Below are 115,343 nucleotides of genomic sequence, written 5' to 3'. Positions count from 1 at the left end.
GACTTGGCTGCACCGGCTGCATGATAGGAGTTAATAATGCTTCCGTCAGCCGCTTGGCTGCATGTTCGCTATCTTGCTTATATGCGGGCAACGTGGCCATAGTCGCTGCTTCTTCAAATACGGTTAGTGAGGCCATGACAAGCATAGCCAGATATACGCCAGCTAGCGTTCCATCCGATATCAGATAAGCACCAAGTGCCAACACCCCCCAGGAAATCAGATATGTGACAAAGGCATGCATCGATTGTCCACGTAGCAGTTGTCCGGCCGCTCGCTGCTGCTCGGCTGCCAATGCAGCAGAAGCTTGGCGAAGTTGCTGTTCCCGCTGCGCAAGCTGCCCATAAACTTTAAGATCCCGGAAACCATACAACACCTCTGTTACTTCCGTAGACAACAGCGCCCGCTGCTTGCGAACATGCCCATTGATTTTCCGATATCCTAGCAATACGATTCCCGGCACGACCAATACGGTTCCCAGCATACCGAGCAGCATCAAGCAAGCCATCCAGAAAGAAAAGGAGGCGGTAGCCAGCATTGTCGTCAAGAACACCATGACAACAATGATCGGCGGATACGCGACGCGTAAAAAATAGTGCTGCAAACTCTCTACATCCCCAACGATTCGCGCAAGCAGATCCCCGCTTCGGTTTTTATTTAAAATGCCTGGCGTTAAAGGAATGAGCTTGGCAAAAAAGGATGATCGCAAACGGCTAAGCATAGAGAATGTCGCTCGGTGGGAATATAAGCGCTCGCCATAACGACTCACCGCTCGAAGTAAACCAAGCAGCTTGACCAACGAAGTAAGTACGATCAGCGTATAAAGCGGAGGTGCAAACACCGTTTGCGAAATTAGATATCCGCTCGCAGAAAAGAGGACCACACCAGCGATGCCGGCGACAAATCCGCCTATAATTGAAAGAATAATATCCTTGCGCTCCCGAATCATAGCTTGAGACAAAATAGCCAACTCGTTCATCCCGGCACCCCTTTGCGTTGGACATCGACCATCTCTGCATACGCAGGCAGGCGTTTCATAAGCTCGTCGTGTTGTCCCGAGCCCACTAGGACGCCATGGTCCATAAACAAAATGTTGTCCGCATGTCGAATGGTATACAATCGGTGAGCCACCGTAATCATCGTCGCCGATTTTGCCAAGGTTACAATCGAATGTTGCAGGATGTCCTCGGTATGAAGATCGAGTCCGACGGTCGGCTCATCGAATAAAATAATGGAGGGTCGCTTCAAAAAAGCCCGCGCTACGGCAAGTCGTTGCTTTTCCCCACCGGAAAGTCCTCTACCGCCTTCACCGACGGGGGTATCAAATCCCTGCTCCAGTTGGGATACAACCCTCGAAAGACCCGCGTCCGCAGCCGCCACCTCAATTTCAGCCCTGGAGACCTTCCGCCCGGCACCGATCGCGATATTATCGGCGAAGGTACCTGCAAAAATGTAAGGATGCTGCGTAATGTAGCTAATATGTTCGAACCATATCGTCTCATTCTGTTGAGTAAGCGGGTTTCCATTCACTAAAATGGTCCCCGACGCCGGTTTTAGTAATCCAGCAATAAGATGAAGCAAGGTTGTTTTGCCGGATCCGCTATGACCAACAAGGGCAATATGATCTCCTGGTCCAATTGTGATCGAACCTGTACTCAGCTCAAATGAGTCAGGTGCATACTGAAACCGGACATTGTCCAGTTCAATGGAGGGAGGCATTGGAAACAGCTCCTTCGGGAATGTCAGGAGCCCTACTGGCTGATCTTTCAGATCGTTTCTATCGTTCGTGTCCGTGAGCATGGTTTCAACCTTGCTAATCGCCCCCATACTGGTTCGCCCATTGTGAAAAGCTGTGCCCGAACTCTTTAGTAAGCTGTAAAACTCGGGTACGAGCAACAAAACAAAAAAGGCCGTGTGAAACGACATCGATTTGAAGACAAGCAGTTGAATGGCCAGTTCGAGAGCAACAATCCCGATGCTCAGCATCACAATCGATTCCAGCATGAGGGTATTCGTAAACGCAATCTTCAAAATATCCATTGTGGCATCACGGTATCTTAAGCTACTGCGTTCGATTTCTTGCTGCTGACGGCGGGCCCGTCCGAATATTTTTAACGTAACGAGCCCTTGAAGGGAATCTAGAAATGTACCGGCAAACTCGGCCAATTGCGCATACTTTTCTTCTGATTTATTTTTCGTTTTCAGCCCCACCACAATCATAAAAATCGGGATAAAAGGAGCCGTAACCAGCATGATGATCCCTGAATTGGCATGTTGGGTAAACGTAACGACTAAAATCAGAATCGGGATAATGACCGTTTCCACCATACGCGGCATGTATTGACTGAAATAACTATCCGCCTCATCCACAGCATCCAGCGCCATACTGACCTTTCCCCCCGTTTGCCCTCGAAGAGAGGAAGGCATGGAAGCATGCGTAAAATTCTGAAGCACGGCTGCTCGCATATTTTTTTTGGCTGTTGCTGCCATTTGCAAACCAACTGTACCGTTCCCATATGACAACAGTGTACGTATCGCCATCACGACCAGTAGGATGCCGAGCAGTAGGGCAACCGATGAAAAAGATACTCTCTCCACAAAGATCCGCTGGACGGCTTCAGCCAGCAATGCAGCCTGACTTACAATGGCGACGCCTAGTGCGAGCGAGATGAATGCCAGGTAAACGAGACGTTTGCGTTGGGCAGTCATCTGTATAGCGATTAAGTTTCTTTTCCCCTTCACCCAACTCAACTCCTTTATGGTAATAGCCTGCGAGTAATCGGCCTATTTTTCCCCTTTCACGTAATCCGCATCGAACAGGAACAGCTTGAAAACCAAAATAAGGGAAGGAATCAATAGACACATGCCCCCTATAAATACGACAACTAGCGCGAAGCCCATTGAGGATGAGGTGACGCTGCTCTGAATCGTAATGTAGGGATCAAGAATATAAGGATACTGCCCAATCCCGTAGGCGAAAAAGGCACAGAAAAATTGCAGCATGATGCAAACAAATGCTAGCCCATAGCGGCGGCCGCGGTATAACAGCCACATCGCAATCATGAAAAAGGCAACAGAGAGTGCAAGCAGCCACCATAAATCCATCATATTTTGATAATGTCGCTCATTGTGTTGCCCCAAATAGATAAAGGCCGTCAGGGCGATAATAATCGCCGGTGTGCTCCAGAAAAGCGCGTAGGTCCGCATAAGCTTTAACGCAGCTTGATCCTCTGCCCGTGAAGCGTAAAACGCCAGAAAACAGGCGCTAATAAACAAGACAGACACAATCGCCAATCCTACGATGCTCCACGACAATGGATTTGTAAATAAAGCCCAGTAATCCAGAGAAACCGTCTGATCCTGCTTCAAGATAAAGCCGCCTTCAGACAGGGCCAACGCCACGGACAACGAAGCCGGGATCAGCAAACCCGATGCGCCGTACAAAAACAGATAGACGATATTATTTTTGGAACCATAGTTTTCAAATGCATAGAACGAACCGCGAATAGCAAGCAGCACGATTGCAATACTCCCCGGAACAAGCAGCGCCGAGCCATAGTAATAGGCTGTATCTGGAAAAAATCCGATCATACCGATGTAGAAAAAGACGAAAAATACATTTGTGATCTCCCATACGGGTGACAAATAACGAGAAATCAGACGATTTATGAGGGGGTCCTGCTTGGTCAGGCGGGCATAAAAGGCAAAGAAACCGGCTCCAAAGTCAATGGAGGCTATAATAAGATACCCATACAAAAATAGCCAAAGTACCGAAATCCCAATCAAATCGTAACTCATCAGGCATGCGCTCCCTTCCCTGTCCTCTTGTCGCCCGCATGCTGCGCCCATTTCTCCATCTCAGTTTCTGCCGGATTATTGTTGAATAAGCGCCGAAGAACAAGAACACTAACCACGCCTAATACGATGTAAAGAAGAAGGAAGAGGAAAAAAAGAATTCTCACGCTTGGCGATGTCGTCGCCGCTTCTTCTACACGCATATATCCTCGTAAAATCCACGGCTGCCGACCCAACTCAGCGTAAAACCAGCCCAGCTCGACTCCAAAAAATGCGAGTGGCGCGCCTAAAGCAATAATGCGGAGTAGCCATTTGTTGTGCTCATTGCGTTTTTTACATAATGTGAATAGGAAATACAGAACGGATATGCCCAATAACGCAAATCCTATGCCAGCCATCAAGTCAAAAAAATAATGCACAAGGAGTGGAGGTTGTTCATCTGGAGGAAATTCATTCAGACCTGTTACTTTCGCGTTAAAATTTCCAAAAGCCAGGAAGCTGAGAATCTTCGGCAGGTGAAGTGCGCCTATTATTTTATGCTCGGCATCAAGCCATCCTAATAGAATCAAATCCGCGCCGCTCTCGGTCTCAAAATGCCATTCCGCAGCAGCCAGCTTTTCCGGTTGATGCTCGGCCAAGAACTTGGCGGACGCATCTCCAGCTACTGTGTTTAGCAGTCCGAACAACATGACAACGGCCATCATAAGCTTTAACGCTTTTTTGTGGTATCCAGTGACCCCTTTTCTAAGCATCGCAAAGGCCGCAATTCCTGCTAGCAGAGCCGCTCCTGTTAAGTAGGCCGAGCTTAATACATGGAACACTTTGGAGAACGTCGCCGTATTCAGCATCGCTTGCACCGGGTTAACGACTGTAAATTGTCCGCCTTGCATGGTAAATCCCTCGGGTTGATTCATAAAACCATTCACAGTCGTGATAAAAACAGCGGACATGCCTGCCCCTGCGACAATGGGGATTGTAAGCAGCCAATGAATATATGGGTTCTTGAACCGATCCCACGTATACAGATAAATGCCTAGAAAGATAGCTTCAAAAAAGAATGCAAATACCTCCATGAATAACGGAAGCGCAATAACGTTCCCCGCCAACTTCATAAAATTCGGCCACACCAATGCCAGTTGCAGTGAGATTGCCGTGCCTGTTACGACACCGACTGCGACGGATATAACAAACCCCCGCGCCCACCTCTTAGCCATCAGTGTGTAGTGAGAATCTTGCTTGCGGATGCCGATGAGCTCAGCAATCGCGATCATGAGAGGGATACCGACACCAATTGTCGCGAATATCATATGGAACCCTAGTGTCATTCCTGTCACCAGCTTGCTCCATAGTACCGTATCAATTCCCATTCCTTACTGCCTCCCTTCCAAAGCGATTTGTAATCAGTGTCGATTTTATCCCTGTCCTTTATTCAGTTCAATCGCGGTCACATCTTCTCCCTTAATCATTCAAGAATGGAACAATTCTTTCTAACAGTTCGATGAAAAATGCAAAAAAAGCTCGATCGAGCTATTGATCGAGCTTGCTTATCATGATAAATTTATCTGTTCCTTTGTTTGCTTACGGATGGATTAGAGGAGGTTTGAGGACAAATACAGATGGCTATCTTGTGAGGGCAACTTTATTCCAATTACTTTGTTAAGCCCGTATCTTTAACATCCATCATGCAACTTCTGACCAACCTCTCCACGTACTTCATATATCGTTGAATAGGATCGGCGCTGCCACTCAATCTGCTTGCCATAATGGCTCCCTCCAGCGAGTCAGTCAGAAATGATGCCAATTCAATAGCGTCTGTGTCCGGACGAATCTCCGCATTTCGAATCCCCTGATCTATGATTGACCACACGAATTGAACCATAACTTGATAAGCTTCATGAGCTTTCTGCTGAAGTTCAGGGAACGAACCATCACTCTCTACCGCCGTATTCAACAGTGGACATCCCCCAGGAATCGGAGGGTTGTTTACAGCATCCTGATAAACTGCAGAGACTTTCATGAGCTTATCAAGCACATTCGTTCCTTCTTGTTCCGCCTGAACAAAAAATTCAAGCAATATCCCTTTTGCCCGCTCAAAAGCAGCAAGTACAATCTTTTCTTTGTTTTCAAATCGTCGATAAATCGCACCCTTAGGTAATGCTGTTGCCTGCATAATATCCTGAATTGATGTTTGTGCAATGCCTCTTGTATTAAATAAGAGCATAGCCTCGTTTATGATTTTTTCTCGTACATCGTCTGGCTTATTCATGTTTCTCCTCCTCGTCATGTAAGCTCATCAGTGTTGTTTTATTTATATTGTCACAAAATTCCCAAAACTGTCTATTTGCAAGTAAGGCGTCCTAAAGTATAATGGATTTTGTGGACCGGACGGTCCGGTCTTTCCCTAAACCCTATGCCTATTAAAGCGCGTTACCCTGCAAGTTAACTTCTACGCTCAGTAAAAATGTCCATGCTACGCTAATTCTAACTTAAGAGAAGGTTGAAGGCTATGCCGTTCTTTAAAGTAGGTGCAAACGGAGAGGGTCGGTAGACTAATTGTCAGCAGGCCACTTGAGAGCGCGGCCACCAGGTGACAGCATTTGTTCGAAAGCCGAGCGACTTCACACAATACCCACAGCTGAATATTGTCATTGGTCGCATCTTGGAAGATGACGAACAACTAAGAGAGAGCATGGCTGGGTATGATTCCGTATTGTTTGCTCTGGGAAACGGATTATTCATAAAAGGAGGTGGTGGCCTCAAATAATGGAGGCAGCCATGATGCGTCTTATTTCTGCCATGTAGGCAGATAGCGTACAATTGCTTGTAATGCCACTAAGCTATGGCGCTGGCCACACACCAAATATACGAATTTGGGGACTCGTTTAATCGGAAAAACACTATCGGCGGGAACTACACCGGCTGCGAACCGTACTGAGCGGGCCGGAGAAAGCTGCACGGATTGTGATCATTTGTTTATGGTTTTGTGACAGTTCTATCACCGGTTTCAGTACACGAATATCATATTGTTACACTTGAATAACAACTTTCGCTCTAAACAACATGTAAAGGAGTTGCGCCATGACGATTAGTCACAGTCTCTTGTACTCGCTTAATTGCTGGTTTTTCATTTCACTGTTCACATTCGCCGGTTTTCGTTTTGCCCGGCTGCTCAGTGAACGTGATTCTCGCCGATTGATAGGTAACGCGCATCGGGCTGATGAACGCTAAAAGTGCTTTCCGCTTCCTGATTACCGTTGCTGCAGCCTTCGTCTTCTGGACGCTCTTGAATCGTTTCGCCCTGGATCCGGATGCATCGGTTTTTTTGAGACATAAGACCAAGCTCACCCGTCCGATGAATTTACCTGTCTGGCTAACTATGCTGAACGTTCACGTCATCTTCGCCTGCATCGCAATCGCTGCGGGCGCCATAAACTTTGCTAGTGCCAATCTCCGTAAGTACCGGAAGACGCATCGTATTCTCGGCTACGTCTATGTTGTCGCCGTACTGGCCGTATGCATCACATCAGGCTATATGGCTCCTTTTGCGACCGGAGGCAAGGTCGTGAGTGTAGCCTTCAATTTGCTTAATATCATTTGGATATTTATAACAGTGAACGCATACTTGCATATTCGACAAGGACGGGTTGAAAACCACCGCCGCTGGATGATCCGCAGCTACGCGTTCTGCTTTACAAATCAGATGATTCATACGCTTATGCTTCTCTTCATCAACGCGCTGGGAATGAGCTATGAGGTCGGATATACGGCGAGTGTTATAGGAACGATCGTACTTCTTTTCTTGGCGGCGGAATGGATCATTCGGAGACGAAAGGCTGGCGGGAGTATGGTGTCGTTTCGGTGATAATAAACATCCACCATTTCTTTTGTGGACAGACTCACAAGCCGACGATTAAACCGCAACTGTTTTGAGGTACGCGTTCTTTATGAAACGGAGAATTGATGGGAACATGAATGGTTCTCGTCAGCCAAACTGAACTTTGGGCTGTTAATTTTCTTTCATAATCACCAAGCAAAGAAAGCAGTTACTCTGAAATATCCAGATCGGTTATACGTAAGCGTATTATAGCCCCCACCTGGCCAGCAGACGGGGACTCGGATAAGCTATTTCGTAGTGGTAAACACACGACAAATTAAGGGAACCGAGGACGACCAGGGAAGCATAGCGTCCAGTGCTTCTTAGTCCTCGTCCAATACCAGCGTAGCTAACAAAAACCGCAAAGTAGAACGAAATATTTGGAATTCACTAAATAAATGCAGTAACACCAAGGATTTGAACGTAGTTCCGAATTTGATTCTGGAATTGGAACTTTACCGATCCGGTACGTATAAGTCCACACAATCAACCGAAAACATCCCGACCAATTCCTTTAATGGCCATTAATTGCTTTACATGAGGGATTTGCTCGAGGATCTTGTCCACAAACTTACTTTCAAGCAACTCGTACTGCGTTAACAGCAGCTTAAGCTCAAGCTTTGCTAATTCTGTACCTTCTCGTATGCCAACGGAACGGCTTGCAGCTGCTTTCAAGCACCTCATACGTTCCATGCCGAGACCTCGCTTAGCCACCTCTCTGAGATGCCTTAAGAAAGCTTCCTCTGACTGAGCAACCAGCTCATGCGGCAATAAACAAAGGCTAAGCATTTGGCGTGCAGACTTGCATTCCCAATCCTTAAATACCGTGAGGAACTCTGGAAAGTACCGATCCAACCAATTATGAACCCGGCCTTGCACCACGCACAGGTCAGTCGACAGATGGTCGCGAATTTTCATCGCTTCCCTTAGTTTGGCATATTTGCCGTGGAGAAGATTAGGTACGGCATACCGTCCGTCTTTGATGAGCTGTGCGATTGCTTTAGCATCTTTGATGTCATTCTTGGTCGGCGAATTGTCATCCAATTCCTTGCTTTTCTTCACGTGCAGCGGATTAACCACAGCGCATGCAACATGCTGTTCTCTTAGATAATGGGCCAGGTTCAGCCAGTAGTGGCCGGTCGGTTCCATGCAGACTATGACGCCCTGGAACCCTCTGCTTCGTCGCAATCTTCCAGAACCATCCAACAAACAATTCAAATCCTTCTCGGTTATTCTCAAACGTAATGGGTTTGTCGAGCCCGACTCCGCGGTAGTCTTGTGCTCGAGCCACATGTTTGAATTTTGCAATGTCGACGCCAACAATTAAGGTAGAAGAAGTGATTTGATTAATGCGTTCATTTTGAGTAGAATTCATCTTGTAGTCTCCTTGGTTTGTTTTTGGATCCGATCGCTGGCCAGCATCGTGGACCCATCAACATCATACCAAGGAGTCTTTTTCTTTCTCAAACCTCGTATTTCTTCATAATAGGAATGCTGCCCTTTAGCGCAATGACGTTACGGCAACTCTGCGGCATCCGCTTCGGTGTTGAACTATCGTATCCGTTAGCTTAACATAAAACGCAAATATTCTTGTATTATTAATACTTTTGATTATCATGAACACGCATATATTTAACTACTCTATCTAAATCCTCGTTCATTTTAATTCGATTATATGTAACATCTTCCGGGAGTTCATCAAAAAATCCAATTCTCTCCATATCTAATTCAGGCAAATCTTCAAAGGTTTCAACATTAGCAAAATACACTCTGCCGTTGTTAACATGATAGTAATCCCAAAGTGGCGTAATAATAAATTTTACGGCACCTGTTTCTTCATGCAATTCCCGTTTTGCTGCAGTAAGTGCATCTTCTCCCTCTTCTACATGCCCTCCAGGAAACTCCCACTTTCGCCGGTTTTTATGAAACCCTAAAACCCATTGTCCTTTATGTTTAGTAAATATTGAAACAAAACGAATATCATCGACTTCACCTGGGTGTCAAGGTTTGTATTGCAAGAATAAACGAGGAATTCCAATTAAAAAAGGAATAGATCATATCCATTGGCCCGGATGATGATCTACCCCTTCTTCTAACCGAGTTGTTCCGCCAAACCGATTAGAAGTCCTTCATTTCCACGAATGTAGCAGAGCCGATACGAGTCCTCGTACTGAACCACTTCGCCAACGAGCTGAGCACCATACTTAGTGAGTCTGGATACCATTTCGTCAATGTCTTCAACGGTGAACATGACGCGTAGATAACCGAGGGCATTTACAGGAGCAGTTCGGTGATCTGATATAGTAGGTGGGGTGAGAAATCGCGAAAGTTCAATTCGGCTGTGGCCATCTGGGGTAACCATCATAGCAATCTCTACACACTGTGAACCCAGCCCGGTTACGCGACCAGCCCATTCACCTTCGACAGTAGCTCGCCCTTCGAGCTTCAAGCCAATCTCCTCGAAGAAAGGGATTGCGTCATCAAGGGATTCTACAACGATGCCAACATTGTCCATTCTTAGTAATTTGTTTTTTGCCATAGTTTTATCTCCTTTTGTGTGCAAATTTATTACCTGATCATCTTCATATTTATTCTATCAAGAATTACTAATTACTTCCAAACGATTAACATCTTGTCGCAGTTCATGATAACGAAGATAAGTCACAGTATAGTAAAATGTGAAATTTGGTTTTCGGATATGTCATATTATCTTTTATTCTACGAAATTCAATTCGTAATGACCGTAACAAGATCGTTTTACGTAATAAAATTACGTAGATACCCCTTTTCGAAGAATAAGAAATACGTTTCGTCCATTTCAACGATTCCTTGGAACGCTTCAGTTGGAAACTGCTTAGAGCGGCAAGAATCTTATGTCGCCAGTAAAACAAGGTGACGTGCGTGACTTCACCATTTAACTGCTCTGCACATTTTCTCAGTGAATAACCCTCAATCATACATTCAATAAAGCGAATCCAAATATGAGGTCTCCTCGTTCGTTTCAGTGGGGTATTTGTAAGGTCATTGAACGTTTGGCGACAGGACTTACAACGGTAACGTTGACGTTTAACCTCTCCAGTACGGGATTTTACAGCGTACTTCCCAAATCGCACAACAGAATGGTATTTGCAATGCGGGCAAACGAGTCCCTTTTTTATGCTTCTGCTCTTGAATTTCATCAATCACTCGAACTGGAACCGCCATGCCCTTGGTTCGGGACTGCAAAAAGTAGATAAGCTCTCGCTTACCGTTATCGTCCAATGTATCAGCAAGTCTCTTCAGTTCCTTTAAATCCATGGGTAAATCATCTCCGAACAGTGATATTACCCTAATTATAGAACATTAGTTCGCATATATCAAATATCAACAACAAAGTTTAACATACCAAAATAAAAAGACCATCTCTTGAATTAAGAAATGATCTTCAGCCTTACATTTGGAACTAACGAATGACATGGAGCTTCTTATCCCTTTAGAAGGCATACTTTAATTGTCTCGTAACATAAGTTACCCACTGCTGTTGTGGAGCGACGATCTCAGGTAACTGATCCAACGGAGCCCAGAACAATTGAAATCTATGATGATCTGCTTCCTGTTCCCATACATCCGTCGTGCAGGTTGATCGTAAGTGGTAAAAATGCCGTAGCACGGTCGATGCTACATACGTACGTTCAACCCAGCCCGTGATTTGATATGTTATATAGTTTGGATTAGGGAATTGGTCTTCTTCAATATAGGACACTTGAACAAAATCACCGTGATCTCGAACATGCTCCACCTTAATCCCTCTTCTAATTTCCGCCCATTGCGAGCTGATGAAATCTGGCCTAGAGTAAACCTTGGCATTATGATACAGGAAATACTTATCCTCCGGCAGATGAATCTCCTGTTCTCCGATGAAGGTACATGCTGTAAAGTCCCTTAATCCGGTTTCTTCAAAAGCCTCTCGCAGTGCTGCTTCCTGGAAGCCCTCATTTAACTCAACGGTTCCAGCAGGCAATTGTATTCCGGCATTCGGATGTTGAAAGAGCAGCAATTCGGCATGTTGATTGCGCATTCTTGTGATAAAGCAGGTCACCTTACCTAATACGTTATGTTTCACCATTCCTAACCTCCCTGCAGCTTGGAGTATGGGCGTCTGACTCTTTCATGTTCATAACACTGCGTTTCTAAGGCTTCAGTCAACACTTAGATTTATATCAATTGGCAGACTTCAATAATCCGTTACTCTCCAGCCATTCTAGTTGTTCTTGCTGAAAATGGTGAGCACGTTGATTCTCTTCCTCTGGAGAGCAGACCTTTCGAAGCTCCGCTTCCAGTTCGTTAGCTTTATCCGGGTATTCTGCATAAACATTACTTAATTCATCCGGATCTTCCTTCAAATTAAACAGTTGATGCGGAGCCTCCATATAGTAAATGAGCTTCCACTCACCCTTTCGGATCATATAAGCGCCAGAACGGGTGCCATGTCCATGATACTCGGAAAACACAACGCGATTTGGATCAAAGGAGGCTATTTCCTGTAGAGGCTGACCTGCCCAATCAACAGGACGGTTGGCACCGGTTGCATAAAATATGGATGCCTGCACATCATGAAGATCCACCGGCGTATCCACGACAATCCCAGCCTTAAAATCCGGACCTGCTGCGAACACAGGGATTCTAACAGAATCTTCATACAACGAGCATTTCCACCATTGACCGAACTTGCCCAGCATCTCTCCATGGTCGGATGTATACACGAGATTGGTCATTTCGGCTTGCCCACTCTCCGCTAGTGCATCTAATAACCTTCCTATCTGACGATCAATGAAGGTTACATTCCCTAGATATCCTCTTCGGAGGCCTCGGATTTGTGCTTCCGTAAACAAATCCGTTTCGAAATGATCACGTAAATCTCTAGCATACGGATGGTCAGCGCTCTCCTGCTCGCTACCATAACGTGGAAGATCCTCACCCTGAGGATACAAATTCCAGAACTCCTCCGTATTCCATTGCGGGAAGTGGGGATTCATTAGATTGATCGTTAAGCTCCACGGCTGATCCAAGCCTGGTGCCGTTTGTTCTAACCATTGCAGTGCGGTGTTCATCACTTTCAAATCACCCTCAAACGCATCCTCTTTGACCCCAAAGCCGAAGGCTCTGTCCGCTGCATTAGTCCGAATAGCTAGCGGTTTTCTTCGAAAATTGATGTCTCCCGGCTGCTTTCCCTTTTTAGCCAAATGAATTTCGGAGAAGTCCAGCTCTTCTGGCTGTGCGTACACATGCGTCTTACCGATATGTACGGAGTGTACCCCTTGTTCCTTTAACACCTTACCATAGGAAGGAAAATGATTAGGGAGATTCACATTGCAATTACTGTAGGCTTGAACTTCGTGTACCCGACGGCCTGAGACGAAGGCAGAGCGGCTTGGAGAACATAGTGGCGAAGGGCAATAGGCATTGCGGTATACGGTCCCCTGCTGCGCCAGCCTTTCCATGTTAGGCGTCTGAACAAACGGATGTCCGAATACAGAGGAATACAACGGATTATGCTCATCCGACATAAGTACGATGAAATTGCTCAATGGTTTTCCCTCCCTTATAGTTGGAGCTCTTGCTGCGATACGCGCCGCTGCCCGCTTTTCTTAGCTTGAGCAGGAATGATTTCAGCACGACTCTCTCCTGCTTCCTTCATTCTACGATGCAATCGTTCCCGCAGCACTTCTGTAACCTCACGATGGGATTCAAAGCCTATCAGGTTCGTTAATTCATACGGATCGCATTCCAGATCATAAAGATATTCTTCGACGTATTGATCGGAACCAGCTTTTTCTTTATCGGAATCAGGAGATGATACGGAATATTTCCAACGCTGCGTTCGGATAGCACGGCCTACTTGAGCTTCACTGATTTGAATAAATACCTCTTCCTGCCAATCTTTGGTTTCCCTGTGTAGGAGAGGCAAAATGGATTGACCCTGCATCTCAGCCGGAACAGGAATGCCTGCTGCATCCAATAGAGTTGGAGGAAGATCGATCAAGCTCACAAGCTCCCTAAGCTGACCTCTGCTGTCGAAGCCAGGTCCTGCAAAAGCAGTCGGCACACGAATGGAGCTCTCATGGCAGGAACGCTTGTACTCGCTGTTGCGAGTTTTAAAATGGCAGGCATGATCGGAAGTAAACAGAATGATCGTATCATCGCTTAACCCAAGGCTCTTCACCGTATCAAGCAGCCTGCCGAATGCTTCGTCTAGCCGCTTGACCATTCCGTAATACCCCCCAAGATGCTGTGCGCTCGTTCCTCCAAGTGCTGCCAAATCTGGCGGTGTCCATCGGCCGGTGTAGGGCTCCCGATAGCCTTCCGGGGCTGGATAGTCATCCACATGGTTCTGATGGTGAGGCTCCAAATAGGAAATAAATAGATAGAACGGATCGTTCTGATGATCGTCAATATAACGAATAGCAGCGTCTGTCAGAGCGTCTACACGATAACCCGGCAGCTTCACTCGCTCATTATCGTTATCAAATAATAAGGCATTATACGGCTCGGAGGTATGCTCCAGGGCATTAGAGGCCAGCCAATACTCATAGCCTCCGCGCTTCGATTCAGGAACTGGATTCTCATTAGCTAAATGCCATTTGCCGATATATCCCGTCTTGTATCCAGCCTCACGGAAATAATGTCCCAGAGTCTTGGAATCAGGCGGCAGCGGAATGGAATTCCGGTGACAGCCGGTCGTGGTCGGGTACAATCCGGTCTGAAGGCATGCGCGAGCAGGGCCGCATACAGGCTGGCAAGTGAAGGAATTATACACATGAGTTCCCCTTGTCGCTATACGGTCAAAGTGAGGAGTCAAACCAAGCGGATTGCCATGAACCCCTGTCGTATCCCAGCGCTGCTGGTCTGTAAAAAATACGATCACGTTAGGTTGTGATGAGCGAATTGCCATGAGTCAATGCCTCCTATCAGCCTAGTAAAATCGCTTTCATTTCCAATAACTCCTTCATTATACCGTTCTTTGCGATTGGCAGCCAAGTAGAAAATCGATAAATAATAAAGCTGTCGGATAAAGTTCCGACAGCTTCTTGACCTCTATTTCAATCTCTTTGTAGGAAAAGCGTTATTGGATACAGGACCACACATCCTAATAATGATCTCGGAAATCATAAGCAGCAAAATTATAGAACCGTATACACCTATGGTGTAGCTCGTTTCGTAAGCCAGTCCTATCCCGCGATGCATAGTAGTTGTAATAAGATGAATAAATAGGTTAGTAAAGCAAAGCGAATAGCTTCTTATCATCCACTTGCGATGCTTGACAACCCGCTTCTTCTTGATTTGTACAATGGCTGCAACAGTGAAAACCAGCCATATCAAATTCAAAAAGTTGAATGCGATGCTATTGATCTTGCCGCCGGTCGCATATGGAGCCATATAGCCTGAAGTTAGGTCCACAAGCATAATAGAGATAAGGTATACATAGCCGTTAATACGGTGAAACCTTCTATATTGTATCAGCAAACTTTGCGAAAAATTCAGAGCACCCGATATCATAGCCATACATGCGAATGCAACATGAACATACATGATCTTCAGCCATATGGGAAGCTGTACCACTTTCTTAAGACCTGCTTTGTGCTGCAAGAATTCCGTGGCTTGTGGATCGTACATGAAATTCTTATACATTACATAGAAGAGATATAGTATCAGAATAACTGTCCATGTAACGAATGCTCGATTGTTTCTGAACATGTCATGAAAACCTCTCTATTCATATGGATTGGCCCAATTGTAACTTATCCTGACTGTATTGTAACAGAAACTATATCCATTTTGACGTAACTTTCATGACTGTTTTCAGACATTCCCTATTCAAAAAGAGAAGGTCCTCGATCACCCTCTCTTGAAAAGTTCTGATATGTAGTTACTTTAATTTAGAAATTCAAATGTTGATTTCCATGAAAGACTTTTAAAATGAAGTCTTTGTCTGGTACACCTAGTAACTCGTATTGAAGTAAAAATGCCTGATTATCATAAGGTACTTCCCTCAACTCTGCCTCCACTTTTTCAGCGATATGAAGAACCGCGTAACGTGCCAATGGTTTATGATTACAACCTAATGAGCCCGGATTCAAGAAAAGTCGGTTGTTTGTTTCAAAGAAATGTACAGGGTGATGATGACCAAAGCAGATGACGTTGGCAGGCGTATTTGGGTAAAGCTTCTCCAGCTTTTCACCCGAAGGTTCAGAGTCAATAGGAAGAAATGTATTGTCATGGGTCAGATGATAATGCAGTAACAATAATTGCTTTCCTTCTATTTCAACTGTTAATGACTTAGGTAATTCCATTAGTTTCAAGATATAAGATTTATCCATCCGGGAGACGAGCCATTGATGGTGTCGTCTTTCTTCGCTTGAAGTACCTGCTGCTTCACCATGAATAATATTGAGAAACGCTTCTTCATGATTGCCAATGACAAATGAAATATCGTTTCGAGTAAATAAAAGCTCCAGAACTTCATTTGTCTCATGACCAATCCCAACCATATCCCCTATACAGTATATATGATCGATTTGAAACTCCTTATCCATATCTTCCAAAACTGCGCGTAAAGCTGCACTATTACCATGAATATCCGTTACAATTGCTATACTAGCTGCCATTCGCTTCCTCCAAAATTCTTTGAATGCTATCTTTCAAGGAAGTGACCGGTCTTCCCATAATTTTTTCCAAATCCGTTGATGTTGAGGACGTATCAATCTTATTGAGAAAACCGAAGATCCAGTTCTGAATCTGGTTATCCTGACGGAGTGCGATTCGCTTTCCGGTATGAATGGACAGTACCTCCACCAATTCATCGAATGTCCATAGCTGTGAAGCCGTTAACTCATAGCTCATACCTTCATGACCTGATTCACTAAGAACGGCAGCGATGCCGAGTGCAAGATCCTCACGAGTTACCGTATTGAATTTCAAAGCACCTGGGTAAACGACCATTTCTCCTTCAGCTATGGCCGAATTCAAGCCAAGAGCACCGACAAAATCAGTGTACAGAGCATTCCGCAGAAAAGTATAGGGTATTCCAGATGCAGCAATAGCTCTCTCTGTACTTAAATGCATTTGAGTTAATGATATCGAGCCTCGCTCCACGTAGGCAAAGCTTGTGTATAAAATATGCTGAACTTGTGCTTTCTTCGCGGCCTCAATGATCCGTTCATGCTGGCTCAGACGTACTGTATCATCATGATGAGAGCTGGATATAAACATCAGCTTATCTGCTCCCGCGAAAGCTACTGAAAGTGATTCGGGCTGATCATAATCACAAAACCTTACTCCAATTCCCTGAGCAGCAATAGATTGAGCACTATCAGGTTGTCTGACACAAGCTATGATCTGCTCTGCCGGTAGTCTAGTTAACAGTTCTTTTATTATCAAAGTACCTAATTTTCCATTCGCTCCAGTAATGACGACAGACATGTGGCACTTCCTTTCATGGTTTTATGGGTACGCAAGCGCTTAAGACCAACGAACGTGCTGTCCTGTAATGCTTCTGCATTGAAGAAGATACAGCTTGTTTCGATAAAACGCCCACTCCAGATCAATCTCCATTCCAAATATTTGTTCACAGGCGTCGGTTAGTTGGTTGAGTTTTCTAAGCTCGAGTTCACTTAGGCAAGCCGTGGTTTAAGCCGGTTCAATTCTGCCCCGTATCCATTTCGGATCTTATTGAAATCGATCATCCCCTTTGTGTTTCTATCCAAAATATACCATATGCGTTTTCAATCAAGTAAAGGAAACAATGATTATATTTATAAAATACCCCTGACATGATCCCAATTTCATATTAATATAAAAACAAAAGATTCAGCCCTATGGACTGAATCTTTAGGATATATCATGTTGATTATTATTTCTGCTTAATCTGTGGCATGATCTTGGCAATTTCTTCGTCCGCTTCCCGAAGTGCGGTATTCACGTCTTTTTTGCCAGCTACGACATCCGCCACTTTACCGTTGAAAATTTTTCTAACGTCAGCGTGGTTAGAGTACATCGAGCTTGGCATATACGGAGCGATTTGACCTTTATAAATAGCCTGCACGTTTTTGCCTTTCAGGAAGTCCATTTCCGAACCAAATGAATCTTTAACGGCTTTGCTAGCCAACACGGGGTAAAATCCATATTTTTTGGCCATCAATGTTTGTACTTCATCTGAAACTAGTACAGAAAGAACCTTCATGGCATCGTCCTGGTTTTTGCTGACCTTGTTCACACCCATATACATTGTGTCCCCTAAGCCCTTGAGGCCATCATAGCCTTTGTAGCTTGGTAGCTGAACCATATCCCAGTTTAAGCCGTTTTTAGTTGCTTCCGGCAGCGAAGGCATCATGTTAGAAATGACCATTGCCGTATTTTTGTCCTTCACGAAGGTGTTAACTACATCGGCAAAGGCTCCACCCTTCGGTTCGTTCCCTGGAATTGTCATGAGATTCGAATATAAAGTCAGCAGTTGCTTCCATTGATCATTATTGATGATAGGCGAATCTGTCTTGGCATCTAACAGATCGATCGGCAAGCCGCCCTTCATCGCAAAAATGCTTTGAGGATGCAATCCTTTATATTGGAAGCCAGCATCCAGCCTTGTTACTTGTTTGGCTAGGTTGATAATATCATCCCAGTACATCCCATCTTTTGGATAAGGTACAGCAAATTTATCAAAGATATCTTTGTTATAATATAAAGCAGTAGGGCTGCTGTAAAAAGGAAAGGCTGAGAGTTGTCCGTCTAACTTGATTCTTTCGGTAAAAGCGGGATCAAATTTGCTCATATCGATATTTTCCTTTTTCATAAGCTGGCTCATGTCCTGCGTTAATCCGAGGGTTGTATAGGATCGAACATCATTTGAAATAGAGAAAATGTCCGGGAATTCTCCGGATGCAACCAATTCGTCCGGATTGGTTCCTTTGCCTCGAACCACTTGCTCTAATGTAATGTGAGGATATTTCTTTTTAACCGGCTCGACGAATAGCTGCTGCCATTGATCATCCGATACAGCTACCCACTGGTATATTTTAATGGTTACCGGCTTGGCTTCGGCTTGCGGCGCAGCCTTGCTTACATTTTCTTCGGCAGGTTTCCCACCAGAACATGCTGCCAGCATACTTAATGCAGTCAACGAGGTTAGTACAACAGATAGTTTCTTTTTCATAAATCTCTTTCCCCCTTAGTCATTCATAAAAATATTGCTGTTGTGATGGAGCGACATGCTGATTACCTATAAAAAACATACAATTAAGCTTTAACGCTTTTTACATGAAAGCGCTTTTACACTTATACGTTCATTATAACAAAGCCGAGTCACGGATTCTTTATTCATATTGCGCTGAATTATAGAAATATTGCTATCTTTAAGAATAAGTAAACGGTTGTCTCGCGTTAACTTTCGCATTCTATACAAGACTTGTTATTAGAATTAAATTGTCAGGTCCGCAATATTCCTATAAATTTTAACAACAAGCCGAAAGTATGCACTCAACCTATTTAATATAATAAGGGGGAATGACACCTTATACTTGGAGGGACTTTACTTGCAAACCTACGCTATTTCTTCCGAGCTCGCTAGAGCTAAAGCAGCATCCGTCTATGCATTCATGATCTCCGGTAAATCCACGGATACACGTATGAATGTCAACCTGTGGGATTGGATTCCCGGGGTCGGTGTGATATCCATTTTACGATATTATGAGAAATCGGACCGCAAGGAACTGTATGATTACTTATCCGATTGGGCAGTTCGCAATCGAGAGAAAGCATTTAGCCAAAGAACCGTTAATTCAACAGCCCCTTTCACCCTCCTGCCTACCCTGCACAACATGAATCCGAGTGATGATTACCAGGAAGATGTCCTTGCAACTGCGGAATGGTTACTGCATAAGGCACCTCGTACTAGAGAAGGTGCCTTGGAACATACAGTCACGGAAAATGCAGTTTTTCCAGAGCAAGTATGGGCCGATACGGTCTATATGGCCGTGTTGTTTCTGGCTCAAGCAGCCAAAATGCTTCATTCCAAATCCTATGCTGAAGAGGCACTTAAGCAATTGGATCTTCACCTTCGTTTGCTGCAGGATGATGAAACCGGTGTCCTTTTCCACGGGTGGAACTGCGGCGCAAGCGATCACATGTCAGCAGCCAGATGGACCCGCGCCAACGCATGGGTAGCTCTGGGCTTCCCTTCCATTATGCAATGCATAGCTGATCTAGTTGATGTTTCATCCGACCTCCGAGAACGATATGTTCGTCTTATGACTGGATTGCTCCACTTTCAAAATGAGAATGGAATGTGGCATACGGTCATGGATCGTTCGGACTTCTATGAGGAGACATCCGGGAGCGCAGGTATTGCCGCAGGAATCATTCAGGCAATCGAATGTGGACTTCTCGATGAGAAGTATCGTGAAGCAGCCAATCGTACCACTGCAGCACTAATTGGTAAGATTGACGAGGAAGGCAGAGTAAGCGGCGTATCCGGAGGCACTCCAGTAAAAGAGACGATCGAGGACTATAATCTCATTCCGTTCAAAGATACATTATACGGTCAAGGATTGGCATTGATGCTGTTGGCGGAATATGTATAGGTTTGCGATTAGCAAGCTTTTCCTTTAAAAGAACAAATAAAACGGCCTCCTCGCTCTTCGCGAATAGGCCGTTTTATTTTATTTAGCTCTTTCTACATTCCAGATTGACGAATCAATGTGAATTTTGATGGTGTGACCGGAATGCTTAAGCATCACTTGGGTAGCCTCTGCTCCATCATCCACCTGTATTGAAGAAGCAATCTCTGCGGCAGCTTCATTAGTGCTATGCGGCACGAGTACCGTAACAAAGCGTATTGGTTTATCTGCAGTAACCACTTGCTTCGCAAAGGTCGTGAACGGTTTCATCCCGCTGTTCATCGGCACGTTCAATGCATCGAAGGTCCTTCCTTCCGATTGGGCGTAATACACGAGCAGCGATTTCCTATCCGCAGCTTCGGTTCCATCGAGCTTATACCAGCTTTTCGCTTCGCCTTGGGAGTCGAACCAATTCGTTCCTCGCGCCCCCATAGTGTACAGATTCCAAAGTGGACCGGCTGAATAACCTGCCGCCTGTGATCCTGGCTGCAGCTCATCTACCTGTACCAGCACTCCTTCCTCCGTTAGAACCATTTTTCGTGTGAGCTTGCTATCGAACGTATAGTATTCATCCATACGGATGAGCCCATAGCTGTCCTTCTGGCGGGATTCTGCTTTTGCTTCCTTAAGAAGCGGTACCAGATTCGTATCTGACGGGTAAAAATCAACATCCACTGGTACGCCAACCATTGGTTTTACTGATATTCGGAATATGAAATCTATATCCATCTTATCGGGTGCTATATAGGTCCAATCATATTTGATTGTTGTGTAATCCTTCAAGCTAAAAGTCGTTTTATAGCCTTTGTTTTTATAAAACAAGCTGGCTCCAGGCTTTACATTAACGTTTAAAGTATGATTCCCTTCCGTACCGTTCGTACCGAGCGAGTATGGTTTATCGCTGCGCTCCCACTGCTCCAACGCTTCAAAGTCATCAATGATCTTCACACCTGCAGGCCCTTCAAGCCGTAAATGATCAATGGTAAAAGTAAAGTTCTTCTTTGCTGCCAGTCGGAGCGTGATCATATCCAGCGTGAAGCTCTCTTGGTCCTGTAAAGAGCCAGTTATTAGACCGCGGACTGGTATTGACTCATGCTGCCACTCCCCCGGTTTGGGTATTTCCACCGTATTAGGATACGGTTCATCTGGAGGTAGCAATGCCACTACATTAGCATCCATGGCCGAACGATTATGCCTTGTCAAGCCGTGAAACAATGGCACACTTCCTGCCTCGTAATATATCAGCGCTCCTATCCGATTTGGATGAGAATGGTACCCTCTTCCATAGAGCTCACTCATCACATAGGGTATCCCAGGTGCACGACCTGCGCCAAGGATCAGCTTATCGGCTGCTCCCGGATTGCCGGGTTCATTGCGCTTCGTTACTTTACTGCTAACGTCTGCACCGTTCGCATTAAGGCTCAACTTGGGCATAAATAGCACTTCGGCCATCTGCGATAGATTGTCCACCGACCACATATTGTCATCAAAGGATCCAGGAACATATTTAAGAGGATAGTTTCTCGTATGGAATTCGAATGTTTTCCTAGCGGCCTCCAGATACGTTGGATCATTATATATCCGGGCAGCAGCTTCAAACACATAGATCCAAGTCTGCCACTCATTTCCCAAATAATCATCACCATACTCCGGCATGGCGCCTGTAGGCGTCAGCTGATCACGGTAACGCTCGAACATGCTGCGAACCTGGCTGTTTTGGAGCTGCTCCGTCCTTCCCGTAAGTTCCGCTAATCGAATGACCGCTTTTAATCCGATGGAGTTGTAGTGACCTGCGTTCTCGTTCAAGTCCTTGTTCGCATACCAATAATTCCATAACTCGTCTATGTTGACTTTCCATTTGGCAGCATCCGGATGGTTCGGAAACAACCTCAGCGACTCAGCGGCTCCTACGGCTCGGGATAAGCCTTGATTGTTATCTATCATTTGCCTGGTGTTCCCGTAAGGCAAGTACGCGCGCATTAAAGCTTCGTCGCCGTCGGCGAGCTTGCCCAATGATTTTAGGTGCTCATATACATGAAGCAGCGGCTCTACGACAAAAAAGGGATTATCATGCTTTTTATACAGCTCAGGGTTACCGTCCCATTCCTCCATCAATACACGGAATGTCTTCTCTGCTTGCTCAGCATACTTCACGTTACCGGTCAGCTTATGCATATCTACTGCCATCTCAGCAAAATAAGCAAGCCTGCGAGGCTCGTTCAATCTTTTGCGCATAGCATTATAATCGATTTGTTGAGTTAACTCATCATAGGTCGTGGCTACATACGATTTATAGTCAGGTGGATTCAGCTGAACCACCTCCCCTTTCCATTTATAGACCGCTGCAAATACCAAAACCGCTGCTATGGCTATGCCTACTGCAAGAAACCATCGTTTATTGTTTAAAAACATACTATCCCCTCTCGATTTACTGAATTGCTACAATTATAACAAGAAGGTACCTACCGACTCTTTCGTTTCATTGCGGACAATTATGAATATATTGCGCTAATCCAGTACTCAGAGTAAGCTGTAATTGTATAGAGTAATCACGCAAAGGGGCTGCTATGAAATGCCAAACGGACCTGACGAGAGACTTCGGATATACGAAGTGGAAGAAAGACTGCGTGTGCGACCCTTTTTTATTAAACACCGTGCAACCGATAAGCATTTTTATATGGATTTTCATTCCCATCCAGGGTACGAAATTTACTTCTTCCAGCAGGGTACCGGTAATTTTCTTATTGAAGATCGCATCTATCCTCTGGTTGGAGGCGATATTTTGCTTATTTCCGAGTTTGAGTCTCACAAAAGCGCTCCGAGCATGGGGGTCGACTGCTCGCGAAGCGTCGTCAATTTCTTACCCGAGCTGCTGCTTCCTCAGGCTTCCTCTATTTTCTTGCAATTATTTGCACAAGGCCCAGATATGACTCATCGGCACCTTCGCGTATCGAGTGAAACGCTTGCGAGGATGAACGAACTGTTGACCCGAATGGAGGAGGAAGCACGCAAGAGAACGGATTTATTCGAAATCAGCTGTTCGATCTGTTTGAACGAGCTTCTTTTGGAAATCTACCGCTTGATTCACACGAAATCTTCAGAAGGAACTTCCCCTATTTCACGCAGCTCGGTTAATCCGAGAGTTGAGCAGGTTATACGCTACATGTCCGAGCGTTACAGTGAACCGATTACGCTTAAGAAATTGGCTGAAATGATTTATGTAAGCCCTTACTATTTGTGTCACTTGTTTAAAGAAACGACCGGCATCACCATATCCGAATATTTGATCTATACTCGCATCCGTCAATCCAAACGTGAGCTGGCCCTTACCGAATACTCCATAGCTGAGATCGCAAGCCGTGTCGGCTTCAATACATTAGCCCATTTCGGTCAGACATTCAAGATGATGGAGGGCATGACTCCTAGAGATTATCGCAAAAAAATAAATGTTCAGTAGATGAGTCAGCAAAAAGGAGGTGACGTCTCCGCCTCCCCCTTCTCCTATCAATCAAAGCTCCGTTTATTCAATTTAAGGATTCGTTTCACATCATGATTGGCCAAATACCGGGGGTAAAAACCGGAGAGAACATCCACAACGTTCTGGGCGACTTTCCCCTTGAGCTCTTTTTCCGACTCTTCGGAATACCAAGCTGCATGTGGGGTGAGGATAACTTGCTCCATGTGAAGCAGCGGATTGTCCGATAGAATCGGTTCCTGCTCAAGCACATCAAGCCCCGCACCAGCGATTTGAGAGCTTTGAAGTGCCGAGATCATGGCAGACTCATCGATTAGAGGTCCTCTGGAAGTGTTAATTAGGATAGCCTCGCGTTTCATCTGGCTTAATTGTTTAGCCCCAATAAGTCCTTGAGTATTCGGCGTCAATGGGACGTGAATGGAGATATAATCCGCTTGTTGACACAAAGTATCCAAGTCGACAAGTTCAACCCCGTATTGCGCCGCAATCGCATTGGATATATACGGATCATAGGCAGTCACTCTCAAGCCTAGAGCTCTTGCTTTTAGGCAAATATTTTGTGGAATTTTACCGAAACCTATCAACCCCAATACTTTTCCTCTTAAGCGGAAAATTGGCGTTCCTTTCTTGTAATCCCAAAGGCCTTGCTTCGTGAAGGAATTCAGTTGGACAATCTTGCGTGCGGAAGCCAGTAATAGTGCTAGTGCATGATCGGCTACCTCATCGATACAGTAATCCGTACAATTGGATACGACAATACCTCTTCGGGTTGCTGCATCCAAGTCGATAGTATTGACGCCAACACCGTAGCGGGAAATCACCTTACAATGAGCCAAATTGTTGATGACCTTCTCCGTTATAGGTGCATACTGATTAAGAATCGCATCCGCATCATGGGCTGCCTCAATCACCTCATCCTCTGTCCGGCACTGCGATGAAGTTACAAACTCAATATCCAGTTGATGCAAAATATTACGTTCAATTGCCAAACTGCTATATTCATAATCAGTAATCACGACTTTGAATTTCGCCAAACCGTTCCACTCCTTGCGGAAAAGTGATTATTCCCTTGCTTGAAATTCTCGAAGTGCCTTAGCCTGCAGCGAATCCGGCAGCAATTGCATCATTTCGATACGATTGCCGTCGGGATCAAGTATCCAGAACTGCAGACAGCCGCTTCGTCCTTTTTCAATTTCCTTTTCTAGCGGATAGCCTTTGGCTTTAATATGCTCCACCGTTGCATAGGCATCATCTACCTCATAACATAGATGATTCATGCCGACAGCAGTCGGGATATAATGATACTCCTCCTGCCCACCTGGAAACAATTCTACAAAATGATTTCTACCGATGTGAAAATAGACAATTCTTAAGCTTCCATCATCATTAAATAAGCGAAATGCTTCCTCAAATCCGAGTATATCTCTATAGAAAGCAGCTGAACGCTCCAAATCCTTCACTTTAACTCCGTAATGCGTAATTCCAGTAATCATTTGCTTCTCTCCTCCGTACTGCGAATAGTTAAAGATACACCCTTGTTCCTGTCTCCGCTGATACATAAGCTGAATAGATGACCTCTATGACATCGCGCGACAGTTGGCCATCCGACACAGGCTGCCTATCTTCAGCTATACATTCCATAAAGTCCTGCATTTCCTGCGGATATCCTCGGACCCAATCTTCATCCGGATTCGTGTAGTTCCAACCCGCCTTTGTCTCCAGCTTTTCCGCAATGTATTCCTGTGCAAATATATCCGTACTAGGCGCATAGACTACACAGCTGTCGTTAGGGGTCATGTTGCACTTGATAACAGAATTAGATGTATAAATATCCAAAACATTTCTGACACCACCTAATACAGCGAATGATGCAAAAATGACTGCCTTGGTTCCATCCGTGAAGTTCATAATGAGACTCGCCCAAGTTTCAACGTTGTCCCAATCCGTAACTAACCAGTGCTTACTTTCCTCCTGAAATGAAGAATTCTTGGTAATTGAAGCGGTCTCTGCCAAGACCGATTGCACCCTGATTGGATTCCCTCCTTTAAGCCTGCCTTCAAAATGCTTAAGATGAATCGCAGCAGCGATCGGATGAGAGCCCAAGATCAACAGTGAACCTCCCCCAGCGGTTTCCAATCTTTTCGAAGCCTTAGCATGGGAACCACTATGGCTCTCCTCCGCTCGAATATCCAGTATGGTTCCGCCGCCTGCCTGCAGCAGCCGCTTGGCTTTCACAACCGAAGGAGCATAGACCCAGTTCTCTGCATACATGAATTTAACCTGATTCTGTTCAACCGCATGAAGAATAGCGTCTGCCGATTGCAAAGCTCCTTGCAGCGCAACCCTGGCGTACGTTGTCTCGCTCTGATCTGATACAGCTTCAGGAGATCCAAAATAACCTGTAATCGGCTTTTCACAAATAATATGTTTACCTGCATTGGCGGCCTCTATAGCGATATGCGCATGCATAACGTTCGGGACACATAAGTCCACAACATGGATTTCTTCGTCTGACAACAACTCCTGATAAGTTGAGTAGACGATCGGGATAAGATGCTTTTTCGCAAACGCCTCGGCTTTTTCTTTGCTGTTCCCTGCAACGGCTTTGATAACCACATCGACACCGTATACTTTTTGAAGCGCCTCCACATGTAATGTGGCAGAAAAACCGCTTCCAATAATACCTACGATGACTTTCTTCATAACATTCTCTCCTATTGTCCCAGTATCTTCTTCATCGCCGTCACATAATGTGGAAGCGCTATTTCTGGTTCTTCGATCTCCGGATGCCATCCTTTTTCCCACTCGAAGTTCAAGTAACCGGAGTAACCATGGCTACGGAGCACTTCAACGGCATCCGCCACCGGAATTTTCCCTTCGCCTATCATCTTGTAATCAAAGCCTGCGGGAGAGAATACAGAAGCATCTTTAATATGCACATGCTTAATTCTGTCACCGATTAATCTATAGGTTTCTGCAAAAGCTTCACCATGTCGATAGGAATGGAGAATGTCCCACAATATATGAAGACCTTTTACATGGTCAAGAATGGGCATCACTTGCTCTCCTGTACTGAAATGATCATGAGTCTCCAAAAGGACGGTAACACCTTGCTGCCCAGCTAATTCAACCGTCTGGTTCAACCCTGATATGATACATTCCAATGTTTGTTCTCTTGTTCGTTCCTTCGGTATAGGCCCGCCAAACACCCGGATATAGGGTGCTCCTAATGCTGATGCAATGTTAACATTATGCCTCACCATCTCTAGCTGTTTATCTATATCCTCCGGTGCCTTGGATACGAATCTGACACTGGTGTCGATACTTATAACCTCGATGCCGTTTTGTTCCAATTTCTCTCGTGTCGCAGGTAAGGTCTCTGGCTGAAATTCTTCCATCTCCCACAAATTGACCCCACCGCGGACGAACCTGATCTCAATGCCTTCATAACCAGTAGCTTTGGTGAAAGCTATCATTTCGTCCAGATTCCAACTGGGACAGCCTATCGTACTGAAACCTAATTTCATTGTTAATCCTCCCGCTGAACTTAATATAGATCACAACTGCTTAAATACGACAAGCTCTCATGATTTAGGTCCTTTTTTAGTGCTTTCCGATGCGGCTTTGATCTTATTAAGAAAATCTCGAACTTGCTCAAATGGCGGCGTCGAAAGCTCTTTGGGATGATTCTCATCACCGGGAACCCATAAGGTTTCTAACGGAATATAACCACGATAATGACTGTAGCGAATTCTCGTAAATAACTCTTCCAGGTCGATAAGAACATCCGTATTCGCGCCAGCCGACTTCCTCTTCACTTGAAAGTTCACCGTATAAGGCAGCACGGCTTCAATGTCAGCATACCAGTCATAGTCTATTCCGTTGGGCGCTTGAAATTCCTTGTAAAATCCAGTATCGTTAACGACTCCGATATTAGGGTGATCAACCCATTTCAGTATCCGTACTACCTGATCGGCTGTAGTCGCCATATCTCCATGGTTTTGCATGCCGATAATGACCCCTTTTCCAGCAGCATACTCAGCACATTCTCTTAAAGCAGGTACGATTCTTTCTTTAGCTATCGTCTCCCAGTTCAAATCCATAATATCCTCTGGTATTAAGCCGGTAAAAAGACGCATAACAGGTGCGCCCATTACGCTAGCTACATCGATCCAATACTTCGCTCGTTTCACATCCATGGCTCGCCGTTCATCATTAAGATCGGCAAAATCATTCTTAATGCCTGTGCCGCTAATAGCTATTCCTAATTCGGAGCAAAGCTCCTTTACATCTCTCGCATAGGCATAAATCTCCTCGTCCGACTTCGTTGGCATGGTCAAGTTATCGTACCCGGGAATATAATAGGCTGTTACGTCTACTGCATCAAATCCAGCTTGTTTGGCAAAACGGATGACATCCATCGTATCTATAGCTGGCGCGCCTTCCTTGTCGCCATTGACCCATGAATTCAAGTTATGACTGAAGCTATAAAAGTTAAGACCGATCTTGAAATCACCTTTATAATAATTATCTCTGTTCCCGGACAAATAATGGTCAGTACTAATGGGATCGTATACACTTGGCTTTGAAGGGTTACCTTGCTTGGATTGCATCCTACTCATTGGGTTTCCTCCTTAAAAGTTAAATATCAAACGTTGTATTAACGTTAATACAAATGAGTTTAATGTTTCTTGTATCATGTGTCAATATGTTTTCATTAAAAAAATCCCAAGGTGGATGCGCAATCCCCCTAGGATTAGGTTTTCTGATGCTACGCTAGTATTGCGCCTGTCGGCACGATGGAAATGGCTTGGCCTTTGGCAACGCTCAATGTGAGCTTACCATGGGCAGCATCTACTCCTCGTTCCAACAAAATGGGACCATCCAAAGCAATATGATATAGATCTACCTGTTCGATGTCCTGCCAACTAATCGGAAGTATCCAGGTGCGATTCTCATACCCGCTTCTACTAAAGGCAATAATCTCCTTATGCTTGTTCTCATTCCATAGTGCTGGAACGAACAAATCGTGTCCGCTGCGCAGCAGCACATTCCCTTGACGGATAACGGCTGCGTCATTTTCGATGAAGCTGGTTACCCCATCTGAGAATGTAACAACTCCTTCTATATCTGACAGACGTTCAAGACGATTTAAATAATACCAGCATAATGTTTTGCGGCAAAATTCATCGAGAAAGCCTTCCAGCTGTTCCGGATCCGTCTTAATCGTTTTCTGTCCCAGCATGGAGACGCCAAATCGGGGATCGCCACCCTCGCCGCCGATACAAAGGGATGCAGGCACCTTCATCGGATCAAGCTTCCCAAAGTGCCACGCCATGGGCTGGAGTCCCAACAGAGGATCGACTCTGTATTTGTTATCAAACTCCGATGTAACATCAATTCCCCGGTCACGCCAATAACGAAATATTTTCTTTTGAGTTTCTGTCTCTTCTTCTACGCTTATTTTATGATAAGGACTAATGGTCTCATGCTCGTTTCTGGGAATTAGCTGATGGAATGCATCGATATGAATAGTGCCCGCTCTTTGCAGAGGCAGCATTTGAATGAGCTGATCCATTCGGATTTGGGTAAACCCTGCGTTCCACTCTCTAGTGAAGCTGATCGGATATCCCCACAAATACTTTTTTAAGCTCCCGTCTTCATTCCGAGCCAGAAGATCACGTTCTACATAGGTATCCCACATCGGGCTGCTTGGGTTGATATCCAGCATATTTACATGCAAGCTAACGGTCGTATGATACACGAAAGCTTCATCCATCAGCCATTTCAAGCTGTGCAATGCCGATGTGTCCTCGGATCGCTTGAGCTTCGGATTGACGATGTCCCAAGCTGGATACCCTGTATCGTGACCCCCATACTGCCAGCCGGACAGATAGACGATTTTTGGTATTCCACGCGTGAGCCTATCGATTTTCTTAATCGTTTCCAAGCATTGTTCGAACGTGCTGAACACAGTCCCATCGTTGGAGCATACACTTATTTTCATAGTTAACGTCTGATGGTAGGCGTGAATAAACGGGCGTTCCGGCTCAGCAATGACCTGAAGACTTACTTGGTCGGTCAACAAAGTACCGTTCGGCAAAGCAACGTTAACGGTAACGATGGCTGATCCACTCGCCTTGGTGCCCGCACGTACATATGCGCCGACTCCCATTTGGGTTACGTTAGCCAACACATCATGATCACTGTAGGTATAGGTCGTTTTGACCCCCATAAAATTGGCTTCGCTACCGTCGCTCATCGTTCCACTCAAAAACAACCAAGCCGGTTCATCCAATCTCAAGATTGTCTTATCCGCTTTTAGTTGTATAACCGTGATTTGCAAATTGCTTTCGCTCATTTTACTAATACTCCTTGTAAATGTGGAATGATTTATCCAGTTATTCTCTATATATTCTGCGTAGTCATAAGCATTCCTGCGGTATTTGATAAAAAAGGAATTATGGAGCTCCTTCATATGCCGACTTCAAACATTAAGAAGCCTGATCACTCAAGCTTCTCCATTTATACTATGTATCATCATTGACTATTTCACATCAAAGTAGGTTACTAGATCATCCAATAACAAATTAGCGGCTTCATAACCTCCGGCAGAGTTCCATATAGCCTCGTCGACCTGTTTGATCTTGTTGTTCTTGGATACATTCAAGTTTTTGAACAACGGCTCGTTCATCCATTCTTGAACCACCTTGCTGGCATCGTTCTTGCCTGCAGTCTCCGTCACGAAATAGAACATTACGTCTCCGTCCATATCCGGAAGCTTCTCTTTGGTCATGACCTCTATATTGCCATCCTTATCTTGAGATGCGGGACGGGCAAAGCCTAATTGGCTTAACAATACACCCGAGAAGGTCTGCTTCTGATAAATGCGCACTTGAGATGCAGAGAAACGGACGACTGATATTTTCGTAGCAGCTTTATTTCCAAGCTTGGCTTTCACTTCGTTCACGCGTTTATCGAAAGCAGCTAAGGCTTTGTTCCCTTCTTCTTTCTTATTCACGGCTTCCATATATAGCTTGAAGTTAGCTCTCCAGTCTCCTCCAAGATCTTCGGAGAATACGGTCGGTGCGATTTTTTTCAACTGCTCATATACTTTCTCTTGTCTCACTTTGTTTCCGATAATCAGATCCGGTTTAAGACTTGCGATCATCTCTAGGTTCGGCTGCATCTCGTCTCCGACCACCGTAACATCCTTCATATCGTCTTTAATGTGGTTATACCATGGATCTCCAATCCAGGATTTCACTGCACCTATCGGTTTTATCCCTAGAGCAAGTAAAGCCTCTGTTCCTTCATTTGTCAAAATAATGACGCGTTTCGGAGTACCCGTTATTGTGACTTCACCCATAGCATGCTTAATCACTCTGGGGGTATCCGGTTCAGGGGTCTGTGAAGCTTGAGAAGCTGAAGCCGCAGGCTTGCCGCTCGCATCCATTCCTCCAGTTGGATTGGACTGGTTCGTACCGTTAGCGCATGCACTTAACAATAGGGTTATACAAAATAACAAGGTTGCAAGCATAGATGTTGTGGACTTTCTGAACATAAGTAAGTCGCCCTCTCTTTTATACTGATAATGATTCTCATAACCATCATCAATATAACGTCGAAGCTTGCCACCAGCAATAGAATATCTCGACAATCCGGATGGATTATATGGACTCTTTTCTTTCCGATGAGCATTTTCTTTGAAAGCAGTCGGAGAAACCCCTTCATATTTCTTGAACATCCGGCTGAAATAATAGCTGTCCGAATAGCCTACACTCTCGGCAATTTCTTGAAGTGTAAAATTCGTTGTCAATAATCGCTGCTTCGCTTTCAACATACGCTGCTGGATTAAATAATCGATCGGACTTGCATTCATCCGCTCTTTAAACATTCTCAACAGCTGCCGGGGGCTGCAATCCAACGATTCCGCAAGGGCTGCCAATGTAATTGGTTCCTTGTAATGATCTTGAATGTAGCGAATAGCCTGCCCCGCCAGATCGGGCTTGTGGATCATAACATCCTGACGTTCCAGCTGCATCAGCACCTCATAAACAAAATGATAAAACAGAGACTTTACTTGCAACTTGTCCACCACATTAGATTGCAGCCAAACCTGGTTCATTTTTTCAACTTGATCATATAAAGCTAATGGGAAATGAGGGTCAAATTCATATTGAATTTGAAAAGGATTATGCTCTTCCATAAGCTTCTGGATTTCCTGACGACAGGGTAATGCAAGAGTGGCTTTATATAAAATAATATAGTATTCTAATTGCTCCTCCGCCAATAAATCCAAGCAAAGCCCTTTGCCTGCGTGTAGAAGATGAAAGCGATTCACCGAGCTCTCAGCGAGTCCATCTAACCTTAATCGCGCTCGGCCCCTAGTAAAAAATAAAAAGGCACTTGAGGGTAATCGATAAGCATGTAATTGTTCCCCTTGATCCATAGTGTTGTAGCGGATATCCATCAACCTTATGAACGCATGGTTCCACAACATGCTGTGATCGTTGAGCTTCATAACCTGCTATTCCCCGCTCTCCTTTGACTGTTCCATGATGATTTCGTTAATCTCTTGAATGTATTAGTAATTATAATTGATAATAATTATCAATATCAACATGTTTCATAAAAAAGATTGCACCCACACCATAATAAGATTGGCGGGATGCAATGGTAATAATCAGCGTTATTGCGCGCTTAAATACATCTGAAAGCTTTTAATCATGGGATTCATCCGAGATTCAGTAATCCGAAGCCGGAGATATCGAGCGTTGGTTTCTTCTACTCGACATATTTTTTTATGCCCCACGACAGTACCTCTATATAGTAGCTTCCATTCGCCTGCTTCCTTGAATTCGAGCAGAAAGTGTTCAATGCGCTGCCCTAACGGGATATATTCCTGCAGAACAATACGGTCAAAGATCGTATCTGACCCAAGATCGAACTCCAGCTCGACAGGAACTTCACCTTCTGATGACGTCCAATAGGTATCAGATAGGCCATCCAATACAGGAGCCGGATCATTGGCACTATCACATGGTTGAACTGCAATGACTCTTGCACCTAAGGTCAGATTTGAAGCATATGTATTTCGCAGCCTACCTCCCAGCTCAACCATAGTTTTCACATCCTGCTCATGGATGCGTCCTCGTTTATCAGGAGGGAGATTAAGGAGGAACGCTGCATTGCCCCCCACTGTTTTCTCATACAGTTCTACTAATCTCTCCACGCTTTTCACTTTATCGTCATCGGTGGGATCGTAGAACCAATTCGGTCGGATGGACGTATTAACCTCCGCAGGATACCAAATCACATGGTCAACTTGACCAAGCACATCCCGGCTACCAATATCCTCTTCTCTAGAATCGATTCGTTTGGCGAAGGTGACGTCATCCATCTTTTGCGAATTCTCTTTGATTTTTTCATTATCTTTCATCGCAACAGGCACCACGCTCCATTCCGATACACGTGTATGACCGGCTTCATTGCCGCACCAACGTACATCAGGTCCGCATACCGAGATGACAGCATTAGGCTGCAGCTCTCTTATGATGGAATAGTAAGCTTCCCAATCATATTCCTGCACTTTGCCGTTCTTTCCCTCTCCGCATGCTCCATCGAACCATACACAGAATACATCACCGTAGTTTGTTAGAAGCTCTCTTAGCTGATTTTGAAAATAAACATTGTAAACTGCAGAATCCCCGTAGCTTGGCTCGTGACGATCCCACGGAGACAAATAGACGCCAAACTTTAGCCCCTTAGCTCGACAAGCCTCTGCCACCTCTCGAACCATATCCCCATGTCCATTGTTCCATGGACTTGCTTTAACTGAATGTTCCGTGTAGGCGCTTGGCCAGAGGCAAAACCCATCATGGTGCTTGCAAGTCAGAATGATTCCTCTCATGCCAGCTGCCTGACAAGCCTCTACCCACTGAACCGCATCAAATTCCGATGGATTAAACCATTGAGGATTTTCGTCGCCCAATCCCCACTGCCTACCCGTGAAAGTGTTCATGCCAAAATGTATAAATGCATAAAACTCCAATTCCTGCCATGCAAGCTGCCTTTCAGATGGTGTTACTCTAGCCGCGTCTTCTATCTGAACCGCCATCTCCTCATCGCTCCTCAGTAGTATTTTCCGGGTTATGCTTTATTTTCAATCATTTTGAAACACTTATTTCAAGTATATAAGGATACGGATCGTTTGAATATATTATCTTTTACACCGTTGGAAGGGATATATATTTGAAGAGAGACGAAATGTATCAGGACATTCATCCATACAGGACAGACGGTACAAACGTACAATATCCAAGAAGCTTTATCTTGATTAAAGACATGCACTTTCTGATTAAGCACGATCAGTTTTGTTAAATGGAGCGTGGTTTGCTTGAAAATTGATATCGGTTGCGGTTCGAACAAGCATGAAGGCTTTTGGGGTATTGATCGGAGAGCATTGGCAGGTGTAGATATGGTTTGCGATCTAAATAATCCTATCCCTTTACCCGATGATTCAGTTGAATACGTCTTGGCAAGCCGGTCCCTTCCTTATGTAAATGATTTATTTGGCATCATGACCGAGATATACAGGCTGTGCACGCATAAAGCGGTTGTTTGTATTCTTGCACCCTACGCACACAGCTTTGTCCATATGTCTAACCCGATCCTTAAGCAGAAGTTTGATGAATTTACTCCGCGTTATTTAACCTCTTCCTTTTTCCAGCCATCACAAGGCGCTAGATGTCCTGAACTGTTGTATGATCTGGATTCTCCTCCACCCTTTGACTTCCGATTGCTGCGGATGGAATTATTTTACCAAACTCCTTTCGTCCCACCTCTATATGAGTTGGAAGAGCTGGAAGTATTAAAAACCTTGCAAGCTAATATCGTCCAAGAGATTATGTATCATCTGGTTGTAGTCAAAAAACGCATTACTTCGGGAGAGCTAGAATTGATGAGCCGCCGCAGCTATCCAGAGCCATCCCACGTTGCAGCTCTGCGAAAGTATGAAGTAACATAATTTTTTTAGGGACAAACAAAATATTTTTTTTCAGTCATAGGCTCTAAAGATGAAATGAAGGCAATGCCGCTAATCCGGGATCATTTTACATTAAATATCGTAAGGGGGTGACATCAATTCCTCTTATTGTTCGGGCAACGTTCAACGCAACCGGCGCTATAACGTTTACAGGGAATACATTGGGGCTGAGCCGCTCCGATACCGCCGGGGTGCCAGGTACGCAAGACAGTATCGGAGCGTTCGTAACGACGAACACTTCAACTGCTTATGGAACCTATCCTAATGGCACGACAAGCAGCTATCAAAGCAATAATTCTTCTGCTATTCTCGTTATTCCTACGGGGAGCACCATACTGTATGCCGAGCTCATTTGGGGTGGAACGTACATTAATGGCAGTGTGAATCTTACTTCTGCCATCAACAATCCGGTTACTTTGACGACACCAGCCGGAACCTTCAGCATTACGCCTGATTCCGCAACAAGCAATCAGGTCGATCTAGGCAACGGAGCATCTGCTTACGTTCGTTCTTCTAACGTCACTACACTTGTACAGCAGGGAGGTGCTGGCACTTATACGACGGGTGGCGTTGTTGGTACCATCGTTATTACCGGCGATTCGACCGCCAATCATGCAGGTTGGACACTAGGAGTTATCTATCAGAATGGAACGCTTCCCTTCCGCAATATGTCTATTCGAGCCGGTGCGGTGCTGGTTCAAGCAACTTCCGGACCCGTACTAACTACGATAACGGGATTTGCAACTCCTTTATCCGGTCCACTAGGAGGAAGAGCTCTATTCAGCGCCCAGGAAGGCGACGCTAACCGAACAGGAGATCAAGCTTTATTGGGGCCTACATCTTCTTCCTTGGTAGCTTTATCAGGGCCTAATAACTTTGCTGCCAATTTCTTCGCCTCGCAAATTAATAACGATTCAGGTCAATTGAATACGACCGGTACGTTCGGCAATCTCAATCAAACCAACGGCGCTCCAGGAACCAATATTATCGGTGGAAGACAAGGCTGGGACATAACCAATGTGGATGTCTCGGCAAGACTCATTAATAATCAATCATCGGCTGTATTAAGCTTGACCACATCCGGTGATGCCTATGTGCTAAATGCTAATGCACTTCAGGTGGATATCAACTCACCTAAAGTTTCCCTTGTCAAAAGTGCTAATGTGTCAGGCGTCATTGTGGGGGATACAATTACTTACACGGTTGTAATAAGTAATACGGGCAACGCTAATGCTTCTGGTGTTGTCTTGTCCGATGCTTTGCCTACGGGCTCTACTTTTGTCACAGGGAGCGTCTCCGTTGCGGGAGTGACTCAGCCAACCTACGATATTACAGCTGGTGCGCCCTTAGGCACTCTTAATTTAAACAGCACTGTCACCGTTACATACCGTACCAAGGTCACTTCACTTCCTAGCTCTCAACAAATTGTGAACACAGCTAATGCAGCATTTTCCTTTCAAAGTGTTGCCGGAGGACCCCTTATTACAGGAGTAATCCCTTCCAATTCACTACCCATTACGGTGTACTCTCCCGTTCTTACCGTAACGAAAAGCGGAAGCACCGCTAATGCTACGGTGGGCAGTCTTGTGACTTATACGCTGCAAATCGCCAATACGGGAAATAGCGGCGCTGTAACAACAATTTCGGATAATATTCCTTCCGGCAGCTCCTTTGTTACCGGCAGCTTCAGACTCAATGGTGTCGTTGTCAGCGGTGCTAATCCAGTTACGGGAGTTGCAATTGGGACAGTAGCTGCAGGAGGAACGGCAACGGTTACGTTCCAGGTTCAAATAAACTCTCTGCCTTCCCCGCCTCAGCTTGTAGATCAGGCGACCGCTGCATATACCTACAGCCCGCCTGATGGGAGAACGGTTAGTGCATCGGTATTGTCGAATACGTTATCCATCCCGGTCAAACTACCAAGTGTATCCGTGGTTAAGAGCGTAAGCAATACGGATGCAGCAGTTGGCGATACGCTAACCTATACATCGGTTATTTCCAATAACGGTACGGAAGCCATAAATAATGTTACATTAACGGATGCAATTCCACTAGGCACTTCATTGATTGCAGGAAGTGTGACCGTAGGCGGCGTAACCAAGCCCTCAGCTAATCCGGGAAGCGGAATAGCCGTAGGGACCGTTGCAGCAGGAACCTCTTCAACCGTTATATTCCAAGTTACAGTCAGCTCACTCCCTAGTCCTGCACAGTTGGTCAACCAATCATCCGTATCTTATACGTCAGGTACTTTTTCAGGAATCTCCATATCAAATAGTACGACGACGCCAGTATATTTACCAATTATTAGTGTCAACAAAAGTGCAAATTCTTCTAATGCTACTGTGGGTGACACGATTACTTATACCATTGTTTTGAACAACACCGGAAATATAGCAGCACAAGTCACTTTGACAGACAATATTCCGGCTGGAACGTCATTCGTAAGCAATAGCGTGACCGTTAATGGTACCGCACGACCTGCAGTTTCACCTGTTACCGGTATTTCATTGGGATCCGTGTCGGTGGGATCTACCTTTACCATTACGTTCCAAGTCCTGCTCAATTCACTTCCATCACCCGCGGTAATAGTGAATCAAGCGGTCGGCAGTTATACCTATCAATTGCCTAGCGGTCGAAGTGTAACTGGTTCAAGCAGTTCCAATTCCGTCAGTATATCGGCTTCCTCACCTAATGTTGCCGTATCGAAATCGGTCAATTTTACGAGCGCTACGATTAATGATGTGCTTACTTATTCTATTGTAGTGACGAACAGTGGAATTGAAGCGGTTAGTAATGTGGTTGTATCTGATCCGATACCCTCTGGAGCCGTCTTTGTCACGGGGAGCGTGGCTATCAACGGAATAATCACAGCTAACGCTAACCCATCTAGCGGGATTACTATAGGGACCATTAATGCGGGAGCATCCATAACTGTCACATTCAATATCCAGGTTACATCCCTGTTAAATCCAGCTCAACTCAATAACAAAGCAAGTGTAGGTTTCACATCAGGAGCCTTCTCGGGAACCTCTCAATCCAGCACCATCGTTACCCCAGTGTTCCAGCCCATTATTTCTTTGACCAAAACCGCAAGTACGTCAAATGCTACAGTTGGAGATACATTCAATTATTGGATTCAAGTTAGTAATAGTGGCAATATTGCTGCTGTAGTCAATCTGATCGATAACATACCGGACGGGACCATATTTGCCGATAACAGCGTGCTTGTGGACAATACACCGCTTCCTGGAGTGAGCCCGGTCACAGGTATTCCTGTCGGAACCGTTTTACCTGGAGCTACTATTATCGTAAGCTTCGTTGTCACCGTCAATACAATGCCACCCACGCGGCAGCTTGTAAGCTCCTCATCTTCGACTTTTTCTTACACTATGCCGGATTCCAGAAAAATGTCCGGCTCAGTAGCTTCAAATACCTTAACGATACCAGTATCCTCTCCCAATGTTACTGTTACAAAAAACGCAAGTGTATCTAACGTTGTGACAGGCGACACGCTTTCCTACACATCCGTTGTCACGAACAACGGTATCGCTAACGTAAATAATGTCATTCTCAGTGATGCCCTTCCTGGGAATGTAAGCTTTATATCCGGAAGCGTACTTGTGAACGGCTCCTCCAAGCCAACCGCAAATCCGTCGACCGGCATTCCAATCGGTACCCTCGCTCCCAGCGCAGCGGCTACCGTAACATTCGAGGTGAAGATAACCATGCCGATCCCTTCGCAGATCAATAATCAGTCGACGGTCAGTTTTACATCGGGTACGTTCTCTAGCTCCTCTTCCTCCAACGTCACGAATACGCCAGTCACTCAACCACAAATAGGGTTACAGAAAGGGGCAAACACCAGCAACGCCACTATTGGCGATACCGTTATTTATACTGTCAATGTGAGTAATTCCGGCAACTTGGCAGCTGTCATTACCTTAACCGATACGATACCTTCAGGAACTACCTTCAGTCCGAACAGTGTCATTGTCGGAGGTGTTCCACAACCGGGAAGCTCGCCTGCTACTGGCATTAACGTAGGATCAGTACCTCCAGGAACTAATGTTTCCGTAACGTTTGCTGTAGTGGTTACTTCCCTGCCGAATCCACAACAGCTAAGCAACCAAGCATCATGCACCTATACGTACATACCACCCGACGGAAGAACTCTGAGCGGTTCGGCTCAATCTAATGTTGTCACTTTCCCGGTATCTGCCACTAACGTATCCGTTACCAAAAGCACCCCAACAACTTCCGCTGCATTCGGCGATACGGTTACTTACTCCGTAACCATTACCAATGGCGGAATTGAAACCGTCAATAACGTGCTTCTTAATGATACGATTCCTGCTGGTGCAAGCTTCATCCCGGGGAGCGTGACGATTAACGGAACGCCGTCTCCTGCCTCCAATCCCAATTCCGGTATAGCTTTGGGTGCTATTGTTCCCTCGGCTTCCATAATCGTTGCATATAACATAACGGTTAATTCTATACCTGCCTCAGGACAGTTAACTAACCAAGCCGCTGTATCTTTCACATCCGGACTCTTTTCCGGAGTTACTTTCTCCAATACAGTTTCAACACCTGTCGATCAACCAATCATTAGTGTCGTAAAAAGCGCTAGCACAGCCAACGCTACGGTTGGTGATACCGTTACCTATACCCTTACGGTAAATAACACAGGTAATTATGGCGCTCAGTTAATATTGACAGATCCGCTCCCTGCTGGCACAACCTTCGTAACCAACAGTGTTATCGTCAACGGTTCATCGCTTGCTGGTGCTGATCCTACTACAGGCATCAATGCAGGTACAGTTGCTGGCGGTTCGACCACGACCGTCATGTTCTCAGTCGTCATAGCAAGCCTGCCGAATCCGCAGCAGCTTGCTAATCAAGGAACTGCTGCCTATTCTTTTACGCTGCCGAATGGAAACGTACATAACGGTTCCTCAGTTTCCAATACCGTAACCATCCCTGTTTCCTCTCCTAACATCAATGTAGCCAAAAGCACTCCAACATCGGCAACTTATGTAGGAGACGTCATTGTCTATACAACATCGATGACCAATGCAGGTATAGAGACCGTTAATAATGTCATCTTTACCGATCCGCTTCCTGCAGGTACAATTCTGGTATCTGGTACGGTAACCGTCGACGGCGTGATCCGCCCTACCGCGAACCCTGCCACAGGAATCTCAATAGGTTCCATCGCTCCTGGAGCTACAGTGACGGTTGTTTTTAATATTTTTGTTTCATTTTTACCTACTCCAGCTCAATTAATTAACCAGTCCTCCGTGACCTTCACTTCAGGGGCATTCTCTGCGGTCACTTTTTCCAACAAGGTGACTACTCCTGTCTATCAACCGTTTTTTAATGCAGCGAAAAGCTCTGGCTCTGCTAATGCCACCGTCGGTGATACCGTTGTCTATACAATCCAATTGAACAATACAGGTAACTATGGGGCTTCTGTAACTTTAACAGATTCTATCCCTAGTGGTACGACCCTCATACCCAACAGCGTCTTGCTAAATGGAGCACCCATTCCGGGGGCTGATCCTTCGGCTGGTATACCTCTGGGGATTATCAATACAACGGCAATCGTAACCTTCTCTATCCTTATAACGTCATTGCCACCAAACCAACAGCTAACGAATCAGGCATCGGGAACCTATAGCTTCACATTACCTGATGGACGTTCATCGGGTGGATCTTTCAACTCCAATACGACCGTTATCGCTGTATCAGCTCCAAACGTAATGGTAGTCAAAAGCGCATCCCAGACGGATGCAGTGATCGGTGACACGATTACCTACAGCATTGTTACAACCAATAGTGGCATTGAAAATGTCAATAATGTCATTGTTGGAGATAATATCCCTGCAGGTTCAAGCTTTGTAACAGGTAGCGTCACGGTTAACGGCACTCCCCGTCCAGCTGCCACACCGACTTCAGGGATATCATTAAATACCATCGCTCCAGGAGCATCAGCTACCGTAACGTTCAACGTCATAGTAAACTCGCTGATGAATCCTGCTCAATTGAGCAATCAAGCTTCTGTAAGCTTTACTTCAGGAGCATTCTCAGGAACAACCTTCTCCAATACACTGCTTATTCCGGTATATGAGCCTATCATTAGCGTTACGAAAAGCTCGAATACGACTAATGCCACCGTTGGGGATACAGTTGTGTATAACCTTAATGTAACCAATACCGGGAATCTTGCGGCAAATATTACTATAACGGATATCATACCGACAGGAACGGTTCTTGTTCCAAACAGTGTGCTCGTCAATGGAGTCCCGCAGCCTGGTGCAGATCCTAGTACCGGCATCCCATTAGGACTCGTTGCTGCAGGCGCTACTATCAATGTCGTAGTAACCCTCGAAGTAACCGTAGACTCACTTCCGTCACCACAGCAATTAGTTAATCAGGCAACCGCTAATTACACCTACTCTCCACCAGATGGCCGTGTTCTATCAGGAAGAGTCAATTCTAACGTTTTGGTCATTCCAGTATCAGCACCAAATGTTTCAGTGGCTAAGAGCACTAGCGCTATTGACGCTGTAGTCGGTGATACTATTACCTATACCGTCGTTGTAACAAACAGCGGAATTGAAGCGGTGAATAACGTCGTGCTGATCGACCCTGTTCCGACTGGAACTGTGTTTGTAAATGGCAGCGTCATTGTCGATGGTGTAGCAAGACCTACTGCGAACCCTAACAGCGGCATTACTATAGGCACTATAGCTAATGGTGCTTCTTCAACCGTTACTTTCCAAGTACAGGTAACGACGATATGAGTCCCGATCCGATGCCTAATCCTTTGCTGCAAAACCAATCTCTCGTTCGCTTCAGCAACGCGGGAGTTGAGCAAGTGGCCTATTCCAATACGGTTGTAACCCCATTAATTGGTCCGAATCTTACGCTAATTAAATCTTCCGTTGAGAAGGAAGCATCGCTAGGCAAAGCAATTACGTACCGTATAGGCATTGCGAATACCGGCAATAGGGACGCAGAAGTAACCCTTTTCGATACACTTCCAGCAGGTACAGCGTTTATCGCCAACAGTGTGCTCCGAGATGGGGTCCCATTGCCTGGTATAACTCCCATTACAGGAATTCCTGTAGGCATTATACAGATCAATTCACCCGTTGAGGTTGTTTTTCAAGTTATTGTCGTTACGGTGCCTAGCGATTTACAGATCAGCAATCAGGCTGAGGCACATTATACATTTGTCGCGGAAGAAGAACGGATCGTTGAAGGGACGGTAGTATCCAACCTTGTTACTATACCGGTCAGCGCTTTTCTCGTATCGGCTTCCCTTGTCGCCAGTACCGAGTATACTTTTATCGGGGATATTATCACCTATGGCATTACAATCATTAATGAAGGGAATGAAACTTTATCTGATTTACTTGTGAAAATGCCTCTGCCACCAGGAACTCAATTCGTGCTAGGGAGTGTTGTTGTTGACGGAATGTACGCCCCTTCTTACAACCCAATAGATGGTATTCCGCTGCAACCACTGCTTCCAGGCGCATCCTCACAGATTGCTTTTCGACTGCAAGTCACTGAAATGCCCCCCACCTCCCAGCTTGCCAGTCTAGCCGAAATTCAGTATACAGTGGGGGAATATCCGTATACTCTGGACACAAACCCGGTTACAGTCCAAGTTGTTGATCCTGGTCTATCTATTGTAAATTCTGTTAATTATGTACGAGCGACAATAAGTGATACATTACAATATCAAATCGTTATCGTGAACGATGGATCTCTAGCTTTAGAGGTCACCCTATCTATTTCCGTTCCGGCTGGCACATTGTTTGTTTGGGACAGTATTTATATTAATGGAATTCAGCTAAAAGGAGCCCGACCATCGGATCCGATCCGTCTTGGACTGCTTGCAGCAGGAGCTCAAGCTATCATTACATTTGAAGCTAGCATCCCATCTATGAACACAGCTGTCGTTCCGGTCATTAGTAATCAGGCTAAAGCCATTTTTACATTCCGGCTTCCAGATGGACGCATCATTCAAAACTCCGCCATTTCCAATACGGTTGAAACAGAGGTTGTCGTTCCCATCATAGAGCTTCATGCAGAAGTAGACCCCAAGATTGTGGAGATTGGGTTTATGACCGAATGCAAAGTCCTCGCAGCTAATGTAGGCAATTGGCCCGCTAATATCATTCTTACAGGGTTTATTCCTAAAGGGACTTCTTATGTGGAGGGTAGCTTGAGAGTTATTGGAGATCCCATGCAGCCGAATATTGTAGACGGGACAGTTCCTCTAGGTGTTCTAATGCCTAGTAACACTTATCTTGTGCTATATGACATTACGGTATATGAGGACGACAGGCTCCATCGTTTGAATCGGTATATCATGGCACTGTATGAATATGAATTGAATGGAAGAATCTATTCAGGAGAAGTACGATCTAATGTATTTACGATCTTTGTGGAACATAAGGATGAATAACTGCAACCTCCAATGCCACTTCACAGTGGTTTTGGAGGTTGTATTTCTTTCACAGAATAATCCTCGACTGTAATATCATTAGGTGTAACCCTAAAGTATAATGAAGAAGAAAGGAGATGGATTCATTGGTTCTTCAATCAGCGGCTGCTAAATCTGTAGAGCTATATGACAGGACAACAGCTCGGCATATCCCTTTCCCTGACACACAGGAAGGGCGATTAGCAGCAAAGCTACTGATTCCGTGGCTGGAGCATTCACCGACTCATTTCGTCGCCAATGTTACCACGGACCTATACGTGCTTCGACTCGGGGATATATTGCTACCATTCACGGTTAACTTCGAAGAATACGAGAACAGCTATGTCTGTTCCCCCTATACGCATTATGTCACCTATGCCAAGGAAGAGCTATATAAATTAAAGCAGCCTTTGCTGGAATCCATACTAGGTCGCTTGCTTGACGGGATCGGCTTCTTGCTGAAGGCTGGCCGCATGAATCAAACCGTCCAGGTGAACAATGGATTACTTTCCACCAATTTATACCCGGATCAGGTTCCGAGCCTTCTAAATAAAGGACTAGATCTACTACGTACCAATTTCCCTGAGCATACTATTATTTTTAGATCACTTGCTGTCAGTGTGAATGCGCCTTGGATTCATGCGCTTCGGGAGCAGCAATTCCGTTTTATCCCTAGTCGTCAAGTGTATCTATTTAGCTCACCCAATGCAAAAGCAAGATGGCTTATCAAGCGAGATCGTCAATTATTGCAAAAGAACGGCTATGAAGTCGTTCGAACCGAGCAGTTAACGTTGACTGACATTCCTCGCTTGAAATCTCTTTATGACATGCTCTATCTGGAGAAGCACTCACGCTGTAATCCATGGTTTACCGAAGCTTTCTTTACTCAATCACTTCAGTCAAGAACATTGCAGCTTTATGCTTTGCGTTGTACAGCCTCCGATAGACTGGATGCGGTGATGGGATTTTATGTGAAGGATGGGGTCATGACAACCCCCGTATTCGGCTATGATACGTCTCTGCCGCAAGAGCTTGGATTGTATCGTATGCTATCCTCCGTTCTTATTGGTTTATCGGAACAAAATGGTTGGCGTTTACACGAAAGCTCTGGTGCCGCCGAATTCAAACGAAACCGTGGTGCGCTAGCAGATATCGAGTTCAGTGCCGTATATGATGCCCATTTACCCTTTACACGCAGGACAAGCTGGTTCATTCTGGAACGGCTGCTTACCCGGATTGGTGTTCCACTTATGCGCAAGTGGAAGCTTTGAATACACAATTAGCACGATGCAATATGTTGCAGCGTGCTTTCCCTTCTGTCATTAGATAATGTTCAAATCCTTTTGCACTTTATGCTTGTAATCCAAGTAGTCTTGGTTAAAGTTCTTGCTCTTGTTTTCATATTTATTTAAAATATCGCTCCAATGTTTAAGCTCATAATCAAAAGTATGATGGAGTACAGCTGGATCATTCTGAGCAATGAGCACAGCTTCTCCTTCAGTCTCCACTTCAATTACAACGCCACCGCCTGTATGATCTTTGAACGGTCCTGCCATTAAAATTTTCCCTTCATCAAACAACAATTGCAGGTAGACAGCATGTTCCGGTATAAAAGGTTGATTATTAAGGGGTATATCCTCACTCCAATCCGTACCTCGTTTATAAATGATTAGATATCTCATTCAAATCACCTCATAAATAATATGTGATTATTTTCACTTACTTTTACTGGTATAATAATCCCCAAAAACAAATGTGTCAATAGCTCCACATTAGTTTCTGAGGATGAAACATTATTTCCCCAACTAAATCATCGGCAGCGATAACAAGCGGTTGCGTACCCAGTCATAATCCTTACGTCTATTGGCTTTAGCATAAAATCTCATAGAATCCAGACCACTAAAATAATGACAGCCCAAGAGCCGTTCCTCTAATCGTTCAAGCGGAAAACCCTGCTGCTCGTAGGTTTCCAAAAACACCTCATTTAAACCATGATGATTAGCCGGATCGATCCAACCTGCCAGATCTTTTATAAAATCACCGTACATGAAATTACCGTCAATAAGTCCAACTATCTCACCGTTGTTTACAATAATATTGCTTTCATGACAGTCATTGTGAAGAAGATATCGATAATCTTCGTTATATTGGACATAGTGAAGCATCCTGTTATAACATTCCGTAAATACGTCCCGTTCGAGAAAGCTCGTTTCAAACAAGTCCGTCCAGTTCTCCCAGAAGCCTTGCTGCTCCGACAAATAGAAGGAACGCGCGAACTGTCCCCATGAAGAGAATTCCCCATCCCCTGTTGAAGTTATCCAACCATAGCCTTTGGATGAGCTTACATCCACACGATGCATTCGAGACAAAATACCGGCCAAGCCGCTTTTTGCACCCTTCTTTTGATCTGCATTAAGCTCGGATAAAGTTGTACTGTCCAGCCTTACCGCAATTTGGTAAATCAGCTCTTCATACTCCCCTGCATCCATATTTAGAGCTAATGGTGCTCCATGGAATACGAATTGATTCAACAAATTTTGCTTGTTTCGGACCTCTTGTAAAGTGCTCCCCTGCTTGTGACCGACCCGAAGAATATAGCCCTTGCCATCGCAATCGAAAGAGAATACTTGATTCATGTTCCCGCCCTTGTATTCCATGATATTCTCTATATTGCCCTTCATACTAAGCTTGATCAGTTTAACGACTTCATCCATTTGCAAATCAGGTTTAAAAGTATTTCTCACTCTACCCTCATCACCCTTCAAATTAAACGTATTAGATGGTTATTAAGGATAGACTATAGCACAGAATCGAATGTTAAAAAATGGAGCATTTGTTTTTGAATCATTTATTACCTCGATTAATGAGGTCCACAACTCCGCTCCAATATTCCCATTCACAAGCTCCTCTCCTATTTTATTTGAGAACCCTGTCTCAAAAGCGTGACATCTATCCACACGGCATCACGGGTATGAACGTACAATAAATATTGATATTGGAATCCAAGTACGAATGCCCGGAAGGAGATTACGCATGAAAGCCGTAGTGACTGGTGGTGCTGGCTTCATAGGCTCTCATCTTGTAGAAGCGCTTGTTGATCAAAACCATGAAGTACATGTAATTGATAACTTATCGACAGGTCAACTCAGTCATGTTCATCCGTCTGCCTATCTTCATATAGAGAATATATACCGCAAAGAAAGCTCTGCCATTATTGAGAAAGTAAAGCCAGATATTGTGTTTCATTTAGCTGCTCAAGTAGATGTTCAACGATCGATTCAGGATCCTAACGAAGATGCTGACATTAATATTGGTGGAACCATTAGATTACTGAGTGCTTGTAAAGAAGCATCCGTACGTAAAATCATATTCTCCTCTTCCTGCGCTGTATATGGAGACGTATCGCAACAAAAGATTCAGGAATCGATGGCAGTGAACCCTATCTCTTATTATGGACTATCCAAATCCGCGGGAGAAAGCTATATTCGTTTGTTTCGTCAACTGTATGGATTAGAATACACCATTTTACGTTACAGTAATGTTTACGGTCCAAGACAAACCGCTAAAGGCGAAGGCGGAGTGATCGCTATTTTCATGAACAAGCTCAAACAAGATCTATCCCTTTTTGTACATGGAGACGGAGAACAGACTCGTGACTTTATTTATGTAAAGGATATCGTGAACGCCAATCTTGCGGCTATTTCAAGTGGAGCCGACCAACTGGTTAATGTAAGTACCGGCTCTGCTACATCTGTAAATCAACTAGTCAGTACCCTTCAACAAGTTCATGACAAACCCATTGAAATCAACCATGGACCCGAACGCTCAGGAGATATTAAGCACAGCTGCCTTGACAATAAAAAAGCGGAATCCGTACTAGGTTGGACTCCTTCTACAGGTTTGTTTCAGGGACTTGTAGATACCTACCAATATTACGTTGCAAACTAAACGGCCTAAGGAGAAATAGGTAAACAAAAGGAGTTGAGGTGATGAATGCTCATCGATTCAAACTAATGGCTTTTTCACATATGTGCTCTCCGAATCGAATAACGGGCGCTGAGAAATACCTATTAATGATGCTACAGGAACTACGCAATCCATACGATTGTACTCTCGTAGTCCCTTCTCCAGGAATGCTGGCCGACTTTGCAGCAGAATTAGATATTCAAGTCGAAATCATCCCCTACCCCCTTCTTTGGTCTTTATACAAGCCTGAGCCGAATATGGAAGAAGAAATAAGAAGCTTCACAGCCTCAGCACCTATTGCCCCAATAATAGATATGCTGCATAACTATTCTCCGGATTTGATTATTACGAATACTTGTGTCAATCTAGCTCCGGCTCTTGCAGCCAAAGAGATGGGTATCCCCGTCCTATGGATTATTAACGAAGTTATTTCACATACCCCCTATACAGCTTTTGCTTTAACAGAAATTGTTAAGCACACGGATCTGTTAATTGGATGCTCTCTGACTACCCTTATTCCTTTTAATAATTATCACATCAATAAACATGTTCTATATCCGTCCATACGTGAAGGGGAACTTTCCACTAGTCAGTGGAATACCGAAAGAGTCGAGAGGCGTGCTCAACTTGGCATCGTTGATATTAATAGCATTCATTTTGGAATTATTGCTTCTGATTTGGTACCACAAAAAGGCATTCGTGACTTTGTTGAGATGTCTCAGGCTATCTATCAGTCCCATCCTACAGCTCATTTTACTCTCATAGGCAATCCGTCTGAAGACAAAAATTTCGACAATCAAATCCTTTCCATGATAGAACAGTCAGGGCATTCCGCACAGTTTCACCATATCCCTTTTACCAAAAATATCGAAACCGTATATCCCTCTCTCGATGTTGTTGTTGTTCCTAGTCTTGTTTCTGAAGGCTTTGGTATGACCGCTATGGAGGGAATGCTCTTCAGCAAACCTATTATTGCTTATCGATCCGGTGGCCTCGTCGAGTTGATGGTTCAGACGGATAACGCTGAATGGATCTTGGAACAGGGAGATATATCTGGGCTAACGAAAGCAGCAGCAAGATTCATAAAAGATCGCCAACTGAGAATAACTAAGGGAGCGCTTAATCGCAGTGCGATTATAAATTGCTTTGGCATTGAAGCTTATCGCAGCAGACTCCAATCCATATTGATGGTTCTCAACGAGATGCTAGAGTCAAAAGTTCGACAATCAGACTCAGTCCTATATCGTTATCCCGATGGGACTCTTCTTAAGGGAGCTCGCTCACATACGGTTTTCTTGCTGGAGGATGGCTGCAAGCGAGCATTTTATGATATGAACTCCTTTATATACTACCGTTACAGCTTCGACGATGTTATTACCGTATTGGATTCCGAACTTAAGCTTTATCCTACAGGTGAATTCATTCGCAAAGATCATTCTCTACGATTCAGTCCGAATTGTTTTTTAGCCAAAGGATCGGGTCCAACCATTTATTGGGTTCACAGTAAGGTACGTCATCCTTTCACTTCGGAGACCGTTTTTCATAGATTGCAATTTGATTTTAAAAAAGTTGTTGAGCTGCCCGACAGTTTGCTCAGCATATTGCCAATGGATTATCCAATCACAGAGGATACGCTACAGACCAATGGGTTATTCCCCTATAAATATTATCAAAACCCAATGGGTGAACTCTTTTATATGGAGTCAACAAAGCCAAGAAAAGTATCAAGCTATGCGGAGGTCACCTATTTCGGTCGCAGTGAATCGGATTTTATCAAGCTTAAAGATGAAGAGTATCGAGCCATACGGTTTAAGCTCTAATAGCTTGCCATTGAACCTCAGTGCAAATATGTTCATTTGCATTGGGGTCTTTGTACATTTCTTTTAAACTTTCTTTGAATATTGTGATATAGAATCAGATTTCAACAGAAAAGGAGTGCTTGATGGAATTAAGTCAAGATGGTTTATAGAAGAAGCAGTAGACTTACTGGTTGGACAAGTTGCCTTTGCTTAAATGCCGTGCATCAATTTATTGATTTAACAAAATGAAAAAAGATTTAAAAGGAGATGGATTATACATGTTAAATATACTTGATTTTGAATTTGAAGAGGTTCCTATTGGCGGAGGATCACTACCCATAGCTGTAAATGCAGGACAACCTGAACTACCATTAACGGAAATTTGGCTTAGTGTCAACGGCTCAAATCAATATATATTTATGTACTCCACTGTGGGTTGGCAAGCGCAAATTACCTCAACGACAATAGCACCCGAATTGATATTTCGAGTTCGCCGTGGCGGATATGGAACGAACTCACCTATCATATTCCAAACTTCCGACTCGGCGCTTCTCATTGGGAATAACTCGATCAGTATGACTATCGGGATGACAACGGCATTCGACCATACCGAGCTGCCACCTATGTCTGTTATTGGTACCGCTCAGCAATACTTTTTAACCATACAAAATATTGGAGTTGGCAATGCTTCCATTGTAGGTCCCGTCAATTTGACCGGATTTGTTTTAGGTTAGATTAACGAATATATCCGTTAATATCGCCATAATTTAACACAAAGGAGCTGCATTCGAAGATGCTCAATATCCTTGATTTTGATTATGAAGAAATTGCAATTGGTACGGGATCGCTCCCTCTGAACTTAACCACCGGAACCGAGTTGGCGTTAACTTCCATTTTCCTTAATATTTCAAGCTTAAATGTAGATATCTTGTTGTCAGCAACAGTGGGTTGGGAGGTACAACTATTAAATCAGACGATTATTCCAGATCTCATATTCCGTATCCGTATTGGCGGATCTGGAACTAATGCTCCTATCGTTTTTCAAACAAATGATTCTCAATATTTACCTGATTTTCAACAGTTTATTATGCCGATCAACTTTAATACTTCGTTCGATCATACGGAAAATCCTAGCCCCTCTATAGTCGGCAGCTATCAGCAATACTTTTTGACAGTCCAACAAATTGGCATCGGGGCTGTATCCATTATTGGCCCTGTCAACCTGACAGGTATGATTCTAGGATAAACTTGCAGCTACTCTCCGGTGTACATTCATGAAAGTGAGGAATGAACAAATGCCCTCGATATTACAATATGCTACACAGGAGGTGCCGGCTGGCACAGGCTCTCTGCCGCTTAGCTTAACGCAAGGAGTAGAAATAAATTTGACCTCTATATGGCTCACTGCAACCAGTACAACGAATCAGCTTACATTCTGGGGGAATATAGGCTGGTCCATACAGCTATTGAATCAGGCTGTCACACCCCAACTGACCTTTCGAATTCGCCAAAACGGGTTCAGTTCATCGAATCCCATATTGTTTCAAATAACAGACTCTGAATTATTTCCTGGCAATATGGGCTTTATTACCCAAACTACTTTCAATACCTCCTTCATTCATACTCAAATACCAGACCCGACAACAATCGGTGTTGCAGTACCTTATTATTTGACAGTTTCCTATTTTGGTCTTGGCAATGTAGCCATCTCAGGTCCAGTTAACTTGACCGGTCAAGTATTAGGATAAGCACAGCAGAAAACAACTTGATTCCTGTGTAAACTCAGGAGTTGAGTTGTTTTCGCGGTGTTTCCTTATCAAATCTCGAAAGGGGTGTCCACATGACCAATATACCGGTTACAATGGGAACGTTATCTCAGCAGGAGCCTTCCATTACGGTAAATACATTGAACAACTTGACTGTCATCGTTACTTCCAGCAGCATAGCTACTGGTACATCCAGGATCAATGTATATGTTTCTCAAGACGGAGGTTTTACCTATCCTTCTACTCTAACGCTTCCTCTGCCAACCGGATTTACTACGCAAGGGAATGCCATTGGAGCTTACGGATATCGCAATACGTTCATGATAACGTGCACCCAATTGAATTTAAACCCAGTTATGGATTCTTCCATTTCCGTTTATACCTCTATGGATAATGGAGTTACCTTCACTGGACCTGTAATAACCTGCGAAGGCTTTGGCGACCAAATCTATAATGACAAACCTTGGCTTCAAATCGATAATTCCAATGGCAGTCCTTATCTCGGGTTTGCTCACGTCGGGTTTACACGCTATTACGATAACTTCGCCACCTCCGGAACGTTCTACCAACAATCCTTAGATCTGGGACAGACTTGGTCGACTCCGATGCTGCTATCCAATCAAATGGTCGGCACAGCAGTATTCGGAACGAATGTGGCCATAGGTCCGACAGGTCAAGTGTATGTCGCTTGGGCACAGTACAGCCCTGGCAATCCGCAATTCCTCATTCGCCGCTCCGATGACGGTGGTGCTACTTTCAATCCGATAGTAGCTGTATCCAATATATCTCTTGTTCCCAGCCCGCTCCCTGTGACCGGATTTGGTTTTAGAGTGCTGACCAGCGCCTTTCTAGCCGTAGATATTTCGCCCAATCTAGGTCAAGGAATCGTCTACGCCGTATGGCAGGACTACCGAACAGGATCTTCTCATATCTATCTGTCCAGGTCATTAGATCAAGGCAATACTTGGTCGGCGCCAATTCAAGTAGATGACAGTCCAGTTGGAACCCAAAACTTTTATCCGAATATTGCGGTATCTCGAATAACAGGCCTCATCCAGATTGTCTACTACACGAACCGCGTCGACTCCAGTATGCTCGATGTATTTGGAACTACTTCTGGTGATGCCGGTGCTACTTTTGCTGTCAATACGCGTCTTTCCGATACATCATTTGACCCTAATGCAGATCCAAGCTACGGAGAGCCATGCACATCATTAGGTGACTATATTGATGTTGCCTTCTCCTATCCGGATAGACCTACTACAGTTTGGACCGGAATGATTAACAATGTCCAAAATATTATTCAAAACATTTAGCTGCTAGCTACCCTGGATGATGTTCTGAATGCCGCCAATAATCCCTGTCCATACGGCAAGCGGTACATCCGAATCGATAAATGCCACTTCAATGTAATCTCCGATGGTTGTACACGGTTCGCCAAAGGTAGGATCGGCATTGGGATCGAAGGAATTGTCCGAAAGGCGTCTGCTGGCAAGGAAAGATGAGCCCGCATTATCGGATTCAGCAAGAAACACATCCAGCAGGGTGGTTGTGACTCTATTGGTATAATAAATAATATCTAATCTGCCCGTTAGACGTGAAACCGCTATGCCCGGAAAGAAGTTTTGTGTGCCTGCAGGGCTGTCGTCTACTTGAATGGGTACACTCCATGTGGTGCCTTTGTCCGTAGAACGGGATAGGAAAATATGAGCGGACCCCGTGCGATTATCCTGCCACGCCGCGTAGACGATCCCTTCTCCCAGATTTGGAGAAATATCCGTAGCGAGATACGCGCTTGTAAGTGTACGGAATCCAAAGCCAGGAACCGGTAGAGGGCTTGGAACTAAACTTACTGTAGAAACAGTAGCTATAGGACCAAATGTAACTCCTCCGTCATCCGATCGACGTATAAGAAACTGTGGGGTTCCGGGACTATATTGCATCCAGCCAACATAAACCTCACCTAATGCTCCTATCGAAATGGTGGATCCAAAAACGGCTATTCCCTGCACTTGATTGGATAGGAGTATGGGCGTAGACCAGGTTTGGCCTTGATCCAGTGATCGTTGAAATAAGGTTTCTGAGCTGGCAAAATTATTATAGTAACGGGTAAAAGCAACATAAGTAAAGCCAAGAAAAGGGCTTCCATTAGAGCTATCGATGGCGATATACGGTTTGTCGTTGTACACCTGAGTTCCGAACCCCTCATTGACGATAACTGGCCCAGAGAAAGAAGCCCCATTATTGGTTGAGTTATACACCACAATGGAAGAATCGCTAACACCCGAAGAACCTACATTCAGAGCCGTGCAGCCAATCGAAAACCGACTGCGATAACCATAAGCTCCCACCCCATCCCCTGAAGCGTTAAAACCAGTAGGTAGAGGAAAAGTTAGTTTGGTGGGGTAAGTTAGTCCGCCATCCGTTGAGAGGTAAGTACTCGTTCTATCATTCCCAAAGCTGGTGTCGTTGGATGTCACAATGACCGTTAAATTATCCAGTGTATTTACCGATATAGATGGTTCCTGCTGAGAGCTGGTACCGGATGTAACCGGAATATTAGCCATTCGTCACTACCCTCCGTTCTCGAATCATGTGTTCTTATATCTTTAGAGCTTTAACCAATTAATTAAATCCGTATCTACACCGGAGTATCCAGAAGGGATGTGAAATGCAAAAGATTGCTGCATAGATCGTGAAGCCTGTTCAACACCAGCCTGATAATTGACGATTGAGGCACAGATATTTTGGGGGTTATTAACAGCATTTCGTACCAGGTGATATACCTCTTCCGTGCGTGCCACCATCGTATTTAACGACCAATGCTCCCTGCCCCATTGTTGAGCATTCGCTGCAAGCATTGATCTTAGAGGCGCATCTGCTAATACTCGGTATAATTGCAGGTACAGCATTTCACTGCTGCCGGAAGGAAAGACGAGGCCGGTAGATTCGTGATCCACCATTTCCGGAATTCCACCCGCATCAGAAACAATGACAGGCTTCGCAGCGATTTGTGCCTCCATGATAGAGAAGGGTTGATTATCATTCGTGCTTGGCAGAACGAAAATATCCGCTTGGGTAAGCAGGGCTGGAACATCTCTTCGATTACCAAGAAACCGCACGTTATTCTCGAGGCCCAACTGCTGAGTCTTTTGTTCCAGCTCATCTCTTAAATAACCGTCACCTACAAGCCAGCATACCCAATCTGTCTTTACTCTTATTAACTTAGCTAATGCTTCCAGCAATACCGTATGCCCCTTTACTTTATCCAAACGTGCAGGGCAGATGATTAGAGACACGTCTGCAGGTTTTACGATCTCTGTATTGCCTTGAGTTTGAAGAATAAAAGGATCGATATCCATACCGTAGGGAATAACAGCTACATGCTCACTTTGGACCTGATATTGATTAACTTGAATCGTCTTCAACCAGTTAGAAGGGACTATCGACTTATGACTGGACATCACCCCGAAGTGTTCCCTTGCGCAAGCATAACGCCAGATCACCGTATCAGGAGGCTGCGTAACATTCAGGAATACCAAGTAATCCGCTGCAAGCGAGCCATGAATAGTTGCTGCCATGGGTAAAGCAGCCGGCTTAATCTGCCACAACGCTCTAGCGGAAATCACGTCTTGAGCATGCACTAAGTCATAAGAGCTCAATCCGAAATACTGTGCTGCAAGAGCATAACAGCATTTTTCCACCTCTTGATCGATGATCCAGGGATCGACATGAGGAAGCTGCTGTTCATATAGGGGACGAATAATCTGCTGAACTATCGGTTTTAGGGTACTCTGATGCAAATACTGATCTGTATCCAACAAATAATAGCCCAACTCATCCGGATGACGCGCAAGGATATCGACTTCGTGTCCTAACAGCTGCAGCTTAGCTTGTAACTGCCGCATATAAGTCCATACCCCTCCAACATGCGGTAGAAGCCAATAAGTGGCTAGTAAGATCTTCATTTTCCCCCTCCTGCTCCCTTCAGACTGCTAACCGAGTTATACTCATGGATTACATGTTTGATCATCCTGTTTAGATTCCAATGTGTTTGCCCCCAATGTTGAGCGTTATGACCAATAGATAATTGAGAACTTACGTTGGAAAGCAATGTATCTAGCTGATCGCACATTTCACTGGCTTGCCCTACTGGGAACAGAAGACCTGTACGCCCATGCTCGATCATTTCAGGTATTCCTCCCGCATTGGAAGCAACAACCGGTTTTCCTGCTAGCTGGGCTTCAATGATTGAATACGGTAAATTATCATGAAGACTCGGTATAACTACGATATCACTCCTCCCAAAAATGGTCGGCATATCATTGCGATGTCCAATAAAAAAAACATGGTTCTTTAATCCTAGCGTTTCTATCTGCCGCTGCAAATCATCCTTCAAGGCGCCCTCTCCGGCTAACCAGCACATCCAATCCCTTCTTTTAAGCAAAAGCTTAGATAATGCTTGAAGTAATATATAATGCCCCTTTACAGGGTCGAAGCGGGCTGGACATAATAATATCGTCTTATCCATGGAACGGACCTGTCTTTCAATAGGGTTGTGCTTTATTCCATAAGGGATAACGCGAAACTGCTCACTAGTGACACGAAAGTTGTTAACATAGACGGATTTTAACCAATGCGAGGGTACGATTGTCACATCGCTTAGCCGGCTTCCGTAATTATCAAGAGAAATTGCCCAATGCCAAGCTGTGGTGCCCGGCTTAATGATTCCCTGGATATACCACTCATATGATAGATTCCCATGAATGGTTGTTATTAAAGGCATATTGAGCGGTTTGGATCTAAATACCGCGAGTGTTGAAATAATATCTTGCGTGTGGATCAAATCATAACCATCTAATCCAAAATAGGTTAGTGCTTCCTGCAAGCAATCGATTTCCTCTTCCATGTGGCTGATCCAAGGATCAACTGCTGCATCAACCTTCTTCTTTAATGAGGAGCGTTCCTTCACCATTTGATAGATTGCAGCCTTTTCTACAACTCGATTCGAATTCATCAAATAATAATGTGTGGCATTCTTATCGTGTGCAAACACATCGACTTCATGACCATGTATCTCCAGTCCTTCCTTTAATGCCAGCACATACGTAGATACTCCTCCGGAATTAGGAACTGTCCAGTACGAAACAATTAATATTTTCATGGAACACACTCCCAGATGGTTAAACGGCTCCCTTCTAATCGTCAGCGATGCTGCTTATACCATTCAATAGTCTGTAGCAAACCTTCTTCAAGCCGTACAGTCGGTCTATATCCAAGAATGCTTCTGGCTCTCGATAAATCTGGAACTCTCGATTTCATATCTTCATAACCAACTCCATAAGCTTCCTCATATGTCTTTAATACCAACTGCGATTTGGACTTTGTCAAATCCACAACGAGCTTAGCAAGCTCGCGTATAGCGATCGGTTGATTGGAGCCAATATTAATGGCTATCCCGTTTGCCTCTTTCTTCAATGCTTGAATAGACCCGCTTACCGTATCTCCAACGTAAGTAAAACATCTTGTCTGTCTGCCATTCCCGTGAACTTCCAACGGTTCTTCCATTAATGCGGCACGAATGAATCGGGCTACGACACCCCCATATTGCGAGTTAATCTGTCTCGGGCCGTAAGCATTGAAATAGCGCAAGACGGTAACAGGCAGCCCTTTGGCCGCGTAGGCAAAACACATATGCTCGTCGAGGGACTTCGCTGTCGCATAACACCATCGATGAATCTCCGTAGACCCATAGACCCGATCCGAGGTTTCATGAAAAGGCAGCAGCTCATTTTTTCCGTATATTTCGGAAGTCGAACTAAACACTACCTTCGACTTGTACAGATATGCAAGCTCAAGCACATTTCGAGTTCCGTCAATATTGCCTTCAATGACCTTTAACGGATCTTCTACCGTATTCTTTACACCTAGAACTGCTGCAAGATGATAGACAAGATCTACCTTTGCAATCAGCTTTTTCAACAGCTTTTTATCTGTAACAGAGCCCTGAACAAATTTATGTCTTGGATTTTTGATGATGCCCTCTAAATAATCGAGACGCCCTGTTGATAAGTCATCTAATGTCCATACATGATGGCCCAGCTTCAGCAAGCTCTCCACAAGATGTGATCCGATAAATCCGGCTCCGCCAGTAACTAATATGTTCATCCTTCAGCTGCTCCTCTCAACCCATCATTAAAGTACAATGACATTGTTTCGGTCTTTCAAATGCTTGGTTGCATTGCGAAAATCAATGACTAGCGGAGAATGAGCTACAAGCAGCTCATAAGGGATATGAGAATGATCCGTCAGGATGACCGTGCAAGCGTAGTTTTTCATGTTTCTGGCTGTTAAAGGTGTACTTTTAAGCTGGCAGTCCCCTATTTGAAGCTCCTCCACATAAGGATCGTGATAGCTTACCTTATATCCGCTTTCTAATAGCCCTGCTATAATTGTTGGTGCACTGGACTCTCGAATATCATTCACATTCTTTTTATAAGTCACACCAATGATGAGAATATGATTTCCGTCCGTTGACTTGGCTAAATGTCTTTTTACCTTTTCCATTACATATTCCGGCATCTTGTCGTTCACTTGCTGGCTCAGTTCAATAAACGGAAGCTCCATTTCGTAGTTTTTTGCAGCCCACAGCAGGTAGATCGGATCTACCGGGATGCAATGTCCACCAATGCCAGGACCAGGATAATACTTCATAAATCCATAGGGCTTCGTACCGGCTGCATCAATAACCTCCCACAGATTAATGTTCATCGCTTCACATAGGGCTACGAGACTGTTCATAAAGGAAATGTTTATAAATCTTTGGCTGTTCTCCAGCAATTTCGTCATCTCGGCAACACGTGGTGACGAAACGACTACGACGTTGGAAAACGCACTTTCGTATATTTGTCTGGCTCTCTCCGTGCATATGGACGTGACGCCACCAACGATCTTAGGTATGTCCTCCAGCTTCCAGTGGCTCCCAGGATCGATTCTTTCTGGAGAGTAGGCCAACAATACATCTCTTCCGACAACAAAGCCTTCCGATTCTATTAATGGAAGCAGGATGTTATCAACCGTTCCCGGAAAGGTGGAGCTTTCAAGAACAATAAGCTGTCCCGGCTGCAAATGCGGAAGCGTACTTTTAATTGCCCCTATGACATAATTAAGATCCGGTTCATGGTTTTCTGTCAGTGGTGTAGGCACGCATATAAGGACCGCATCTACGTGCTCAATCGATTCAAAGGAACTGCTAACGAAAAAACTGTTCTTCGTGAACATATCTTTTACATCCGAGCGGGAGAAATCAGATAAATAAGTTTGCCTTTTCAATAATGAGTTCACCCTATTGGCATCAATATCAATCCCGTGCACGGTATGCCCCTTTTCAAGAAATAATTTGGCAAGTGGTAATCCCACATAGCCCAGCCCTACAATTCCTATGCTGAATGAGGATGGATGGCTCATAACAGACTTCCTCCCTTGTCTAGTTGAATCTGTACCATGGTACGCATCTCACTCCCCTTCTGTATAGATGAATGCCTGTCTAAAAAAATATAGGGGTTTGTCTTGCATGAAGGAGAAATCCAACTCGAAAAACCTTCCAAATGGATATTTTCGACTTCATTTAACAATGAATATAACTCACCTTAAAGGTATATAGCCTATCGTCTAGCAGGATTCTTCTAAAAAACGGGTGGATGTACCTCTCATTCCTCGTTTGCTGTTCATACGATGTATAGACTCTTCACTAAGGGAGGAACGATTATGAAAATACTCATTGTCTGTAGTTGGGGTCTCCCTCATGTTGGAGGTGTAAGTACTTACGTAGATCAGCTTCGGAAAGGGCTGGAGCGTGAAGGGCATCATGTTGATTTATTTTGTCCGACACCGGATGCTCAATCCTACTATGTTCCTTCACAATCTTTCGTCCTTGAAAAAAATAAAATTGCCCCGATTATATCGGAAAGAGCTAACCTTTTCTTTGATCAGCATCTTCCAGGACTTGATCCTTGGATTAGAACCAGCGAAATTGATCGATATTGCCTTGAAATCGCGGCTGCAAGTTGGGGGTTGAAACAATATGATATCATTCATGCACAGGATATTATTTCGGCTCATGCTATATCTAGAGTTAGGCCTCCAGGCGTTGCGCTAGTTACGACTATGCATGGATGCTTGGCCATGGAATGGTTTGTAAAGCTTAAAGAGATGGGTATTCCAGAGCAAGATCGCAGTTCGCTGCTGTGGCATTATTCGGCCAGCCGTGAGTACATCGGTGCAACCTCAAGCGAAGTCACAATTACCCCTTCCAATTGGCTCAAGCAACTTCTTATTAAAGATTTTCAAGTTCCCGCTCATCACCTCATGGTTGCCCCCTATGGTATTGATGTCGATCATTTGAAACAGACTGTTCAGAATTCATCAAATATTACCAAGCCATTGGGTAAGAAAGTGATTCTTTGTTCTGCACGGTTTGACGTTGTCAAAGGCCATGTACATTTATTGCATGCTTTGGGGAAATTAGCAGCAGAACGCAAGGACTGGGTTTGCTGGTTGGCAGGAGATGGAGCGCTCGCAAATGAGTTTAAGCAGCTAAGCCAATCATTAGGACTCGATCAGCAAGTAGTCTTCTTAGGAAACCGGGCAGACGTTCCTGCATTGCTCAAGATGGCTGATCTCTTCGTATTGCCTAGTCTACAGGATAACCAGCCCTTTGCTGTAATGGAGGCACAAATAGCCGGAAAACCGGTTCTAGTCAGTGATGCCGGCGGTATTCCCGAAATGGTGGCAGATCGACTTACGGGGTTAATCTCTGAAGCTGGTAATCATGAACAACTATACCAACATCTAAAAATGACACTGGATGATCCAGGACTGTGCAATCGTCTAGGTTACCATGCCCAAGTGTGGGCGAGCAAATACTGGTCACTCTCAGCGATGACCGAGCGCAATATTCGGATATACAAACGAGCAATACAGATCAATAGCCAGCGAAGTGAGAGTAAAAACGTTCGGACTGCGGGTATGGGAGGCGATTGAAGTTGAGGATGAAAATCAAGCAGGTCCGATTAGGAATAATACGTAACTCCAAAAAAGGAAAGCCTTCCTTAAAACGAAAATATAAAATGAAACGTGGGATCGTGAATAAAAAAAAACATTAAATCAGCACTCTAAGCACAAATTAATAAAAAGAACGACGAAAAAGAAGAACACTAAGAGAAATCACAAAAAAAGCAGCAATGGAAAGCATGTGCATCATGCAAACCATGTACTGCCTCCTTCTTATAACTCTCTTTTTCTGCAAAATACCCCCTCGATACCTAATATAACGGACGTCCCTCTTTGGGATCATATTATTAGGGAAATTCCTTCTGGTTACTCGATTCCAGACATGCGATTTGTAAATACAATCCAACAATTCAAACCGATTTAAAACATGTCGAATAGGCTGCCGATAAAACAAATCCAGCAACCTCTCAACTGACTATATTAGATCGTCACGTCATTATCTCGCATCTGAACATATCATAATGACGTTGTCATCCGGATCTTTAACCGTAAAGAAGGCCATGTCGCCATATCTTTCAATGTCTGTGAATATAGACACGGAGTTCGATTGCAAATATTCCTTTGCTGCTTCTACATCGGAAGTAGCCAACATGAAAAGCGTCTCGTAATTATCACCGTGTCGGAAACGGTTGTTATCCAATAAAACGTTAGCACCAACGCTCATCGGTATCGGATGAATAGACACTTCCTGCCCAAGCTCAGCATCATAAGGCAGACCTAATACTTTTCTATGAAAACGCATAGCCCGGTTCATATCTGTTACATTCAAAAAAATTCCGCTTATTCGGTTCCGAATGGGACTATTCGCGGAATCTAGAGGCTTAACCACTTCTGATTTGTAATCCGATTGGGTTACCATTAGCGAATTGCCGTCCGCATCCGTAAATCTAAAAAACGAAAGTCCTTGATGAGGGGTATCGATAGAAGATAGTGAACTGATTTCATGATTCATCATATACTGATGAGCTGCCCTGATATCCAAGGTCTTGTACATGAACCTCACATGGGGTACATCCGGCTCGTTACTAGAATTATCATCGAGAATAATCCCCGTTCCCCCTTCAAGCATGAACCAGTACACATTCCCTCCATTCAACCGTTCTTGCAGCAATGGCAATCCCATGACCATGCTGTACCACTCAGCCGATTTCTGTAGATCGGACACGTGAATAAATACACTTTCCACATTCGGCATGATCGGACTAATCATAGTGTTCATACTCCATCTCCCTCGGTTCATCTTACTATAAATTACTAATATTAGTTTATTATACCATTCAATAATAAATAGAACAGTAGTCCTTTTAAGCTAAAGGCAGTTCAAACCCAATTCCAAAAAAATTATTGACACATATTTACTATTAGTGGTATCATTTCCTTCCGTCTCTCTAAAAAGAATGGAGGTTTCAAGCTTGATAACCGTAAACGGAATTAGCAAGTCGTTCCTGGTGGCCAAACGCACATCAGGTCTAAGTCATGCGATTAAATCATTGTTTCATCGAGAATTCACTGTTGTGGAAGCGCTTCAGGATATCTCATTTTCCATCGAACCGGGAGAAATCGTCGGCTACATTGGTCCCAATGGAGCTGGCAAATCGACCACGATCAAGGTTATGAGCGGTATTCTAGTACCAGATCGAGGAACCTGCACTATTAAGGGTTTTACACCATGGTTGGATCGGGTACCCTACGTTAAGAACATTGGGGTCGTGTTTGGGCAGCGCTCCCAGCTATGGTGGGATGTACCCGTGATGGATTCATTCGAGCTGCTGCGCGATATTTATAACGTACCCCAGTCAGAATACAAAAGCTCGCTTTCACTTCTTATTGATTCGCTTGATCTGGGAAGTATCATTAACACCCCGGTTCGTCAGCTCAGTCTAGGTCAACGAATGCGCTGCGAAATCGCAGCTTCATTGCTTCATAACCCAAGCATCCTGTTTCTCGATGAGCCAACTATCGGTCTCGATGCGGTTTCCAAAATCGCAGTACGTCATTTTATTAAAACAATCAACAAGGAGAAAGGCGTCACCGTCATTCTAACGACTCACGATATGAATGATATCGAAGCTCTTGCAGATCGGATTTTACTAATTGGTAAAGGAACTCTGCTCTATGATGGCAGCATTCAGGGCTTACGGGGACGTTTTGGTACTAGAAGAACCATAACAGCAGAATACCGAGAGAACAACAGCCCGCTTCAAATACCAGGCGCAACGCTAATGTCATGGACGCCGGAACGGGCCATTCTAAGCGTCGATACAGAGCAAATCATGATATCGGAAGCTCTGACGAGGCTTTCCTCCCAAGTCGAATTGCTGGACGTAACGATCGATACACAGCCCATAGAAGACATCATTGTTCAAATGTATAAGGAGTACCAGTTATGATGAAAGGATACATAGCGGTTTTCAAACTTCGTATCAACACTGGACTTCAATACCGTGCAGCGGCACTCGCAGGCATCGGAACCCAATTTTTCTTCGGCTTTATGTTTATTATGATCTTTGAGGCGTTCTATGGCCACGCTACACAAGAACCGCCGATGACCCTCTCCCAAGTAGTCACCTATACATGGCTTAAACAAGGTTTCCTCGCACTTGTTGTACTATGGCTTAGAGACAATGAACTGTTCCAGCTCATCACAACCGGCAATATCGCTTATGAACTATGCAGGCCAAGCGGCCTATATGGACTCTGGTATGCCAAACTGCTGGCCCAACGACTATCGAGCGCTCTTCTGCGCTGCTTCCCCATTCTGATCGTGGTGTTTTTCCTGCCTGAACCTTACGGGCTGAAGCTTCCTCCGGATTTCACCTCATTTCTGCTATTTCTCACTGTGCTTATGGTCGGTTTGTTCATGATCGTTGCCCTCTCCATGCTCATTTACATCTCGGTATTCGTAACAATGTCACCAGTGGGCTCGCTATTAGTCTTCAGCGTCTTCGGTGAATTCTTTGCTGGTCTTATTATCCCTGTTCCTCTGATGCCTAGCTGGATGCAGCAAATCGTATATATGTTACCGTTTCACTGGACCGCCGATTTTCCGTTTCGAGTATTCACAGGGAACCTGTCGAAGTCAGAGGCAGTAGAAGGATTAATGTTTCAACTGATCTGGTTGGCTGCATTGGTTGTTCTAGGGAAAGTAGCCATGGATAAGGCACTAAGACGCGTTGTGGTGCAAGGAGGGTAATTTAAAAAAATGAAACTTTATTTCAAATACATGATGCTTTTCTTAAAAGGGCAAATGCAATATCGCACTTCATTCCTGCTTCTTACTCTAGGGCAATGCTTGACGCCTTTTACGACTTTTGCAGGCTTGTACTTCATGTTTGATCGTTTTGGTATGGTTAAGGGGTGGAGTTTCTACGAGGTGGCGCTATGCTTCGCAGTCACTAATATGGCTTTTTCGATTACGGAATGCTTTGGACGCGGCTTCGATACCTTCGCCAGTCTTGTTGTAAGCGGTGACTTCGATAGACTGCTCGTCCGTCCTCGAAGTACGGTTGTTCAAGTGTTCGGCTCCAAATTTGAATTTGCTCGTATAGGTCGACTGTTCCTCTGTGGGATTGTCCTCGTCTGGTCTTGCTTGCATATTTCAGTGGATTGGTCCCTTCTGAAAATATTGACCTTGGGGTTAATGATTGCTAGCGGAGCTGTTATTTTTACAGGCATTTTCATTTTGGCTGCCTCAATCAGCTTCTGGACCGTTCAAGGGCTTGAGATTGCCAACATTTTTACCGACGGCGGACGTGAGATGAACCAATACCCTCTGAATATTTATCACACCTGGGCAAGACGAATATTCACCTTCATCATTCCTTTCGGCTGCGTCAATTATTTACCTTTGAATTATATTCTGGGTCGAGATGGCATGGACAGTCCGTTGTATGCGCTCTTGCCATTATCAGGAATTCTGTTCTTAATTCCATGTTTGTTAGTATGGCATATTGGTGTGAGGCATTACCGTTCAACAGGTTCGTAGTGAAGCAATAACTATGGGGCACGCCCTTAAGGCTGCCCCATAGTATCATTCAATATGAGCTTCCTTCAGCTCAATGAATTCTAGATAAGGGAACCGCTCGCTCAGCTTCTCTGTTAGCGATCTGACGCCAAAAATCTCTGTAAACGTATGGCTCCCGACAATCAAGTTCATCCCTATGTATTGAGCGTACTGAATCGTATATAAGGTTTTCTCTCCAGTGATATAAACATCGCATCCTGCTTCGTGAGCATCGCGAATCGATAAAGTAGAGTTGCCTGCTCCTGTCACAAGACCAACTCGTTCTATCCGTTTATTAGAGTGTTTCCACACTCGAACATCCTCATCGAGCACCGTTTTCATTCTTTCATGCAGCTCTTCCAATGTCAGCGTGAGATTAAATTCACCAATTCCTGGAACACTTCTTGTTTCATGATGAATAGAGGGTTGAATTAGTCTATCCGTTCCTATAGCTTTCAGCAATGAAGGACATGTACCGAAATCGGCATAATCCAGGGGCAAATGAACAAAGAAATGATGGATGCCATGAATCCTCAGTAAATCGTGACATTCCTCTTTCATCCCATAAATAAAATGCCACGCATCGTGATGTGTCATGATCAGATCTATTTTATGATCAGCTGCTTGCCTGATGATATCAGGAGTTATATTCGTTGCATAACCAATCCGATGAATGGACTCCGGCCCATATTTATAGAAGGCAAATTCCTCGCCCTCATCGAACTGTGTTAACAGATCCCCGAAAATCACATTCATTGTCTTCATCCATTGCTCAGCTTTCACAGCGCCCCTCCTCAACTCAAATTCAAACATACCCCAAAAGATCCTCAAGCTGGTTGAGTTCCATCCCCATCTTCCTTGGTATAATAAAAGTCCATTGTTATTTAACAATGAACATCACTTTAGTTCCATCTGGGTACTTTTCTACCTGATTACTAACCCAGCTGCCTGCGCCTCGATTGTCCGAAGGAGATATGTATCGAATATCAGCGCCTTCTCCGCCTTCACTGCACATGGCCATTGGCCACTCGTCACGATCGTAGCCTTTTTTGGTAGGAATGGCATGGAGCGATTTCTTCCGATTATCTTCCGCTCCTTTGCGATCGATGGTACAAATAGAGGATTCACCAGACGCTATGGCGTCCTTGATATGCTGTGCTGTTTCGGGAAATCGATCTGTTGGAAAAATCAATTGCACATTAGCGGTGCTGCTTGTTTCGACATGATCATAATGTTTCTCATAAAATACGGAACCAATAAAAACGGATATTCCAAGTGCGATGGTGTATAAGAACTTATGCCTACGCTTTTTCAAAACGCTGCCTGCCCTTCGTTAGTGTATCTATATTTTATAAGCTTAATTGATATATGTAAATATATTCCATAGACTTCGTCCTGTTAGGTTTCCTGTGTTGCCTAATGAATCGCTAACCTTACTCATTCAACAACTTCCCTACCTCTGAAATCCACCTACCGTCTTCATCAGCAATAATCGTATGCCAACCCATTCTCTTGGGTTCCACCAGGTTTTTCTCTTGATCGTCGACGTAGATAATCTTTGCTGTAGTATCTTCAAAATGATTACGGACAAGATGATAAATCCTTGATTCCGGTTTGCAGCAGCCCGCTTCACTAGAGATGGTGACGCTCTTAAGGTTATTGGCTACAGGCTCAAGTAAGGGTGTCAACCACTCCGCACGATGGTTGCTGAGAATATGGATATCCGCGAGTGCACTCCATTGCGGAATAAGTTCCAACGCAGGCAACGCAACCAAATGCCTATCCATACAGGTTTTCATATGTACCTGATCAAGTACAGGGAAGTGATTAAAGAGCCAGCTCCAGAAGTCATCCAAACTGACTTCCCCATTCCATAGTCTAAGACGCATTTCTTTTTTAAACAGAGCTTTCACGTCTTCATATGGAATATTTGCAGCGGCAGCAACCTCTTCTTGCCAGAATGATGGAGACAAGTTCGTTACTATAACACCGGCCGCATCTAAAACAAGTTGAGGTTTCTTCATCTTTATCTCTCCCTTATAGTTTTGCATCTACATCGCCCTGGTTATTTTTAAACAGGTTACTCAGCGTAGTTTTTCTTAACTACCGAATGAAGCACCGAATCTTTCCTCTCTAGAAGAAACTCCAATATCCCCTCAGGATACAAAGGCTTTTGCTGTAATTGTTCCCATGTTCGCCAAGTCAGCTTGATACCCTGCCGTTCCTTATGGTCTATGGAATCTGGAATGAACGCATCATTAATGGAGCCCCGATGTAAAATAGTACAATCATGCCTTTTCTTCCCGTCATATTCCACTATGCTTTCATTAAGACACGCCAGCGGGCCAATGTCCGCTTGCAATTCGTACTCTTCGATTAGCTCCCTTTGGATCGCTTCTGAGGCCGTTTCACCAAATTCTATCCCACCACCAGGAAATCGATAGAAGGTTTCTTCATCATCGCATTGAACTAGAATCCTTTCTCTATCAGAGCTAATGATGATGGCTTCTGCTCTCAATAACGGTCGGTTCAAAATACAATCCCCCTTAACGGCACGTCGACGTGCATGGGCTAATTCTTAGCCAAATAGTCCATAATCTTCGCTATATTGAAATCGATACTATTCCCGTAAGTATGTATAGTGACTTCCGGATGCAACGGGGGTTCATAGACGTCTGAAATGCCGGTAAATGAAGCAATCTCGCCCCTATTTGCTTTAGCATATAGACCTTTAACGTCCCGACAGATGCATTCCTCCAATGGACAATCTACGAATACTTCTATGTATTGTTCCAGTGCTGAACGCGCATATTCCCGCATCTCAACATAGGGAGCGATCATCGAAATGACGGTTGTGACTCCATTGCGGTTCAATAGTCTGCTAATGTAAACGGCACGGCGAATATTTTCCATCCGATCTTCCTTGCTGAATCCAAGCTCCCGTCCTACCTCGCGCCGAAGCTCATCACCGTCCAGGCATTCAACCCCTACCCCCTTTTCTTTGAGAGCCGTTGTTAAAGCTAATGCCGTTGTTGTTTTTCCAGAGCTTGGGAGCCCTGTTAACCAAATCGTCTTACCACAAACCTCCAATGAAATGTTCTCTCCTTTATTATTATAAAATAGCAATCCGCTCTAGCAATCGCTCCCCATAAATAGGTTCGAGCTGCAGCTCCGGCATATGAATATAGCCAATATAGCAATCACATTGTTTCATTCGACATGATCGTATTTGGGTAAGCCCTTCGATTCCATCCCTATACAAATTACCGAGCACTTGTCGGTCTTTGTAGCATCGCTTGACCCGTCCGTCCCCTTGGACGTAAAATACATTTTGCCCTGCTTTGCACTGCTTTCCCAAGCTATCGTAATCCACTGCATTCAGAGTGAAGTGCGGGTCTATTCGAGTCAAAAAGTCAATGTTCTCCGCAGAATAATAATCCGGCTTATCTTTGAATGCATTAACCCACATATACACATCGTCTGGCAATGCATTCCTCAATGAGGATATGGATTCGAACGCGCTCTTAACACCGACGGAACCTACACTGAACGGTATTTTCCGGAAGTAGAGTTTCTCACACTGTTTCAGAAATCTGCCTTCTTCTGTCTGCCCAGGATGGTATGTCACCCAGAAGGCTGCTGTTGCTGGATTCAATTCGTCCGCCCAATCCAGCTTGGCGGATAAGTTGGTCTGAATCGCCGCTTTATTCACATGCTTCATATGTGATAGTTCTATCAAAGCCTCAGTGTACCAACGATGAGTAAGCCCTTCCCCATAAGGGTTGAAAAACACGGAGAACCGATGTCCACTTTCTTCTTGAGCCCTGACCCAATCGACAAATGCTTTCACCTGTTGCCGGTCTTTGGCTAAAGTCTCCGTACTATCTATATTCTTGCTAAAAGGACAATATGGACAATCGTAATTACACGAAGTTAGGCTTCCTCGAAAATAAATAGTCGCTCTCATGAGAGCTCACAGCTTTCCATACGAGCCCGAATGTTTGAAGAGATGAACCAATCTCCGATTGCATCGGAATACATAAGCCCTTCATTCGTCAGCCGCAAAAGATCAAGCTCTACATTTGCAAGCCCTGTATGGATCAACAAATTCAATTCCGGATAATCGTCAAAAGTCATAGTTCCAAACCGATCCATATAGCTGCTAAGGGGAAGCCCCTCCGTATGCAGCATAGCTTTGAGTATAAACCGGCGCTTCTGATCGTCTTCGCTTAACACAATTCCGTAATCTGCCGTCGTGTACTTCTCAGCAGCCACATAATCAGCAATAATGCTTGCCGTAGCTGAACGGCCAACGCTGTACCGCGATGAATAATGGACAGAACTCGTATATGATCGTGCGCCGCAGCCGAGTCCAACCATGCCTTCCTCCTGACAGCCGTAGGGGAGCAATACTTTACCCGAGCCCGCATCCTTCTTGGCGAATCTTCGCATGGAATACTGAGTATACCCTTGTTCAAGCAATCGCTCTCGCGCCGCAGTATATAAAAGAAGGCGCTGGTCTTCTCCGCTCTGCCTAATTTGCTCTGGCTTCACTATCGTGTGCTCACGAGTGTACAATGGATAAATAAAAATTTCTTCAGGTTCATAGGACAGCGCCCGATCCAGCGAATATAACCATGAAGCTTCCGTTTGACCTGGGAGACCATAGATAAGATCCAAATTGAGTATCGGAAATGGATAAAGCTTCAGCTGCTCTAAGGCTCTCTCCACCTCCTGTGGTTTTTGAGGACGATAGATCGCTTCCGCCTCCGCCTCAATAAAGCTTTGAATCCCCATACTGATACGGTCCACCTGTCGGTGCTTTAAGATGTCCAACCGTTCTGACGTCACAGTTTCAGGGGATGTTTCCACAGAGATCGAAGTTCTTGAAAAGTCCACGCCAACTACTTCTTCTGCAATGCGAAACAACCTATCCAACTGGAATGGCTCCAGTAAAGTAGGAGTACCGCCGCCGATAGCAAATCTTGCGACAGGTTTATTTCGGATAAACGGAGCCCATTGAACGGCCTGCCTCTCCAAAGCATCTACATATTCTACGTGCACATTGGCTCTCTTGTCTGGTAGTGTGAATAAATTGCAAAAACCGCAGCGAGCCCCGCAAAACGGGATATGCATATATAAAAAGAAAGTGTCTGCCGATTCCTTGCTCCAAAGCTCGGATAACGGCAACTTCGTCTCCAGTTCTCGATAGGACGTTTTGTGAGGATAAGAGTATAGATAAGACCGGTAAGGCTCTGAAGTTAAGCTGTCCTTCCAGCTGCGGAGAGCCTCGGGATTCGTGATTATGTTAGAGTAATTAGGGTAAACCGTATGGCTCAATCTGATCTGCTCCTTTCCCGTTACAAAATAAACTCGCGATAAGGCACGTTCCAAACGACCTCATGTGCAAGACGGTGACCGACGTACCCATCTTCACCGTAAGCCGTGCCATGATCTGAGAAGGCCATGCAAAAGACAGGGCGTTCTCTTTCTCTGAAAGCTTGGAACAACCGGCCAAGCTCTCCGTCGACATATCGGAGCGCAGCTCGCTGTGTCTCTATAGAGTCCTTCTTCGCCCCTGGAACAAAATAATGATTCGGCCCATGAATCGCCGAAATATTCATAAACAAAAACAGACGCTCGGTTGTTTCCGATTTTTGCAGCAGTTTCATAGCATGATTCACTTGATGCTCCGTGGAACGCGGATTCGTAACGCCGAAAGTCATTCTCCAGTAGCTTTCCTGGAAATAACCTGGCAGCACTTTGGCAAGTGGAACCTTCTTGGTGAAAAAGATAACTCCTCCAATGCATAGGGTGCGATAGCCCTCTGCCTGCAGTCCAGATACAATATCCGTCGAATCAAATTGCCAAGTATGCGGATGCGTCTTTAATCCTGTATTCTTCGAGTGAAACAAACGAACATGCTCCGCTTTATTCGTCGTAGCCGGTGTAGGCAGAAACCCGCCAAAAAAAGCGTGATGCGCCGCATAAGTGAAGCTGCCAGGCGTATGGCGAAGTTCCCAATGCCCATCACCGCATAGATTCGGACAGTTCGCTTCCTCTAACACAGCTGCATCGTAGCGGAGTGTGTCAAGCGTAATCATCAGGATATCATGGCTTCCGACAATCTCATTCATGTTAAACATCTCGGTGATCCCCTTCCAGTAAGTGAGTTGAAGGGAGTGACGCTGTCCTTTTCATTTCCCATTCATACGGGTCATGTCCTTCATAATGACTATGATACAATAAATCTCCAAACGGATTGACATCCAGTACATATGGCCGCAATGATCCGCTGCTCAACAACACATCGATACCCGCTACGGTAGAATTGGCAAATGCCGCTAACGCTTGTTCGGCACAATGTCGCACTGAAGCTTGAATATCAATAGGCAGACCTACATCATCCAAGCTCATGCGATCGCTATCCAGATGCAGATTCGTAATAGGTGTTCTGCTGACTCTGGCAATGCTGTGACATGCCCCACCAGCTACCACTAGCTGACGGATATCGAATGTGCGATCCCCGTGAGCCGCTTTGGGAACCCATTGTTCTATATGGGCGCCATGACCTAATAGCCAATTGATCATTTGGCGGATGACATGGTGATCTTTGTAGTTCACCAGCTTTTTCACATTATAGAATAACGGAGGCCTAGACATATAGTTTTCCACGCCAATCGTAGTCACTGCGGACTCCGCTCCCGTAATCGGATTCACTTGGTACGCAATGACTCCGCACGCTCCTGAACCTGCGGCAAGCTTTATGAATATGCGGTGCATTCGCTCTGTCATCATAATATATCGCAGCGTATCATAATCCGGGACCGCTTGCGGAGGCGCTAATCTTCTTGGGATCGGCAAGCCGGCAGCTGACAATACCTGATGCGTATAGCGTTTATCGAACATGGCAGCTATGTCCTCCGGTGCATTCATCCATCGGGGTTCATTCCACAGCTGCTTTGCTTCCCTCTCTAGTTGCGACAGCAGCCGAGAGTAGCCGCGAAACCATTGCGATGGATGATATAGCTTACCGTTGATTTCTGTCAGACCACGAGCCATCCTTGCAGACATAGGCTGAAACACACTGTTGTCATATCGCAGCCAACGATCATCTATATCGCTACTTGTTGCATCGGGAGCACCTAGCGCGATAAGCTCGCTTTCAACTTCGAATTGTTCTCCTGGTGCATCTAGCCGTAGCAGAGGCGGTTCATTTGTAGAAAGCCCAGATGATTGAACCACCGAACTCAAAGATGCTTTGCCCTGTAACAGGTCTATATAAGTCAAAAGTACAGCTGGTGGCAACCCCAGCTTAGCCCTCGCTGCTTGAAGCCCGGTTGTCCTCCTATTGCCGGGGTTGCCTATCAGAATCATTAATCCCATCTAGTTATTCCGTCAAAGAAGGATAGCGATAATCCTCCTCATCATCATTATCCTGCTGATCACTTATATCTACGTTGAGCCCAGTATGCTTCCAACGATTCATCATTTCATCGGACATATAATGATAGCTTAAATCTAGCAGCTCCAGCCTCTTGATTTTATCACTGTTGATTAGAGCTTCGGCTCCCTTATCCGTCAAGGTCCCCATCGAAAGATCCAGTGTATGTAATTGATCGAGAATGGACGCATTTGCTACAGCAATAGCGATTTCATCTTGGATTTCGCTGTCTTTAAGCCCTAGATAGCTAAGTTCAGGGAATTTCCCCGGCTCGATCAATGGAAGCACATCTTCAAGGTTTCCATCGAATCCATAATCCTCCACACCAAGGTAAAGCTCAAGCTTTTTCAAACGCTTAAAGCTTCCTTCGCTGATGCTTGCAATAACATCTTTACCTAGACCACCGCAAATAATGGTAAGCTCCTCCAGCTTCTCGTGCTTTGCAGTATCAAGACTAAGACCTGTGCTTCCTTTAATTGTGAACGAAGTCAGCTCTGGATAAGCGGATAATAGCGGCGACAGGTTCGTCTGATTAATCCAGGAAACCTCACATTCCTCATAGGTCATATCTCCGATAAATAGCTTCCTCAACTGCGGAAAACGCTCTTTCAAACGAACAAGGGCTTCTACGATCTCACTGGAATCATTCTCGTACGCACCACCCCAGTCCCCTATGATGAGACTTTCCAATTGCAAGCTTTCTTCCTTGCCAGCAAGCTCTTCAATTAAATCTACGATTTTGACTCCATTCTCGTATTGATCATAATCGACAGATAATTTACATTCAGACATTATGCTACCTCCCTGGTAATTAATACTAGCCTTTTATCCATTATAAAAGCCCCTTCCGCGACTTTCAAATGCTTCCCTTTCAATTAACATCACCAACATAAACTCCTTGCGGAATCGAGCCTGAGGCTATATCTTTAAAGTATGGAATCAAACCTGCAGGAAAGAATCTGAATTGGCTTAATTGAGAAATCGGTATCCACTCAATGCCCACCTCATCTTCATCAGGAGCGGTACCCTTTCCAATCCAATGCTCATCTAGAAGCTCACATACGAATAAATGGTCCACTACATGTGTATTTGTATCCACTTGACTGCTGCCGTGATGGTTTCTACCAATATACTCTCGTAAAAAGGCGAACTGTTTGATTTCAATTCGACAGCCGATTTCCTCCAGAAACTCTCTTTTCAACGCATCATGCAAAGTTTCGCCATGTTCTTGGCCGCCGCCCGGCAAACTATAGTCCGCACCAAAACTATCATCGTATTTTTTTATAGTGAGTAGCTGTTGGTCTTTAATGACAATACCTTTCACACTGCTGCGCACCTTCATTAGCCGTCTCCTCTCATGGAAAACTTTATTTTTTCCATTATTATACAAATATAAAAAGCCTTCGTCACCAGTTTCTTTACGCATCAATAACGTAATACTGAAGAAACAGAGTTCTTTTTCTGTGAAATCTTAAGGAGTGTTTGAGATGAATAGTGGCTTTCTCTCCGAAGACAAGGAATCGCCGTGCCATTATCGGCGTGCATTGGAGGTCGTTTCCAGCAAGTGGACTGTGCTTGTGTTCTATGAATTGGAGAGCGGGAAGAAACGTTACAGCGACTTGAAAAGGCAGGTTGAAGGCGTTACCCAAAAAATGCTGACCCAAACCTTACGTCAGCTTGAACGGGACGGATTGGTCAACCGACATGTTTATCCAACGGTTCCTCCGACGGTTGAGTATTCATTGACACCACTTGGTGAGACATTAATGGAACCGATGCGAATCCTGCACCAATGGACCGATTCCTATTATGATTCCGTCCTGCAAGCAAGAAAAGCTTTTGATCGAGATAATACTTGATGAAACGGTAATCGTCTCATGCTGAAAAGTCATTTTCTTATTGTACAAATGTAGAACGGATACTCGGGATAGGCTTCGTGGATCTGCGTCCCTTCAAGGCGATACGCCGTATTTGCTATGTAGGGTTCTAACATCTGTATCGGGGTATATTTCAAACCAGCCATGAACATCATCGATCCCCCTTGCTTTAACAAACCTATGCAGGCATCCAGACAACTACAAAAATCACCAGTTTCTCTGACCGTAGAGCCGCTTAATGTAACAATATCAAATTGTTCCTTCGGCAAACAGGATTCGAGAATACTTTCGCACACAACCTTCGAAGGATTCGGATGTCCTTCCCTCTGTTGTCTATAAGCAAATAGTTCGCATATTTCGCTGTCAATATCGATACTCGTTACACTTCCTTTTCCATTTAGCCAATAGCCTAAATAATCATCCCAATCTCCTGTCCCGATACCCACATTACATAATTGCAGCCCGTCTGTTATGGCAAAAGATTTTCTAATGTAGTCTCTTGTCACTAATTCCGTATAGATACAGGCTGGAGACCCGTTCCATTCTCCTGCATCCGGATTTTTAAGTGCAAGATAATAATGAAAAAAGCTTTTCATCCATGTTCAATAAGACCATCCCTTCCTGCAGTCACATTTTACCTTAAAAGTACAAAAGGCTACCATACTTTGCTAGTAGGCAGCCTTCTCATGATGTGCAGCTTCTTATTGTCTCCTATTCCACCTGCTTAATAGATTGATCCGTAGCAGATACAAATACGATATGATTGTCATAGGCAAACATGCGCGACACCTGATCAGTAACCGATAATTGCAATTTACCTGATTTATCCAATATTTTAAGACTGTAGTCGCCTCCAGCCGCTATCTTGCAGATGATTTGATCATTCATGCTTTGGACGCTTTCTAATGCATCCTCTAATAACAGTGTATCTATTTGCGTTTTTTCTACTTTATACAGATGGATTTGACCGTTAGCATCATGGTTAGTGTAGTACACATTACCATCTATTTCCTCGTACCAATTGCCAACTTGATTATGTGAGAGCTTTTGCTCACCAGTCCCATCCAAATTTGATGAGTATAAGAATTGATCCTCATCTTTCACATAAAACAGCTTATTATGGATGATTTTAAAATGGCTCACTTCCGCGTTAACGATCTTCTTCGTTTCATTAGTCTTCATATTAATACGATAAATTTGATTTAGGTTATCCTTGAGGTTCTCCATATTTATTGCATATGACGATGCCAATACGAATATATCATCGCCAATGATGGTTGTAGAGTGGTCACCACTATAAGCAGAACCATTGGAAATATGCCATCCGTAAATGAGATTAGGGTTTCCTAGGCTCTTGCCATTTGCCACTTCTTCCCCATTAGGCACCCATATAAGGTTGTTACCGTTAGGTGGAACAGATAGGTTGATTATAAGGTTTCCTTCTGCAGTACTTTTAACATCAAAATACCCTCGATGAACCTGCATTGCCTTCCCATCTTCGTTAACCTTGCAATACACATCTGAACCCATGATAGCTCCCCCATTATGATAGGAGAACCACAACTCATTGTCTTTTATCTGGAATTTCAAATTTTTATTAATGCCTTTTGATGTATCCAGCTCATACGTATAGACCAATTCCTTATGTGTTGTATCCTCCACAGGGGCTCTGTACACTTCATTCGTCAATCCTGCAGTTTCTACATAGTAATAATAACCCTTGTATATAGCGACATCATTGTCACCAGCATAGTCCGGTAATTGGACGGTTTTCAATTGTGTATTGTCGGATTGGATCGAGAGTCCGGTCGAATTGTTCCAATTATACTGCCATCCAAACTCATCATGAGCGAATCTCCAGGTAAGTGGGAAATAAATGATATCGTTATAGCTTAATAATGGATAGGATTCAGTCGCATTATTCACCTTTTTATTATTAATCGTAATATCAATTGCAGGAATCGTTGCCTTCATGTTGGTCCCATTTTTATTACCCGTTGTATAAGGTACATAAGATGAAGCCACTTTGTCTTTGGCGATAGTAAGTCCATCCTGTAATGACCAGTCTGTCTGCAAACCTAGAAGTCTGGAATCGTACCAGGTCATTGGAAAATAGGTTATATCCTTATACACCAGCAGTGGGTATTGACGGTATTGATTATCGACTTGATTGCCATTTAGCTTGACTCCGAACTCGGGTAAAGTAACCCGAACACTAGATTCTGCCGCAAAGCTTTGCCATGGAGCTAACCCTGTGCTTAAACAAAAGGCTAAAAGTCCTACCCATAAAGGCTTTTTCGTTTTCACGTCATTCACCTCTCCTCTTACTGTTCCACTACAAGCTTTAGACTCCAAAATATAGGTGTTCTAATGTAACAACACGTGTTAAACCAAGAGATTCCGCTACTTTGATCGATGGCCAATTACTCTCGAGCACTTGATATCTTGGCAAGAACTTCCTTACTAACAGATAGTTCACTGCCGCGGTCACTATTTTCTTTGCATAACCCTTCCCTCGATGATCATCACGGGTATTCACAGCCCCGATTTCCCATACTGGACCGTAGTTATGAAAGGTTAAGCAGGTACTCACTGGTTCACCAGCCTCATATAGCGTATAGGATCTGGCTCCCTGTTCGAACATTTTACGCAATTCTTGGGAATCATACCCGTTGTTCGACCAAAGCGGAATCAAGTTCTCGTTGACTACATCCTCTTCAACAATTTCAGAGATTTCAGGTTCAGGAATACGCTCAAGGCACGAATAAGTATAAAATGATCGTATTTTCTCCACTTGATATTTTGACTCGATCACTTGTCTATATTCTTCCTTTTGAGTTTTAAAAATTACTGGTTTCTGAATAGTTAATCTGTTAAGCAGCTCAAGAATAGCAGTTGTGTCCGTTCCTCCGACAAAAACTATGGATTTCGCCTCAGGATATACCGCCCGATCATAGGAAGAGCATGAAGCAGGCAAGCACAATAATACAGCCCACTCACGACCTTGCTCCACAAGCTTGCAATCCATTTGATCGCCGTAGGCTTCAAGCATCTTCAGCAGCGTAATGTTTTCCAGCACATGACCACTTAACCGTTGTACTGCCCTCTTTAGCTTACTGGACTCATCCATTTATCGGTCAACTCCTCAACGCTACGAACCCTATAGGTTGGTTTGGCCGCAGCGATTTCCTCTAAAGATCCGTATCCATATGTAACTCCAATTGAATGAATCCCTGTATTGATAGCCCCAATAATATCGTGCTTTCTGTCGCCTATCATAATAAAATCGGATTTTTCAAAATGGGGATATTGATCCAGTATGTACCGAATAATATCGGTCTTGGCACTTCTGGTGCCGTCCAAGTCAAAAAGAACGATTCGATACGGGTTCATAGGGTTGATCTCCTTCGTCTTAATGCATAGTGTCTATATCGGATTGATGAATATCATATTCCCATCTCGTCACTCGGGAAAGTCTTGTGCTTGTGAGAACTTGAGGCTCGCTGCTTCCTTCCGTCCAGTATTGGAGGGAGTCGGGAATGATAATTTGTGCAGCATATTTACCTGGAGTTACGGGATTCCCAGACGGATCGGTAAGATTCCATACAGGAAGCTTCGCTTCGTACCACGCATAGACAGGAATCGTTCCTACTAATGGAGCCAGCTTCTGGCTGAACATGAGTTGTTCTCCTCCTGCTTCTACCTTGACGATTTGATATTCGATGTTAAGCGGCTCGATGCGGATGGGCTGCTTGCCCTGATTTTTAAACTGGAGGAGTTGAACAAGTCCTTTCTTTTCCTTATCCAATTGCCCCATTCCAAAGACAAGCCCTTGATTTAAAAGCAGCATCCCGTCATAATATCCTGTTGTCGTCGTCATCGACCAAGAATCCCTTACACGAACTTGATACGAATGCATGTCCCCTTGCGCATGAATTGTTAGATTCAGAGGAATGATATCACCCAATTGCAGTTTATTCCAAAAATCGGCGTCAGTCGATCCAATAACAGTTCCTGCTTGATCCAGGATATCCAGTTGTATCTTTTTGCCGGATAAATCTTTGTCTACCCTCAACAAACACTTCACTGTTAAATCTGTATATCCGGGTGTCTGGTTCTCAGAAGGCTCGGTAATGACATTCGCTAAACTGATATACCCATTCTTGTCCTGGGTGTTGAAATCTTCCGCTGACTTTCCTGCATAAATATCAATAATATTGTCCTTACCTTCATTGGATTGCCGATAGTTCACTGTTGCTCCTATAGCTTCTGCAAAGGTACGCAACGGAATATAGGCTTTGTTATTGTAGTTGAGAACCGCATTATCGTCTGCTCCGTCGATTTCCTTAACGGCACCATTCACAAGAAAATGGACTTTACTTGGAAATAGCCTTGCTTGAATACTATCAGACGCGAAAGCTGCAGTACATAGCGACAATCCAATACCGGCACACAGTCCGGCAATAAAAGAAATTTTTTTCATTAGGACCACTCCTTTCAGTGTAATTGCCACTGGCCGTTACATCATATATTGACGTCGTAGATGAGCAATTGTTTCTATAGTTTTAGGAAAAATATGTAATTCCTTATCCTTCCTTATATAAATGAAGGACTACCTGACGGCAGCCCTTAAAGAACGATTATTTAGAAATATAGAAAAGCCAAATCCCTGCGGCATAAGCCATTGCTGGAAAAGCGTATTTACTAAGATTGTTCATTATTTTGCGCGTCACAGCTTCAATAGATTTGAACTTCCCTTGTAAGAAACCGTAAGCGAAATACAGGATAAGCATAGGAAGAACAAATATGAAACAATACACTATCAGATACATCATCATGACCGGAAATGGTACATGCTGTTCAGTTAAATGGCTGATGAACACGATATAGGGGATCGAAGTCGGTGCATCGCCTAATGTCGAGGTAATCGATAGTCCTAATAGCATCATTGGATGCACATCTTTGATATCGGAGATACCAGAGTGCTGTCCCTCCTTCTCCTTATTCCGAAAGGAGCGGACGACTCGAATGGTTAATACGACTCCCACACCAATAAGAATGATCCCGGATACCATACCGGTTATAGAACTGGCTCTAGGATAAATATGGAGTAAGGAAAGCAACCACTGCTTTAGAAAACGATCAATGCCATAATAGAAAATAAGTCCCGTTATAAGATAAGTCATGAAGGCTCCGCCAATAAAGAAAAGCGCGTGCCATGTTTTTTTGACCATTGGAAGGATGAAGATCAAGATGGAGATAGCCGCAGGGTTCAAGCTGTCCAGCAGTGCCATTCCAAGCAGATACATGCTGCTCACCCCTTGTCTCTTATTTTATTTATATCGGGTCTCCCAAACCAACAGGCGTATTTTGAATCCCTGAAGCGGCTCCTTCCTTTTCTATTGAAGCATTACCCCGTACTGCATCTATTGAAGCGGGTATTACGCTATTCCTAACCCCAATCCTAGACGCCTACAGGAAACTAACAGTTATATATGTTATAATATGGGATATTTCTCAGCGGTTTTTATGACTTGAATTTAACAAGAGCGTGGATGAAGAAAATAGAAGTAAGCAGGAAATTAAGAAAACTAAAAGAAATGTTATTAGGTTTGTAGGTATTATTGCTTTGATATTTATTGGCCTTGTTTCTTATGGGATATACTGGGTTTTCTTTGATAAGGAACGACTCCTAAAAGGTGAATTTCTTACCGAAGTAATCTCCCCTGATGGAACTTATACCGTTAAAGCTTATCTTGCAAATGGTGGAGCAACCACATCTTTTGCTATTCGCGGTGAATTGATCTTTAATGAGCGAAATATGAAACCGAAAAATATTTACTGGAATTATCGGGAGAATAAAGCAACCATAGTTTGGAGTGACAATAATACTGTAATAATCAATGGACACACCCTCAATGTGCCAAATGATAAATACGATTTCAGAAGAATATTACCTTGAAAATATTAATAGAGCAATAAGGATGGTGGATTTTTTGAATAAAATAATTAAAATACTAGGGGTCATTTTTAGCATTGTTACCGTTGCTATCGCTGTTTCGTTTTTTTTATTTAAAGACCCTCTGAACCAAACCAAATTATCATGGTTGATGGTTAGCATGTGTGGTTCTTTGATATTCAACGGTGGTACTTCATACTTTGCAAAAAAGGATAAGCAAGGATTATTGTCTGTAGGAGTAGGTATCATAATTCTGATATTTGTTGTATTTAAATCCTTTCTTAAATAGTATAAAGTAATTTAAAATGGTCGCAAAAAATGCAGTAAACCCGACCTACAATGCGGCCGGGTCAGAAATAATGTTGTTTAAACTCCCTTTAGAATTCCTATAGAACGAATGCATCTCAGTACGATGGGGTTACGCTCGAGGTCATTGCCTCAAAAAGCCCATCAGGAGGTCGCTCTACCATGCGTCCTAATTATATCCTTTAAAGCAACCTATATTTTCTTTTCGATTGCTATTTTTTTAGCATTCTTTATATCAGTTCAGTTGAACAAATACCTCTGTTGTTAATTCGTTTATCGACACTCTGGATATATTGCAAACTTACTTGAGTGTTTAGAGTTTCAAGACCTTTAATAGTAATAACGTATATTCTCTCTTGGCAACTTCTTTTATTAGTTCACCCTTAACCAAATAAGTTTTAGCCCAACCTATTCGATTTTTATATTTGTACTGTCTTCCACTAACTCCGTTTTATCTTCATCAGTAAACATAAAATCCATAGCTAACTTTTCAATAATTTCTTCTAGCCTATGCACTTTTTCATCAATTAATAGTCTTAAAAAAGGAACCAAGAAGCTTTGATAATTTGGAATTGCCATCTTTTCACGCCTTTTTATTAATATAAATTCGTGCTTTCATTGTCCAATTTTCTTTTGTCATCTTCCTCGGTAACCAATTAATGACTTTAGAAACTTTTTTATAACCCAGTAGCATGTTTAGTAATTGTACCTTTTTCTACTTTCGAAGCTGACCTTGTTAAGAATCTTCCTAAATTCATGGATGGCTTCTCAATCGTAAAATACATTAAACTCGAAATAACTAAAGTTACTATCACACATATTATATAAATAATCCAAATTGGTAATGTGCTATGTAATAGATGTATACATGTAAATAACACTATTAAATGAACCAAATACAAGCTGTAAGATATTTTACCCAAGAAATTTATTCCTTTATTCTTTAAGATTCTTGTAAATGTAGCCGAATACATCGCAAAAACAATTATAATTACTGCTCCAAAAGTAACTGCCCAAGAATCAATAACTGTTCTATAAAATGGAGATATGTTATTAAAGATTAACATTTTAATAGCAAAAGATGGATGGAAATATAAGTACATTAAAAGTCCGGTTAGAAGTAATAAAACCTTAAACTTTTTACTAAGTGTAATGAACCTTTTCTGGATCTCCAATCTGTATTTAGCAATCAAAGCCCCTATTACAAACATTGCTGTGTAATTAATCGTCGCAAAAAATTCAGTGCCTGTTACATCTGCAGGATTGAAAGCAAAAAATGTTACAACACTAATTATACTTAGTAGAATACTTAAACCTACTCCCTTTTTCCAATCAATTCTTACCAATAGAAGCATTAGAATAGGAAAAACTAAAGATATTCTCATCTCGTGAACGAGTGACCATACAACTGGATTCAAATTACTCAGAAAGCTATCTACTAAAAGCATATGATCAGTTACCACTTTTGAATTTATAGGGTTCGTCCAAAAAATATTAAACCACGAAGTTAACCCAACAATTCTACCTGTATAAAACATTTCTTTGCACCCGAAAGCTACAATAATTGCGACAATGTATGGGATGTAAATTCTACAAATACGTTTTACTGCAAAAGATATGTAATTAGATTGCTTATTTTTGTAAAATGGTAATGACAATACAAATCCACTTAATACAAAAAATAATATCACTGATTCCCCACCTGATATTAATAAGCGTAATGGACCATATTCAAATAATAATTTTGATAGCCTACTTCCCGGTAGTATTTCATACATATGTGAGAACATTACTAATAAAGCGGCAATCCCTCTGATTGAATCTAGTTCTTCATAACGACTATTCTGATTCAAGCCTTTTATCCCTCCTGAGTAGTTTCGTTCAAGTCCGTTACCAATCCAAGCATTTAATAAGAATATCATTGTTCTTTATTAAGAACAATATATATTTTAAGTTGATTTAATTACATAATAAAATACTACCTTCATTGGTGGCTAATCCCTTTAATATGATTAGTGGATCCTTTCTCCATTCTGTAAGATTAAACTCATTTTATTCAGGAAAAAAAAACAAATAAAATTCTTTATATATGTCTTCTAACAGCAAAAAAAACTCACTTTTTGAATGATGTATTTCATACAAAAAGTGAGTCCAAGTTTATTCCCATCATAACCCAAAATACGTATATCCCCGTGTTTTTAAAAATTTGCTTGTATCTCATTGTTGACCTAAAACCAGGTAAAATACTTAACATCACTTACCGTTATTCCACTTGCTTTCATGTAAGCCTGTCGCAACACCACTATTATTCGAAAGTGTCGGTTTACCTGGCAACCCGTTCCCAAGCAATGCCGGACTGACGGAATGCCGTTCGAACTTGACTGCATCAGCCCTCGTATAGATCATATCGGCAGGAAGGGTTGGCGGATCTACTGTTGTCGGAGTCTCCCTGGTTAAACGAACATACTCGCTGCCGTCTCCTTTAAAGTCGAACGTTCCAAGATTAACCCAACCCGACGAGTCGAGTGTCGCATCGATATACGTGATCTCGGTAACCGACTGATGCTTCACTTCCACTTTGACATGATTATCGTTTGCTGTCGTATGGACGAGCTTGTAGATGGAGACGGTATATCTCCCCTCTGGAAACTAGGCCTTCCACGTCGCCGATGATTCTTGAACTGTAAAGTAACGGGACTTAACACCAATATTGTATCCAGCTAAATTGCTTTAGCTCCAAGACCCTTCCGTAGTGTATAACCCGGTCGTATTCGTGCTGTCGACAATAAACGTCAAGTCCTTGATCGTTATTGCCAAAGGCGGTGTTGTTAAGTTCACTCCGTCCATCGTTACAGTGGCCCACACTGTGATATGGTCTGTGGCTCCATCAAGGCTTTGAATGGTCAACAAACCGCTGCTGTCCACTACAGCCAGATCGGTTCTATCAACAAAATACTGCACATTGGCATGTGTCAGGTCACCGATCAGACCGTTATCCAAATAGCCGATTACGCTCAGTCGAGCAGCTCGAGTCATCTGCAGTTCATCCTGATTCGACAGGATAGCCACAGCCCTCAATTACTGGATCCTATTAGGGTCCACCCACATCATCGCATCGCCAACTACCCGTGACTTATTGGCCTTGTTGGTTAATTCGACATATCCACTATCGCCTGCTGCAAAAGGGTAAGTACCCAGGAACACCCACGCCCCATTATCCGTTGTCTTATCAACGGTAACCGTCTGTGAACCACCGCTGTAATAAACGGTAAAAGCAGTATTATCCACAATGATGGATGCCCCCTCCTGCCAATCCGGTTGGACCGGCGTCACCGTTACCTGATCAGGCAGATATAGCGTTCGCTTGCGGGTCTGTTTCCCGTCCGATTCCGTTAATACCGCCGTGTGGCTATCAGGCAAATTAATCCCGTCGAATGTAATCCAACGTTTGTTCATCGTATCGTAGTAATTGGTACGACTCCCCGCATTCCCATCAAACAAGACTCATTGTTCTTAAAGTCTTTCCGCCACATTATTGATTGCCACCCAGTTCCACGTATCCGTGTCCTTGTAGAACAGATCACGAACGATGGATCTGCCTCCATCCCAAGCAGCTTCATAGAAAGTCGCCTTATAGTTTGCGTTCTCGATGCTGCCTTTTTCCGTATAACTGAGATTCGCCAATGTGCGGCTGCGCAGCGGAGGCAACGGTGGAGCTTGCTGCCGGATATTTCCTTCGAACTTAACCGCATCGGCCCGCGTAATGATGGTGCCCGTCGTAGGTTGCATTCGAGTCAGCCTGACAAAGCCCCCAAATCAACCCATCCAACAGATGGTCCCGACGAGGGCCTGAGATCCATAAATAAGACATCCGTAATCCCGTTGTGAACAATCTCAATCTTTACATTACTATCTGCTTTATCCGCCTAATCAAGCTTGTAGAACGATATTCTCGCCGTTCCAGCTTCTAAGCGCGGATTCCACGATCTGGCTCTGCCTGCTGTGCTCGTATATTTGGAACTGGAATTATTATACCCCTTCACTCCTGTACTTGTGGTCCAATTCGGAGCCGAGTATCCGTTATCCGCATTATCCGCGTCAGGGGTCACAACCCCATCAATCGTGAGTCTCCCATCATCGATGATAATGGTCTGAACGGTACAGTCTCCGCACTAGCCGTCCTTATTCCGAATAGGCTTAATGGAACTATTATCGTCATGATGAAAACGATTTAGAAAAACAGCTTCATTTTTATCGTACATCTCACTTCCTTCCCTTAAATGGTAACTCTTTCAAAGATTTTCAATTCCTTTATTCATATGATCGCAAAGAAGCCGCATCCTACTGGTTAATCCCCCCTTTGTCTTTGATATCATAGCATGCCGCTTAATCGTGAATTTTGTTTAATTTCTTTAATTTCTTATAATTAAAAGATTTTAAGTAAAAAATAAACCTGCAACGTATTCTTCTGCTCAACAGCAGTCAGATACGTTGCAAGTTTTACATTAGGAACAAAACGACTTTAAACTACACTAATGGCGGCTGTACTAACAACAACTTGCCAAGCTGGATCACTGTTTGATCGTACCAATCCGGATGCTGCCGAACATGCTCCCTACTTCGTTCATTGCTACATGCCTCAAACACGGCCGCTTTATCTGTCTTCTCGGTATCGATTTCGAAGCGAACCGTATGTTTCCCATTCGGGAGCTCCGGCAAGAATACATACTGATTCCGATTATGATCGTTATGCGGTGTGAATCGGTCCACAAGGAAGGGATCCCCGCCGTCCACTGTCACCTTCAATCTGCCGGAATCCGGCCCCCCGATATCGAACACCCCGATATGTGTGCCTTCGAACTGCACCGTGATAGCCTCCCCTGGATCGACCGCTCGCCATAGGCCGGAGAACAACCAATCGTACTCGCGGGCCAAAGCTGAATCCTCGGGAGTCACGTAGGACCACCCAGACGATAAATGGGCATAACCCTCCAGCGGCAGCATAGTCGCGTACTCCCAAGGATTTGCCGGGACCAAATGGGCCTGAGGCAAGTTATGTTCGATTCTTCCCAGGTGACCTTGAAGTTCGCTCATTTTCTCAAACGACCGAGTGATCGTATCTGTGTAAATCTGGTGTCCTTCGGGAATTGTCGGATGGATCGAATCATGCGTAAAAACAATGGCTCCGGGGATGGACTTGTCTGCCCCTGAGGTAAAAATGAGCTTTCCCTCCGACACCAAATGACTGACCGCTACGCCCAGATGAATCGAAGGAATACCGTAATAATCGGCCACTTCCTCTTGCATAAGAGCCCCCTTTTGGTATTCCCCGGACTGAAATAAGGCCACATCCCGTTCCTTCAGCGTATAAACGAACAGGATATCGGTAAACCGGCTCCGCTTGCGTATTTGACGGACGATTCCTTCGATCCGCGCCTTGGACTCGGGCACTCCGCCATCGTTACCGACAAATTCAACAAACACTAGATCAGGCTGATGACGCAGCACATCCCTCTCCAAACGGGCGCAGCCCAAATCCGACCCTGTCCCTGAAATGCCTGCATTCACACAGCGGATATCCGCCTTGGGATATTGCCCGCGAAGCCAATCCGCCGTCATGACTCTATATCCTTCAGAACGCGTATTACTGCCGCCAAAATAGACAATTGTCACGGTTTCCCCATTTTCCAACTTCTGAATTACATTAGGTAGCCCTCTTCGAGGGAATAATTCCTTCATCGCGACTTCACCTGACCTCACTTATCGTTGTAGGAGCAAACAATTTTACAGCAAACACTTCATGATAAGGCGAACCGTAAGTTGCGCAGAAATTAATCCGAATTCGGGTTACACCTTCCGCATCCACCTTATGTTTATTCAACGTGAGATAATTGCCACGGATTACGATTTCCCTCTCCGTTCCGTCTTCTAAGGTCAAGATCACATCATAATCTTGGATAAGGGACTCGATCGGATCGTCGAAATGCTCCAAATCCAACTGCGAATTGAAAACAAGATGGATTTCGTCCAGATTTTTGGGGCTTGCAAATGAGAATTCCAACCATTCCTTTCCTTCTGTACGTTCGGAAATCCAGCCGTTTGGCAGACCATAGGGCCTGGAGTAGCCGTTGACGAGATTCTCGGGATTATACATATTCTGGGATGGCAGGAGGTCCTTAAAGCAAATGCTTTTATTGAATTTCTTCAGTCTGGACGGCACTTCCGGCCTATAATGGAAGCTGACCGCTCCTGTCATTTTCTCTACATTGCCGTAAACGGCAAGCTTCGCTGTACCTTCCAGTACGATGTAAATTTTGTCGTCCGCCGGCTTCTCGCAGCCCAAGTCCAGCGTAATCCAGTCGTCATGACCGGCTGCAATAGCCAATCGGTAGTCTTTCAACTCGCTGTCTGGAATGTAATTTTCCTTCCGTTCCCCGCCAAACAGCTTCACATGCAGAGTTTCCGAATGCTCGGAAATATTTTTAATTTTGATCTGTACGCTTTCCGCCACGGATGTCTGAATCGGCAAGACCAAGCATAACCCTTTCTCCAAAGGAATCGCTTCGGTTGGATGAGGATTGGCATAGCTGCGCTGAGACGAGGCACGAATATTTAATCCATCAGCAAAGTAAGGATCCAATTCCTCTTGAAGCCCTACAATCGTTTGTCCGTCTCGAAGCAGCAGCGCCTGCAGCTCCCCCATATGAGCCTCGACTATGGCTGCGGGGTCTACTTCATATTTCAAGCATAACGAAGCGGCCGTTCCAACCGCCTGCCCCATACAACCGCAGGTTGCCATTACTCTTGTAGATCCGAAAGCAACATGGGTAGCACTTATATTGCGACCAGCGAACATGAGATTGGGAATATTGCGGGAAAATAAACTGCGGAACGGAATATTATACAAGCCTGGCACGAAATTCCATGCTGTAGCCGGCCCCTCATCGTAGATGCCCTTGGCAGCATGTAAATCCATATACCATCCCCCAACGGATACAGCATCTTCGAAATGCGGCTTTGCTGTAAGATCGTTCTGAGACAACATGTGATCCCCTATAAACCGCCTCGACTCCCGCTTTCCCGGAATCGGGCAGACATAATCCAAGATGAGATTGTCCACATCATCAAATTCGCCGCTATTTTTGATATAATCCCAAATCCCGTAAACCAATTTCCGCAGCTCCAATGCGATGTCTTCATTGTTAGCGATAACATCCATATGTCCGCCGTATTCCAGCCACCACAATCCGCCTAGCCCGTTAATTTTTCTAGGGAAAGCCCGATGGTTCAAGCCTTTTCTGATACTATCGAAAAAGTCCAACTTCGTAATATCATACGCAAAGCCAGGCCGTTTGTACGGAACGGAATATTGGACGTCACGGGCTTGAAACAGGATCGTGTCTCCCATGGTGTAATGATCCGCCACTTCGGGAGCCAAGTCTTCCTTGTATTCATGCCTCGCTTCTCTCCCCCATCGGAAGAGCGCACCTGCCTGATATCCGACAACCCCGTCTCCGGAGCAATCGATGTAGGTTCGGCTTTCAAAACGGAATTTCCTTTCGGAAGCCAATTGAAGTCCTTCCACCCATTTAATTCTTCCGTTCTCCATTCCCGTTTCATGCACGCAGGTATTCAAAAATAGAGAAATGTTAGGCTCATCATAGACCATATCCAACAGGACCGTATCCGAAAGCGAAAGCATAAGCTTCTTGTTATATAACGGATTATAGTGGAAAATCTTCAGCTTGAGTTCTTCCACCAACCCGCCTTCACGCGCATAATAGGATGGACTGTTCCCAAGATAGGCCGACCCGTTGATATGAACCCTGACCTCGCTGCTGGCATTCCCCCCAAGAACCGGTCGATCATTAATAAGTGAAACTTGCAGCCCTTGACGTGCTGCAGCAATGGCGGCGCATACCCCAGCAATACCTCCGCCTACGACGGTTACATCCGCTTTAATAAGCTCCATTGTGATAACCTCCATGATTAGATACATCTATCATGGTAATCCTTTTGAACCCCGTTTTTTTACATGATTTCGCGAAAAATTCATACATTTTTTTGCACCTTATTTGGATTCATACCGTGTCATTTTTATCCGATATTGTTTGGGTGTATCACCTGTATATTCTTTAAATAATTTACAAAAATACCCTTCATTCACAATTCCGACTTCCTCACACAATTCCAATAAAGAATAATCCTGAACATTTAACAGCTCGAGAGCCAATTGAATTTTTTTACGGTTGATGTAGCTGATAACGCCTTCGTTCATTGTTTTTTTGAATAGACTGCTAAAATACGATGGGGCTAAATTCACTTCCTCAGCAATAGCCTCCAACGTTAAACGCTGTTTCAGGTTTTTCTCTATAAACCGCATGGCACTCATGATTTCTGCACGATGTAAAAGTTGGCCAGCGTGTACATATTCGAAAGTGAAGTTGCCAATATACGCTAGCTGCTCCCGAAATGCCATAAATTCTAGGGGAAACTCAGCTACATCTGTGGTCAACGTGTTCCCCGATTTAAATTTCACAGCAATGTCTCTGTACAAGTCTCGAAGCATAGGTGCCATGATGGACTTATGGATTTTATGATCCGTAACAAATTGGTTTAAATCAGCAAATTCTTTCTCCAGCTCTTCCTTGGAAACCTTTCTTTGCACCCATGCAAGGAAATTAGCCAGTTTCTGCTGAAAATCCACCTTTCTGTCATTACGGTAATGGAACCGATGCGCGGGTGTTTTCACTACTTTCTCTGCATGATAATAGAAATCCTCACTCACATTATTAGCTTCCGTGTAAGCTTGTTTGATGGATTCCCAGCCTCGGTGCGGACCGCCAAAAGCGACGGATACCCTTTGATTCAAATATTGATGCAAATGAGAGACGATCTGACTCCCCAATGTCTGGCAAGCATATTCCGTATCCATCTCACTGCGATTATTTTCCCAGGAAAGAAAGCCAATAAAACGATTATCGGAGAGATCCGTAGCTACACCCCTGCCACAATTCATCACCGTTTCTTCGATTACATTCGTAATCGCATATTTTAATATGTTTTGGTCAACCGCTGAATATTCATGGCGAAAACTTTCATACAGATTCATTTCAACAATAAAGCAGCAATAATTGGCTTGAAAGAAATGGAACTGCATACGATTGGCGAAATCGGATGCCCGATGAGAAGGGATTTCACCTCTGATCAGCTCGTTAAAAAATTGCTTACGGACTCTATATTTATTTTCAAGAACGGAGACGTTTAAAGATTGAAATTCCTCTTCTTTTTTCTTAACCTCATCCAAAATTCCGGCTGCCTTATCCAAAGCTCGATCCAAATCCGCTTCCCGCAACGGAACCTTAACAATGTACTCCAATACGTTGGCATGAATAGCTCGCTGAGCATACTCAAAAGACGGATAGGTAGTCAAAAGAATGTATTGGGTATGGGGCATCTCCGGCTTTAATTGCTCAATCATGGAAATTCCATCCATTCGCGGCATAACGATATCGGTTATTACGATATCCGGCTTAAGCCGTAAGATCTCCTTGATCCCCTTCTGCCCATTATTCGCTTTGCCCACCAAATGGAATCGCCCTTCCTTATGGGAGAGCTCGCTAAAAAACAGTTCCAATCTTTGGATGATTAGATCTTCATCATCAACGATGAAGCAGGTGTAGTCTCTCACCATCATGCATCTCCTTTAAACATACCTGCTGGGAATTTTGCGCGGACACGGGTTATTTCATTCGGTATGCTAATGACTTGCAGCCCGAACTGTTCTCCGTAGTGAAGTCTTATTCGACCATGAATATTGTTTAACCCAATTCTTTTCCTTTTTAGCTCTAGATCACTCGGTTCTGAATCTAGAATATGCTTTATTCGATCCGTTGGAATTCCTTCGCCTTGATCAACGACTTCTATCATGACGATGCCGCCCTGCTCGTATGCATGAATAGTAATCGAACCTTCGATTCCCCCTCCGTTATAGCCATGGAAGATACTATTCTCCACAATGGGCTGCAGCAGCATTCGAAATACAGGGAAATCCATTAATCCATCTTCGATGTTCTCAATCAAGTGGAAGTGCCTGTTATAACGGATGTTCTGGATCGCGATATAGTCCGCTACATTTTGCAATTCCTGACGTAGTGAAACCTTCTCCGAAGCGTCGGCTATCCCGTATTCCAATATTGAAATGAGAGACCCGATCACCACATCTACTTTCTCTATTTGTCCCAGGCGTATAACATTGCTAATAGATCCAAGCGTGTTATACAAAAAATGAGGATTTATTTGCGATTGCAGAACTTGGATCTCCAGCTTCCGCTCAAGTTCATTATGAAGCTCTGCTCGCCGAATCAGTTCCACAATTTGTTGCAGCATACAGTCGAAGGCTCGGGAAAGGTCGCCAAATTCATCATTTCGGTTCATCGTCATTGTCGTTGTCAGATCGCCTTGCTCCACCCGTTTCATTTTTGTTTTGAGCGCGTAGAGCGGATTCCTTATATATTTGGCAATAAAAAAGGAAATGAACAGACTTAATAGAAGACCGGCAACCAGAAGCCCAATATAATAGGTTCCCAATCTGGACAACGCAGCTTCCAAGCGAGATTCATCGTTGATCGAGATGATGGACCAATTGAATTTCTCTGTCGATTTCTTCAAAATGGAGACCGGCATGCCATCCTTGGTATGCAGTTGAAGGCTTGTTCCCGCAGTATCAAGAATTTGTTCCGCCGACATTTCCCCGATTGAAAACGTATGATCTTGAATATTCAGGGGGCCTCTATTTTCTGAAAATCCGGCAATAATTTTGCCCGATGTGGTAATCAGGGCCAGATTCATTTGTTCTTTTTTATTAATCTTGAACAAGGTTTCTTCAATGGCATTTAGATCCAAATCTATCGCAATGGCCATAGGAAACGGAGAGCCATTCAGATATCGAACCATCGTAACAGTCCAGCCGGAATACTTGGATTTATAAGGATCACTGACAAAGGTAGTCCGTTTGTTCTTGTCGGCCGCATCAAACAACGGTTTTCTGTCAGATAAGGGTTCATCGAAAATTCGCGTCGGCGTACTTCCGCCTAGAATGGATAAATCGCTATTGATCAAGTAAATGTTACTGACGTAATTACTATTGAGCTCATAGAGCTCTCTTAATTGCTTTTTAATCACTTCCGTATTGTTAATGTTTGCTTTCACCGATGTTTCGACCGAGAACAAGATCGTTTGAAAAGAGGAAAAATTAACCGTTAAATACTGGTCAATTTTGTCCAATATTTGGTTTGTGTAATAAGTATCATTGGTCCTTATTTCCTTTTGGACATAGCGATAGGACAGTTGGCTTATCAAGATGATGCAGCTTAATACAAAGGCAAACACGATAAAAAATAGTTTTAAAGGCAAGCTGATTCTTCTTCGCATCGGTCATCTTCCTTTTAAATCTGTATTAAACTAAGAATAGCATAGGACAACAAAGAGAGGGGCTATTTATCGCCTCTCTCTTTGCTTATTTACTTGATTAGGCCTGCTTCTTTAAATTGCTTGATTGTTGTATCCTTATATTTCTGCATGTCAAACTTGGTATCCAAGGTTTTGAGGAAATTATCCCAGTTGGTAAGAGGGTCTTTGCCCGTCATAAATTTGACTAAGCTTTCATTAATGAAACGTGTGCGGTCAGCTGCCAAGGTATCGCTCGGGTCTGCAGTCAATAAATTTCCAGGCAAAGTAAGCCCCACATATTTCTGATTGTTCGTGAAAGCTTCTGCCGTCTTCGGATTCTGGAAGCTGAAGTACTCGGCATCATCGCCACGGCGCGGCATTCTATAATGATCAACCCATAGATACTTTTCTTTCATTTCCTTAGATAACTCAGAGGTTTTGTTTTTGACCTTGCCATCCACGATATCCCAATGAATCCCTTTGATCCCGTATGCGAAATACGGATAGGCTTCCTTGTCCGTAAAGAGATATTCCAGCAAAGATAAGATCCGAATGATTTTGTCCTTATCCGCTTTCTTAGAAATGGCCCATGAATTGCCTTGGAACGATTTTCTCTCTACGATTTGATCGCCGTAAGGCCCTTTCATTGGAGGAATGACGATCCATTCCGGTACTTCTCCGCCAATTTCTTTCATTTTCTGCTGATAATCCGGTTCCAGTCTGCGGGCATCTCTAATCATGAAGCCAACTTTGCCTTTAAATAACTTTTGGTCCAACAAATCGGGCGTATTCATCGTCACCCAGTCGGGGTCTACAACTTTGGCTGCCATCATTTTATTGATGTAAGCTAGCGCTTCCTTCATTTTGGGATCGATAAACAGGAACACCGGTTTATTGTCTTTCACTTCAATGGCTGAGGGAGGATTGACGCCAAACATCCACATTAAGCTATCGAAGCCATAGGTTTGCAAATTGCCTTCTTTATTCATACCGCCTATAAATCCGTACGTATCGTTTTTGCCGTTTCCGTCTGGGTCTTTCTCCGTAAAGGCTTTCATCACTTCGAACAGCTCGTCAGGGGTTGTCGGCACTTTCATATTCAGCTTTTTCAGCCAATCGTTGCGGATGAAGAAGCTTCGACTGATACCGTTTACATTATCATAACCCGGAACTCCAATGGTTTTCCCTTGATAGGACATCGCCTCCCAGGAGTCTTTGCCGAAACGCTTCTGCAATTCAGGAAATTGATCCAGGTACGGAGTCAAATCCGCAAGAACGCCTTGGTCATAATATTGCGCGAGATCGGACCTACTCTTCAAGAAGAGCAAATCTGGAATATCCCCCCCTGCAATGAGCGTATTCAGTTTGGTTGTTGCTTGCCCAGCTTGAGGAATCATCATATCCAAGTCGATATTCATCGCCTTTTCCAACATTTGGCGTTGAATATCTTCATCACGCGGAGGTATTGGAGCGGCAGCATTGAAAGTACCTTGGTTAAACATCGAAATTTTCATTTTGTTCGCAAACTTGTTAGCCTCGGATTGAGGGCTGCTTGAAGCTGTCGGCTTCACTACTTCTTGGTCCCCACATCCTGACAATAGCGTTCCCAGCCCTACGATAGCAGCCAGAACAGTAAATGAAAGCTTTTTACGTTGCATATTGACCTCTCCTTTTGCTTGTATATATATTATCATGGTGTCCCCGTAACAAACTAGGTAGAAATTACCTTTAACCTTTAATCGATCCCATGAGCACACCCTTCGTAAAATGCTTCTGCATAAAAGGATAAACGATCAAAATCGGAACCGTCGTCACGACGACAGCCGCCATTTGCACAGCGAACTTGCTGACCGTCCCGGAATTGGCAATCGAATCAGCGCTTTGTGTTGCGACGTTAAGCAGAATGTTGCGCAAGACTACTTGCAGCGGCATTAGGTTCGAATCATTCAAGTAGACAATCGCATCGAAATAACTGTTCCAATGCCCCACTGCGTAAAATAAGGAAACGGTGGCAAGAACGGGCAAGGACAGAGGTAAAATGATCCGCCATAGCGACTGAAGTTCACTTGCACCGTCAACCCTCGCCGACTCCTCGATTTCAGCAGGCAATTGCTCAAAAAAGCCTTTAATGATCACTAGATTAAAAGCACTAATGAGATGCGGAATAATCAATACCCACGGGCTGTCCAGCAATCCCAGCGAGCGGATTAACAAATAAGTCGGAATTAACCCTCCACCAAACATCATGGTAAACACAATGAAGATTAAAAATGAGCTGCGCCCTGGTAAATATTTTTTTGATAATGGATAAGCTGCTATGATCGTAAAAAACACATTAAGCGCAGTGCCTACAACCGTTCGAAACAACGTAATTTTATACGCCTGCCCTATACCATGAGAAATGAATACTTCTTTATACGCTGCAAAAGTAAAGGATTCTGGTATAATAACAATTCCTCTTCTTAACACTTCCGATTCTGGCGTCACGGAAACAGCAACCACATATAGAAAGGGAAGCAAACAAAGTAGGGATAGCAGAATAAGAATAATATAAACGGCTGTTTGCCCTACTTTTTCCCCGATTGTCAGATTAATCATACGAAAACCACCTCACCAAATTTGACCATCGAATTTTTTCGCAAGCTTGTTTGCAGCCAAAACTAAAATAAATCCGATGACAGCTTTAAACAATCCCACAGCAGTAGCCAAGCCAATCTTAAGACGCTCTAACCCTTCACGGTAAACCCATGTGTCGATAATGTCGATCTTCTCCTGGTTAAAGCTGTTGGCAAACATGAATATTTGGTCAAAGCCAGCGTCCAGAATATGGCTTAATTTAAGAATCAGCATCAGAATAATGACACCTCGAATGCCTGGTAATGTGACATGCCATAGCTGTCTCCATTTGGAAGCGCCATCAATTCGAGCCGCTTCATATAAGCTTGGATCGATTCCAGCTAATGCGGCAAGGTACAATATCGCTCCCCATCCAATATCCTTCCATATTTCAGATAAGATTATCAGCACTCTGCCCCAGGCAGGTTCCGTTAGAAAGGAGATCGGTTGAATACCATTTTCCTTCAAAATCATATTAAAAAGGCCATCTCCTGGGGCTAATAATGCCACCATCAGTCCATAAACAATGACCCATGACAGAAAATGGGGCAAATAAGTGATCGTTTGTACGATTTTCTTAAACCATTGGGTATAAACTTCATTGAGAAGCAAAGCAAGAACGATGGGAGCGGAGAAACCGAACAATAGCTTATACAGCGATATGATAATCGTATTACTCATGATGTCCCAGAAATAAACGCCGTTAATAAAATCTTTAAAATTTTTCAATCCCACCCATGGGCTATCCCATAACCCCAAAGCCAGGTTATAATTTTTAAAAGCAATAATGATTCCCGCCATAGGAATGTATTTGAATACGGCAAAGTAAACTAATGCCGGGAATAAAAGAGCGTACATCACTTTATACTTTTGTATCGTTCTTATCCATGAATTCCGCTTTTGGGGGAGGGGAATGGCGTCCGCTGCCAATTTCGCTTGCATATCATCACCTCGTCTTTATTTATATTTGTATAATAGCATCCCCCTATCGGATAAATTTCTGTAATTTCAAGAATTTCTTATAAGATATTAAGTAAGTGGGGCCTTGGAAAATTCCAATACAATAGGCATGAAAAAAACGGACAGAGTTCCCGTCAACTGAGAAGGCTGCCGATCTATAGAATCGACAGCCTTCTCATGATGTTCATTGAAATATAGTACACGTTTGTTCAATGGCAAGGTTGAGCAATGGTTCTATTCCATCGCTGTGCTCTTTCATTCCGTTAGCAGAATCATAACTTGCGGGAGGCCGTGAAGGCTCTTGCTATCGTGTTCTACTTCTGATCACGAAGGTGCGTCGACAGATTGTCGAGCGTACCAGACCAGCCGTCGTACACATACTGATCGCCGGGGTGACGAGCGAATCCGCGTAGGTGGAAGATCATCTCGGTGCAATCGCCCTGTGCAGTGAGGGTTAGAGTTACGACAGGGGAGTCCTCGATGGGAGCATCGGGGTAACCCCAGGTGAAGACGAGCCGTTCATAAGGAATGACATCCAGGAACACACCTCCGGTGTGATACTCCTGGCCGGTCTCCTTATTGACCATTGTGTAGCGGTAGCATCCGCCTTCGCGGACGTCGAAGGAGATTGACTCCAGGGGTGTCGAAGGTAGTCAGGCGGCAAGTTACTTCTTCTCGGTCCAGGCGTGCCATACGAGCTCGCGGCGGGCATTCAGGAGCAGGTGATGGTGAACTCAGGTGCAGTTGTGGTCATAAAAAAAGCCCGTTCCATCAAGGAACGAGCCTACGACATTTATGTTCAAGCTCAACGACAAATTATGTTCAAACCAGCGAAATTTTTAATTACAACTCACTAAGCGTCCTATTCTTCGAATTCCACGTTATGATACACTTGCTGAACATCTTCCAGATCTTCGAGCGCATCAATCATTTTTTCAAATTGAGCTTGTCCGTCAGCCGGAAGGGTAACGAAATTTTGTGCAAGCATCGTCAATTCAGCAACCGTAAATTCGGTGATACCAACGTTTTTGAATGCTTCTTGCACCGCATGAAACTGATCCGGCTCTGCATAGACAAGAATCGTTTCGTCTTCCTCAATAACATCTCGTACATCTACATCGGCTTCAAGCAATACTTCAATCACTTCATCCAATGTTTTATCAGCCACACCAATAATAGCTGTGGAGTCGAACATATAAGCTACGGAGCCGCTTACTCCCATGTTCCCGCCATTTTTGCTAAAAGCGGCGCGTACGCTGGAAGCGGTACGGTTCACGTTATTGGTCAGGGCATCTACGATAACCATCGAGCCATTAGGACCGAAGCCTTCGTAACGGAGCTCTTCATAAGTTTCTTCCGAGCTCCCTTTAGCCTTGTCTATTGCACGGTCAATGATTGCTTTAGGTACATTGTACGTTTTAGCCCGTTCAAGTACGACCTTCAATGCTCTATTGGATTCCGGATCCGGCTCGCCTTTTCTTGCCGCTACATAAATTTCGAGACCAAACTTTGCATAAATTCGACTCGTATTACCATCTTTCGATGCTTTTTTCTCTTTAATATTATTCCACTTGCGGCCCATACTGTTCCCACTTTCTTATTTTATTCAATAACATTATAACCGATTTTTTTATAGATTTGGACTTGTTTGTTTATTATTCAAAATTTGCAAGCAGCTTTGTCATATTAATTGACATGACAATCTCGCTCTAAACACATTTTGGACATTTATGTACTCAGGGAATTATCTCTTGAACTCAATATAATCCATTCGAGTATTTACCTGCATGAGAAGCTGTTCAGCCATATAAGCCGCGGAATATTTGAAATTCGTTTCAGCCCAGTACATGATGACTCCGACCGTAGCTGACATTCGATAGCTAAGCATGATTTCATAATCAACGGGAGGATCGCTCTGCTCCATTTCAATATGCATATCCTTTCGCATCGACTCCCGCAATAAGTCGTACAGTTCAAGTACTACTCCTCTATTAATCGATAACAGTGCCTGGAATTCCTCCTTACGAGTCTCTATATGCTCAAACAGTTGGAATGCAGAGGGGAATATTTTCGTCGCATCGACCCGCTTCAATCCTTCATAAGGTTCCAGCAGCGTATCTGCCAGCCCTTGCAGAAATTCATCATGGATTGCCTCCAGCAGTTCTTCCTTCCCCATAAAATGATTATAAAAGGTCCCACGGTTATAATCCGCCTGATTGGCGATATCGAGAATCGTTATGGAATCATATCCTTTTTCTACTATCAGTTTAACAAATGCATTCTTGATGGCTTGGCGAGTTCTCTTCCTCCTCCGATCCAACTGATTCTCCGTCATCAGGCTCACCTCCATGGATGTTACTTTTATTATAACCTCTCTCTTCGCTCTTGGAAAATCCTCAACACCGCTCCCCTGAATTGTTCAAAATCTTTGATATCTTGGACACTTCTCGTCCTACCGTTCATTACACGACACGAAGCTCGGGATTGATTATTATCCGAGGGTTGAAATGAGATGTATGCTTATAAGGAAGTCGCAAGTGAATTCATTCAAATTTATTATCAATCTTAATATAAAGGGGAGCGAATCTATTATGAGTCAATCACAAGTGAAAACCGCCGTAATAACTGGTGCAGCTGGCGGTATCGGTAAAGAACTTGCCCGTCGCTTAGCGGAACGCAAACTAAATCTTGTCCTCGTCGATTTGAAGGAAGAAGCGGTAAAGGCTGTCATTCAAGAGCTTGGCTTGAACGCTTCCAACTCGCTTGCTGTAGCCGCTGATGTGTCCAAGGAAGAAGACGTACAGAACTATGTAAACAAAGCGGTTGAGAAATTCGGAACCATTGATTATTTTGCAAACAATGCCGGTATTGAGGGTCCAGCAGGTCTAATCGAAGAGCAAAGCGTCAAAGCCCTTGATCTTGTTTATAACGTTAATGTAAGAGGCGTGTTCCTGGGCTTGCACTATGTTATTCCGGTCATGAAAAAGCAAAAATCCGGCGCCATTCTGAACACATCTTCTCTGGCTGGTCTAATGGGTGCTCCAGGAATGTCACCATATATTATGTCCAAGCACGCTGTAATTGGTCTAACACGTGTTGCAGCTAATGAGCTTGCATCCCTCGGCATTCGGGTTAATGCAGTACTACCAGGGACGATTAATACCCGCATGATGCGTCAAATTGAAGCTAATTCGGGTCATGCCGATGAGTATAAAGCAGCCAATGAAGCGGCAACTCCACTAGGACGTTATGGTGAACCTCAAGAGGTAGCCGCGGTCATGAATTTCCTGCTATCGGAAGAAGCGTCTTTCGTTACCGGCTCTCTATATACGGTTGACGGCGGAATGGTGGGCCAATAATAGGAAAAGGAATTATCACCTACACCGAATCGATCTTCGGCTATATGGCGGCAAAAGACAGCTTCGCCTGTCATGCGGCTAAGGCTGCCGTAGCAAAAAGCTGATACAGCCTGAGCAGATTGCTGACGTTGTCAGGTTCCTTTTCTCAGGTGAAGCTTCGGCAATTAATGGTCAAACCGTTCCGGTTGACGATGGATTCCTGATTTTCAAACGATCCTAATAAATACGTAAAACCGCTGCTTGCAAGGATGTACAGTAATGACTCTACATTCTCAAAAGCAGCGGTTCTATGTTTGATTGTTCATAAAATAGCATTTTGTGCGGTGAGGGCTGCTAACATTTCTGTGCTATTACAAGCTCATGCAAGTAACATTTAACGACTTGTCCGCCAAACTGTGAGTCAATAAGACTGCCGATGCATTCAAAGAGCCGGTCGCGGTCACAATCCTCCATCATCCGATGATCTGAATACGTAGATAACAAATCCTAATATTGCTGTCGGTTATATGCTTCTTCCTTTACATATGTCTTTCTAACTGGTTCCTCAAACCATCCACTCTCTTTCATCTCTGACGTATCTGGCCGAATTTCCTCTATGCGGGGAAGGACGAATTTCTTAGTTGTACCATTCTTGAATTGCTCATAGCACATCTGTACTTGATCAAAAAAAGCCTGATCTCCTCCAGCTACATGATGGTATCGAATAATGGCCAAATATCCTCCAGGTTTAAGCAGCGAAGCAATCTTCTTATAGCGTACGTTAGGATCCAGCCAATGAAATGCCGTTGCTACTAGGACAAGATCATATTGTACCCCGACTGACGGCTCCCATTCTTCAAAAGCACTGACCTGTACATCTACTTTTTCAAACTTGTCCAGCTTATTCTTTGCCACACGAGCCATCTCTCCGCCTAATTCCACTGCGGTTACTCGGCAGCCGCGTTCTGCTAGGTGGAGCGTAGCAATGCCGGTACCGGCGGCAATTTCCAAGACATGAGAATCCGAATGACACCCGCTTAACTGAAACAGCTCTGCGAACAAAGCATCCGGATATCGGTTACGTGCACGATCATAAAGCTCCGCACCTCGTTGAACGTCTTCTTTAACTCTTCAGCCATGCTCATCCTCCCATCATATAACACTCATAATTACTCTCCGATCCAAAAGTCATTATAATATATCACGATGACGATTAATTGGTATATTTTATCTATAAATAAAAAAGCCCCAAACAGCAGGGCTCTTTATTTGGCAGCGTTTACAGCAATTTCGTTGATTACTTAGTATCAAGCTTTATTTTGGATTGAACCAAATTATTCATCTGTTCATCCGCAACACGAAGGGCTGTGTTAACATCTGCTTCCTTCTTCAATACACTTTCATATGCATCAATAATAATTTTATTCGTATCGCTTCCTGTATATACAGGTGGTTTGTTAACCGAAGGCTTAAGCTTCGGAATGCTGCTCAGATTATACGTTTTACCTGCAAATTCCGGAATCCCTTTGCCGAATTCTTTTTTCACAGTTTCGCTTGAGAGAACGGACATCTTCCCGTTTTTCGCAAGATTCAGCTGTACCTCATCGGAAAGCAAGGTTTCAATGACGAGGAAGGCTGCATCCTTATTTTTACTGCTGGACGTAATGGAGAAATTCGGAGTGTCTACGCCCGTACTATAGCCCATCTTGTCTTTATGCTGAGGGTAGGTTACGACATCCCAGTTCACTTCTGGAGCTTTGCGAAGTGCATTTAACGTACTGCTGTAACCCGTTATCATTGCTAACTCGCCCTTAAGAAAAGCTGTCTGATTATTTCCGAAATTGATCGTATTATAAGGTTCGTCTGCATTTCCCGGATAATTATAAATATTGTTCCACAAATCAAATGCCTTCTTCCACGGCTCCGTAGTCAAAATCGATTTATTGTCTTTGTCCATTTGGTAAAGGTTGATCTGGGCTGTCATACGAGCAACACCATCGGGGAAAAAGCCGCGATATTGGATACCATCAAAATTTCTTGTTATTTTCTTACCTAAATCTCCGACCTCTTCCCAAGTCATTCCATCCTTCGGGTAAGGCACGGCAAACTTGTCAAACAACGTTTTGTTATAAAACAAGGCGAATGCGTTATTGTATGCAGGCAATCCACCCAAGAAATCGCTTCGTCCATTCACTTTAATATAGTCCAAGAACTCTGGAATAAAACGGTTCAGGTCGAGGTTGTACTTCTTGATGAGAGGGTCCATGTTGTACAGGAGGTTCAAATCTTTAAGCTGAGGAAGCGTGCTGCCGTATCCCATGACGATGTCAGGAATATCGCCCGCCGTAATGAGCTCGTTCAAGCCGAAGCCTTTATCCGACGTATTAATGTACTGCACGGTAATGTTGGGGTATTTTTTGGCTAGCGGGTCCATTATGTAGAGCTTTAGTTCCTCATCCGTGAAAAGCCCCCTGCTTCCTGCAAGCTTAATTGTAACAGGATCCGTGCTGATCTTCGGTGGGGCGGTGCTATCATCGGCTTTCGTCCCTCCACTAGAACATCCGGATAAAAGAAGAATAGTAGATGCTAGAACGATGCCTGATCTTTTCCATACATCGAAACTCATATTTTCAGACCTCCCTGACTAATATAAATACACTTCTTAGGTACTATTCTACACATCAACAAGTAGCCCAACTATGGATAAACCCCATATCTATATGGAGAAATGAAGGCAAATAAAACGCTTTCATATTTTTGGGGCATAATAAGAAATTGTGACTTGATTAACACGCAAGCAACTAAATAATCTTTCAACCTATACAACTATATTCCTGCTCCATGTGCAAATAAAAAAGCAAGCTATCCTTTATCAGATGCCCGCTTTTGTTTGGTGTTAAATGATTACCTACTTTTTGTCCTTCTCAAGCCAAGCAAAGGGTGTTGTGTCAAAAAACAGGTTAGGATTAACTGGCACGTTATGCGTCCAAAATGTAAAGTGCAAATGCGGTCCAGTGGAAAAACCCGTCGTACCAACAAGGCCTATAATATCTCCTCGCTTCACTTGGTCTCCGGTTTTCACACGCAATTCCGACATATGAGCATATTGGGAAAACAATCCCATCCCGTGATCTATGTAGATAGAATTACCGGTCAAATACAAACTGTCCGCTAGCGCCACAATCCCGTCATTGGTCGCTTTAATAGGCGTCCCCTGTTTCGCTGCAAGATCAAGAGCCAGATGAGATCCGCTTAGCTTACCGTTAACATATCGAGTGTGGCCATATGGAGTTGTTAAGATCCCTTCAACAGGCTTAAGAAATGAAGAATGAAATAAAAATTCAGGCTGGGATTGGCTTCGCGCCGCGTCGATCTTCGCCTGATCTGCATCGATCCTCTTCGTGTCCTGCCTCATACTATCTAACTGTTCAGAAACTTGAAGATATTGTTTGGGGAAGTTTTGGGCTACGACTTTCAATGTCTTATCGCCGATCGGATAATCTCCAGGCTTTGTCGTAGTCCCTATAGGTAAGTAGGTAAAGTAACCGGCACCAAACGGTTGTAGCGTATAGGTTTTCCCCTGCCATTCTATCTTGTCCGGTTTATTATGCCGTATAAGCACTACATCGCCTTGGATTACAGTATTTGGGATTAAAAGCCAATCAGATTGTAAAGCAAGCTTAGCACGTTCAGGAGATGAGTAAAATTGAGATTCCTCTTGCCTTCGCTGGATTAGGAGCTTTTCTGCCTTCAAAGCTTCTTTGACTGGGCCAACAACCTCCGACTGCCAGGTAGCTCCTCCATCTGTTGTCATAAGGAGCTTGCTCCCCGCCTCCCCCTTATCGTTAACAAGAGCCCACCCTACATGGTCCGTCATAAACTGTATTTGTTTAATTGAGTATTCTTGAGATTTGTAATTAAGTGTAGACAAGGTCTTTGGTTCTTGCAGGAAGCTGAATGCTTCGTCTGCCTGTATGGTTGATTGCACATTAGATGGCTGTACTTCTGTCGAAACCCATGACTCCCCGCCATTAGAAGTCTCCATACTGTGATCCTCATATCGAACCCATCCGTGATCTAAATCGGTCATGGCAAACTCCATAGCCTCTTTATATTTAGGTGCCTCTGGTTGTGGCTGACTTACTGTTTTTTGCAGTAGAGAAAGAGTGAAGGGTTGCCCGCTCCATGATGAATAGACTACCACTCCTGCAGCTGAAGCAACAAACAAGCTTAGAACCAGCAGTCTTGACTTCAATTTCTTCGATTTATGAGTATCAGCACGACTTTTATTATGATTCAAAGCCCTTACCCCGCTTCTATTACGATGAATTCAGTTTGTCTTATGGCCATATCCGCTCGACTTGCTCCAACTTGTCTCCATCAAACGTACATTTATAAATATCGGGCTTGGAAGTTTGTTCCCAAAATTCAAAGCCGTACTTCTTGTCGTAATAATTCATAATGATGGTCATGATATTACCATGAGTTCCAATCACTATGTTATTCCCTTGGTGCTCTGCCAGCAGCTTCTTGATGACAGGTATGGATCTTTCCTGCACCTGCCTTGTGGATTCTCCGCCTTCCAAAGCATAGTCTGCATCATGAAAAGATTCGCGTATAGCTTCATATAATACGTCCCAAGAACCTTTATAGTCTAAGCCCTTTATCGGCCGCTCGTTTAACTCCTCATATTCAACAATAGGCAATTGCTTGTGTTCGGCTATATGTTGGACCGTCTGCTTCGCCCTAGTGTAAGCACTGGACGCAATATAATCAACATCTATTTCAGAGAATATAGCTGCAATACGTTTAGCTGCTGCAAAGCCCTCCTCCGACAACCCGCGAGTTCTCTCTTTACCAAACTCGAACGGCGATTCCGCATGCCGTACCATATAAATGTTCGTTTTCATAACTAACCTCCTTATGATATCGCATTTAAGTTCTTTTCTCCGTTTACAAGCTCTTCGTTTTATTCCTTGAACTATTCTATTTACAACATGGTTTCTCCTGCAATTCCTTCCTGATTATAGAATGCCATAAAAAATTGTCCTGCCTACTGATTGTCTCAGTAAAAAGCAGGACAATTGGAGTTACCGCATCGAAACACCTTAAAAACAGCTGATTTGCAAGCTGGATTCATTATCAATTAATCTGCCTTAGGAATTCATATGATCCGCGGATCCGTAAATTGATCGTATTCATCCCGGCTCGCGTTCGATGAACGCGCTTTCATATTCTTCCGCTCCGTTTTTTATTTCTATCTTATCATCTTACTGCAGGTTGTCTAGTGCTGTTGCTGCTCTAGCTTCAAGCCATTTGCGGAAACCATCTATAGCCTGTTACGTGAATGATCCTGTAAGCATATAGTACAACAGCGAATAACTAGGAGGCCGATAGAATGGGATATCGAAGTAAGGTGAAATTTAAATTTGGGAAGCTTGGCAAATATTATTTTATGAAAAAATATAGCTCTATCCGGTCCTATTTACCAGATACAAGACTCGCGACAAAGGCTAACATCAGCTCCATGCTGCAAAAGTATGGCACTATTTTCTTGAAGCCTGATGAAGGTGCCTCCGGACAAGGAATTTTCAAACTAACAAAAGTGGGAAATAAGTATACTTTGCGCAGCGGAACAGTTACAAAGCATTACCATTCTCTCGATGCAGCCTATAATCCCCATCACAAATGGTTTACCAGATATAAGTACGTGGCACAGAAAGGAATTCAACTGCTTAAGCATAATGAACGTCCTTTTGATTTAAGAGTTATGGTTCAAAAGAATAAAAACAAAGAGTTTGATGTCACAGGAATTATTGGCCGCTTAGCCAAACGCGGTAAAATTGTAACTAATTTTCACAGTGGAGGTACGCCTTTGCCTGTAGAAGCGCTCCTCTCCACCCATATGTCGGGTGATGAGCAAGCCGCTTATATCCAAGACATGGAGCGCATAGGCAAAGAAGCAAGTATAGTGCTAGGCCATAGCTATCGCAGCAATAAAGCATTCGGAGTGGATATCGCCATCGATAACAAAATGAATCCATGGATCCTTGAAGTGAATACGAGACCGGACACGAAAATTTTTAAGACCTTAAAGGATAAATCCATGTATAGAAGAATCATGCAATATACAAAGTATTAATATCAGCCAAACAGCCCATCGTCGTTTTTTGAGCGGTGGGCTTTCTGCTGCCAAGAGCAACCTTATCGTGGAGCGCGCTTCTTACTTTTTCCTTTTTTATTCGTCTTTGTTTCTGTTTTTTTATTGTCATTCAACCGAATATCCGTCATCTGCCAAGCTGATTGAGGCGTGTCTCGGCTGAATGAGAAGCCTAGGATTCTGCCTTGCTTTTGGAGCCCTTTCTTTTGCATGGTTACTGTTAATCGAACCTCAGCTTTCAAAGCATCAGGAGTAGTTTCGTTATGGGGGATGCTTCTTTTTTGGGATGGCTGTTCCTTATGCACTTGAATCGAGACCAAGTCCTTCATCTCTTGAAGCGCGAAATCCCGTTTGTCTTTACTTAATCCTTCCGAGGCCAAACCAATGATTTCCGTATCCTGATGATCCAAGCCCTCGATGAAGCTTTCGGCTACTATCCGCGGCGAAGCAGAAGTCATAAAGGAACGAAGCTCACCGGCGGATTTATGGATCATTAATTGGTGAGCCAGATCAGGATGATCGGATCGATGCGTCGTACTATCAAGAAAATGAACGCAAAAATGCCCTGAAAAATCATTATCCGGAATTCCATCGCCTCCATGCGGCATTCCATTCATGGATGCGGCAACCCAATCGTTACCAGAATGGACCCAAATCGCTTTACGCTTCCAGCTCCAACCGCTGTCATAAATTTGTTTCATGATGGCCGTATCTTGCTTAGTGACCGGCTGCACATCCGCATGGGCGCTCCCCGCCCTTCGTTGAACCTGAAACGTAAGCCCGGTATCCATATCCGTGATAGAGAATATACTCTTCCTAGGGAAAATATGCTGAGCATCTTTCCAAGAGTGCATCTTGCCATAGTGCTTCCCTCTCAATAACATAGCATACTTTTGTAAGGCTTCTGCTCCTTTACCCGGCAGAACAAATCGTTTTGCCCGATCTTCATCCCACAATGTTCCGGATGCCTCCAAACGAAAATGCCGCTCCGGGTTCGTCCGCAAAATGATATACATATCCGTAAGAGCGGAAGCTGCCGCGCTATCTTCATAACGTCCTTTTTTAAAAGCATGAACAACCTCATTGCTATTGATGTCCATTCTGCTCTCAACTTCCGAATTCGGTACAGCACGAACAATGATGCTGACAACGGGTTTCGAGGAGTCCTTGGCGAAAGATGCCATGGAATGACGGCCTAATAGCATGGATGCCATAACAACGAGAAGTAAAGTCGTAATGTAACGTTTAAACAAATAAATTCCCCCGTCCATTGTGCCTAAAAAATACTGTATCTATATAGTTTTCAACAAATGGCTATCATATGTATTCCATGCGAACCTTTCCACGACTACCTTCATGAACAATCGATACAGAACAGCTTTCTTAAGTGGAATGACGGATTAGAGTGATGCATAAGATATAGTGAGGACCTCCTCCTTGCAGTCAACGGGAACAGTCAAAAACAGACCATCAACTGAACTTCAGTTGGTGGTCTGTTTTTGCTCATTTATTAATTGATTTGTGGTGGAGATGCGTTGGGTTTAAGCAGTCTGGACACGGTAACAAATTCGGCATCCTCTTGCATCTCCGCTATGGAATCTTTCAACACGGAGGCTGTGTTCTTCCCCGGGCGGCCTACATGACCAATGGCAATACATTGATCCTGATGCTTCAGAAAATCACGAATGGCTTTCATCTGTTTTGTAATATGAGATTTGCTGGAGCGGTCATCGAGGAAAAGTTTATTTTCCAATACAGGTACTCCAACCTGCTTGCCGACATCGGCGACGACACTCCAATAATTGGTTTTGCTATCGAGAAAGAACAGCCCTTTCTCCTTGCAAACTTGTAAAACAATATTCATCACGCGTCGATCGGCTGTTGCTTTTGAACCCATATGATTATTAATCCCTACAGCGTGAGGTACGTCATCAATGGCTTCACGGACTCTTTTACGAATTTCATCCTCAGACATTCTCGTCGTGATAACGCCTGGTCCTAAAGCCTCATTGTTAGCCTTTAGCGGCTCCATCGGCAAATGAACAATAACGTCATGACCGACTTGATGAGCCCGTTCCGCGTCGCCTTTAGTCGATGGGAGAAAAGGCATAACTGCAACCGTTAGCGGGATCGGCATATGGATGATCTCCTCGGTTCCACTCATTTCGTTGCCCAAATCATCAATGACAATGGCTATTTGTTTCTTCGTAATCACGGATTCCGGCTCCTCTAGAGCATAGGCGCCCAATTCCGTTATACTGAATAGCAGTATCATACTTATCAAACCAATTCTAATCAGTCTCATCCATAACCTCCTCCTTTCTCATCTAAATCATTTTTATTAACATGTCTCAAACGTAACCGTTTTATTTATGCAGCTGTTATCTACTGAAGCTGTCCATAATGACGTGGCCCTCCTCTAGCTCAATCTCTTGAAAACCTGCCATCTCACTTAGCTTGAATTCGATGTTTCTCTTGCTGCCCATGAGAATGATATTGTTAATCTCAGCTTCATCTTCTCCTGGGAGCACGAATGCTTTAATATAAGGCACGGACTCTTTAAGTGTCGTATGAATGGCGCTAAGGAGTCTGTCGTTCTTCGCTTTCCCCATCAGGTTTAATATCAAAGCCCCTCGGCTTGTCAGCTTGCCCATCACCAATGTGAAAAAATCCGCCGTTATTAAATGAATTGGAGTTCCTTTGGGAGTGAACGCATCAAGAATAATGTAATCCCAAGCATTAGACTCTTGAAGCTCAAGAAGCTGGCGTCCATCTCCTATGATCACATTGTTATAACGGTATCCAAAATAACGTCTGCTGCACTCCACGACCAGGTCATCAATTTCCGCAATGGTAAAAAGCTTCTCAGGGTAATTCCCCGCAATAGTACCTATCCCATGCCCTATAACAAATACTTTGTTGAACGATACGTTATTGACCTCCATCAAATGAATAATCGCTCTAGGATATTCGAGTACAATGCGACTCGGGTTTTTCATATCCATAGCCCCTTGTACCGCATGATCCGAAAATTGCAAGCAGCGAAATTTTCCCTTTATTCCATATAGCTGAGTTGTTTCATATATGCTGATTTCATTCAAATCACTGATTTCCTTGGACAACAGATGCAATTCCACAACCTCTTTCTTATACTATGTATTCAATTTTCAGTGTCCAATACGATGTGACGCCTCGCTCATATAATGAAGCACTCCAAATATTACGAGAATAATCGACATAGAGAGTAAGGAATATCCAATCCATTGGAATCTCACCGAGCTTGTTGACGGCCTAGATTGCATAACAAACCTTAAACCAACGCAGAAGATCAGAACTATCATTACTACAAACATGATAAAACGAATCAAGCCATGCACTCCTTTCAACTATGCCAGTGTTTAGAATAAAAGAAAAAAGAGATAGATATCCACCATCTATCTCTTTATTATGTTTAAGCCTTAATTGCTTGTCCCAAACCTCTTCGCAGAACGTTCGCGTGCACGTGCGATTTCAATCTCTCGATTGCGCGGCTCAGCATTAGTGACAAGGGATTCCAACAGGTTCCTCGCGACTTCAGTTACCTCTTGCACGGCACGGTTATATGCTTCTTCGTTAGCTTTGGAGGGTGCGGTGAATCCGGACAGCTTCCTGACGAATTGAAGCGATGCCGCCTCAATCTCCTCCTCGGTTGCTGGGGGATCAAAATTAAATAGCGTCTTTATACTGCGGCACATAAGATTTCTCCTTTGAGTTGATTCTTATGATGTCATTTTACTATTATTGAACTGCATTTGCATCCATATAAATGAATTCCCATAAATGGCCGTCCAAATCCTGAAAGCTCCAGCTATACATAAATCCATGATCATCCGGCTCCTTAGAAGCCGTTCCTCCGGCAGACAAAGCTTTGTTTACAATCTCATCCACGCTCTCTTTGCTGCTTGCAGACAACGCAACAATAACTTCAGAGCTAGCCGCCGTATCCGCAATAGCTTTATTAGTAAAGGTTTGGAAATACTCCTCTACTAGCAACATGACAAAAATATTCTCGCTCACAACCATGCATGTTGCGTTATGATCCGTAAATTGAGCATTGAATTCAAAACCGATATTCGTAAAAAAATCGATCGATTTATTCAGATCCTTAACCGGTAAATTAACAAAAATTTTATCCGCTGTTGTTGTCATGCTTATCCCGCCTTTTCTTCAATTTGGTTGATTCATTACAACAATCCGTTGAATTCAGAATAGCACCAATGTCTCTTAGTATACCCATTCAACCATCTGTCGGTTTCTTATGAATTGCTATTATTGCGCGTTCAGCTGTTAATCATATTCTGGTTAAGCTTTTTTCTAATAAGGCAAAAAAAGAGTACTGGTTCTCTCGTTGAGTACTCCATTATTTTCTATGTAACTCACGATCATCCCATGGTTCACGATAATAGCTTGTAGTAAATGATCGTAGCATCCAGACTGCCATTAGCAGATTGAGCAAAATCAGGTATCCGCCCTGCCTGAATAAAGCCTAATGAGGAATACAGATGATTGGATGGGTCTCCTTCTCTTGTATCGAGCACCAATAAAGAACGATCTTCCTTCTTCGCACGTTCTTCCGCTAATTGCATGAGCAAACGAGCGGTCCCTCTTTTTCTAAACTGGGGATGCGTCATTAATTTTGCTATTTCTGCTCTATGGAGACCATTCTGTTTGGAGCATAAATGCAGCTGCACAGTGCCAACCAACTGACCATTTATTGTAGCAACAAATAAAATGACATTCGGGTCTAATACATGATTCCAGTACTGTTCCGCTTCCGAATATGTCATAGGCGGCATGAAGCCTATTGACGCTCCGTCGTCTACTACTTGAATGAGTAATTCGGACAACTCTTGTATATGCTCTTGTACGGATTTAAGCTCTTCTAAGTTCGTTTCATTCACCAAAAGAATCACACCTCTGTTTAAGTTTTTTAACATGATGAGAAGGACTAAGATTTATGAGCTCTATTCAGAAAATTATTCATAAGTAAGGATAAGGAAATTAGTATCGGGGGGTCATCTTGACGGGCTGTATGCAGCACAACCTGCTGATAAGGAATTTCTGTGAATGGCCTTACGATAATGGGTTTCTTCGATCGGTTGCGCAGGGTTGAATGAGGAAGAAGAACATCGATAGCTCTCATCTCCCATGAAACCGATGTAGCCATTAGGTAATAAACGCCCGGCTTCACATTGGTTAAACAAAATTCTCCGGATGATTGGACTAGCGTCCCATAGAGAGGAAGGCCTTCAGGAATCGGCTTAGCAAATAAGCCAACCAGGACGATCCCTTCAAAAGGAACTGTCGTTTGAATAGCTCCTGCTATTGTAGCATATTGACTGGGTAAAGCCCTATGCTTACTCCATTGATCCATCTTTTGAAGTGCCTGTAAATGAACGTCTGTTTGGCAAGCAGAGCTGCGGAACTCGGCAGGGCTCACACCTACTCGTTCGGTGAATCGAGTTGTGAACGTTCCGAGACTTTGTTGGCCAATCTCTAATCCAATATCACGCACACACAGATTAGTGAGCAGCAATAAATCCTTCGCCTTTTGCAGCCTTAAGGAAGAAGCATAATATAACGGAGAGAGCCCAACTCTCTCCTTAAAAATACGGGTAAAATGATATGGGCTATACCCTGCATATGCAGCCAAATGAGATAGTGGAAGAGGGTCATGCAGATTATCATGTATATAAGAAACCACCGCATCTATTTCGGAATATCTCTCCGTGATCACTATTCCATCTCCCTCTTTTGCTTTCTCTTCATAAAATTCACTCTATTACATTCAGTAAATAGAGAACATATATTCCTGTTTATAATACCATATTTTTCTTTTCTTTGGAAATGCTTTCTTTTCATTTTCTCCATTCACTTTTAAGAAAATGATACAGTTTTGAGCTGGCCCTAGTAACCGGATTTAACGATGCATTGGTAACCATGCCAAACGTCATGTCAATGAGACTTTCGCTGATTGCTCTTACTGTTGTCCCTTCTGGTATCGGATTTAAAATAATATGAGGTACTAGAGCGATACCTAACCCTTTTGCAACATAATGGTGCAAGGCGGTCATACTTCCAATCTCCATGGTATCTATAGGCAAGCTGCCCATCTCCTGAAGTACCATCTCGAGTTTTTTACGGTAAGGACAAGTTGCTGCTGTAATGAGCAAACGATACTTATAAAGTTCCTCCGCGTCGATAGCCTCTTGGTCGGCTAAAGGATGGTCCTTAGGCATCAACAGGACAAACGTTTCTTTAAATAATGGCTCAAAATAAAGCTCTGTTCCTAGAGCAGGGGTAGAACAAAGAGCTATATCTAACTCCCCTGAGAGGAGTCTTTCACAGAGTACTGGGGTAGTAGCAAAATCCACCGAGATACGTATTTTCGGATACCGTGACATGAACTTTGCCAGTATATCTGGTAAACGGTAACTCCCCGTTGGCTCCGTTACCCCTAGACGTATACTCCCTGCTTCCCCTAGCTGTATATCTGCTAAGTTCGCTTGTAATTGCTCCATTTGTTTAACAATTTGCTGGCTTTGCTCGTAGAATAATCTTCCCGCTTCTGTTAAGCGGATTTTTTTGCCCCGCTCGATGAGCTGTATGCCTAAGTCGGACTCCAGCTTTTGGATTTGCATCGTAACCGTCGATTGAACGTAATTCAATTCCTCAGCTGCTCGGTTGAAGCTGCCGTGCTTCACAATCATCTGAAATGTTTTCAAGGCTCTGATGTCCAAATCCTGACTCCCCACTTAATGATTCATTTATTTTGAATTTAACATTCATTTAATTCAATTATACAAATAAATGATCTGTATATACAATGAAGGATATCGAGATTAACAAAGGAGATGGCCATGATGATTTTATGTAACAAAGTGGCACTTGTAACTGGTGGCGGTACTGGGATAGGCAGAGCTGCAAGTATTGCGCTTGCTGAACGCGGAGCTATAGTTGCCGTTAACTATTCCCGTTCACAAGCAGAGGCCGAAGATACGGTTCAATCCATCTGCAACAATGGCGGAAAAGCCTTGGCGATTAAAGCCGATGTATCAAAAAATCAAGAGGTTGAAGCGATGATCCAATCGGTTGTTCATCAGTTCGGAAGTATTGATTTACTTATCAATAACGCCAGCATGACTCGACATATTCCGATCGATGATCTGAACGCAGCATCAGAAGAAGTATGGGATGAGATTTTTGATGTTAACGTGAAAGGAATGTTTTATTGCGCTCGAGCTGCTTCCCGCTTCATGAAACTTAATCTACAAGGCGCCATAGTTAATATTGGCAGCATAGCAGGACAAACCGGCCTAGGCTCCTCGCTACCCTACGCAGTCTCCAAGGCTGCCGTTCACGGGCTCACGAAATCGCTAGCACGCGCATTAGCTCCTTATGTGAGAGTGAATTGTATAGTTCCTGGTGCGGTAGCGACCCGATGGTGGGCAGGTAGAGAGGAACAAATGCACCGATTAGCACCGCAACTTTTATTGCAGACACTTTCAACACCGGAGGATATCGCCCAGTTGATATGCGCCGCGTTGGAGCAAGAAGCCATGACAGGTCAAATTATTACAATAGATAGCGGACAAACGTTGTAAAATAATAAAGAGGATGCCACGACGGCATCCTCTTTCATTTGCATATTTTCATAACTTGTAAAATAATAAATGAAAATCGTTAGGTTAAACGTTCAATAATCCAATTCGCCGTTGTTTCCCCGTTTGCAATACAATCAGGAATCCCAACTCCGTAATACGAGCATCCTGCCAGAACAATGTTCGGGTGGCTTGTTTCCAGCTTCTTTTCCAGCGATTTTACAATTTCATTATGCCTGATATGGTAGTTCGGCATCGTTTCGTGCCATTTGGTTACTTCATAGGTAATCGGCTTGGAAGTAATGCCCAGACTATTTTGAATATCCTTTAAAGCCACTTCCATCAGTTCCTCTTCCGGTAACTTTTGCAGTGTAGAATAAATAGGCTTGATGCTCTTATAAAAGAGTCTTACCAACAAGTTTCTATTCTTGGAAGTATGCTCCCATTTCCTGCTAGTCCACGTACAGGCATCGCAAACCAAACTGCTTTCTTCAGCTACAATGAAGCCTGTCCCGTCCTGAGGAAGCTGTTCATCGGGAATATCAAATCCGATATAAACGCTGATTAAAGAGCTGTTTTTAAATTGATTGAAGTCTTGATCCAGCTCCTCGGAACGCAGCAGCTTTTGGGCCGTTGTATGCAGGGTGCTAAGGACAACAAAATCAGCCTCCACAACGTGGTGATCGTCACAAGTAATCCGGTACCCTTCCTGATCCTTTTCGATTGATTCTGCTTTTACGCCTTTTAAAATATCGACATCGGTAAGCTGGCTCTCCAATGCATCAATCAACGATGAAACCCCATTTTTAAAGGATAGGAATTTGCTCTTGCCTGTCCCTTGAAACTTCTTTTTGTTCTCCGAGAGCCCTTTGATGATGCTTCCATATTCATTTTTATAATCCAGCAGATAGGGCAATGTCGAGGCAATCGTTAAGTCATTCAGCTTCCCGGAATAAACTCCAGATAAGACTGGCGATATTTGCCTCTCGACAATTTCCTTACCGAGAAAGCTTTCCAAAAACAATCCAACTGAATCGTTCTTGGTAAAGGTTTCATTCGTCGTGTAAAAATCCTTGAGCGCCTCCACTTTTCCCTCGGCAGAAATTAAGTTGCTTTTAGCCAACGCCTCAATACTCATCGGAATGCCAAATATCGAGTCCTCAGGAATGCGCTTCAGTTCACCGTCAATATACAAAAACGAGATTCCCGTCGCGTTATACACGACTTCCTCTTGTAAGTTTAATTCCTCTAAGAAAGGCGCTACGTTGGTTTTGCGAGTTACAATGGAATCAGCGCCGGTTTCCATAATAAATTCACTTTCATGGTGGGTATTTATTTTCCCGCCTAATTTATGGTTAGCTTCGATCAATACGACTTTTAGATCCAGGTTGTTTTCTTTATTTTTTTGTTAAGATAGTACGCGGCGGATAAACCGGTAATACCTCCGCCTATGATCGCAACTGTTTTCAAAGTCATTACCCCTCACTCAACAACATTAACTTGCATGGATTGACCAAAGTATACCATAAACAGTGTATTCAAAAACAAACCGCGTTTGATAGGTGTGTGAACTTTTCCCTTTAACGAGATTTCGACATATAGAAAAGGGCTTAAGTCCTCGTTAGGGAAATAAATAAGGTTGTCCCTACTTCTTAAACTTGGCCCTATAAACAAAAGGACCGCGCTTCGCGCGGACACCCTCACTTTTTATGTTCCTTATATTAACCGTAGAAAGGGTGCTCATTACCCATTAAATAGTTGATAATAAAATAAGCTAATGGACACAGAATAACCAAGCTAAAAATGATGATGACAAAACCTAGCCCGTCAAATTGATTCTTCGTATTTTTTACTGTTTCCATATCGTCATCCCCCACTCTAATTATGTTTCTACCCCTGATTATAAGGATGGAAACGATTGAAGTAAGTGAGGAAAATCACAGGTCATAATCCATGAAAAACAGGTGATTACTTAAGTTTATATTGTTAGATTGCAAGTTTTTAAGCTTCCTCATTGAGTTCTTCGCTGCATACCGTATATAATATAACGAGAAAATAAGTTTATATAGAAAAGGTGTCATAAATGAGTATATTAAATGTAGAACGATTAAGTCATGGTTTTGGGGATCGCGCTATTTTCAATGATGTTTCCTTCCGTCTTCTTAAAGGCGAGCATATCGGGCTTATCGGAGCCAACGGCGAAGGCAAATCCACTTTCATGAACATTATTACAGGCAAGCTTCAGCCGGACGATGGAAAAGTCGAATGGTCCAAACGGATGCGTGTCGGTTATTTGGACCAGCATGCCGTGTTGAACAAAGGAATGACGATGCGCGATGTGCTAAAAGGTGCCTTCCAGTACTTGTTCGATATGGAACAAGAAATGAATGATATGTACGGCAGAATGGGTGATGTTTCTCCAGAAGAGCTGGAGCGTCTGCTAGAGGATGTTGGAACGATTCAAGATACTTTGACGAATCAAGATTTTTACTTGATCGACGCCAAGATCGAAGAAACCGCCCGCGGTCTCGGACTTACCGACATTGGATTGGAAAAGGACGTTAACGATCTCAGCGGCGGACAGCGCACGAAAGTACTGCTTGCCAAGCTTCTGCTCGAAAAACCAGATATTCTTCTATTGGACGAGCCGACCAACTATCTCGATGAACAGCACATTGATTGGTTAACACGTTATCTCCAGGAATATGAGAATGCCTTCATTCTGATCTCACATGACATTCCGTTCCTGAACAGCGTTATAAACCTGATCTACCATATGGAGAACCAAGAGCTGAACCGTTATGTGGGCGACTATGATCATTTCCTGCAAGTTCATGAAATGAAAAAACAGCAGCTCGAATCTGCCTATAAGCGCCAGCAGCAGGAAATTGCCGATTTGAAAGACTTCGTTGCGCGGAACAAAGCCAGTGTTGCTACTCGTAACATGGCTATGTCCAGACAGAAGAAGCTCGACAAGATGGATGTAATCGAGCTGGCAAAGGAAAAACCGAAACCACAGTTCAACTTCAAGGAAGCTAGAACGTCCGGCAAGATGATCTTTGAAGCCGAGGACCTGGTTATCGGATATGATTCTCCATTATCCAGACCGCTTACGCTGCGTATGGAGCGTGGGCAGAAGATTGCACTTGTGGGTGCCAACGGTATCGGTAAAACGACCTTGATGCGAAGCATTTTGGGCGAAATCAAGCCTGTGTCCGGCACTGTACAGCTTGGTGATCTCTTAAACATCGGTTACTTCGAACAGGAAGCAAAGGATGCCAACTATAATACTTGTATTGAGGAAGTATGGAACGAATTCTCTTCCTTTACCCAATTCGAAGTACGCGCGGCATTGGCTAAATGCGGGCTAACAACGAAGCATATTGAAAGCAAAATTGCCGTTCTAAGCGGTGGTGAGAAAGCCAAAGTTCGTCTTTGCAAGCTCATCAACCGTGAAACAAACCTGCTCGTGCTTGACGAGCCGACCAACCATTTGGATGTCGACGCTAAAGAAGAGCTGAAACGCGCGCTCAAAGCCTATAAAGGCAGCATCCTCCTCATCTCTCACGAACCTGAATTTTATCGTGATGTCGTTACGGATATTTGGAACTGCGAATCCTGGACAACAAAAGTATTTTAATGCTTGCTCAC

The 115,343-nt window shown here is 43.9% G+C and carries 107 protein-coding genes and 3 pseudogenes (1 of these 110 only partly in view); 28 read left to right on the top strand and 82 right to left on the bottom strand.

Annotated features, from left to right (window positions below; all coding sequences use genetic code 11):
• From cydC to QMA13_RS15290, 5 genes are all read right to left on the bottom strand, one after another.
• Positions 1-976 carry the 5' portion of a thiol reductant ABC exporter subunit CydC gene (cydC, locus tag QMA13_RS15310; protein ID WP_282942435.1) on the bottom strand. The gene continues 752 nt to the left of window position 1, outside the view, so only the first 976 of its 1,728 coding nucleotides appear in the window; the start codon lies at positions 974-976; its stop codon lies beyond the left edge, outside the window.
• Positions 973-2,739, bottom strand: a complete 1,767-nt coding sequence (gene cydD, locus QMA13_RS15305) for a thiol reductant ABC exporter subunit CydD (RefSeq protein WP_282942434.1) — start codon at positions 2,737-2,739, stop codon at positions 973-975. The genes cydC and cydD overlap by 4 nt, the downstream gene beginning before the upstream one ends.
• Positions 2,740-2,781: 42 nt before the next feature.
• A complete protein-coding gene (locus QMA13_RS15300; protein WP_282942432.1) occupies positions 2,782-3,795 on the bottom strand; it encodes a cytochrome d ubiquinol oxidase subunit II in 1,014 nt (337 codons plus the stop codon).
• A complete protein-coding gene (locus QMA13_RS15295; protein WP_282942430.1) occupies positions 3,795-5,159 on the bottom strand; it encodes a cytochrome ubiquinol oxidase subunit I in 1,365 nt (454 codons plus the stop codon). The genes QMA13_RS15300 and QMA13_RS15295 overlap by 1 nt, the downstream gene beginning before the upstream one ends.
• Positions 5,160-5,440: 281 nt before the next feature.
• Positions 5,441-6,058, bottom strand: coding sequence for a TetR/AcrR family transcriptional regulator (locus QMA13_RS15290; RefSeq protein WP_282942428.1), 618 nt, complete (start codon positions 6,056-6,058; stop codon positions 5,441-5,443).
• A gap of 321 nt (positions 6,059-6,379) precedes the next feature.
• Here QMA13_RS15290 and QMA13_RS36590 point away from each other — a divergent pair, with 321 nt between their 5' ends.
• The 3 genes from QMA13_RS36590 (at position 6,380) to QMA13_RS15280 (ending at position 7,654) form a co-directional block, all read left to right on the top strand.
• On the top strand, positions 6,380-6,556 hold the full coding sequence (locus QMA13_RS36590; protein ID WP_481858177.1) for a hypothetical protein: 177 nt from the start codon (positions 6,380-6,382) through the stop codon (positions 6,554-6,556).
• 314 nt (positions 6,557-6,870) lie between these two features.
• The gene (locus QMA13_RS15285; RefSeq protein ID WP_282942427.1) at positions 6,871-7,020 is read left to right on the top strand and encodes a hypothetical protein; all 150 of its coding nucleotides are present in this window, start codon (positions 6,871-6,873) and stop codon (positions 7,018-7,020) included.
• On the top strand, positions 7,010-7,654 hold the full coding sequence (locus QMA13_RS15280) for a DUF2306 domain-containing protein (protein ID WP_282942425.1): 645 nt from the start codon (positions 7,010-7,012) through the stop codon (positions 7,652-7,654). The genes QMA13_RS15285 and QMA13_RS15280 overlap by 11 nt, the downstream gene beginning before the upstream one ends.
• A 498-nt stretch (positions 7,655-8,152) precedes the next feature.
• Here QMA13_RS15280 and QMA13_RS15275 read toward each other — a convergent pair whose 3' ends face one another.
• The 13 genes and pseudogenes from QMA13_RS15275 to QMA13_RS15220 form a co-directional block, all read right to left on the bottom strand.
• The gene (locus tag QMA13_RS15275) at positions 8,153-8,815 is read right to left on the bottom strand and encodes an IS110 family transposase (RefSeq protein WP_282942423.1); all 663 of its coding nucleotides are present in this window, start codon (positions 8,813-8,815) and stop codon (positions 8,153-8,155) included.
• A gap of 449 nt (positions 8,816-9,264) precedes the next feature.
• Positions 9,265-9,630: an NUDIX domain-containing protein gene (locus QMA13_RS15270; RefSeq protein WP_282943408.1), complete on the bottom strand. Its 366-nt coding sequence runs from the start codon at positions 9,628-9,630 to the stop codon at positions 9,265-9,267.
• Positions 9,631-9,758: 128 nt separating this feature from the next.
• A complete protein-coding gene (locus tag QMA13_RS15265) occupies positions 9,759-10,205 on the bottom strand; it encodes a VOC family protein (RefSeq protein WP_282942422.1) in 447 nt (148 codons plus the stop codon).
• Between the two features lie 242 nt (positions 10,206-10,447).
• Positions 10,448-10,725: pseudogene (locus QMA13_RS15260) on the bottom strand (IS1595 family transposase); the annotation flags it as partial.
• Between the two features lie 7 nt (positions 10,726-10,732).
• A complete protein-coding gene (locus QMA13_RS36585; protein ID WP_481858176.1) occupies positions 10,733-10,963 on the bottom strand; it encodes a hypothetical protein in 231 nt (76 codons plus the stop codon).
• A gap of 175 nt (positions 10,964-11,138) precedes the next feature.
• Positions 11,139-11,771 carry an NUDIX domain-containing protein gene (locus QMA13_RS15255; protein WP_282942420.1) on the bottom strand — a complete coding sequence of 211 codons (633 nt, stop codon included), beginning with the start codon at positions 11,769-11,771 and terminating at the stop codon, positions 11,139-11,141.
• 94 nt (positions 11,772-11,865) lie between these two features.
• Positions 11,866-13,233 carry a sulfatase family protein gene (locus QMA13_RS15250; protein WP_282942418.1) on the bottom strand — a complete coding sequence of 456 codons (1,368 nt, stop codon included), beginning with the start codon at positions 13,231-13,233 and terminating at the stop codon, positions 11,866-11,868.
• Positions 13,234-13,247: 14 nt separating this feature from the next.
• Complete coding sequence (locus QMA13_RS15245; RefSeq protein ID WP_282942416.1) at positions 13,248-14,597, bottom strand: sulfatase family protein; 1,350 nt, start codon at positions 14,595-14,597, stop codon at positions 13,248-13,250.
• A gap of 143 nt (positions 14,598-14,740) precedes the next feature.
• Entirely contained in the window at positions 14,741-15,334 is a 594-nt protein-coding gene (locus QMA13_RS15240) for a DUF2306 domain-containing protein (RefSeq protein ID WP_282942414.1), read from the bottom strand.
• Between the two features lie 248 nt (positions 15,335-15,582).
• Complete coding sequence (locus QMA13_RS15235; protein ID WP_282942413.1) at positions 15,583-16,311, bottom strand: metallophosphoesterase family protein; 729 nt, start codon at positions 16,309-16,311, stop codon at positions 15,583-15,585.
• Positions 16,301-17,125 carry an NAD(P)H-binding protein gene (locus QMA13_RS15230; protein WP_282942411.1) on the bottom strand — a complete coding sequence of 275 codons (825 nt, stop codon included), beginning with the start codon at positions 17,123-17,125 and terminating at the stop codon, positions 16,301-16,303. The genes QMA13_RS15235 and QMA13_RS15230 overlap by 11 nt, the downstream gene beginning before the upstream one ends.
• Before the next feature lie 39 nt (positions 17,126-17,164).
• Positions 17,165-17,266 carry a hypothetical protein gene (locus QMA13_RS36580; RefSeq protein WP_481858222.1) on the bottom strand — a complete coding sequence of 34 codons (102 nt, stop codon included), beginning with the start codon at positions 17,264-17,266 and terminating at the stop codon, positions 17,165-17,167.
• 289 nt (positions 17,267-17,555) lie between these two features.
• Entirely contained in the window at positions 17,556-18,854 is a 1,299-nt protein-coding gene (locus QMA13_RS15220; protein ID WP_282942408.1) for an ABC transporter substrate-binding protein, read from the bottom strand.
• 379 nt (positions 18,855-19,233) lie between these two features.
• Between QMA13_RS15220 and QMA13_RS15215 the strand changes: the two genes are divergently transcribed.
• On the top strand, positions 19,234-20,280 hold the full coding sequence (locus tag QMA13_RS15215) for a glycoside hydrolase family 88/105 protein (RefSeq protein WP_282942406.1): 1,047 nt from the start codon (positions 19,234-19,236) through the stop codon (positions 20,278-20,280).
• A 78-nt stretch (positions 20,281-20,358) separates the two neighbouring features.
• Here QMA13_RS15215 and QMA13_RS15210 read toward each other — a convergent pair whose 3' ends face one another.
• A complete protein-coding gene (locus tag QMA13_RS15210; RefSeq protein ID WP_282942404.1) occupies positions 20,359-22,728 on the bottom strand; it encodes a hypothetical protein in 2,370 nt (789 codons plus the stop codon).
• Between the two features lie 160 nt (positions 22,729-22,888).
• Here QMA13_RS15210 and QMA13_RS15205 point away from each other — a divergent pair, with 160 nt between their 5' ends.
• On the top strand, positions 22,889-23,773 hold the full coding sequence (locus QMA13_RS15205; RefSeq protein WP_282942403.1) for an AraC family transcriptional regulator: 885 nt from the start codon (positions 22,889-22,891) through the stop codon (positions 23,771-23,773).
• A 47-nt stretch (positions 23,774-23,820) separates the two neighbouring features.
• On the opposite strand, the gene QMA13_RS15200 is transcribed toward QMA13_RS15205, so the two are convergent.
• The 8 genes from QMA13_RS15200 to QMA13_RS15165 all read right to left on the bottom strand — a co-directional run bounded on the left by QMA13_RS15200 (position 23,821) and on the right by QMA13_RS15165 (position 33,911).
• The gene (locus QMA13_RS15200; RefSeq protein ID WP_282942401.1) at positions 23,821-24,825 is read right to left on the bottom strand and encodes a C-terminal binding protein; all 1,005 of its coding nucleotides are present in this window, start codon (positions 24,823-24,825) and stop codon (positions 23,821-23,823) included.
• 27 nt (positions 24,826-24,852) lie between these two features.
• Positions 24,853-25,284, bottom strand: coding sequence for a VOC family protein (locus QMA13_RS15195; RefSeq protein ID WP_282942400.1), 432 nt, complete (start codon positions 25,282-25,284; stop codon positions 24,853-24,855).
• Between the two features lie 28 nt (positions 25,285-25,312).
• Positions 25,313-26,494: a Gfo/Idh/MocA family protein gene (locus QMA13_RS15190; RefSeq protein WP_282942399.1), complete on the bottom strand. Its 1,182-nt coding sequence runs from the start codon at positions 26,492-26,494 to the stop codon at positions 25,313-25,315.
• Between the two features lie 11 nt (positions 26,495-26,505).
• Positions 26,506-27,318 carry a sugar phosphate isomerase/epimerase family protein gene (locus tag QMA13_RS15185; RefSeq protein WP_282942398.1) on the bottom strand — a complete coding sequence of 271 codons (813 nt, stop codon included), beginning with the start codon at positions 27,316-27,318 and terminating at the stop codon, positions 26,506-26,508.
• A gap of 57 nt (positions 27,319-27,375) precedes the next feature.
• Positions 27,376-28,413, bottom strand: coding sequence for a sugar phosphate isomerase/epimerase family protein (locus tag QMA13_RS15180; protein WP_282942397.1), 1,038 nt, complete (start codon positions 28,411-28,413; stop codon positions 27,376-27,378).
• A 149-nt stretch (positions 28,414-28,562) separates the two neighbouring features.
• Positions 28,563-30,152 carry an endo-alpha-N-acetylgalactosaminidase family protein gene (locus QMA13_RS15175; RefSeq protein WP_282942396.1) on the bottom strand — a complete coding sequence of 530 codons (1,590 nt, stop codon included), beginning with the start codon at positions 30,150-30,152 and terminating at the stop codon, positions 28,563-28,565.
• A 186-nt stretch (positions 30,153-30,338) separates the two neighbouring features.
• Entirely contained in the window at positions 30,339-32,315 is a 1,977-nt protein-coding gene (locus QMA13_RS15170; RefSeq protein ID WP_282942395.1) for an AraC family transcriptional regulator, read from the bottom strand.
• Positions 32,316-32,483: 168 nt separating this feature from the next.
• Positions 32,484-33,911, bottom strand: coding sequence for an alpha-L-fucosidase (locus QMA13_RS15165; protein ID WP_282942394.1), 1,428 nt, complete (start codon positions 33,909-33,911; stop codon positions 32,484-32,486).
• Between the two features lie 279 nt (positions 33,912-34,190).
• Between QMA13_RS15165 and QMA13_RS15160 the strand changes: the two genes are divergently transcribed.
• From QMA13_RS15160 to QMA13_RS15145, 4 genes are all read left to right on the top strand, one after another.
• The gene (locus QMA13_RS15160) at positions 34,191-34,820 is read left to right on the top strand and encodes a class I SAM-dependent methyltransferase (RefSeq protein WP_282942393.1); all 630 of its coding nucleotides are present in this window, start codon (positions 34,191-34,193) and stop codon (positions 34,818-34,820) included.
• A 107-nt stretch (positions 34,821-34,927) separates the two neighbouring features.
• Positions 34,928-41,641 carry a DUF7507 domain-containing protein gene (locus tag QMA13_RS15155; protein WP_282942391.1) on the top strand — a complete coding sequence of 2,238 codons (6,714 nt, stop codon included), beginning with the start codon at positions 34,928-34,930 and terminating at the stop codon, positions 41,639-41,641.
• Positions 41,638-43,317: a DUF11 domain-containing protein gene (locus QMA13_RS15150; RefSeq protein WP_282942389.1), complete on the top strand. Its 1,680-nt coding sequence runs from the start codon at positions 41,638-41,640 to the stop codon at positions 43,315-43,317. The genes QMA13_RS15155 and QMA13_RS15150 overlap by 4 nt, the downstream gene beginning before the upstream one ends.
• Positions 43,318-43,433: 116 nt before the next feature.
• Positions 43,434-44,606, top strand: coding sequence for a GNAT family N-acetyltransferase (locus QMA13_RS15145; RefSeq protein WP_282942387.1), 1,173 nt, complete (start codon positions 43,434-43,436; stop codon positions 44,604-44,606).
• Between the two features lie 51 nt (positions 44,607-44,657).
• Here QMA13_RS15145 and QMA13_RS15140 read toward each other — a convergent pair whose 3' ends face one another.
• Both QMA13_RS15140 and QMA13_RS15135 read right to left on the bottom strand, forming a co-directional pair.
• Positions 44,658-45,017 (bottom strand): YciI family protein, encoded by a 360-nt coding sequence (locus QMA13_RS15140; protein WP_282942386.1) that lies wholly within the window; start codon positions 45,015-45,017, stop codon positions 44,658-44,660.
• Between the two features lie 123 nt (positions 45,018-45,140).
• Positions 45,141-46,079, bottom strand: coding sequence for a phosphotransferase (locus QMA13_RS15135; RefSeq protein ID WP_282942385.1), 939 nt, complete (start codon positions 46,077-46,079; stop codon positions 45,141-45,143).
• Between the two features lie 289 nt (positions 46,080-46,368).
• On the opposite strand from QMA13_RS15135, the gene QMA13_RS15130 reads away from it, so the two are divergent.
• The 6 genes from QMA13_RS15130 to QMA13_RS15105 all read left to right on the top strand — a co-directional run bounded on the left by QMA13_RS15130 (position 46,369) and on the right by QMA13_RS15105 (position 52,182).
• Complete coding sequence (locus tag QMA13_RS15130) at positions 46,369-47,283, top strand: NAD-dependent epimerase/dehydratase family protein (protein WP_282942384.1); 915 nt, start codon at positions 46,369-46,371, stop codon at positions 47,281-47,283.
• Between the two features lie 41 nt (positions 47,284-47,324).
• On the top strand, positions 47,325-49,121 hold the full coding sequence (locus QMA13_RS15125; RefSeq protein WP_282942383.1) for a glycosyltransferase family 4 protein: 1,797 nt from the start codon (positions 47,325-47,327) through the stop codon (positions 49,119-49,121).
• A gap of 257 nt (positions 49,122-49,378) precedes the next feature.
• Positions 49,379-49,834 carry a hypothetical protein gene (locus QMA13_RS15120; protein WP_282942382.1) on the top strand — a complete coding sequence of 152 codons (456 nt, stop codon included), beginning with the start codon at positions 49,379-49,381 and terminating at the stop codon, positions 49,832-49,834.
• Between the two features lie 59 nt (positions 49,835-49,893).
• On the top strand, positions 49,894-50,346 hold the full coding sequence (locus QMA13_RS15115; RefSeq protein ID WP_282942381.1) for a hypothetical protein: 453 nt from the start codon (positions 49,894-49,896) through the stop codon (positions 50,344-50,346).
• A gap of 49 nt (positions 50,347-50,395) precedes the next feature.
• Entirely contained in the window at positions 50,396-50,848 is a 453-nt protein-coding gene (locus QMA13_RS15110; RefSeq protein ID WP_282942379.1) for a hypothetical protein, read from the top strand.
• A 92-nt stretch (positions 50,849-50,940) separates the two neighbouring features.
• Positions 50,941-52,182: a sialidase family protein gene (locus QMA13_RS15105; RefSeq protein WP_282942378.1), complete on the top strand. Its 1,242-nt coding sequence runs from the start codon at positions 50,941-50,943 to the stop codon at positions 52,180-52,182.
• Between the two features lie 3 nt (positions 52,183-52,185).
• On the opposite strand, the gene QMA13_RS15100 is transcribed toward QMA13_RS15105, so the two are convergent.
• The 5 genes from QMA13_RS15100 to QMA13_RS15080 are packed head-to-tail and all read right to left on the bottom strand — an operon-like array spanning position 52,186 to position 58,333.
• A complete protein-coding gene (locus QMA13_RS15100) occupies positions 52,186-53,433 on the bottom strand; it encodes a sialidase family protein (protein WP_282942376.1) in 1,248 nt (415 codons plus the stop codon).
• A gap of 42 nt (positions 53,434-53,475) precedes the next feature.
• Entirely contained in the window at positions 53,476-54,834 is a 1,359-nt protein-coding gene (locus QMA13_RS15095) for a glycosyltransferase family 4 protein (RefSeq protein ID WP_282942375.1), read from the bottom strand.
• Positions 54,831-56,030: a glycosyltransferase family 4 protein gene (locus QMA13_RS15090; protein WP_282942373.1), complete on the bottom strand. Its 1,200-nt coding sequence runs from the start codon at positions 56,028-56,030 to the stop codon at positions 54,831-54,833. The genes QMA13_RS15095 and QMA13_RS15090 overlap by 4 nt, the downstream gene beginning before the upstream one ends.
• 41 nt (positions 56,031-56,071) lie before the next feature.
• Entirely contained in the window at positions 56,072-57,034 is a 963-nt protein-coding gene (locus QMA13_RS15085; RefSeq protein ID WP_282942372.1) for an NAD-dependent epimerase/dehydratase family protein, read from the bottom strand.
• A 27-nt stretch (positions 57,035-57,061) separates the two neighbouring features.
• Entirely contained in the window at positions 57,062-58,333 is a 1,272-nt protein-coding gene (locus tag QMA13_RS15080; RefSeq protein WP_282942371.1) for a nucleotide sugar dehydrogenase, read from the bottom strand.
• A gap of 300 nt (positions 58,334-58,633) precedes the next feature.
• On the opposite strand from QMA13_RS15080, the gene QMA13_RS15075 reads away from it, so the two are divergent.
• The gene (locus QMA13_RS15075; protein WP_282942370.1) at positions 58,634-59,908 is read left to right on the top strand and encodes a glycosyltransferase family 4 protein; all 1,275 of its coding nucleotides are present in this window, start codon (positions 58,634-58,636) and stop codon (positions 59,906-59,908) included.
• A gap of 466 nt (positions 59,909-60,374) precedes the next feature.
• Here QMA13_RS15075 and QMA13_RS15070 read toward each other — a convergent pair whose 3' ends face one another.
• Positions 60,375-61,157: a VOC family protein gene (locus QMA13_RS15070; RefSeq protein WP_282942369.1), complete on the bottom strand. Its 783-nt coding sequence runs from the start codon at positions 61,155-61,157 to the stop codon at positions 60,375-60,377.
• 193 nt (positions 61,158-61,350) lie between these two features.
• Here QMA13_RS15070 and QMA13_RS15065 point away from each other — a divergent pair, with 193 nt between their 5' ends.
• Genes QMA13_RS15065 through QMA13_RS15055 form a run of 3 tightly spaced genes read left to right on the top strand, consistent with a single transcriptional unit; the run spans position 61,351 to position 63,923 of the window.
• Positions 61,351-62,328: an ABC transporter ATP-binding protein gene (locus tag QMA13_RS15065; RefSeq protein WP_282942368.1), complete on the top strand. Its 978-nt coding sequence runs from the start codon at positions 61,351-61,353 to the stop codon at positions 62,326-62,328.
• On the top strand, positions 62,325-63,131 hold the full coding sequence (locus QMA13_RS15060; protein ID WP_349254212.1) for an ABC transporter permease: 807 nt from the start codon (positions 62,325-62,327) through the stop codon (positions 63,129-63,131). Before QMA13_RS15065 ends, QMA13_RS15060 begins: the two co-directional genes overlap by 4 nt.
• A gap of 9 nt (positions 63,132-63,140) precedes the next feature.
• Positions 63,141-63,923, top strand: a complete 783-nt coding sequence (locus QMA13_RS15055) for an ABC transporter permease (RefSeq protein ID WP_282942367.1) — start codon at positions 63,141-63,143, stop codon at positions 63,921-63,923.
• Positions 63,924-63,968: 45 nt separating this feature from the next.
• On the opposite strand, the gene QMA13_RS15050 is transcribed toward QMA13_RS15055, so the two are convergent.
• From QMA13_RS15050 to QMA13_RS15000, 11 genes are all read right to left on the bottom strand, one after another.
• A complete protein-coding gene (locus QMA13_RS15050; RefSeq protein WP_282942365.1) occupies positions 63,969-64,724 on the bottom strand; it encodes a Nif3-like dinuclear metal center hexameric protein in 756 nt (251 codons plus the stop codon).
• 97 nt (positions 64,725-64,821) lie between these two features.
• Positions 64,822-65,256, bottom strand: a complete 435-nt coding sequence (locus QMA13_RS15045) for a NucA/NucB deoxyribonuclease domain-containing protein (RefSeq protein WP_481858175.1) — start codon at positions 65,254-65,256, stop codon at positions 64,822-64,824.
• 118 nt (positions 65,257-65,374) lie between these two features.
• Positions 65,375-65,965, bottom strand: a complete 591-nt coding sequence (locus tag QMA13_RS15040; protein WP_282942363.1) for an HAD family hydrolase — start codon at positions 65,963-65,965, stop codon at positions 65,375-65,377.
• A gap of 56 nt (positions 65,966-66,021) precedes the next feature.
• Positions 66,022-66,474, bottom strand: a complete 453-nt coding sequence (locus QMA13_RS15035; RefSeq protein WP_282942360.1) for an NUDIX domain-containing protein — start codon at positions 66,472-66,474, stop codon at positions 66,022-66,024.
• A 38-nt stretch (positions 66,475-66,512) separates the two neighbouring features.
• Complete coding sequence (gene cysC, locus QMA13_RS15030) at positions 66,513-67,031, bottom strand: adenylyl-sulfate kinase (protein WP_282942359.1); 519 nt, start codon at positions 67,029-67,031, stop codon at positions 66,513-66,515.
• Between the two features lie 22 nt (positions 67,032-67,053).
• Positions 67,054-67,908, bottom strand: a complete 855-nt coding sequence (locus tag QMA13_RS15025; protein ID WP_282942358.1) for an STM4011 family radical SAM protein — start codon at positions 67,906-67,908, stop codon at positions 67,054-67,056.
• Complete coding sequence (locus tag QMA13_RS15020) at positions 67,905-69,281, bottom strand: STM4012 family radical SAM protein (RefSeq protein WP_282942357.1); 1,377 nt, start codon at positions 69,279-69,281, stop codon at positions 67,905-67,907. The genes QMA13_RS15025 and QMA13_RS15020 overlap by 4 nt, the downstream gene beginning before the upstream one ends.
• A gap of 20 nt (positions 69,282-69,301) precedes the next feature.
• Positions 69,302-70,087, bottom strand: coding sequence for an STM4013/SEN3800 family hydrolase (locus QMA13_RS15015; RefSeq protein ID WP_282942356.1), 786 nt, complete (start codon positions 70,085-70,087; stop codon positions 69,302-69,304).
• Positions 70,080-71,327 (bottom strand): STM4014 family protein, encoded by a 1,248-nt coding sequence (locus tag QMA13_RS15010; RefSeq protein ID WP_282942354.1) that lies wholly within the window; start codon positions 71,325-71,327, stop codon positions 70,080-70,082. The genes QMA13_RS15015 and QMA13_RS15010 overlap by 8 nt, the downstream gene beginning before the upstream one ends.
• A gap of 4 nt (positions 71,328-71,331) precedes the next feature.
• The gene (locus QMA13_RS15005; protein WP_282942352.1) at positions 71,332-72,177 is read right to left on the bottom strand and encodes an STM4015 family protein; all 846 of its coding nucleotides are present in this window, start codon (positions 72,175-72,177) and stop codon (positions 71,332-71,334) included.
• A gap of 79 nt (positions 72,178-72,256) precedes the next feature.
• Positions 72,257-72,811: an NUDIX domain-containing protein gene (locus QMA13_RS15000; RefSeq protein ID WP_282942350.1), complete on the bottom strand. Its 555-nt coding sequence runs from the start codon at positions 72,809-72,811 to the stop codon at positions 72,257-72,259.
• A 61-nt stretch (positions 72,812-72,872) separates the two neighbouring features.
• On the opposite strand from QMA13_RS15000, the gene QMA13_RS14995 reads away from it, so the two are divergent.
• Positions 72,873-73,244, top strand: a complete 372-nt coding sequence (locus QMA13_RS14995) for a winged helix-turn-helix transcriptional regulator (protein WP_282942348.1) — start codon at positions 72,873-72,875, stop codon at positions 73,242-73,244.
• A gap of 29 nt (positions 73,245-73,273) precedes the next feature.
• On the opposite strand, the gene QMA13_RS14990 is transcribed toward QMA13_RS14995, so the two are convergent.
• The 6 genes from QMA13_RS14990 to QMA13_RS14965 form a co-directional block, all read right to left on the bottom strand.
• Positions 73,274-73,858 carry a class I SAM-dependent methyltransferase gene (locus tag QMA13_RS14990; protein WP_282942346.1) on the bottom strand — a complete coding sequence of 195 codons (585 nt, stop codon included), beginning with the start codon at positions 73,856-73,858 and terminating at the stop codon, positions 73,274-73,276.
• 115 nt (positions 73,859-73,973) lie between these two features.
• Positions 73,974-75,569 (bottom strand): DUF5050 domain-containing protein, encoded by a 1,596-nt coding sequence (locus tag QMA13_RS14985; protein ID WP_282942344.1) that lies wholly within the window; start codon positions 75,567-75,569, stop codon positions 73,974-73,976.
• Between the two features lie 37 nt (positions 75,570-75,606).
• Entirely contained in the window at positions 75,607-76,392 is a 786-nt protein-coding gene (locus QMA13_RS14980; RefSeq protein ID WP_282942342.1) for a GNAT family N-acetyltransferase, read from the bottom strand.
• The gene (locus QMA13_RS14975) at positions 76,371-76,655 is read right to left on the bottom strand and encodes an HAD hydrolase-like protein (RefSeq protein WP_349254211.1); all 285 of its coding nucleotides are present in this window, start codon (positions 76,653-76,655) and stop codon (positions 76,371-76,373) included. Before QMA13_RS14975 ends, QMA13_RS14980 begins: the two co-directional genes overlap by 22 nt.
• A 19-nt stretch (positions 76,656-76,674) precedes the next feature.
• Complete coding sequence (locus QMA13_RS14970) at positions 76,675-77,745, bottom strand: stalk domain-containing protein (RefSeq protein ID WP_282942341.1); 1,071 nt, start codon at positions 77,743-77,745, stop codon at positions 76,675-76,677.
• A gap of 157 nt (positions 77,746-77,902) precedes the next feature.
• On the bottom strand, positions 77,903-78,571 hold the full coding sequence (locus QMA13_RS14965) for a GAP family protein (protein ID WP_282942339.1): 669 nt from the start codon (positions 78,569-78,571) through the stop codon (positions 77,903-77,905).
• Between the two features lie 272 nt (positions 78,572-78,843).
• Here QMA13_RS14965 and QMA13_RS14960 point away from each other — a divergent pair, with 272 nt between their 5' ends.
• Entirely contained in the window at positions 78,844-79,224 is a 381-nt protein-coding gene (locus QMA13_RS14960) for a DUF5412 domain-containing protein (protein ID WP_282943405.1), read from the top strand.
• A gap of 34 nt (positions 79,225-79,258) precedes the next feature.
• Complete coding sequence (locus tag QMA13_RS14955; protein ID WP_282942337.1) at positions 79,259-79,510, top strand: hypothetical protein; 252 nt, start codon at positions 79,259-79,261, stop codon at positions 79,508-79,510.
• 425 nt (positions 79,511-79,935) lie between these two features.
• Here QMA13_RS14955 and QMA13_RS14950 read toward each other — a convergent pair whose 3' ends face one another.
• From QMA13_RS14950 to QMA13_RS14885, 14 genes and pseudogenes are all read right to left on the bottom strand, one after another.
• Positions 79,936-80,106, bottom strand: coding sequence for a winged helix-turn-helix domain-containing protein (locus tag QMA13_RS14950; RefSeq protein WP_282942336.1), 171 nt, complete (start codon positions 80,104-80,106; stop codon positions 79,936-79,938).
• A 98-nt stretch (positions 80,107-80,204) separates the two neighbouring features.
• Positions 80,205-81,380 carry an acyltransferase family protein gene (locus tag QMA13_RS14945; RefSeq protein WP_282942335.1) on the bottom strand — a complete coding sequence of 392 codons (1,176 nt, stop codon included), beginning with the start codon at positions 81,378-81,380 and terminating at the stop codon, positions 80,205-80,207.
• A 400-nt stretch (positions 81,381-81,780) separates the two neighbouring features.
• Positions 81,781-82,158, bottom strand: a pseudogene (locus QMA13_RS14940) (carbohydrate-binding protein); the annotation flags it as partial.
• 99 nt (positions 82,159-82,257) lie between these two features.
• On the bottom strand, positions 82,258-82,563 hold the full coding sequence (locus QMA13_RS14935; RefSeq protein WP_282942332.1) for a hypothetical protein: 306 nt from the start codon (positions 82,561-82,563) through the stop codon (positions 82,258-82,260).
• A gap of 42 nt (positions 82,564-82,605) precedes the next feature.
• Positions 82,606-82,983, bottom strand: coding sequence for a golvesin C-terminal-like domain-containing protein (locus QMA13_RS14930; RefSeq protein ID WP_282942331.1), 378 nt, complete (start codon positions 82,981-82,983; stop codon positions 82,606-82,608).
• 57 nt (positions 82,984-83,040) lie between these two features.
• Positions 83,041-83,316: a hypothetical protein gene (locus tag QMA13_RS14925; RefSeq protein WP_282942330.1), complete on the bottom strand. Its 276-nt coding sequence runs from the start codon at positions 83,314-83,316 to the stop codon at positions 83,041-83,043.
• Between the two features lie 738 nt (positions 83,317-84,054).
• Positions 84,055-85,266, bottom strand: a complete 1,212-nt coding sequence (locus QMA13_RS14920) for an SGNH/GDSL hydrolase family protein (RefSeq protein ID WP_282942328.1) — start codon at positions 85,264-85,266, stop codon at positions 84,055-84,057.
• Positions 85,267-85,273: 7 nt separating this feature from the next.
• Positions 85,274-87,499: an FAD-dependent oxidoreductase gene (locus QMA13_RS14915; protein ID WP_282942326.1), complete on the bottom strand. Its 2,226-nt coding sequence runs from the start codon at positions 87,497-87,499 to the stop codon at positions 85,274-85,276.
• Between the two features lie 99 nt (positions 87,500-87,598).
• Entirely contained in the window at positions 87,599-89,224 is a 1,626-nt protein-coding gene (locus tag QMA13_RS14910; protein WP_282942324.1) for a response regulator transcription factor, read from the bottom strand.
• Complete coding sequence (locus QMA13_RS14905; protein WP_282942322.1) at positions 89,221-90,960, bottom strand: sensor histidine kinase; 1,740 nt, start codon at positions 90,958-90,960, stop codon at positions 89,221-89,223. Before QMA13_RS14905 ends, QMA13_RS14910 begins: the two co-directional genes overlap by 4 nt.
• Positions 90,961-91,049: 89 nt before the next feature.
• Positions 91,050-92,636 carry an extracellular solute-binding protein gene (locus QMA13_RS14900; protein WP_282942320.1) on the bottom strand — a complete coding sequence of 529 codons (1,587 nt, stop codon included), beginning with the start codon at positions 92,634-92,636 and terminating at the stop codon, positions 91,050-91,052.
• 70 nt (positions 92,637-92,706) lie between these two features.
• Positions 92,707-93,576: a carbohydrate ABC transporter permease gene (locus QMA13_RS14895; protein ID WP_282942318.1), complete on the bottom strand. Its 870-nt coding sequence runs from the start codon at positions 93,574-93,576 to the stop codon at positions 92,707-92,709.
• Positions 93,577-93,588: 12 nt separating this feature from the next.
• The gene (locus QMA13_RS14890; RefSeq protein WP_282942317.1) at positions 93,589-94,536 is read right to left on the bottom strand and encodes an ABC transporter permease; all 948 of its coding nucleotides are present in this window, start codon (positions 94,534-94,536) and stop codon (positions 93,589-93,591) included.
• A gap of 332 nt (positions 94,537-94,868) precedes the next feature.
• A complete protein-coding gene (locus tag QMA13_RS14885; RefSeq protein WP_282942315.1) occupies positions 94,869-95,141 on the bottom strand; it encodes an SRPBCC family protein in 273 nt (90 codons plus the stop codon).
• Between the two features lie 99 nt (positions 95,142-95,240).
• On the opposite strand from QMA13_RS14885, the gene QMA13_RS14880 reads away from it, so the two are divergent.
• A complete protein-coding gene (locus QMA13_RS14880) occupies positions 95,241-95,411 on the top strand; it encodes a hypothetical protein (RefSeq protein WP_282942313.1) in 171 nt (56 codons plus the stop codon).
• Between the two features lie 5 nt (positions 95,412-95,416).
• Here QMA13_RS14880 and QMA13_RS14875 read toward each other — a convergent pair whose 3' ends face one another.
• Positions 95,417-96,136, bottom strand: a complete 720-nt coding sequence (locus QMA13_RS14875; RefSeq protein WP_282942311.1) for a YebC/PmpR family DNA-binding transcriptional regulator — start codon at positions 96,134-96,136, stop codon at positions 95,417-95,419.
• Positions 96,137-96,298: 162 nt separating this feature from the next.
• Entirely contained in the window at positions 96,299-96,889 is a 591-nt protein-coding gene (locus QMA13_RS14870) for a TetR/AcrR family transcriptional regulator (RefSeq protein WP_282942310.1), read from the bottom strand.
• A 256-nt stretch (positions 96,890-97,145) separates the two neighbouring features.
• Here QMA13_RS14870 and QMA13_RS14865 point away from each other — a divergent pair, with 256 nt between their 5' ends.
• Both QMA13_RS14865 and QMA13_RS14860 read left to right on the top strand, forming a co-directional pair.
• Positions 97,146-97,913 (top strand): SDR family NAD(P)-dependent oxidoreductase, encoded by a 768-nt coding sequence (locus QMA13_RS14865; RefSeq protein ID WP_282942309.1) that lies wholly within the window; start codon positions 97,146-97,148, stop codon positions 97,911-97,913.
• Positions 97,914-98,013: 100 nt separating this feature from the next.
• Positions 98,014-98,133, top strand: coding sequence for an SDR family oxidoreductase (locus tag QMA13_RS14860; RefSeq protein ID WP_349254226.1), 120 nt, complete (start codon positions 98,014-98,016; stop codon positions 98,131-98,133).
• A gap of 266 nt (positions 98,134-98,399) precedes the next feature.
• Here QMA13_RS14860 and QMA13_RS14855 read toward each other — a convergent pair whose 3' ends face one another.
• The 4 genes from QMA13_RS14855 to QMA13_RS14840 all read right to left on the bottom strand — a co-directional run bounded on the left by QMA13_RS14855 (position 98,400) and on the right by QMA13_RS14840 (position 102,802).
• On the bottom strand, positions 98,400-98,954 hold the full coding sequence (locus QMA13_RS14855; protein ID WP_282942308.1) for a class I SAM-dependent methyltransferase: 555 nt from the start codon (positions 98,952-98,954) through the stop codon (positions 98,400-98,402).
• Positions 98,955-99,189: 235 nt separating this feature from the next.
• Positions 99,190-100,518, bottom strand: a complete 1,329-nt coding sequence (locus QMA13_RS14850) for an ABC transporter substrate-binding protein (protein WP_282942306.1) — start codon at positions 100,516-100,518, stop codon at positions 99,190-99,192.
• Between the two features lie 282 nt (positions 100,519-100,800).
• Positions 100,801-102,147 (bottom strand): M23 family metallopeptidase, encoded by a 1,347-nt coding sequence (locus QMA13_RS14845; protein WP_282942305.1) that lies wholly within the window; start codon positions 102,145-102,147, stop codon positions 100,801-100,803.
• A gap of 85 nt (positions 102,148-102,232) precedes the next feature.
• The gene (locus tag QMA13_RS14840; protein WP_282942304.1) at positions 102,233-102,802 is read right to left on the bottom strand and encodes a histidine phosphatase family protein; all 570 of its coding nucleotides are present in this window, start codon (positions 102,800-102,802) and stop codon (positions 102,233-102,235) included.
• Between the two features lie 488 nt (positions 102,803-103,290).
• On the opposite strand from QMA13_RS14840, the gene QMA13_RS14835 reads away from it, so the two are divergent.
• Positions 103,291-104,034: a YheC/YheD family protein gene (locus QMA13_RS14835; protein WP_282942303.1), complete on the top strand. Its 744-nt coding sequence runs from the start codon at positions 103,291-103,293 to the stop codon at positions 104,032-104,034.
• 62 nt (positions 104,035-104,096) lie between these two features.
• Here QMA13_RS14835 and QMA13_RS14830 read toward each other — a convergent pair whose 3' ends face one another.
• From QMA13_RS14830 to QMA13_RS14795, 8 genes are all read right to left on the bottom strand, one after another.
• The gene (locus tag QMA13_RS14830) at positions 104,097-105,305 is read right to left on the bottom strand and encodes a hypothetical protein (protein WP_282942301.1); all 1,209 of its coding nucleotides are present in this window, start codon (positions 105,303-105,305) and stop codon (positions 104,097-104,099) included.
• Between the two features lie 257 nt (positions 105,306-105,562).
• Positions 105,563-106,357 carry a divergent polysaccharide deacetylase family protein gene (locus tag QMA13_RS14825; RefSeq protein ID WP_282942299.1) on the bottom strand — a complete coding sequence of 265 codons (795 nt, stop codon included), beginning with the start codon at positions 106,355-106,357 and terminating at the stop codon, positions 105,563-105,565.
• A gap of 76 nt (positions 106,358-106,433) precedes the next feature.
• A complete protein-coding gene (locus tag QMA13_RS14820; protein WP_282943403.1) occupies positions 106,434-107,183 on the bottom strand; it encodes a spermidine synthase in 750 nt (249 codons plus the stop codon).
• Between the two features lie 327 nt (positions 107,184-107,510).
• Entirely contained in the window at positions 107,511-107,786 is a 276-nt protein-coding gene (locus QMA13_RS14815; RefSeq protein ID WP_282942298.1) for a DUF2277 domain-containing protein, read from the bottom strand.
• Between the two features lie 43 nt (positions 107,787-107,829).
• A complete protein-coding gene (locus QMA13_RS14810) occupies positions 107,830-108,240 on the bottom strand; it encodes a VOC family protein (RefSeq protein WP_282942297.1) in 411 nt (136 codons plus the stop codon).
• Between the two features lie 245 nt (positions 108,241-108,485).
• Positions 108,486-108,992, bottom strand: a complete 507-nt coding sequence (locus QMA13_RS14805; protein ID WP_481858174.1) for an N-acetyltransferase family protein — start codon at positions 108,990-108,992, stop codon at positions 108,486-108,488.
• A 47-nt stretch (positions 108,993-109,039) separates the two neighbouring features.
• Positions 109,040-109,828: a helix-turn-helix domain-containing protein gene (locus tag QMA13_RS14800; RefSeq protein WP_282942294.1), complete on the bottom strand. Its 789-nt coding sequence runs from the start codon at positions 109,826-109,828 to the stop codon at positions 109,040-109,042.
• A 121-nt stretch (positions 109,829-109,949) separates the two neighbouring features.
• Complete coding sequence (locus QMA13_RS14795; protein WP_282942292.1) at positions 109,950-110,831, bottom strand: LysR family transcriptional regulator; 882 nt, start codon at positions 110,829-110,831, stop codon at positions 109,950-109,952.
• Positions 110,832-110,954: 123 nt separating this feature from the next.
• Between QMA13_RS14795 and QMA13_RS14790 the strand changes: the two genes are divergently transcribed.
• On the top strand, positions 110,955-111,695 hold the full coding sequence (locus tag QMA13_RS14790) for an SDR family NAD(P)-dependent oxidoreductase (protein ID WP_282943402.1): 741 nt from the start codon (positions 110,955-110,957) through the stop codon (positions 111,693-111,695).
• A gap of 79 nt (positions 111,696-111,774) precedes the next feature.
• Here QMA13_RS14790 and QMA13_RS14785 read toward each other — a convergent pair.
• Together QMA13_RS14785 and QMA13_RS14780 are read right to left on the bottom strand one after the other, a co-directional pair.
• Positions 111,775-113,162, bottom strand: a pseudogene (locus QMA13_RS14785) (protoporphyrinogen oxidase).
• Between the two features lie 251 nt (positions 113,163-113,413).
• On the bottom strand, positions 113,414-113,554 hold the full coding sequence (locus tag QMA13_RS14780; protein ID WP_282942291.1) for a hypothetical protein: 141 nt from the start codon (positions 113,552-113,554) through the stop codon (positions 113,414-113,416).
• A gap of 221 nt (positions 113,555-113,775) precedes the next feature.
• On the opposite strand from QMA13_RS14780, the gene QMA13_RS14775 reads away from it, so the two are divergent.
• Positions 113,776-115,332: an ABC-F family ATP-binding cassette domain-containing protein gene (locus QMA13_RS14775; RefSeq protein ID WP_282942290.1), complete on the top strand. Its 1,557-nt coding sequence runs from the start codon at positions 113,776-113,778 to the stop codon at positions 115,330-115,332.
• Positions 115,333-115,343 lie beyond the last annotated feature (11 nt).

It is taken from the genome of Paenibacillus sp. RC67, assembly GCF_030020805.1.
Lineage (GTDB): Bacteria > Bacillota > Bacilli > Paenibacillales > NBRC-103111 > Paenibacillus_S.
This window is presented reverse-complemented; position numbering and strand designations above follow the sequence as displayed.

Coding starts and splice junctions, on each gene's coding strand:
- QMA13_RS15235 (WP_282942413.1), bottom strand. CDS start 16,311: ATGGCAGCTAGTATAGCAATTGTAACGGATATTCATGGTAATAGTGCA.
- QMA13_RS15070 (WP_282942369.1), bottom strand. CDS start 61,157: ATGAACACTATGATTAGTCCGATCATGCCGAATGTGGAAAGTGTATTT.
- QMA13_RS15150 (WP_282942389.1), top strand. CDS start 41,638: ATGAGTCCCGATCCGATGCCTAATCCTTTGCTGCAAAACCAATCTCTC.
- QMA13_RS15245 (WP_282942416.1), bottom strand. CDS start 14,597: ATGGCAATTCGCTCATCACAACCTAACGTGATCGTATTTTTTACAGAC.
- QMA13_RS15295 (WP_282942430.1), bottom strand. CDS start 5,159: ATGGGAATTGATACGGTACTATGGAGCAAGCTGGTGACAGGAATGACA.
- QMA13_RS15190 (WP_282942399.1), bottom strand. CDS start 26,494: ATGAAGAAAGTCATCGTAGGTATTATTGGAAGCGGTTTTTCTGCCACA.
- QMA13_RS15205 (WP_282942403.1), top strand. CDS start 22,889: ATGCCAAACGGACCTGACGAGAGACTTCGGATATACGAAGTGGAAGAA.
- QMA13_RS15220 (WP_282942408.1), bottom strand. CDS start 18,854: ATGAAAAAGAAACTATCTGTTGTACTAACCTCGTTGACTGCATTAAGT.
- QMA13_RS15115 (WP_282942381.1), top strand. CDS start 49,894: ATGCTCAATATCCTTGATTTTGATTATGAAGAAATTGCAATTGGTACG.
- QMA13_RS14840 (WP_282942304.1), bottom strand. CDS start 102,802: ATGAAAACGAACATTTATATGGTACGGCATGCGGAATCGCCGTTCGAG.
- QMA13_RS15185 (WP_282942398.1), bottom strand. CDS start 27,318: ATGAAATTAGGTTTCAGTACGATAGGCTGTCCCAGTTGGAATCTGGAC.
- QMA13_RS15130 (WP_282942384.1), top strand. CDS start 46,369: ATGAAAGCCGTAGTGACTGGTGGTGCTGGCTTCATAGGCTCTCATCTT.
- QMA13_RS14790 (WP_282943402.1), top strand. CDS start 110,955: ATGATTTTATGTAACAAAGTGGCACTTGTAACTGGTGGCGGTACTGGG.
- QMA13_RS15110 (WP_282942379.1), top strand. CDS start 50,396: ATGCCCTCGATATTACAATATGCTACACAGGAGGTGCCGGCTGGCACA.
- QMA13_RS15140 (WP_282942386.1), bottom strand. CDS start 45,017: ATGAGATATCTAATCATTTATAAACGAGGTACGGATTGGAGTGAGGAT.
- QMA13_RS14990 (WP_282942346.1), bottom strand. CDS start 73,858: ATGAAAAGCTTTTTTCATTATTATCTTGCACTTAAAAATCCGGATGCA.
- QMA13_RS14975 (WP_349254211.1), bottom strand. CDS start 76,655: ATGAACCCGTATCGAATCGTTCTTTTTGACTTGGACGGCACCAGAAGT.
- QMA13_RS15010 (WP_282942354.1), bottom strand. CDS start 71,327: ATGGGATTAATGATTCTGATAGGCAACCCCGGCAATAGGAGGACAACC.
- QMA13_RS14905 (WP_282942322.1), bottom strand. CDS start 90,960: ATGCGAAGAAGAATCAGCTTGCCTTTAAAACTATTTTTTATCGTGTTT.
- QMA13_RS14965 (WP_282942339.1), bottom strand. CDS start 78,571: ATGTATCTGCTTGGAATGGCACTGCTGGACAGCTTGAACCCTGCGGCT.
- QMA13_RS15280 (WP_282942425.1), top strand. CDS start 7,010: ATGAACGCTAAAAGTGCTTTCCGCTTCCTGATTACCGTTGCTGCAGCC.
- QMA13_RS15000 (WP_282942350.1), bottom strand. CDS start 72,811: ATGCGTAAAGAAACTGGTGACGAAGGCTTTTTATATTTGTATAATAAT.
- QMA13_RS15075 (WP_282942370.1), top strand. CDS start 58,634: ATGAAAATACTCATTGTCTGTAGTTGGGGTCTCCCTCATGTTGGAGGT.
- QMA13_RS15255 (WP_282942420.1), bottom strand. CDS start 11,771: ATGGTGAAACATAACGTATTAGGTAAGGTGACCTGCTTTATCACAAGA.
- QMA13_RS14900 (WP_282942320.1), bottom strand. CDS start 92,636: ATGCAACGTAAAAAGCTTTCATTTACTGTTCTGGCTGCTATCGTAGGG.
- QMA13_RS15060 (WP_349254212.1), top strand. CDS start 62,325: ATGATGAAAGGATACATAGCGGTTTTCAAACTTCGTATCAACACTGGA.
- QMA13_RS15055 (WP_282942367.1), top strand. CDS start 63,141: ATGAAACTTTATTTCAAATACATGATGCTTTTCTTAAAAGGGCAAATG.
- QMA13_RS15175 (WP_282942396.1), bottom strand. CDS start 30,152: ATGAGCGAAAGCAATTTGCAAATCACGGTTATACAACTAAAAGCGGAT.
- QMA13_RS14980 (WP_282942342.1), bottom strand. CDS start 76,392: ATGGATGAGTCCAGTAAGCTAAAGAGGGCAGTACAACGGTTAAGTGGT.
- QMA13_RS15040 (WP_282942363.1), bottom strand. CDS start 65,965: ATGAAGAAACCTCAACTTGTTTTAGATGCGGCCGGTGTTATAGTAACG.
- QMA13_RS14920 (WP_282942328.1), bottom strand. CDS start 85,266: ATGAAGGAATTATTCCCTCGAAGAGGGCTACCTAATGTAATTCAGAAG.
- QMA13_RS14970 (WP_282942341.1), bottom strand. CDS start 77,745: ATGAAAAAAATTTCTTTTATTGCCGGACTGTGTGCCGGTATTGGATTG.
- QMA13_RS14950 (WP_282942336.1), bottom strand. CDS start 80,106: ATGGCAATTCCAAATTATCAAAGCTTCTTGGTTCCTTTTTTAAGACTA.
- QMA13_RS15265 (WP_282942422.1), bottom strand. CDS start 10,205: ATGGCAAAAAACAAATTACTAAGAATGGACAATGTTGGCATCGTTGTA.
- QMA13_RS36585 (WP_481858176.1), bottom strand. CDS start 10,963: ATGGATTTAAAGGAACTGAAGAGACTTGCTGATACATTGGACGATAAC.
- QMA13_RS15230 (WP_282942411.1), bottom strand. CDS start 17,125: ATGTCTGTCGTCATTACTGGAGCGAATGGAAAATTAGGTACTTTGATA.
- QMA13_RS15080 (WP_282942371.1), bottom strand. CDS start 58,333: ATGAGCCATCCATCCTCATTCAGCATAGGAATTGTAGGGCTGGGCTAT.
- QMA13_RS15285 (WP_282942427.1), top strand. CDS start 6,871: ATGACGATTAGTCACAGTCTCTTGTACTCGCTTAATTGCTGGTTTTTC.
- QMA13_RS15100 (WP_282942376.1), bottom strand. CDS start 53,433: ATGGCTAATATTCCGGTTACATCCGGTACCAGCTCTCAGCAGGAACCA.
- QMA13_RS15290 (WP_282942428.1), bottom strand. CDS start 6,058: ATGAATAAGCCAGACGATGTACGAGAAAAAATCATAAACGAGGCTATG.
- QMA13_RS15105 (WP_282942378.1), top strand. CDS start 50,941: ATGACCAATATACCGGTTACAATGGGAACGTTATCTCAGCAGGAGCCT.
- QMA13_RS14890 (WP_282942317.1), bottom strand. CDS start 94,536: ATGCAAGCGAAATTGGCAGCGGACGCCATTCCCCTCCCCCAAAAGCGG.
- QMA13_RS15120 (WP_282942382.1), top strand. CDS start 49,379: ATGTTAAATATACTTGATTTTGAATTTGAAGAGGTTCCTATTGGCGGA.
- QMA13_RS14885 (WP_282942315.1), bottom strand. CDS start 95,141: ATGGTCAATAAGGAGACCGGCCAGGAGTATCACACCGGAGGTGTGTTC.
- QMA13_RS14930 (WP_282942331.1), bottom strand. CDS start 82,983: ATGAACAAACGTTGGATTACATTCGACGGGATTAATTTGCCTGATAGC.
- QMA13_RS14925 (WP_282942330.1), bottom strand. CDS start 83,316: ATGCAACCTACGACGGGCACCATCATTACGCGGGCCGATGCGGTTAAG.
- QMA13_RS15240 (WP_282942414.1), bottom strand. CDS start 15,334: ATGTATAAGAATTTCATGTACGATCCACAAGCCACGGAATTCTTGCAG.
- QMA13_RS14775 (WP_282942290.1), top strand. CDS start 113,776: ATGAGTATATTAAATGTAGAACGATTAAGTCATGGTTTTGGGGATCGC.
- QMA13_RS15025 (WP_282942358.1), bottom strand. CDS start 67,908: ATGAGAGCGACTATTTATTTTCGAGGAAGCCTAACTTCGTGTAATTAC.
- QMA13_RS15005 (WP_282942352.1), bottom strand. CDS start 72,177: ATGTCTGAATGTAAATTATCTGTCGATTATGATCAATACGAGAATGGA.
- QMA13_RS14835 (WP_282942303.1), top strand. CDS start 103,291: ATGGGATATCGAAGTAAGGTGAAATTTAAATTTGGGAAGCTTGGCAAA.
- QMA13_RS14815 (WP_282942298.1), bottom strand. CDS start 107,786: ATGTGCCGCAGTATAAAGACGCTATTTAATTTTGATCCCCCAGCAACC.
- QMA13_RS15145 (WP_282942387.1), top strand. CDS start 43,434: ATGGATTCATTGGTTCTTCAATCAGCGGCTGCTAAATCTGTAGAGCTA.
- QMA13_RS14915 (WP_282942326.1), bottom strand. CDS start 87,499: ATGGAGCTTATTAAAGCGGATGTAACCGTCGTAGGCGGAGGTATTGCT.
- QMA13_RS15180 (WP_282942397.1), bottom strand. CDS start 28,413: ATGAGTAGGATGCAATCCAAGCAAGGTAACCCTTCAAAGCCAAGTGTA.
- QMA13_RS15275 (WP_282942423.1), bottom strand. CDS start 8,815: ATGGAACCGACCGGCCACTACTGGCTGAACCTGGCCCATTATCTAAGA.
- QMA13_RS14895 (WP_282942318.1), bottom strand. CDS start 93,576: ATGATTAATCTGACAATCGGGGAAAAAGTAGGGCAAACAGCCGTTTAT.
- QMA13_RS14780 (WP_282942291.1), bottom strand. CDS start 113,554: ATGGAAACAGTAAAAAATACGAAGAATCAATTTGACGGGCTAGGTTTT.
- QMA13_RS14935 (WP_282942332.1), bottom strand. CDS start 82,563: ATGACTCGAGCTGCTCGACTGAGCGTAATCGGCTATTTGGATAACGGT.
- QMA13_RS15085 (WP_282942372.1), bottom strand. CDS start 57,034: ATGAACATATTAGTTACTGGCGGAGCCGGATTTATCGGATCACATCTT.
- QMA13_RS14865 (WP_282942309.1), top strand. CDS start 97,146: ATGAGTCAATCACAAGTGAAAACCGCCGTAATAACTGGTGCAGCTGGC.
- QMA13_RS14850 (WP_282942306.1), bottom strand. CDS start 100,518: ATGAGTTTCGATGTATGGAAAAGATCAGGCATCGTTCTAGCATCTACT.
- QMA13_RS14995 (WP_282942348.1), top strand. CDS start 72,873: ATGAATAGTGGCTTTCTCTCCGAAGACAAGGAATCGCCGTGCCATTAT.
- QMA13_RS14875 (WP_282942311.1), bottom strand. CDS start 96,136: ATGGGCCGCAAGTGGAATAATATTAAAGAGAAAAAAGCATCGAAAGAT.
- QMA13_RS14810 (WP_282942297.1), bottom strand. CDS start 108,240: ATGACAACAACAGCGGATAAAATTTTTGTTAATTTACCGGTTAAGGAT.
- QMA13_RS15170 (WP_282942395.1), bottom strand. CDS start 32,315: ATGAAGCTCAACGATCACAGCATGTTGTGGAACCATGCGTTCATAAGG.
- QMA13_RS14825 (WP_282942299.1), bottom strand. CDS start 106,357: ATGAGACTGATTAGAATTGGTTTGATAAGTATGATACTGCTATTCAGT.
- QMA13_RS15210 (WP_282942404.1), bottom strand. CDS start 22,728: ATGTTTTTAAACAATAAACGATGGTTTCTTGCAGTAGGCATAGCCATA.
- QMA13_RS15125 (WP_282942383.1), top strand. CDS start 47,325: ATGAATGCTCATCGATTCAAACTAATGGCTTTTTCACATATGTGCTCT.
- QMA13_RS15090 (WP_282942373.1), bottom strand. CDS start 56,030: ATGAAAATATTAATTGTTTCGTACTGGACAGTTCCTAATTCCGGAGGA.
- QMA13_RS15165 (WP_282942394.1), bottom strand. CDS start 33,911: ATGGCGGTTCAGATAGAAGACGCGGCTAGAGTAACACCATCTGAAAGG.
- QMA13_RS15300 (WP_282942432.1), bottom strand. CDS start 3,795: ATGAGTTACGATTTGATTGGGATTTCGGTACTTTGGCTATTTTTGTAT.
- QMA13_RS15015 (WP_282942356.1), bottom strand. CDS start 70,087: ATGTTTAACATGAATGAGATTGTCGGAAGCCATGATATCCTGATGATT.
- QMA13_RS14870 (WP_282942310.1), bottom strand. CDS start 96,889: ATGACGGAGAATCAGTTGGATCGGAGGAGGAAGAGAACTCGCCAAGCC.
- QMA13_RS15095 (WP_282942375.1), bottom strand. CDS start 54,834: ATGAAGATCTTACTAGCCACTTATTGGCTTCTACCGCATGTTGGAGGG.
- QMA13_RS15195 (WP_282942400.1), bottom strand. CDS start 25,284: ATGATTACTGGAATTACGCATTACGGAGTTAAAGTGAAGGATTTGGAG.
- QMA13_RS14910 (WP_282942324.1), bottom strand. CDS start 89,224: ATGATGGTGAGAGACTACACCTGCTTCATCGTTGATGATGAAGATCTA.